The 92,553-nt window shown below is 39.2% G+C and carries 80 protein-coding genes; 35 read left to right on the forward strand and 45 right to left on the reverse strand.

The window, feature by feature from the left end:
* The coding region (locus C8P64_RS15980) for a MopE-related protein (RefSeq protein ID WP_146167235.1) at positions 1-1,272 on the forward strand (1,272 nt) is incomplete at its 5' end.
* Between the two features lie 58 nt (positions 1,273-1,330).
* Here C8P64_RS15980 and C8P64_RS15985 read toward each other — a convergent pair.
* Together C8P64_RS15985 and C8P64_RS15990 are read right to left on the reverse strand one after the other, a co-directional pair.
* Entirely contained in the window at positions 1,331-3,889 is a 2,559-nt protein-coding gene (locus tag C8P64_RS15985) for an ABC transporter permease (protein ID WP_245889721.1), read from the reverse strand.
* A 2-nt stretch (positions 3,890-3,891) separates the two neighbouring features.
* Positions 3,892-4,572 carry an ABC transporter ATP-binding protein gene (locus C8P64_RS15990; RefSeq protein ID WP_108173180.1) on the reverse strand — a complete coding sequence of 227 codons (681 nt, stop codon included), beginning with the start codon at positions 4,570-4,572 and terminating at the stop codon, positions 3,892-3,894.
* Positions 4,573-4,642: 70 nt separating this feature from the next.
* Here C8P64_RS15990 and C8P64_RS15995 point away from each other — a divergent pair, with 70 nt between their 5' ends.
* Positions 4,643-5,347: an arylesterase gene (locus C8P64_RS15995; RefSeq protein WP_108173109.1), complete on the forward strand. Its 705-nt coding sequence runs from the start codon at positions 4,643-4,645 to the stop codon at positions 5,345-5,347.
* Positions 5,348-5,353: 6 nt separating this feature from the next.
* On the opposite strand, the gene C8P64_RS16000 is transcribed toward C8P64_RS15995, so the two are convergent.
* The 11 genes from C8P64_RS16000 to C8P64_RS16050 all read right to left on the reverse strand — a co-directional run bounded on the left by C8P64_RS16000 (position 5,354) and on the right by C8P64_RS16050 (position 20,152).
* Positions 5,354-6,157 (reverse strand): hypothetical protein, encoded by an 804-nt coding sequence (locus C8P64_RS16000; protein ID WP_108173110.1) that lies wholly within the window; start codon positions 6,155-6,157, stop codon positions 5,354-5,356.
* A gap of 36 nt (positions 6,158-6,193) precedes the next feature.
* The gene (locus tag C8P64_RS16005) at positions 6,194-6,601 is read right to left on the reverse strand and encodes a hypothetical protein (RefSeq protein WP_211307623.1); all 408 of its coding nucleotides are present in this window, start codon (positions 6,599-6,601) and stop codon (positions 6,194-6,196) included.
* Between the two features lies 1 nt (position 6,602).
* Positions 6,603-7,046, reverse strand: a complete 444-nt coding sequence (locus C8P64_RS16010; protein WP_146167236.1) for a hypothetical protein — start codon at positions 7,044-7,046, stop codon at positions 6,603-6,605.
* A gap of 241 nt (positions 7,047-7,287) precedes the next feature.
* Positions 7,288-8,949, reverse strand: coding sequence for a dipeptidyl-peptidase 3 family protein (locus C8P64_RS16015; RefSeq protein WP_108173181.1), 1,662 nt, complete (start codon positions 8,947-8,949; stop codon positions 7,288-7,290).
* Between the two features lie 173 nt (positions 8,950-9,122).
* On the reverse strand, positions 9,123-9,761 hold the full coding sequence (locus tag C8P64_RS16020; protein WP_108173112.1) for a fasciclin domain-containing protein: 639 nt from the start codon (positions 9,759-9,761) through the stop codon (positions 9,123-9,125).
* 193 nt (positions 9,762-9,954) lie between these two features.
* Entirely contained in the window at positions 9,955-11,316 is a 1,362-nt protein-coding gene (locus C8P64_RS16025) for an Ig-like domain-containing domain (protein WP_170106679.1), read from the reverse strand.
* Between the two features lie 78 nt (positions 11,317-11,394).
* Positions 11,395-13,182 (reverse strand): Ig-like domain-containing domain, encoded by a 1,788-nt coding sequence (locus C8P64_RS16030; RefSeq protein WP_108173114.1) that lies wholly within the window; start codon positions 13,180-13,182, stop codon positions 11,395-11,397.
* Between the two features lie 28 nt (positions 13,183-13,210).
* Positions 13,211-14,689: an SLC13 family permease gene (locus C8P64_RS16035; protein WP_108173115.1), complete on the reverse strand. Its 1,479-nt coding sequence runs from the start codon at positions 14,687-14,689 to the stop codon at positions 13,211-13,213.
* Positions 14,686-15,450 carry an SGNH/GDSL hydrolase family protein gene (locus C8P64_RS16040; protein ID WP_108173182.1) on the reverse strand — a complete coding sequence of 255 codons (765 nt, stop codon included), beginning with the start codon at positions 15,448-15,450 and terminating at the stop codon, positions 14,686-14,688. The genes C8P64_RS16035 and C8P64_RS16040 overlap by 4 nt, the downstream gene beginning before the upstream one ends.
* 23 nt (positions 15,451-15,473) lie before the next feature.
* On the reverse strand, positions 15,474-16,892 hold the full coding sequence (locus C8P64_RS16045; protein ID WP_108173116.1) for a SusD/RagB family nutrient-binding outer membrane lipoprotein: 1,419 nt from the start codon (positions 16,890-16,892) through the stop codon (positions 15,474-15,476).
* Positions 16,893-16,903: 11 nt separating this feature from the next.
* Positions 16,904-20,152, reverse strand: coding sequence for a SusC/RagA family TonB-linked outer membrane protein (locus C8P64_RS16050; RefSeq protein ID WP_108173117.1), 3,249 nt, complete (start codon positions 20,150-20,152; stop codon positions 16,904-16,906).
* A gap of 171 nt (positions 20,153-20,323) precedes the next feature.
* Here C8P64_RS16050 and C8P64_RS16055 point away from each other — a divergent pair, with 171 nt between their 5' ends.
* Positions 20,324-21,466, forward strand: a complete 1,143-nt coding sequence (locus tag C8P64_RS16055; protein ID WP_108173118.1) for a hypothetical protein — start codon at positions 20,324-20,326, stop codon at positions 21,464-21,466.
* A gap of 1 nt (position 21,467) precedes the next feature.
* Here C8P64_RS16055 and pckA read toward each other — a convergent pair whose 3' ends face one another.
* Positions 21,468-23,045, reverse strand: a complete 1,578-nt coding sequence (gene pckA / locus C8P64_RS16060; RefSeq protein ID WP_108173119.1) for a phosphoenolpyruvate carboxykinase (ATP) — start codon at positions 23,043-23,045, stop codon at positions 21,468-21,470.
* Between the two features lie 224 nt (positions 23,046-23,269).
* Here pckA and C8P64_RS16065 point away from each other — a divergent pair, with 224 nt between their 5' ends.
* The gene (locus tag C8P64_RS16065) at positions 23,270-23,491 is read left to right on the forward strand and encodes a CDGSH iron-sulfur domain-containing protein (RefSeq protein WP_108173120.1); all 222 of its coding nucleotides are present in this window, start codon (positions 23,270-23,272) and stop codon (positions 23,489-23,491) included.
* A 56-nt stretch (positions 23,492-23,547) separates the two neighbouring features.
* Here C8P64_RS16065 and C8P64_RS16070 read toward each other — a convergent pair whose 3' ends face one another.
* A complete protein-coding gene (locus C8P64_RS16070; RefSeq protein WP_108173121.1) occupies positions 23,548-23,787 on the reverse strand; it encodes a CBU_0592 family membrane protein in 240 nt (79 codons plus the stop codon).
* 53 nt (positions 23,788-23,840) lie between these two features.
* The gene (locus tag C8P64_RS16075; protein ID WP_108173122.1) at positions 23,841-24,047 is read right to left on the reverse strand and encodes a hypothetical protein; all 207 of its coding nucleotides are present in this window, start codon (positions 24,045-24,047) and stop codon (positions 23,841-23,843) included.
* A gap of 408 nt (positions 24,048-24,455) precedes the next feature.
* Between C8P64_RS16075 and C8P64_RS16080 the strand changes: the two genes are divergently transcribed.
* Positions 24,456-25,580 (forward strand): porin, encoded by a 1,125-nt coding sequence (locus C8P64_RS16080; RefSeq protein WP_108173123.1) that lies wholly within the window; start codon positions 24,456-24,458, stop codon positions 25,578-25,580.
* 117 nt (positions 25,581-25,697) lie between these two features.
* On the opposite strand, the gene C8P64_RS16085 is transcribed toward C8P64_RS16080, so the two are convergent.
* Together C8P64_RS16085 and C8P64_RS16090 are read right to left on the reverse strand one after the other, a co-directional pair.
* The gene (locus tag C8P64_RS16085; RefSeq protein ID WP_108173124.1) at positions 25,698-26,900 is read right to left on the reverse strand and encodes an NAD(P)/FAD-dependent oxidoreductase; all 1,203 of its coding nucleotides are present in this window, start codon (positions 26,898-26,900) and stop codon (positions 25,698-25,700) included.
* A gap of 2 nt (positions 26,901-26,902) precedes the next feature.
* Positions 26,903-28,714 carry an alpha-amylase family glycosyl hydrolase gene (locus C8P64_RS16090; protein ID WP_108173183.1) on the reverse strand — a complete coding sequence of 604 codons (1,812 nt, stop codon included), beginning with the start codon at positions 28,712-28,714 and terminating at the stop codon, positions 26,903-26,905.
* Between the two features lie 300 nt (positions 28,715-29,014).
* Here C8P64_RS16090 and C8P64_RS16095 point away from each other — a divergent pair, with 300 nt between their 5' ends.
* The 18 genes from C8P64_RS16095 to C8P64_RS16180 all read left to right on the forward strand — a co-directional run bounded on the left by C8P64_RS16095 (position 29,015) and on the right by C8P64_RS16180 (position 46,263).
* Positions 29,015-29,479, forward strand: a complete 465-nt coding sequence (locus tag C8P64_RS16095) for a (2Fe-2S)-binding protein (RefSeq protein ID WP_108173125.1) — start codon at positions 29,015-29,017, stop codon at positions 29,477-29,479.
* Positions 29,480-29,505: 26 nt separating this feature from the next.
* The gene (locus C8P64_RS16100; protein WP_108173126.1) at positions 29,506-31,782 is read left to right on the forward strand and encodes a xanthine dehydrogenase family protein molybdopterin-binding subunit; all 2,277 of its coding nucleotides are present in this window, start codon (positions 29,506-29,508) and stop codon (positions 31,780-31,782) included.
* 15 nt (positions 31,783-31,797) lie between these two features.
* The gene (locus tag C8P64_RS16105; RefSeq protein ID WP_108173127.1) at positions 31,798-32,136 is read left to right on the forward strand and encodes a winged helix-turn-helix domain-containing protein; all 339 of its coding nucleotides are present in this window, start codon (positions 31,798-31,800) and stop codon (positions 32,134-32,136) included.
* A gap of 73 nt (positions 32,137-32,209) precedes the next feature.
* Complete coding sequence (locus C8P64_RS16110; protein ID WP_108173128.1) at positions 32,210-33,364, forward strand: cysteine desulfurase family protein; 1,155 nt, start codon at positions 32,210-32,212, stop codon at positions 33,362-33,364.
* Complete coding sequence (locus tag C8P64_RS16115) at positions 33,361-34,515, forward strand: XdhC family protein (protein ID WP_108173129.1); 1,155 nt, start codon at positions 33,361-33,363, stop codon at positions 34,513-34,515. The genes C8P64_RS16110 and C8P64_RS16115 overlap by 4 nt, the downstream gene beginning before the upstream one ends.
* Positions 34,512-35,120, forward strand: coding sequence for a nucleotidyltransferase family protein (locus C8P64_RS16120; RefSeq protein ID WP_108173130.1), 609 nt, complete (start codon positions 34,512-34,514; stop codon positions 35,118-35,120). Before C8P64_RS16115 ends, C8P64_RS16120 begins: the two co-directional genes overlap by 4 nt.
* On the forward strand, positions 35,117-35,353 hold the full coding sequence (locus C8P64_RS16125) for a MoaD/ThiS family protein (protein ID WP_108173131.1): 237 nt from the start codon (positions 35,117-35,119) through the stop codon (positions 35,351-35,353). Before C8P64_RS16120 ends, C8P64_RS16125 begins: the two co-directional genes overlap by 4 nt.
* Complete coding sequence (locus C8P64_RS16130) at positions 35,353-36,363, forward strand: HesA/MoeB/ThiF family protein (protein WP_108173132.1); 1,011 nt, start codon at positions 35,353-35,355, stop codon at positions 36,361-36,363. Before C8P64_RS16125 ends, C8P64_RS16130 begins: the two co-directional genes overlap by 1 nt.
* 151 nt (positions 36,364-36,514) lie before the next feature.
* Positions 36,515-36,958, forward strand: a complete 444-nt coding sequence (locus C8P64_RS16135) for a molybdenum cofactor biosynthesis protein MoaE (RefSeq protein ID WP_108173133.1) — start codon at positions 36,515-36,517, stop codon at positions 36,956-36,958.
* Positions 36,959-37,855 (forward strand): bifunctional molybdenum cofactor biosynthesis protein MoaC/MoaB, encoded by an 897-nt coding sequence (gene moaCB / locus C8P64_RS16140; protein ID WP_108173134.1) that lies wholly within the window; start codon positions 36,959-36,961, stop codon positions 37,853-37,855.
* Entirely contained in the window at positions 37,848-38,840 is a 993-nt protein-coding gene (gene moaA, locus C8P64_RS16145; protein ID WP_108173135.1) for a GTP 3',8-cyclase MoaA, read from the forward strand. The genes moaCB and moaA overlap by 8 nt, the downstream gene beginning before the upstream one ends.
* Positions 38,840-40,006: a molybdopterin molybdotransferase MoeA gene (locus C8P64_RS16150; RefSeq protein ID WP_108173136.1), complete on the forward strand. Its 1,167-nt coding sequence runs from the start codon at positions 38,840-38,842 to the stop codon at positions 40,004-40,006. Before moaA ends, C8P64_RS16150 begins: the two co-directional genes overlap by 1 nt.
* Before the next feature lies 1 nt (position 40,007).
* Complete coding sequence (locus tag C8P64_RS16155) at positions 40,008-40,763, forward strand: sulfite exporter TauE/SafE family protein (protein WP_108173137.1); 756 nt, start codon at positions 40,008-40,010, stop codon at positions 40,761-40,763.
* 154 nt (positions 40,764-40,917) lie between these two features.
* Entirely contained in the window at positions 40,918-41,718 is an 801-nt protein-coding gene (locus C8P64_RS16160; RefSeq protein WP_108173138.1) for a 2Fe-2S iron-sulfur cluster-binding protein, read from the forward strand.
* A gap of 30 nt (positions 41,719-41,748) precedes the next feature.
* Positions 41,749-42,735, forward strand: a complete 987-nt coding sequence (locus C8P64_RS16165) for an FAD binding domain-containing protein (protein ID WP_108173139.1) — start codon at positions 41,749-41,751, stop codon at positions 42,733-42,735.
* A 26-nt stretch (positions 42,736-42,761) separates the two neighbouring features.
* Entirely contained in the window at positions 42,762-44,945 is a 2,184-nt protein-coding gene (locus tag C8P64_RS16170) for a xanthine dehydrogenase family protein molybdopterin-binding subunit (protein WP_108173140.1), read from the forward strand.
* 101 nt (positions 44,946-45,046) lie between these two features.
* Complete coding sequence (locus tag C8P64_RS16175; RefSeq protein WP_170106680.1) at positions 45,047-45,616, forward strand: redoxin domain-containing protein; 570 nt, start codon at positions 45,047-45,049, stop codon at positions 45,614-45,616.
* A 17-nt stretch (positions 45,617-45,633) separates the two neighbouring features.
* On the forward strand, positions 45,634-46,263 hold the full coding sequence (locus C8P64_RS16180) for a thioredoxin family protein (protein WP_108173142.1): 630 nt from the start codon (positions 45,634-45,636) through the stop codon (positions 46,261-46,263).
* 120 nt (positions 46,264-46,383) lie between these two features.
* Here C8P64_RS16180 and C8P64_RS16185 read toward each other — a convergent pair whose 3' ends face one another.
* Positions 46,384-46,728: a hypothetical protein gene (locus tag C8P64_RS16185; RefSeq protein WP_108173143.1), complete on the reverse strand. Its 345-nt coding sequence runs from the start codon at positions 46,726-46,728 to the stop codon at positions 46,384-46,386.
* Positions 46,729-46,942: 214 nt separating this feature from the next.
* A complete protein-coding gene (locus C8P64_RS16190; protein WP_146167237.1) occupies positions 46,943-48,337 on the reverse strand; it encodes a hypothetical protein in 1,395 nt (464 codons plus the stop codon).
* A gap of 797 nt (positions 48,338-49,134) precedes the next feature.
* Here C8P64_RS16190 and C8P64_RS16195 point away from each other — a divergent pair.
* Both C8P64_RS16195 and C8P64_RS16200 read left to right on the forward strand, forming a co-directional pair.
* Entirely contained in the window at positions 49,135-50,190 is a 1,056-nt protein-coding gene (locus C8P64_RS16195; protein WP_108173145.1) for a sensor histidine kinase, read from the forward strand.
* A 2-nt stretch (positions 50,191-50,192) separates the two neighbouring features.
* Positions 50,193-50,921, forward strand: coding sequence for a LytR/AlgR family response regulator transcription factor (locus C8P64_RS16200; protein ID WP_108173146.1), 729 nt, complete (start codon positions 50,193-50,195; stop codon positions 50,919-50,921).
* A gap of 107 nt (positions 50,922-51,028) precedes the next feature.
* Here the strand turns inward: C8P64_RS16200 and C8P64_RS16205 are convergent, their stop codons facing one another.
* The 4 genes from C8P64_RS16205 to C8P64_RS16220 all read right to left on the reverse strand — a co-directional run bounded on the left by C8P64_RS16205 (position 51,029) and on the right by C8P64_RS16220 (position 56,961).
* The gene (locus C8P64_RS16205) at positions 51,029-52,420 is read right to left on the reverse strand and encodes a vanadium-dependent haloperoxidase (RefSeq protein WP_108173147.1); all 1,392 of its coding nucleotides are present in this window, start codon (positions 52,418-52,420) and stop codon (positions 51,029-51,031) included.
* 195 nt (positions 52,421-52,615) lie between these two features.
* The gene (locus C8P64_RS16210; RefSeq protein ID WP_108173148.1) at positions 52,616-54,847 is read right to left on the reverse strand and encodes a TonB-dependent receptor plug domain-containing protein; all 2,232 of its coding nucleotides are present in this window, start codon (positions 54,845-54,847) and stop codon (positions 52,616-52,618) included.
* 426 nt (positions 54,848-55,273) lie between these two features.
* Positions 55,274-56,017, reverse strand: a complete 744-nt coding sequence (locus C8P64_RS16215) for a hypothetical protein (RefSeq protein ID WP_108173149.1) — start codon at positions 56,015-56,017, stop codon at positions 55,274-55,276.
* A gap of 128 nt (positions 56,018-56,145) precedes the next feature.
* The gene (locus C8P64_RS16220; RefSeq protein WP_170106681.1) at positions 56,146-56,961 is read right to left on the reverse strand and encodes a hypothetical protein; all 816 of its coding nucleotides are present in this window, start codon (positions 56,959-56,961) and stop codon (positions 56,146-56,148) included.
* A 374-nt stretch (positions 56,962-57,335) separates the two neighbouring features.
* On the opposite strand from C8P64_RS16220, the gene C8P64_RS16225 reads away from it, so the two are divergent.
* Positions 57,336-58,496, forward strand: a complete 1,161-nt coding sequence (locus C8P64_RS16225) for a sensor histidine kinase (protein WP_108173151.1) — start codon at positions 57,336-57,338, stop codon at positions 58,494-58,496.
* On the forward strand, positions 58,486-59,226 hold the full coding sequence (locus C8P64_RS16230) for a LytR/AlgR family response regulator transcription factor (RefSeq protein WP_108173152.1): 741 nt from the start codon (positions 58,486-58,488) through the stop codon (positions 59,224-59,226). Before C8P64_RS16225 ends, C8P64_RS16230 begins: the two co-directional genes overlap by 11 nt.
* A gap of 61 nt (positions 59,227-59,287) precedes the next feature.
* Here the strand turns inward: C8P64_RS16230 and C8P64_RS16235 are convergent, their stop codons facing one another.
* Together C8P64_RS16235 and C8P64_RS16240 are read right to left on the reverse strand one after the other, a co-directional pair.
* Complete coding sequence (locus C8P64_RS16235; protein ID WP_108173153.1) at positions 59,288-60,682, reverse strand: vanadium-dependent haloperoxidase; 1,395 nt, start codon at positions 60,680-60,682, stop codon at positions 59,288-59,290.
* 390 nt (positions 60,683-61,072) lie between these two features.
* A complete protein-coding gene (locus C8P64_RS16240) occupies positions 61,073-61,258 on the reverse strand; it encodes a Lacal_2735 family protein (protein WP_108173154.1) in 186 nt (61 codons plus the stop codon).
* Positions 61,259-61,507: 249 nt separating this feature from the next.
* On the opposite strand from C8P64_RS16240, the gene C8P64_RS16245 reads away from it, so the two are divergent.
* Positions 61,508-62,008: a nicotinate-nucleotide adenylyltransferase gene (locus C8P64_RS16245; RefSeq protein WP_108173155.1), complete on the forward strand. Its 501-nt coding sequence runs from the start codon at positions 61,508-61,510 to the stop codon at positions 62,006-62,008.
* Positions 62,009-62,198: 190 nt separating this feature from the next.
* Here the strand turns inward: C8P64_RS16245 and C8P64_RS16250 are convergent, their stop codons facing one another.
* The 8 genes from C8P64_RS16250 to C8P64_RS16285 form a co-directional block, all read right to left on the reverse strand.
* Positions 62,199-62,864, reverse strand: a complete 666-nt coding sequence (locus C8P64_RS16250) for a response regulator (protein WP_108173156.1) — start codon at positions 62,862-62,864, stop codon at positions 62,199-62,201.
* A gap of 8 nt (positions 62,865-62,872) precedes the next feature.
* The gene (locus C8P64_RS16255) at positions 62,873-64,801 is read right to left on the reverse strand and encodes a tetratricopeptide repeat-containing sensor histidine kinase (RefSeq protein ID WP_108173157.1); all 1,929 of its coding nucleotides are present in this window, start codon (positions 64,799-64,801) and stop codon (positions 62,873-62,875) included.
* A 93-nt stretch (positions 64,802-64,894) separates the two neighbouring features.
* Positions 64,895-65,431, reverse strand: coding sequence for a hypothetical protein (locus tag C8P64_RS16260; protein WP_108173158.1), 537 nt, complete (start codon positions 65,429-65,431; stop codon positions 64,895-64,897).
* A 195-nt stretch (positions 65,432-65,626) separates the two neighbouring features.
* The gene (locus C8P64_RS16265) at positions 65,627-67,573 is read right to left on the reverse strand and encodes a helix-turn-helix domain-containing protein (RefSeq protein ID WP_108173159.1); all 1,947 of its coding nucleotides are present in this window, start codon (positions 67,571-67,573) and stop codon (positions 65,627-65,629) included.
* Between the two features lie 285 nt (positions 67,574-67,858).
* On the reverse strand, positions 67,859-69,817 hold the full coding sequence (locus C8P64_RS16270; protein ID WP_108173160.1) for a helix-turn-helix domain-containing protein: 1,959 nt from the start codon (positions 69,815-69,817) through the stop codon (positions 67,859-67,861).
* Positions 69,818-70,264: 447 nt separating this feature from the next.
* On the reverse strand, positions 70,265-70,678 hold the full coding sequence (locus C8P64_RS16275; RefSeq protein WP_108173184.1) for a VOC family protein: 414 nt from the start codon (positions 70,676-70,678) through the stop codon (positions 70,265-70,267).
* Positions 70,679-70,807: 129 nt separating this feature from the next.
* On the reverse strand, positions 70,808-72,247 hold the full coding sequence (locus C8P64_RS16280) for an alpha/beta hydrolase family protein (RefSeq protein ID WP_108173161.1): 1,440 nt from the start codon (positions 72,245-72,247) through the stop codon (positions 70,808-70,810).
* A 162-nt stretch (positions 72,248-72,409) separates the two neighbouring features.
* Positions 72,410-73,051, reverse strand: coding sequence for a LytR/AlgR family response regulator transcription factor (locus C8P64_RS16285; RefSeq protein WP_146167239.1), 642 nt, complete (start codon positions 73,049-73,051; stop codon positions 72,410-72,412).
* Between the two features lie 271 nt (positions 73,052-73,322).
* Between C8P64_RS16285 and C8P64_RS16290 the strand changes: the two genes are divergently transcribed.
* The gene (locus C8P64_RS16290) at positions 73,323-73,664 is read left to right on the forward strand and encodes a MotA/TolQ/ExbB proton channel family protein (protein ID WP_170106682.1); all 342 of its coding nucleotides are present in this window, start codon (positions 73,323-73,325) and stop codon (positions 73,662-73,664) included.
* A 79-nt stretch (positions 73,665-73,743) separates the two neighbouring features.
* Here C8P64_RS16290 and C8P64_RS16295 read toward each other — a convergent pair whose 3' ends face one another.
* Together C8P64_RS16295 and mnmE are read right to left on the reverse strand one after the other, a co-directional pair.
* Complete coding sequence (locus tag C8P64_RS16295) at positions 73,744-74,247, reverse strand: hypothetical protein (protein ID WP_146167240.1); 504 nt, start codon at positions 74,245-74,247, stop codon at positions 73,744-73,746.
* A gap of 269 nt (positions 74,248-74,516) precedes the next feature.
* The gene (gene mnmE, locus C8P64_RS16300; protein WP_108173165.1) at positions 74,517-75,941 is read right to left on the reverse strand and encodes a tRNA uridine-5-carboxymethylaminomethyl(34) synthesis GTPase MnmE; all 1,425 of its coding nucleotides are present in this window, start codon (positions 75,939-75,941) and stop codon (positions 74,517-74,519) included.
* 106 nt (positions 75,942-76,047) lie between these two features.
* On the opposite strand from mnmE, the gene C8P64_RS16305 reads away from it, so the two are divergent.
* Positions 76,048-76,386 carry a DUF4870 domain-containing protein gene (locus C8P64_RS16305; protein WP_108173166.1) on the forward strand — a complete coding sequence of 113 codons (339 nt, stop codon included), beginning with the start codon at positions 76,048-76,050 and terminating at the stop codon, positions 76,384-76,386.
* 152 nt (positions 76,387-76,538) lie between these two features.
* Here C8P64_RS16305 and dnaN read toward each other — a convergent pair whose 3' ends face one another.
* From dnaN to C8P64_RS16330, 5 genes are all read right to left on the reverse strand, one after another.
* Complete coding sequence (gene dnaN, locus C8P64_RS16310; RefSeq protein WP_108173167.1) at positions 76,539-77,657, reverse strand: DNA polymerase III subunit beta; 1,119 nt, start codon at positions 77,655-77,657, stop codon at positions 76,539-76,541.
* 202 nt (positions 77,658-77,859) lie between these two features.
* Positions 77,860-79,530 carry a gliding motility-associated ABC transporter substrate-binding protein GldG gene (gene gldG / locus C8P64_RS16315; protein WP_108173185.1) on the reverse strand — a complete coding sequence of 557 codons (1,671 nt, stop codon included), beginning with the start codon at positions 79,528-79,530 and terminating at the stop codon, positions 77,860-77,862.
* Complete coding sequence (gldF, locus tag C8P64_RS16320) at positions 79,530-80,267, reverse strand: gliding motility-associated ABC transporter permease subunit GldF (RefSeq protein ID WP_108173168.1); 738 nt, start codon at positions 80,265-80,267, stop codon at positions 79,530-79,532. Before gldF ends, gldG begins: the two co-directional genes overlap by 1 nt.
* 227 nt (positions 80,268-80,494) lie before the next feature.
* Positions 80,495-80,791, reverse strand: coding sequence for a putative quinol monooxygenase (locus tag C8P64_RS16325; protein ID WP_108173169.1), 297 nt, complete (start codon positions 80,789-80,791; stop codon positions 80,495-80,497).
* Positions 80,792-81,625: an SAM hydrolase/SAM-dependent halogenase family protein gene (locus C8P64_RS16330; RefSeq protein ID WP_108173170.1), complete on the reverse strand. Its 834-nt coding sequence runs from the start codon at positions 81,623-81,625 to the stop codon at positions 80,792-80,794.
* 210 nt (positions 81,626-81,835) lie between these two features.
* Between C8P64_RS16330 and C8P64_RS16335 the strand changes: the two genes are divergently transcribed.
* The 4 genes from C8P64_RS16335 to C8P64_RS16350 all read left to right on the forward strand — a co-directional run bounded on the left by C8P64_RS16335 (position 81,836) and on the right by C8P64_RS16350 (position 86,597).
* Positions 81,836-82,789 (forward strand): PhoH family protein, encoded by a 954-nt coding sequence (locus tag C8P64_RS16335; protein ID WP_108173171.1) that lies wholly within the window; start codon positions 81,836-81,838, stop codon positions 82,787-82,789.
* Positions 82,790-82,810: 21 nt separating this feature from the next.
* On the forward strand, positions 82,811-83,764 hold the full coding sequence (locus C8P64_RS16340) for a phosphoribosylaminoimidazolesuccinocarboxamide synthase (RefSeq protein WP_108173172.1): 954 nt from the start codon (positions 82,811-82,813) through the stop codon (positions 83,762-83,764).
* Between the two features lie 160 nt (positions 83,765-83,924).
* Entirely contained in the window at positions 83,925-85,832 is a 1,908-nt protein-coding gene (gene acs, locus C8P64_RS16345; RefSeq protein WP_108173173.1) for an acetate--CoA ligase, read from the forward strand.
* 51 nt (positions 85,833-85,883) lie between these two features.
* Complete coding sequence (locus C8P64_RS16350) at positions 85,884-86,597, forward strand: hypothetical protein (RefSeq protein ID WP_108173174.1); 714 nt, start codon at positions 85,884-85,886, stop codon at positions 86,595-86,597.
* Here the strand turns inward: C8P64_RS16350 and C8P64_RS16355 are convergent.
* The 4 genes from C8P64_RS16355 to C8P64_RS16370 form a co-directional block, all read right to left on the reverse strand.
* Complete coding sequence (locus C8P64_RS16355; RefSeq protein ID WP_108173175.1) at positions 86,594-87,271, reverse strand: 3'-5' exonuclease; 678 nt, start codon at positions 87,269-87,271, stop codon at positions 86,594-86,596. The genes C8P64_RS16350 and C8P64_RS16355 overlap by 4 nt on opposite strands.
* A complete protein-coding gene (locus C8P64_RS16360) occupies positions 87,268-89,190 on the reverse strand; it encodes a DUF294 nucleotidyltransferase-like domain-containing protein (RefSeq protein ID WP_108173176.1) in 1,923 nt (640 codons plus the stop codon). Before C8P64_RS16360 ends, C8P64_RS16355 begins: the two co-directional genes overlap by 4 nt.
* Before the next feature lie 40 nt (positions 89,191-89,230).
* Positions 89,231-90,313, reverse strand: coding sequence for a DNA topoisomerase IB (locus C8P64_RS16365; protein WP_108173177.1), 1,083 nt, complete (start codon positions 90,311-90,313; stop codon positions 89,231-89,233).
* Positions 90,314-90,440: 127 nt separating this feature from the next.
* The gene (locus tag C8P64_RS16370) at positions 90,441-91,529 is read right to left on the reverse strand and encodes a M42 family metallopeptidase (protein ID WP_108173178.1); all 1,089 of its coding nucleotides are present in this window, start codon (positions 91,527-91,529) and stop codon (positions 90,441-90,443) included.
* 119 nt (positions 91,530-91,648) lie between these two features.
* Here C8P64_RS16370 and C8P64_RS16375 point away from each other — a divergent pair, with 119 nt between their 5' ends.
* On the forward strand, positions 91,649-92,359 hold the full coding sequence (locus C8P64_RS16375) for a DUF4294 domain-containing protein (protein WP_423738319.1): 711 nt from the start codon (positions 91,649-91,651) through the stop codon (positions 92,357-92,359).
* The last annotated feature ends 194 nt before the right edge of the window (positions 92,360-92,553 follow it).

A 92,553-nucleotide genomic window follows, 5' to 3' on the forward strand; every position in this document is an offset into this window, starting at 1 on the left:
GATGATGCAGCAACTAATATTGACACCTGTGAAAATCCTGGAGAGGGTTATGCTACCCAGGCTGGAGATTGTAATGATAATGATCTTTCGATCAATCCAGGAGCCACTGAAGTCTGTGATGGCATTGATAATGATTGTGATAGTCTTATCGATGATGATGATCCGGATGTAACCGGTCAGTCTACCTGGTATGCAGATGCTGATGGAGATGGATTTGGTGATCCAAATACGACCTTAGAATCCTGTGGCCAACCAGAGGGATATGTAGCAGATAATACCGATTGTAATGATGATTGGAATAATGGAGGAGCTGCGATCAACCCAGGAGCTACTGAAATCTGTGATGGCATCGATAACAACTGTGATGGCCAGATCGATGAAGGAGTCAGCACGACCACTTATTATGTAGACAATGATGGTGATGGTTATGGAGTGGATGATGCAGCAACTAATATTGACACCTGTGAAAATCCTGGTGCGGGTTATGCTACCCAGGCTGGAGATTGTGACGATACAAACAATTCAATTTATCCCGGAGCTGTTGAAATTGCAGATGATGGTATAGATCAGGATTGCGACGGCAAGGATTTAGTAACTGGCGATAATTTTACCGGTTGTACCACAGGCTTCTGGAAAAATACCGATACCTGGTGTAATTCATACTCTAAAACAGATAATTTCTTCACGGTATTCAATATAGGCATAGATGATTATCATAACCTGAAGAAATCTGGAAATCTAAATCTTCAGGAAGCTCTTGAAATAAAAGGTGGAGGATTTAGCAAATTAGCCCGTCAGGCAACTACCGCTTTGTTGAATGCTTGTAATAATGAAATTAATTATGCCTATTCTCTTACCTATATAATAGAGTCAGTTCAGGAAGTGTTTGCAAGTGGAAGTAAATTCGATGCAAATAGATTGGGTAATCTGTTCGAAGAAGCTAATAAAGCTGGATGTCCTCTTGACAATTCAAATATGATGCCTTCCAATTCTAAATATCTTGAAATAGATTATTCACAACTCACTATTTATCCAAACCCACTGGAACCAGAAGGAGTTTGGCTTGAATTCTCTGCAAGAGAAATTAATGAGGATTTCGAGATCAGGGTTTATGATCTTTACGGAAGACAGTTAACCCAAACCTCAATCTCAGTAAGTAAAGAAGGAGGATCATATTTCTGGCCACTTGATCATAGTGGATGGGAACAGGGAATTTATATCCTGAGAGCAACAAGTAATAGTCAGGAGTTCAGGAGAAAGCTGATGAAATAATTTTTTCTAACTATTTAAAAATTAAAAACCCGATCCACATGGATCGGGTTTTTGTTTGTTAGCTTAGCTCTTTCCTCAAAACCACCAGCGGCGGACTCTTAATCACACTCAGGCTGTTTCCTAATCCAATACCCATTACCAGTAAAATAATTCCTGGTAAGAGGACTACAAAGGGTATCCATGATGGAATAAAAGTGGTTTCAAAAACAAAATAGCCCAGGAGCAGGCTACTGATTAGCGATAATAGTATTCCTGAAAGTGCTCCTAATATCCCCAGGTAGAAATATTCCAGTGCCAGGATCTTTAAGATCTGCTCGCTTCTTGCGCCCAGAGTTCTTAACAGGACGCTTTCTCTAATTCGCTGATATTTACTGGTTCGCACCGCGCCTATAAGAACAATGATGCCAGTAAGTATACTAAAGAAGGCCATGAAATTGATAAGCCAGGAGATTTTTGTAAGGATCTTTTCGATCAAGGTTAAAACCTGTCGCAGGTCTATGATCGTAAGGTTTGGAAATTTCTCTACCAGGCTTTGCTGCAGGTCGGCAGATTTTGTTTCGTCTGGAACCTTTGTAGTAAGCACTCTAAATTGCGGAGCATCTTCCAGCACACCTGTTGGAAAAACAATAGAAAAATTCAGTTGCATCCTGCTCCAGTCTACGGCCCTGATGCTTCCCACAACGGTATTCAGCAATACTCCCTGAACATTAAAATCAATTTTATCTCCTACGCTTACTTTGGCGTCTTCAGCAAAATTATTACTTATGGAAATTGGGATGATCTCGCTTTCGGGTTTTTCACCTGTGAACTCACCTTGTTCCAGAACTTCAGAATCTATCAAAGAATCCCGGTAGGTCGTCCTGAACTCATGATCCAGAATCCAGCCGTTTACCCTGGAAGTGGTGTCTTCCCTTATCTCGTTGACTGACTTTCCCTTAAGACTTTCAACCCTCATACTTACTATCGGAATGTTTTCCAGAACAGGTAATTGTTGTGAAGAAATAGTCCGGGCAACTTTTTCCTGTTGATCTGTTTGCACGTCCAACAGAATCATATTGGGACTATTTGCCTGTTCGTCCAGGCTTGCCTGCGCCAATAGTAAATCCTTGGTAAAATAAAGGGTGCTTATTAAAAATGTTCCTATGCCTATGGCCAGCACCAGGATGAGGGTTTGGTTTTGAGGCCTGAAAAGATTCAGCAGACTTTGTCTCGGAATAAAGCCCCAACTGTTAGGAAAGTATTTTTTGATCGCCTTCATGAACAAATTCGCAACTCCGGCCAGCAGAGAAAAAGTAATAACGATGCCAAGAACAAAGAACACAGAGTATTTCCAGTCTTCAAGCAGCCAGAATGCAAAGAGGAAAATGAAAAGAAAAATAGAAGTTAATACCAGAATACCAGCTTTTTTAGAACTGGAGCTTTCCGTATTCTGAACTCTTAAAGTTTGCAGAGGTGATACATATAAGGTCCCGATCAATGGGTATAATGCGAATAGTACAGACATTAATACACCCAGCAGAATTCCCATAAAGATAACCCTGGAATCGAACGATATTTCCACATCAACCGGTAATATATCCTGTAAAATTAAAGGGAATAGTTGCTGAAGTAATAATCCCAGTACGGTTCCGGCAACTCCTCCAATGAGTCCGATAATTGCGATCTGAATGAGATATATGGAAAAGGTTTGCTTTTTAGTGGCTCCCAGGCATTTTAATACAGCTATGGATCTCAGTTTTTCCTTGATATAAATATGGATCGCGCTGGCGATACCCACGCATCCCAATAGCAGGGCAATAAAGGCCACCAGGTTCAAGAATTTCCCGAAATTTTCATAGCGCCGTCCCAGCCTTTCGCTGGTAGAAGTATGAGTATCCAGATCTGCATCATTAGCATCCAGAATAGGATCTATTTTTTCATCAAACTTTTCCAGATCCAGTTTAGGATCGGCACGAAAATAATAATTGTAACCTATTCTGCTTCCCGTTTGAATAAGGCCAGTTTTTTCAATAAACCTATGTGGAATGATCACCGGTGGAGCGATAGAACTAAAAAGAGCAGCGCTGCCCGGAACCGATTTTAAAGCTCCACCTACGGGTAGTTCTATGTTCCCTATTTTGATCTTATCTCCCTTTTCAATACCTAACTGAAGCATCAAAGTAGCATCTACCAGAGCAACTCCATTCTCCTGATAATCATTCGCAGCTGAAACAGGTTCGGTTTCAAGGTCTCCATAAAAAGGGAAACCGCCTTTAATGCCACGTACGCGAACCAGTTTGGTTCCTTCTTTTCCAGGAAAGGCAGCCATGGAGGCAAAGCTTATCTCTTCAGCTTCAGGACCTCCCAGGGAGTCCATAATAAAGGAAACTCTTTCGTTAGGCAGTTTTTCGGCATCAATTATATAATCTGCTCCCATCAGGGATTTAGACTGAAGGGCAATATTTTCTTTGAGGCTATTGCTGAAGGACTGAATGGAAACTACTGCAGCGATCCCGAGCACTATGGAAGCCATAAACAAAAGCAGCTTTCTGCTGCTGGCCTTTCCATCCCTGATGGCCATTTTTAAGAGCCAGCTGAAACCTGCTTTTCCTGAACTTTTGAAATTTGATGCAGCCATACTTAAACGTTTACCGTTTCCATGATCCTGCCACCTTTCAATCTCAGAATGCGCTGTGTTTTCTGGGCCAGTTCCATATCGTGAGTTACAATGACCAGGGTAGTGCCGGATTCTTCATTTAATTCGATGAGTAGTTCTATAACTTTTTTTCCGGTCTCTTCATCAAGGTTTCCGGTTGGTTCATCTGCGAAAAGTATTTCGGGTTTATTGCTGAAAGCCCGGGCTACGGCTACACGTTGTTGTTCCCCTCCAGATAACTGCGAGGGATAATGATCATAGCGATCTCCCAGGCCAACTTTTTCCAGCAGTTCCTTTCCAATTCTGGTGGCGTCAGCATCACCTCTTAATTCCAGTGGGACGGCTACATTCTCCAGAGCTGTAAGCGTAGGGATCAGTTGAAAATCCTGGAACACAAACCCTACTTTCTTATTTCTTAAGATCGCTCTTTGATCTTCATTAAGATCGTTTATCAGTGTTCCGCAAAGTTCTATGCTGCCGGAATCTGGCTGGTCCAAACCGGCGCATAGCCCTAAAAGAGTTGTTTTTCCGCTTCCGGAAGGACCTACAATGGCAAAGGTTTCCTTCTCCTGGATTTCAAAACTGATATCTTCCAGTACCGTAAGTTCTTTTGAACCGCTGCGATAACTTTTCTTCAGATTTTGAATACTTAATATTTTTGCCATCTTCTTTCTTTTAGGTTTCTTTATCAATTCAAACAAAATAAAGAAAGATTTCAATAAAATCTACTGAACCATGAGAAGCTTCACCTTATTTTTATCATTGTTTATGTTCCTGTTATTCAATTCTTGTGGCGAGAACACTAAAAAAGAAGATCAGAAGGATATTGAGGAAGCTACAGATAGTGAAGTAGCCAATGAAGATAATAACAAGGTCATACTTTTCTTTGGAGATAGTCTTACTGCGGGTTACGGGCTCGAGCAGGGGGAAGCATTTCCCGCGATCATTCAGCAAAAGATAGATTCTCTGGGACTTTCTTACCAGGTGGTGAATGCTGGATTAAGCGGAGAAACAACTTCCGGAGGGAAGAACAGAATAGATTGGGTGCTTAAACAAAATGTAGATGTTTTTATACTCGAGCTGGGAGCGAATGATGGTTTACGCGGAATCCAACTTTCAGAAACTCGGGCAAACCTTCAGGAGATCATAGATTTTGTTCGTGAAAAAAATCCCGATATCGAGATCATTCTTGCCGGAATGCAAATCCCGCCGAATATGGGGCAGGACTATACTACCGGATTCAGAAATATCTTTCCTGAGCTTGCTGAGAAAAATAATGTTCAGCTTATCCCATTCTTACTCGAAGGAGTAGCCGGAGATCCTGAACTTAATCAACAGGACGGGATACATCCAACCGCTGAAGGCCAGAAGATCCTTGCCGAAAATGTCTGGGAAGTTTTAAAACCTGTTCTTATGGAAGAAATGGAGACTGCAGAATAGTATTGATTACTCTGGCCATTCCAGGAAGATCGTGATATCCACATCTGCATCTTCCTTAATAATATGAACTTCAGAGGGTTTTTCACTTTGCAAAGGATACAAGTTCACGGTCATTCCGGAGGCATCACGCGCAAGGTCAGAACCTATTCCACCTTCATCATGATCTCCAATACCTACTTCAAAATTAGCATAAGGAGCGATGAATAATTGTTCATCCCTTAGATCAAATTCCAGTTTTTCTTCGTTTGGATAGATCTCAGAAACGAACCAGCGCCCTTTATTGCTATCTTCATTGGTGAAATTCCAGCTGAAAGCCTTGTTTATGGCGAAGATAATATCGGCTAGTCTTTCAGGATCATTTTCTGCATACTGCTCATCATAAGTGCCATGAATATTGTAAAAAGAATTGATCTTTAATCCTGTTATCTGCACAGCATCTCCGCGATTAACGGTTACGTCGATAGATTTAGTGACCTGCTTCCCGTTAATATCAGTAAAAACATAGTTCATTTTTTCTAAGCCCGTATTAGGAAGCTGATAGTGCAGGGTTTCGAACTGGCTATCTATAGCTCCGCTTTCACCATCTCCACCAACAGATACGCTACCATTTTCGAAGATCTGCTTGATCTCATGAATCTGGAAATTAGAACTTACCTTTATAGAAAATGGCTTGTCTACCAAAGCAAATTCAGCAGAAGGGGTAAGGGTAACTTCAAAATTAATTTCAGGTTCATTTTCAATGATTTCTGAAGAATCTGAGGAGCAGGATAGCATCCCGAAAAGGGCTATCAGCAATAAAAGTCTTTTCATTTAATTAAAATGGATTGTAGATCCAAATGTAAATATTTATGCCTTCGGTTTTGAAATTTTTTTCCTGGTCAGAAATCTTTTAAGAACATAAGCCGAGCATAAGGAAATGGCTGCGGTGGAACCCAAACCACCCCCAAAGCCTTCAAAGAATGAACCGGTAGAGAGGTATAAAACTGAAAATATGAATCCTGAAATTCCAATGATCCAGTATTGCCTGACGACTTTTGAGGTTGCCATACCAATAAAGGATGCGCCCATGACGACCAAGGGAATATTGGTAGTATAATAATCACTGAGCAGGTTGGGATATAAATAGAAAAATCCACCTACGAGAACCGATATGGCTGCAGAAGCCATCACTCCACCAAGCTGAAGGCGGTTATTCAGGTAAAAAGTGACGAGAGCCGCAATAAAGCCGGAAATTATAATGATCGCTATCTGCATTTTAGAAAAATAAGTATAGGATTAGGGACATCAATGAAACTCCGCCGAAGGCAACAGTACCCAGTTTACCACCAAAACCATGTAAAGTGCTTTTGGAAATAATAAGGATATGACCGGTGAAAAGACCAGCGAAAAAAATGAAAATATATCCTTTGGCTATGAATGGGGCGGTCATTCCGGCAAATGCTCCACAATAAATAGCTGCCGGTAATTCTCTAAGGATATCAGATCTTCTATTTATAAATGGAATAAAAGAACTCAAAAGTCCTGTAATTCCAGCGGAAAGAACAATTCCCAAACCAAACTCCAAATTTAACCAGTAAGTGATCACAGCACCAATGATCGTTAGAACCACTAGTAAAATGTCCAGGCGTCTAAAAACAGATCTTTCAGGTTTATGATTTTTATAATAGAAACTGGCTAATAGAAATCCAGTAATACTCAAAAAAATAAGGACATATAGGTTAGCCTTGTTTTCCCAGAACGCAGCGGAGACAAAAGAAAAGTGCAGGATTATAAATATTAGAACCGGTAATTTTTTCAGGACTTTATGCACAACTCGAGATTAAAGATTTCATCAGATTTCGATGTTTGCAAAAGTGAGAAATTTTGTGCTGCTTTTCAGAACTTGGGGATCTAATAAAGGAGAAAATCAAACGGCTACTCTTTAAGCAGCCGTTTGATTATTAAAGTCCAAGGACACTTGGTCCCTGTTTAAATACAATATCTACCGGAATATTCTTTTCAGATAATTTATCCAGAGACGCCTGTAGGTCGCTGTCTATCTGCCCCGATTCATTCAGTAATTTTCCGGTGCCTTCGTAATCACCCTCACCCTGAAGTACAAGAATATCATTGGAAAGCGCATCAATTGCCTCCCTGAATTTCTCCATATCTACTTTGTAAAGCCCGTCTTCATTCTGCGTAAAAGCGCCTTTATCCTTAAAATAATTGAAACGAACCATATTTGCTTTTCCATGGGCACTGGAGGCTCCAAACCGGATAGATCTGAAAATACTGGCCAGGAAGGTCACATAATAATCCTGTAATTCAGCATCTTTTAGTTCACTTTTATCATGAAGTTTCGTGATCATATAGATTCCCAAAACATCTGCTTTTCCTTCTTCCAGTGCACCCGCATGTTCTTTCAGGGCTTCTCTCACCGTTCCTTTGTTGTTGATGGTATTCTTGATACCAAGGCCGTGAGCAACCTCATGGAACATCGTATTTGCAAAGAACGCATCAAAAGTGATATTTTTTTTTTGCTCAGGAACGATCAATTGCTCTGAAATCGGCAGCAGGATCTGGTCATATTTTGCTTTCATTGCATTTTTTAACTGTAGTCTTCTACTACCATACTGCTCCTGAACCTTCTCATCATTCGGCAGGTTAATGGCGATGGTCTTACTTCCGGAATTACAATCCCCTGCATAATAAACCACATCATAGGCATTAAGATCTGATTCTGTTCCCGGGCTATCTTTTTTATATTTTGCCTCTACAGGCAGTTCTTTTTGAAGCATAGGCAGGAAGGAAACATATTTCTCCAGCCTTTTGCTCCATTCCTTATCCTTGATCAAAACATAAGATTCATAGGCAGCTTTGAATCCGTACAAACGGTCTTCATAGGTTTCGATTGGCCCGGTAACCATATCTATGGAATTGTTCTTCATCTGCATCCATGCAACATCACTTTCATAGTATTTATCAGTGATAAAAGCTTCCGCTCTGAGGTTCAGGTATTTTTTAAAGCCAGGATCCTCGGCCAGCTCTGCCGCCTGTTTCAAAAGGTCTGATGCCTTTTTTAGTTTTTCGGGAAACTGTTCATGATACCAAACAGAGGTAAGTTCCCCATTATCATTTCTCCTGATAAAGGTGTACAGACTTTCCTTATTCTGAATTTCGGAATTTTCGAATTCCTCTTTTGTCATATCGGCAGGGTAAAAATTGGCTGCTTCAGGTTTTGGTCCATAACCCGCAATAAAAGGCTCAAGATTGTTCAAACGGTCCCAGGGACCATAGTTTATCTGAACATATTCTACAGATTTGTCATCAAGTTTCGGCATTAGACTGTCACGCCCGCCAAAGGCCTGATACCAGAAAAGCTCATCGGTAATTTTCGCGACCTCGATTAAAAGCGGGATGATCTTCTTTTGATCCTCAGAGAGGGCAGACATATCTGCTGTAAGTTCCACTTCGGCATATTGATCTACCAGTTTGCTAATATCTTTACCGGTAGCAACCATAGAATCCTGGGTTTCATTTTCAGGATTTTCTTTAGTTTCATTCTTGCAACCCGTAAAAATAAGTGCTCCCAGGAGTACAAAGGATAAAAGGGATTTATTCATTTTCATCAATTTAAGATTTAGAACTATAAATTTAAACTTTTTGTGATAGATGAAAAGACGGAGATTCTGAATGCTGGGTTTAAGAGGATTTATTCCTTAGGATCAAAAAATCAACAATAAAAAAAGCCACTTGTAGGGAAGTGGCTTTATTAATAGAATTGGGGGCTTAACAATTATTCAGCAGGTAAAAGAACAGCATCAATTACGTGAATTACGCCATTGGTTGCAGCAATATCAAATAGTTTTGGATCATCTTCTTCTATTGGAAGAACGATATTGGCATTAATTTCCATCCCTTCATCATTAGTATCTATTCCACCGCCACTATTCACATAGATCATAGCTTCATTCAGCATTTCGATCTTTTTAGGGTTCTTATTACCAAGAACACTATTGCTGAATCTTCTTCCATCTGTTACGTGATATAGTAACACGTTTGTAAGAAATGCTTTGGTATCATCATCGATATTATCAAAATCGAAATCTTCACCTAATGCGGCGATAAAGGCAGCATCGGTTGGTGCAAAAACAGTATAATTATCTTCGCCTGCGAATACACCGGCCAGATCTGTAGCTACAAGCGCTTTAAGTAAGTAGGTAAATTGTGGGTCTTCTTCATCTGTTGCGTTAGCGATAACAATTTCTACGATTGTAAGCTCACCTTGTTGAGCAGCTGGTGAAGATTTTGCGCTGGCATCGACAGCAGTAACATTTTCTGATAGTGATTCTTTTTCACACGCACTGAATACTATTAAAAGTGCGAAAATGAATGACTTTAAAAACAAATTCTGAATTTTAGTGGTAGTTTTCATTATATATAAATTTTTGATTACCAGATAAATATATAAACAAAAACTATTTTGTTTAATAAAATTAACTAAACTTTAAACAAAGTTAATTTTTGGTTTTGGAAATTGCTAAGCCAATTCTAGGTAAACTGATATAATAGAAAAAGCCACTCCTATAGAGTGGCCTTATCAAATTAAGCATTCCAACTGCCGAGAATTAATCTCTACTTAAAATACTCTTGAATTCATCTGAGTTAAACATTGCATCTGCATCGTGACCTACATTTGGAACTTCAATCTTCTCCTGGTTGTTTTCAGCATAGAAGGTTTCAAAAAACGTAAATATGTTCCTTCCTCTTTCGAGCCTGTTAGAACCTAAAAGGATAGCGGCGCAATCTGTGGTGTTCAAGGTCCCTTCGGTATTTGTATCATCGCTACCTAATAGATATATAGTATTCCGCGTTATTTGTTGCTGTAACAGGTCTTCCTGGGTCATCCCATCTAAATATGCCGGAGCGGTTTCATAACCATAAGGCCAGAAATCATATCCTGTGCAATCTGTAGGGGTATAGAATTCACTGCTGCTTTCATTGTAGCGCCTGCCATCAGGATAATAGAAATACTGGTTATTGGCCACTACATATTGAAATTCATAATCGGGATAAGCCGCTTCAGAAGTATTTGCAAATGCATAATGTTGTACCATAGCGGCACCAGAACTATGCCCGGCAAACTTTATCTCCTTCAGGTTAGGGAATTTTTCCGTATTCGTAAGATAGTCTACCATTTCATCCAGAACGCTAAAGGAACTAATAGCATTACCGCTATTGCCAGAATTAGCTCCTTCGCGCCAGTTATTGTCCCAGAACAATTCCCCATCTGCGGCATTGACCTCTTCTTTAAATTCCGGAGAAATAATAAGAGTGTTGTTAAGTTTTCCCAGCTCTCCAACAGCATTGGTCATATATCTGAAATATTCATCTGCATCCCGGTTTTGTCCATGGATCACGATCACTACTTCTTCGATCTCCTCCCAGGTAAATTCCTGGTCTGAAACAATATCATAAGAACTATAAAATTCAACAGCAGCTCCTTCGGCAACTTCAATCTTCTCCATGCAATCTGCCGTAGCCGAGGTACAGGGAACTTTGGTTTCTTCAACTTCACTGGTAGTGCTGAAACTACCCGAAAAACCGGTATCCAGAGATTCTCCGTTTTCACCCAAGGCAATTTGACCTACCGTAATGGTATAGGTTGATCCGGGATTTAAACCAGAATAGGAAATCACCGCCTTGGAGCCTGCATTACCCAGGCTGCTGGTATAATTTGCTTCTCCCTGACCATCTGAAAGCGAAAGTGCTTCCTCAAAAGCTTCTGAGTCCAACGTATGGGAAAATGCAATTTCGATAGTACCTGTTAAAGCCACATTAGACAATCCATCGCTAAGGTTACTGCCATTCACCGTCGCAGAAAAAACATTTAAGGTGTCTATAGAGTCATCATCATTGCTACAACTGCTTAGGAATAAAGTAAGAACTAAGGCAGTTAATATTTGTATGCTATATTTCATTCTTTTCATCATAATCTTTTTTATGGAGGCGGCATGAAATAAAATCAGACCTATCTGATACTTACTTCAAGCAACCTCCAGCTAATTCTATTCACAAATTGGATAAACACAGGCTGAACTCTGAGTAGAGGTAGAGCTATCTGCACAGTCAATTCCACCAGTGGTCCAGTCGCCATTTATCTTATAGGCCCACGATCCGGAGTATTCCCATACTTCGCCAGTCCCGTCTACGTCTGCATCACCATAGGTTTCAATAACATTATCGCCATTGAAAAGTTCTACGCCATCATCCCCATTCTGATTCATAGAATCTGACTCAAAAACATGCTCAAATTCATCTGTACAATCTCCAAAATAAGCAGCAATAGTTCCCGGTTCTCTGGCTAATAAGATATCGTCACCTTCTTCAACAGAAATTTGAGGGAAGTTATATTCAACTCCGTCTGTTCCACCACCATTATTGGTGATACCAACACCGTAGATACTTAAATCCTCAATATCCTTATTGGCTCTAAAATGAACAGCTTTTCCACCATTGGTTCCGCTGCCATCCCAAAGCAAGGCGAGAACCCCTTTAATTTCCAGAGCTTCCTTACAAATTGGGTATGGGCATGGTGAATTGCTATTTAATGTTCCGCCTACGGTACAATCCACACCCCCGGTACTCCATTCTCTACCTACTTTATAAGCCCACGATCCTGAATATTCCCAAGCCTCGCCGGTACCGTCTACATCTGAATCTCCGTAAACCTCTATTATGGTATCACCACTATACAATTCTATCGCATCATCACCATTCTGGCTTATAGAGTTATTGGATTCAAGGATCTGCGTAAACTCACTTCCGCAGTCTTCAAAATAAGCGGTCAATGCTGCCGGGTTACGGGCAACTAATACGTTATCACCTTCTGAAAGTGAAATGGCAGGGAAAGTATATTCCGGTCCGTCTGTTCCGCCACCATTATTGGCGACCCCAAGACTATAGATACTAAGATCTGCAATATCTGCATTGGCAACTACGTGAACCGCTTTACCATCGTTGGTATCTGAACCATCCCAGGTAAGTGCAAGTACTCCTTTTAGAGAAAGCGGAGGTAATTCCTCGGTAATATTGATCTCGGCCAAGGTATTATCATTATCTGTTGCATTCTCTATGGAAGCAATTGAAACAATAATAGATTCATTATCGTCATTTTCCTGGTCTGGAATAGAAGTGATCTCGAAAGTTGTGGAAAGTTCACCCGCCGGGATAGTTAATTCTGAACTACTGGCGGTGTAGTCTGTATCAAGTACAGCAGATCCTGAAAAATCAAGATTTATGATCACATCATCTTCAGTATCCTTATCCAGTTCGGCAGTTACGATTACGGTCTCCGCACTTTCCTTGATTACATCTGAAGCAGCGCTAAGCTTGATCACCGGTGGAACGTAAGCTGCGGTCTTAAAGTTGAAATTGATGGGACTCGTTAAGGCCTCACCATTGGCCCCATAAGCACCCTCAGGTATATTTAAGGTATAAGTAGTTTCATAATCGAAACGCGCACCCGGGGTGATAATAACCGTAGAATTCGAATTAGTGAATTCAAGGTCATAGTCTGCCGCTCCATTAGGGGAACTAAGTTGTAGGGCAGCGCTTAATTCATCTGTGTTCAAACTATGAGAAAAGATGAGCGTTAATGGAGATTCTACAGGAATATTGTCTGCACCTTCTTCCAGGGCGTCTTCACCAATATTTTGTTTAAGCAGGCGAAGAACTCCGTCATCTGTGATCGTTACATCATCATCATTAGAGCATGCAGCCAGTGCGATGATAATAAATATCAAAACCCCTGAACTCAAAAGCGCTCTTGTTTTAGATTTTATGAATGTTTCCATTATTTAGTTTTTATAGAGTTAATCTGGTTTATGGTTGTTCTATTGAGAATTGTTCGCTAAATCCAAAAGGATCGAAATCCCAAATAAATGGCAGCATGAAATAAACCATGGCTGTTAGGAATATGATCGAGATAAGGTTCATCCAGATCCCTGTTCTCACCATATCCGGGATCCTTAAGTATCCCGAGCCAAATACCACTGCATTTGGAGGAGTTGCCACCGGGAGCATAAATGCGCAGGAAGCAGCCACCGTAGTTGCTACTAAAAGCATATAGGGATTCAGGTCAAGTTTAAGGGCGATAGGAGCCAGGATAGGCAGTAACATCGCCGTAGTCGCTAAATTTGAGGTTAACTCTGTAATAAAGTTAACGCTAAAAATTACGATAAGGATCAACAGTAATAATGGTAATGCCTGTAACAATGTCATTTGCATGCCGAACCACTGGGCCAGGCCTGTAACTTCAAATCCAGATGCCAGGGCCATACCACCTCCAAATAGAAGGATGATCCCCCAGGGCATTTTTACGGCTTCTTTCCAGTGGATAATACGTTTTCCTTCCTTGCCAGAGCTTAAGGTGAAAAGGGTAATTCCCGCGACCATCGCGATAATCGTATCGTCTATACCCGGCAGGAACTTTTCCAGGATAAAAGACCTGGAGATCCAGCAGATAGCCGTGATCACAAAAACGCTCAATACTATTTTCTCTTCACGTTTCATTGGGCCCAGTTCCGCGATCAATTTTTGGATTTCCTTCTTACCTCCGGGAAATTCTTTCTGTTTAAAATTGAAAGCGATATGGGTGATATAGAACCAGGAAACGATCAATAAGGTTATGGAAATTGGTAAACCGAATTTCAACCATTGAAAAAAGCTGATGTCTATATCATAGATCTCCTGTATATAACCTGCAAAAACCAGGTTAGGAGGAGTACCAATTAAAGTGGCTATACCTCCAATGGAAGCACTATATGCAATACTTAACATCAGTGCTTTTCCGAAGATCTTATTCTCATCCTTTGCAGTTGAAGGATTATCCTTTAGCTGGGATACTATAGACATACCAATAGGCAACATCATTACCGAGGTGGCCGTATTCGAGATCCACATAGATAAGAATGCGGTTGCCACCATAAACCCAAGAATAATGTTCCTCACATTGGTTCCTATGAGTTTGATGATATGCAGGGCTATTCTTTTATGGAGATTCCATTTTTCTATAGCAATGGCCAGGATAAATCCGCCCATGTATAGGAAGATATATTTATGACCATAGGATGCCGTCGTCGTTGAGAGGTCTAAGGCTCCGGTTAAAGGGAATAGCACAATGGGTAATAACGCGGTAACAGCTATAGGGACTGCTTCGGTTACCCACCATAATGCTATCCACAGGGTTGCGCTTAAAACATCCCAGGCTGGCGCCGGCATTCCTTCTGGTCCACCTATGCTTTGTAAAATTATGAATAGTAAAGGGCCAAGGATCAGAAATATGTTTTTGTTCATTTTCATTTACCTGCTCCTTTTAAAGTTTCCATATCATATTCTTCGACTAATTGCCTCAGGAATTTTCCTGTTTCAGGCAAAACAAAATTCAGGTATAGTAGATCCCCATCTGCATCTTTGGTAGTAAGACGGTTTGGAATTTCCAATACAGATCTACCGGTGAAATATTTGTAATAAATTAGGGAGATGAGATAAGATCCATCTGAAGAAGGATGCTTGTCATCGAAATACATTTTAAGGTCTGGTCTCGCTTTCTGTGCTTTCATAAAGATGGAACCTACGGGAACTACCTTTGTCCCGGTCTTTTCTGCCAGGGCCAGGTAAGCTGAAGTAATGGTTTCCTGCATCAAAGGATTTGAATCATAAGCCCAGGTCATCGATAATAGGGGCTGTGCGTTTTTCTCTTTAACAAGTTCTATCAAATTAGTAGCGTAGGTCTTAAATCTTTCAGCATGGTCTATGGTACTGGTACTGTGATCTTGTAATACCACGTAATCCCAGTTACCATTATCCAGAAGCTGTCTTGTTTTTGTTTCTTTCTCTTCTTTCCAGTGTTGTTCCAGGTTGCTGCCACCCACTGTAGACTGAGCGGTTTCAAGAGCAACGCCCTGATCTTTTGCCATTGCTTCTACCATTTGCGGCATATTCCAGAAAAAGGTGAAACTGTTGCCTACAAAAAGGACCTTTTCAGTTTTCTGCTCCTGTCCTAGTAAAAAGGCCGGGAGCAGTAATAATATTAGGGATAGACTTCGAAGTCTTCTCGCCATAGGATTATTCGGTTTTTTTAGGTTCATGAGTTGATATCTGTAGGTTCAAAAAAGTCAGGTATTGGAGTAGGGGTATTCTCATTCCTGTCTATTTCGGTTTGTGGATATAGGAATCGCTGAGGTAACTGGTTACCAGCTGACGGTTCCACCGGAACTCTAACGTTAGTTTCGTTCAGTGTTCTTCTTAGATCATTAAAAGGTTGTATTAGCCCAAAAAGAGTCACATATCTTTCTTCAAGGATCTCCTTTAGCAGAGCATCTTCCTGGCTTAACCCGTTTGTATTTTCAATTCCTCCGGAAGCAAAATCTGCAGCGACGTAGGGATCGTATTGCAGATTGGCAGGGTCGATATTCGTTAAGTAGCCACCGTTATTCATAAAGGCTCTGAAATCGTTAAGTGCATCCAGTCCAGCCTGGAATCCTTGTGAGCGAAGGGCAGCTTCGGCAAGGATCAATAAGTTTTCCTGATAGGTCACCAATGGAGCAGGAGCTGTTTGTGCAGCGAATCCATCTTCGGTATTTGGCTGTACTCCAACACTGGTAATGTTGAACATATAGTAGAACCTGGCGGTTTCATTTGTTTTACTATTTCCGCGGTAATTTGCAGGAATAGGGTTGGTACTGCCGGGTTGCATAAGGCTGGTCATAAATTCGGAAACCACCACATCTGCCTGTCTAACCTCTACCGCGAAGAACTGGTAGTTCAAATTCGAGTTTTCAGCGGCATCTCCATGAGGTGCATACATACTATTTTCGAAAGAACTTATCCCATTCTGGGCAGCCTGTAAGGCAAGGTCATATTGTTTGGTCTGTAAATAAAAACGTGCTTTTAAAGTATAGGCAGTTTCGATCCATTTAGCCGGTGCGCCATCAAAATATATTTCGGCTCCACCCACAGGACGCCCACTTCCCATTTGTAAATTTGCGATTGCTTCATCCAGACGATCCTGGACCTTGGCATAAACAGCTGGCTGATCTTCATAAACCGGATCTGTATTTTCAATATTCGCTGCTTCATCGTAAGGAACATCTCCATATAAAGAAGCTGTTGTTCCAATGATGTAGGCTTGAAGCGCCTGAGCAATTCCCTGACTTACCGGGCCAATGTTATTATCTATAATTGCCTGTTCTGCAACTACCGCGTTTCTAAAAGCGTTTACATAAATGTCATACCAAAGGGCGTCAAAATCACTCGTGGTAACATTATACTGGGTAAAACCAAGATGTTGACGATCTATCCCGGTATACTGTCCCGCGAATAGAGCCGATCTTCTGGCAGATTCCCCGGTTTGTACGATGATATTTCCAACTTCGGCACCGGTAAGAATACTACCATAAGTACTTTGAGTAAGACTGTTTGGGTCGTCATTGATCCCGTCTACAACATCGCTACACGAAGTTTGAAGAGCTATGATTAATAAAAGAATTATATATCGTTTCATTTTGGGTGATTTTAAAATTTGACGTTTAGGTTAACCAGGTAAGATTTTGTACTTGGGTTGTTGAAATAATCTATCCCTCTCGCTGCACTAATTCCTGAAAGGTTGGTATCAGGATCATTTCCTTCAAATTCTGTCCAAAGGAAAAGGTTTCTTCCGGTAAGGGTAAGCTCAATAGATTGTAGTTTCGTAGTGTTCTTCAGCCATTGTGAATTCCACAGGTAACCTACACTTAGTTCTCTAAGCCTGGTCCATGAACCATCTTCGATATAAAGTTCATCATTACCTCCGCTAAAGAACCCTCCTTCGCCATTATACCATGATTCTGTAAGGGCTACTGGACCTGCACCAAAATCCTGGATATTACCCCTGAAGGTTTCTCCAATATTTATTACCTGTCCTTCTGAAGTTAGATAATTTCTTTCTGCGGTCACCTGGTTGGCAGTATCATACCATCTACCCAGGTCACGAAGTACAGATTTTGTACCCGCGTATATATCAGCTCCCTGGAAGGTTTCTACCAATGCTGAAAATCTGAAATTCTTGAATTTTATAGAAGTAGATACAGATCCCTGCCAATCTGGGTTAGGATCACCTATCACTCCTTCTACCTGATCCTGAACCGGGAAACCGTTCTCATCAAGTACAATGCTTCCATCTTCATTTCTTAGTGTTCGTGAACCCCAAAGTACTCCTAAAGGCTCTCCTTCAACAGCTCTTGAACTAACTGCAGAGAGACCTCCCAGATTAAAGGATTCGATACCAGCCAGATCCGTCACTTCGTTCTCTATGGAAGTGAAGTTGGTATTTACGCTCCAGGAGAAATTATCGGTTAGGAAGATCTGGTATCCAAGATCAAGCTCGATCCCTTTGTTCTCAATCTCGGCACCGTTTGCGTAAATAGAGCTATATCCTGTTGAATTCGCTACCGGGAAATCCAGTAATACATCCTCGGTCTTATTATAGAAATAGGTTCCGCTTAAACGCAAGCGATCTTCCAGGAACCTAAGGTCTGTACCAATTTCGATCTCTTTCTTTCTCTCTGGTCTAAGCGCTGTATTTCCTCTGCTCGCGCTAGGAACGAATGCTCCGTTTCCGTATAAAGTAAGGTCAAGGTCACCTCCATAGCTATCACCAAAGGATGGAGATACATAGGTATTGGAAGTATTGTATCTTGACGGTTGCACCCCAACTTCACCGTAAGAGGCCCTCAGTTTACCAAAGGAAAGGAAATCATCATTAATATCCAGTAATTTGGTGAATTGCCACGCCAGGGAAGCCGAAGGGAATGCAAAGGTATTGTCTACATTATTCCCAAAGGTTGATGCCGATTCAACGCGTATAGTTCCATTGAAAAAGAACATATCTAAAGCCGAAAGCGACAATGAGGAATAAACCGCAGCTGTACGCTCACTACCTTCTGTACTGGTAACCTGCCTGTTCTCTGGCAATGCGTTATCTATATCTCTTATCCCGCTGGCTACATCTACGAACTGAATGAAATTGGAAGCCTCAGAACCTTCAACACTTCTTGATTTAGAATTATAGTTAAATCCGGCAAGAAAGGAACCGCTGAAATCTTCATTTACCGTAAACTGAGTTTTTGCGATGTAATCCATATTGAATATGGTATTGGTTGCAAGTGAATTATCAATAAATCCGGAACGGTAAGCACCGGCGGCAGATCCCGGGGTAAAAAATTCACCTCTTTCTTCACTATAATGATCAAGTCCAACTCTGGCGATAAGGTCTAACCAGTCTGTTGGTTCTGCCGTTAACTCGAAATTGGTGATAAAACGATCTACTTTAGATTCGTTCTCCTGCTCGTTGATCGTCCATAAAGGATTATTATAGGTCGGTGTGCCGTCTGCTCCCAAAGGTTCACGGTAAGACCTGTGTCTGTCTGACACCGGAGAAGCGTCTGGGCCTGAATAATAATTCCCTCTGTATCCGGAAATATCAAAATCGGCCGGATTTCTTAAAAGCCCAAGATATAATCCCGAAGAACTAGCTCCTTTACGAATCCTGTTAGAACTTGTTCGGGCATAGGTTGAGCTGAAATCCAGGCTTAATACTTCGTTGAATTTATGTCTTGCATTTAAACGTGTGGTCGTTCTTCTATAATCTGAATTATTAATGATAATTCCTTGTTGGTCCAAATCACTTATACTGAAGAAAACTGAACTCTTTTCATTACCCCCGCTTAAGCTGATATTGTTTTCCCAGAAATACCCGTTATTGAAGATCTGATCGAAATTTGAATCGTCATAGATCTCTCTGGAATTCTTATTTACGATAGGGTAGTAGATACGTCCATCCTGGTCCTGGTAAAATTCTCCCGAGGTGTCGAAGTCATCTGTTCCTCCGGGACGGTCTGCAATTAGGTCTCCGTAAGAATCCCTGGCTCTTTGATCGTATACACCATCATCACCCTGGCCAAATTTGGTCTGTAAGGGATATTTTTGGTTGATCTCATCATAAGAGAATGTGGAGGAATAATTGATCTGAAGTCCCTGGTTGTAACTACCGTCTTTAGTAGTAATGATAATAACACCACCAAGCGCCTGAGTTCCCCAAAGTGCTGCAGCTGAAGCACCTTTTAATACCGAAATAGATTCAATATCATTTGGGTTAATATCATTAAGCCTTGATTCCTGGCTAACTCCACTATCATCTGAATTTCCCCGTACGTCATTACTAATAGGTACACCATCTACTACGATAAGAGGCTGGCTATTCCTGGTAATAGAGGATAATCCCCTTATCTGGATGTAAGCACCAGCTCCAGGGTCACCTGAATTCCTGGTAATACGAACTCCAGAGGATTTTCCCGAAAGACCATTTAAAAGCGTACTTTCTCCAGATTCACTTACCGTTTCACCGTCTACAGTAGAACTGGCATAACCTAATTCATCCCGTTTTTCTTTAAAACCAAGAGAGTTGATCACTACGCTTTCTAATGATTCTACATCTTCTTCCAGAACTACATCGATTGAGTTCTGGCCATTAACATTAATTAGCTTTTGTTTAAAACCTAGGTATCTAAATGTAAGAGAACCATCCTCATTCGAAATCGTTATCGTAAATTTACCATCGAAATTGGTTGCGGTTCCATTTTGAGTATCTGTTTCCAGGACGGTAACCCCGGCTAGAGGAACACCATATTCATCCTTAACGATTCCCGATACCTCATGCTGACTAATAGCAAATTGAGAATAGGAAAAGAGTAAGATGAAAAAGGTTTTAGTAATTAAATATTTCATTGGTTTGGGTTTTTTTAAAGTACTGATTGATTGAATGTACCTTTAAGGACTATTGTTGTAACCGTAAAATTTTGCATCATTTGTTAGCAATTATATAAATTTTAAGACGTATGATTGCCACTTTAATAATTTTTAATGAATTTTATCAATTTTTAGCGATTAAAATCTAATATGAGTCAGGAAAATACCACCTCTTATCATAAAGAATTTGTTTCAAAACTAGAATCTCTATATGGAAGTTTCGATCCCGATAAGAAGAAATTTGAATCTACCAGTAATTCGAAGATCGCCAGGGATCTTTGTTATAGTGATTCGCAGTTCTCAAGACTTATAAATAATACAGCGTCAGAAGGTGAATTCAAGAGAACATTAAGAAACGTTAACCGCTTATTGAATGAAACCCGGCTTCAAAAAGAGCATGGTTCAAAAGAGGATTCAAAACCAGTTAGTAAAAACAACTCGCTTTTATACATACTGGGCATCATCATCCTGGGGCTTTTGGCATTTATAGTTTTTAATCTTTTTGATGAACCTAAAGAAAAGGAGATTGCCAAAGAGGACTCCAGGTACGAAATGCTCAAGTGGAGCTTCGAGAATAAATACATCAAGCCTTACGTAAAATTAAAGGAGTTGCCGGCAGATTGTGACTATCCTTCATATAAATACCAGGGAAAATGGACTTTAAAAAATGAATATAAAATTCCATTTTTCAGGGAAAGAAATGGGTTTCATTATGTAGCTAAGGAGGCTGTGATGTTCGCAAGAAGCATGGAAGAAAGCAGCGCAGACGGGAAACAGTTTGAAGGTTATGAATATCAAATGCATGAGATCTGGTATGATAAAAGGGAACTGCCTATAGATTCATTTCTCATTCCCAATAACAGGACAAAACTTAAAGAGTCCTATAACAGATCAGACCTGGCGCAGAATGACAATTTTGTCAAGATTGCGAATGTGCATACATTCTTTAGAAATGAATTCAGTATAGATAGCACGATTGTAGATAGAAAGGGAAAAGCCATCGGCAGGGATATTACATTCCTTTCAGAAGAAGAACTTCTTAAAAATGTTGGAGACAAAAAGCTGGTAGAGGAGCTTAAAAGTGAAATCAATTCCATAGCCAAGAATAGACTGGAGGATTTTTCAAAACCTGTAAGTTGCCAGCCGGCACAGGTGCCTAACGTAGATTTTCATTATATAAATGAAGGTGATGAACTGAGTTTTAAATGTCAGTTCACCACCGGTAGATTTTTAGTTGATTATGAAAAGGTCTTTGTTTTAGAGGATCAGTATATAAACAATATCTGCAGGTAATTTAAAAATCAAATCTTTGAGGTCCGCCTCTTCTAATGTCTTCATTAGCATAATCTTCGAATTTCTCGAAATTCTTTCTAAAAGAATTAGATAATTTAAAGGCCATAGTATAATATTTCTGATCATCATTCCAGGTTGCTCTCGGGCTCAAAACCTTGTCTGGGACTCCAGGGCAGGTTCTAGGCTGGGCAACTCCAAATACTGAATGAATGTGATATTTCTCGTAAGAATATTTCGAACCTAATTTACCTTCCAGGATCGCATTCACCATGGCACGGGTATATTTCAATTTTATCCTTGTACCAACGCCATAAGGTCCGCCCGTCCATCCGGTATTGATAAGCCATACATTCGCCCCGCTTTTATCGATCTTGTCGCTCAGCATTTCGGCATATTTAGTTGGATGTAAGGGCATGAACGGAGCTCCAAAACAGGCCGAAAAAGAAGGCACTGGATCTACAATTCCAGCTTCAGTTCCTGCAATTTTAGAAGTATAACCAGAAATGAAATGATAGGCCGCCTGGCTGGAAGTTAATTTTGATACCGGGGGTAATACTCCAAAGGCATCCGCAGTAAGGAAAAAGATATTCTTTGGGTTTTTCCCTACAGAAGGGGTCTGAATATTATTTATATGATTTATGGGATAACTTACCCTGGTATTTTGAGTTATGGAAGTATCGGCAAAATCCACTTTTCCGTCTTTAATAATAACGTTCTCGAGTAAAGATCCTTTTTTAATGGCGTTGTAGATATCTGGTTCAGACTCCTTATCCAGGTTGATCACCTTGGCGTAGCAACCTCCTTCAAAATTAAAGATGCGATCATCTGGAGTCCAGCCGTGTTCATCATCACCAATAAGTTTTCTATCTGGGTCTGCAGACAAGGTCGTTTTTCCTGTACCTGAAAGACCAAAGAAAATTGCGGTGTCTTCATCTTTACCAACGTTCGCAGAACAATGCATGGGAAGAACATTATGCTCTACCGGTAGAATGAAATTAAGCGCAGAAAATATTCCTTTTTTAATTTCACCGGTATAACCGGTTCCTCCAATTAAAACGGTCTTTTCACTGAAATTAAGCACAGCGAAATTTTCCTGGCGCGTACCATGAACTTTAGGATCTGCCATAAATCCCGGTGCATCTATTACCGTCCAGTCCTTTTTGAAGTTCTCCAGTTCAGACTTTTCGGGTCTTAGGAACATATTGTATGCAAAAAGGTTGGACCAGGCATATTCGGTAATGACTTCAAGCTTTAAACGATATTTTTCCAAAGCTCCGGCATAGGCAAATCTTTTAAAAAGATCCTTTCCGTCCAGGTACTCAAGAACATCTTCTTTGAGCTTGTTAAAATTTTCGGTAGTGAAAGGAAGGTTTATATCTCCCCAGTTCACTTTTTCTTCGGTAATCTCGTCCCTGACTATAAATCGATCTTTAGGAGACCTACCGGTAAACTTCCCGGTATTTATAGCCAGGCTTCCAGAATCTGTTAATTCACCCTGATTATTTTTTAGAGTTATATCAGTCAATTCTTCGGGGTCTAACTGAAAATAGACTTTGGATTTTGAATTATCGATATCCATATTTTTAAGTTTTTATAACTAACGCTAAGCAATATGTGTAAATTATTACGAAAACCTTGTAGTTTAAAGTTTTTTAATAAATTTTATTGAAATTTATTGGAACCACCTTATGCATCTTAATTGAAATTTTCTCTATTAAGATCCATATTTTTAAAGCATATTTAGAGGTTCTTAGCAGGATGAGATTTAGAAAGAAATAACAATTGTAATTATTAAAACATAGTATGTCTAAAACAAAACTTACAGTATTAAGCAACGGATCTTTAAAGGTTCAGGGAGATTTTGAGATCGTAGATAAGGACGGTAATGTCTATGACCTCGGCGGTAGAGACCTGGTTTCTCTTTGTCGTTGTGGATTATCCAACAACAAACCATTTTGTGATGGTTCACATAGAAATCATTTTGAGCACACGGCGGAAGCTTTTGATCTGCCTCCTAAAAAATAATTGGAAACCTGATCTGAAGGAATTAAAAAAAGCAACATCTAAAAGGTGTTGCTTTTTTATTTAGTTCTGAAATATTTTATGAGCGCGATCAAAGAAACGATTGCCCAAACAGCTTCAAGGATTATAAAAGGCAGGTAGTTCATTAGAATTGAAGCCAGGCAAGCCATAGCGGCTCCAATTAAATTCAATAAAATAAAAGCGAGACTTTCATTGGAGATCTTTTTGCTAACATTTAAAATATAAGCCAGTAAGATCTGAAAGACTCCGGCAAAACCTACCCAGTCAACTAAATCCATGAAAATTGGAAAATTTGATGATTCAAAGGAAATTCTGCTTAGGTTGAAATATTCTAAAGATCGGGGATCTCCTTAAACTTACCGTTTTTTAAATGCCCCAAAACGATCACCTCTTTACTTTCCTTATATTCTTCGATAGCTAACTTCAGTTGTTCTTTAGTGTCACGGTGTATCTTCACCCCACTTTTTTGATTCTTGTTGCGGACCTCTATATAGTATCCGTCCCTTAATTCTTTTGGTTTTGTCGATGGCCTTCCCATAGTTATCTTTTTTTACCTCCTCGTGCAATATAAATCCTTATTTCGGAAAAAATTGACATTTCTTGTATCTAATATAAAAAAAAGACTAAGGGTTTTATGAATTTCTTGAGAGAGGATATACTTTTTAGGTAATCCTAATCGAAAAATATGAGATGAGGAAAATCTATTCTCATGGTATTTAAGAACTGATTTCAACGTATTCTTTATTTCTTAAATACTATCTGGAATCAGTAATTCCGCTACTTTTTCAGGTTTATGTGAGGAATTTGATCTCCTCATTAATTTTTAACGTCCCGATTAAAAGTTTTGTTCTAATGAATTAATTACGGTAAATTCATTTAATATTCTGAAAAACAAATACTTGTAAGTTTCAACTGTTCTTTATTAAGTTACCAATATTAGGATATTATGAAAATCATATTTACTGTTTTACTCTCTATTCTTTTTCAAATGGCCTTTAGTCAGAATTCAGATTCTTTAAAAGTAGAGCTTGCGCCATACACCAGTTTACGTGGTCATTTCGGAGTTTATAATGAAGAGATCGAGGTGCAGGAGAATGCCTCGAGGCTTGGTTTTGAAGTTTCGGTTTCCAAAAATGATATAAGGTACTTCGCCGTGGTAGAATTAGGAATTAGCCTTTTTAAAAGCAATCAGCAATTCAATACAGATGCCAATACCAATAGCGGATTTCTCGCTATAGATAATTCTCAGGAAAACCAGGTTTTTGGTAACAGGCTTGGATTTTTAGGTGCCGACTTTGGTAAATATGGTATTATCTCGGTAGGGAAGCAGTGGAGCGTTTATTATGATATCACTGGTTACACAGATAAATTCAATGTATTTGGGGGGAAGGGAAGTGCAACCTATGTGGCTAATTCAGATGGAGGGGAAACGGGAACCGGTCGTGCTTCACAATCTCTTATCTACAGGAATAGCTTTGGAAATTTGAAGATCGGTGGTCAATTACAATTTCGTACTACCCTCAATGATCATTTGTTCGATGGATATGGGTTTAGCGCGCAATATGAATTGCTCAAGGGATTAAAGCTTGGAGGCGCTTATAATCGAACGCTGCTGGCAGATTTAGTGATAGATAATTTCCTGGGAATGGATGATCATCCAGAATATTATACGTTTGGCTTAAATTTCAATAATGAAACCTGGGATATTGGGTTGGTATATGCCAACCAGACCAATGGAGATCTTTCTGAAATAGTGGTAGAGGATGAATTGATCGCTGAAGTTTATGATGCTGATGGATTTGAAGCTTTTGTAAAATTCATGAAACCAAAATATGCTTTTCTACTGGGGTACAATCAGTATGATCCAGATCTGAATGACCTTCCCTTGCAGGGTGAATTTAATACCCGCGATATTGTTTTTGGAGCAGAATTCAAACCCACCAAAAGAGCATATCTATATGGAGAATACAGGATTGCTGCCGGGGATAGCAGGTTAGAATTAAGAGAAACCGACGTCTTTACCCTTGGTATACGTATCGATCTAAGCAATACGTACAGCAAAAATTTCTAATTCTTTTAATTTCAGGTTCAGATTTCACCTGAATAAGTAATCTTGCCGTAATGATTCTTTTCGAAAAACTCGAACCCTCGTAAAAGAAAAAAACCGGGATTTATACCCGGGCTTAGCTTATCTCCCAAATTTATAATACTCCAGGAATTCATGAGGTTCATTCTTTAAGATCGGTAAGATACAGTCCATGGCCATTACGCTAAACGTAATCCCGTTGCCACCGAAGCCCAGAATATAGGATTCATTTTTCTGAAGATCTGGCTTTCCCAGGTATGGGAGCCCGTCTTTGGTCTCGCCAAATGTACCGGCCCAGGAATAATCTGGGATATAGTCAATTTCGGGAAAGGTTTTTCTAAATGATTTGAGCAGTGCTTTTTCCTTTTTGGGCAATAATGCGTCTCGACCTTTAGCATTTTTAAAATTTTCGTCCCCGCCACCCATAATGATCCGGTTATCTGCCGTAGCCCTGAAATAGAGGTAAGGCTCTTCGGTATTCCAGAATATATGATCTTTAAATCCCGGCGGTATTTTTTTGAAGGCTTCACTGGCCATAGCATAGGTGCTTTTCAGTTTCACCACATCTTCCTTCAGGGTCTTAGTACTTTCATAACCGGTGCAGTGGATCACATGCTCTGTTTTTATGCTGAAGTTCGAGTTGGTTGTTAATTCCATCCCGTCTTCGGTACTTTTAAATTCCACGATCTCGTTTCTATCAAAAATTCTAAGTCCCTTATCGGTACAATAATTTAATAGGTCCTTGGAGAGTTCGTATGGATCCATCACCGCACCAGACCTGGACCTTATTCCTAGTAATCCTTTCTGGATGCCTAGTTCTTGTAGCTGATTATTCTCCAGTAATTCTACATCAAAACCATGTTCTTTCCTCGCCTCGAATTCTTTCCTGATGAAATCCAGATCAGATTTACTTGAAGTGAAATAAACGCTTTTCTTTTTCCGGAATTCGCAATCACTATTTATACTCTTCACGATCTTCTCCAGATCGAATATGGCCTTTTCGCAGTTCTTGTAACTGCTAACCGCATTGGTGATGCCTACTTTTTCTATAAGCAGATGCAAGGGTTCATCTATCTCGTACTGAAGCATGGCGGTACTGGCGGCACTGCTACCGTTAAAGACATCTCTACGTTCCACCATTACCACCTTATAGCCTTCATTTCCCAGTTTATAGGCGATTAATGCGCCAGTGATGCCACCGCCAATAATTACAACCGGTGAGCTTATGTTTTCCTGAAGTGAAGGGTAGCTGGTTCCCAGGCTGTTCTTTATAAGCCAGTAAGGCTCGTTAGATCTAATATCCATTGCTATAGCGTGTATATTTGTGCGCCATAGGCAGGAAGATTGATCTTTCCTGTCCAGGAGTTGTTATCGGTTTCTATTGCTTCCTTGATCATTCCCGTTACTTCCAGATCAGATAGATCCTCATCGTAGCCTTTCCAGGTACTGTTAAACCTGAGCTTCCAGTGTATGCCTTCGTCGATGCCTATTCCGTAATTTTCATAATCCTGATGTCCGAAATTCAACACTACCAGTACCGGTTCATGGTTTTCACCATGATTGATTCTTTTATAGGCCATAACTTTTGTTTCCTGGTTTTGATGAACAATCTGAGTTTCCTGTCCTCTTAGTCCTTCAGTCATTCCATATTCTCCTGTTCTAAGCTTAATCAGGTCTGTAGTTAATCTGTGTATTCCCTGCAGCTTCTCAAATTTTCCCCAATCGAGACCTTCATGATCTTTGAAATATTCATCCTCTAGAAATTCCTGACCCTGGAAGATCATAGGTATTCCGGGAGAAGTTGTAACCAGGACTAATCCCAGGATCGCTCTTTTTTTAGCAAAAGCACTTTCAGCATCACCGGGATGTATTTCCTCTGGAACACGGGCTTTGCCATTGGCTACTTCGTCGTGCGATTCTGTATAGATCACCCTGCAGAAAGCATCATCGCTGTAGCGATAAGTTATTGCTTCAACGATACTATCCAGGTTACGATCATCATCATGGGTGGTGATCAATGCTTCCCGCACAGGATGCACAAATTTCATATCCCATTGAGTTCCATAGCCAATTCCGCTATGTTCCGGATTATTGGTCATAATATCATCTCCTTTAAGATCTTCGGCGATAGTTAGAACATTCGGGTATTTACTTCTTATTTCTGAATTGATATCCCGCATAAGAATGATTCCTTCAAGGATCTCTGTGTCAAAACCTAAACCTCCACCTTCATATCGTATATAAGAAGTGGCGTCCATGCGCAAACCATCACAATGGTATTTTTCAAGCCACATTAGTGCATTGTCCCTTAAATACTGTCGTACTTCGGGACGGCCGTAATCTGGCCTGGTATCACCCCAGGGAGTTTCGCTCCTGTGATCATTATAAAAATATATACCCCCTTTATCATTTTCGCTCCAGCCATCAAATTGCCAAAGGTCTACGTCTGAAGGTCCCAGGTGATTATAGACCACATCCATGATAATACCAATCCCAAGTTTATGAGCTTCTTTTACCAGCCTGAATAAACCTTGCGGACCGCCATAATCCTGCTCGATTGCAAATAGATGTGCGGGGTTATATCCCCAGGAAATACCTCCTGCAAACTCCGCTACCGGTAAAAGTTCGATACAATTTATCCCCAAATCCTTTAGATATGGAAGCTTTTCTATCACCTCTTCAAAAGTGCCCACCTGTTCGGGATCTTTTCTGAAAAAGGTGCCTACATGTAGTTCATAGATCACCAGTGAATTCCATGCCGGCAAAGTATAATTGTCATCTTCCCAATCGAATTCCATTTTCCTGATGATCGAATTTCCATCAGAATTAGTTACCTCAAAGGCATAGGGGTCATTACGATGAAAGCTATCTTTCCCATTTTTTATATGGTATTTATATTGATGACCTTCTTTGGCCAATTCTGAGGTTCCTGCCCAGTAACCATTTTCCTCTTTTTCCAATGGAAAAGAATATTCATTCCAGTCATTAAAATCTCCTATAACATATACCTCATCGGCGTGAGGAGCCCAAACCCTGAAGGTGGTATGTGTGTCTTCAACTATAGAACCCATCCCTGGGGAAGGTACAATAGTAAGTTTAATTTGTTCTGCATTTCTCATTTCAATTTTTTTTATAAAAACCATTAAAATTACCTCAGGATCGAATGCTAAAATTTTATTTGTGAGGAAATTAACTCGGAATCTATTAGGATTCTTAAAGCAGTAAAAAGGCGGTTTTATTTCTATTAGTTCAGGCTCCTGTTTCGGAAAAATGCAGACATTTAAGAAGAGATATTTATTTATGAAACTGAAAAAATTGAAGCTCAGGGTGATAGGTGAAAAACTGATATTTTTCAATTAAATGTTTAGGTAGCCGCCATATTAGGAAAGAAATTATTAAATTTTAGAAAAATTTAGACCATGGCAGAATTCACGATAACTATCAACGGAAAAAAGCAGACCCTGGATGTAGATCCAACTACTCCTTTGCTTTGGGTTTTAAGAGACCATCTCAAAATGGTTGGAACAAAATATGGCTGCGGAATTGCTCAATGCGGAGCCTGTACAGTGCATTTTAATGGTTCTGCCGTAAGATCCTGCCAGTTGCCCATTTCATCGGCTGCGGGTAACGAAATAACGACTATCGAAGGACTTTCTGAAAACGGGGATCACCCGGTTCAAAAGGCCTGGCTGGAACATGATGTTCCCCAATGTGGTTATTGCCAGGCGGGACAGATCATGTCGGCTTCAGCATTGCTGAAAAAGAATCCGAGCCCCAGCGATGAAGAAATTGAAAATGCCATGAATGGTAATATTTGCCGCTGCGGAACCTATACCAGAATTAAGGCTGCTATCAAAACAGCTTCAGATTCCCAAATAGCCTAATCTTAGTTGAATTTAAATCGAGAAAAATGAGTAAAGTAAAAACAGGAATAGGCAGAAGATCTTTTATAAAAAGCGTTGGAGTTGCCAGTGGCGGATTGATCATCGGTTTCAACTGGCTGGCGTGTAAAAGAGCTACAGAAGAAGGTGGAGAGGAAATGGCTATGCAAATGCCAGATGAGTGGTTCGAACTTAACGGTTATTTAAAGATTGGTGATAATGGAATTGTAACCATCTATTCTCCAAATCCTGAAATTGGTCAGAACGTAAAGACTTCCATGCCCATGATCGTGGCTGAGGAACTTGACGTGGACTGGAATAATGTCATCGTAGAACAGGCACCTTTAAACACCGATATTTTCACCAGGCAGCTTGCCGGTGGTAGTCAGTCTATCCGTCAGGGATGGGAATCATTGAGAACAGCTGGTGCGACAGCCAGACAAATGCTTCTTACCGCTGCTGCTAAACAATGGGAAGTTCCGGCTTCTGAACTAACTGTTGAAGAAGGAGTGATAAAACATAAGGGAAGCGATAAGACCATGGGATATGGCGAGATCGCGAAAGCCGCCGCCCAGGTTGAAGTTCCGGAAGAAGTGGAATTAAAGGATAATGACAATTTTAAAATAATAGGGACTTCCCGAAAGAATGTAGACGCGAAGAAAATTGTGACCGGACAGCCTCTTTATGGCCTGGATACTTATAAAGACGGAATGCTCATCGCGATGCTTGTACAACCACCAGCTTTCGGGATGGAGTTTAAATCCATGGATGCCGATAAGGTTAAGGAAATGCCCGGTATCGTCGACGTTTTTACCATAGATACCTATCCGGAGGATATGGAAAAAGAATGGAGTGATGTGGCAGCCTTTTCAAAACTAGTGGTAGTGGTTGGTGAATCTACCTGGCAGGTGATGCAGGCTAAGAAAGAATTAAAGGTAGAATGGGACTTAAATCCAAAATTGACCGAACAGATACAGATTCTGGAGAAATCGGCTGGTATGGCTGGAGCAACCGGCCTCGAAAGCAGTGATATTCATAATACGCTGATGGCTGAGGTCGGTGAGAAAAAATCTGAAGTGGTAAGAAAGGATGGCGATCCGGAAAAAGCATTTAAAAATGCCGCCCGGGTTATCGAGCGTTCTTACACTTGCCCGTTCCTTGCGCATAATTGCATGGAACCTATGAACTTTTTCGCTGATGTTACCGGTGATAAGGCCTTGTTATTAGGTCCTATTCAAACACCTGAATATGCTGAAAAGAGTGTAAATAAACGCCTTGGCTTCGATCTTGAAGATATCGATATACAGATGACTAGAATGGGAGGTGGTTTTGGCCGTAGACTTTATGGTCACTTCCTGGTGGAAGCTGCCGTCATTTCTCAGAAAATGGGAAAACCGATCAAACTGGTATATTCTCGTGAAGATGATATGACCAATGGTGTATATCGCCCGGCTTATCATGTAAAATATCGTGCGGCGCTGGATGCGAACAATAAGCTAACAGCTTTTCATGTGAATGCGGGAGGAATTCCGGAAAGTCCGCTTTTCGCCAATCGTTTTCCGGCAGGAGCTATCGACAATTATCTTGCAGAAAGCTGGAGCCTTGAATCAAATATTTCAACGGGAGCTTTCAGAGCTCCACGTTCTAATTTCATTGCGGGGGCAGAGCAGTCATTTCTAGATGAACTGGCAGAAGAAATGGGACAGGACCCAATTCAGTTCAGGCTGGATATGCTAAAACGGGCAGAATCTGATCCTGTTGGTGAAGAGAATGATTACGATGCTAAAAGATATGCCGGTGTTCTTAAGGTCGCTAGGGATAAAGCTGGATGGAATAATGGCAGTTCTTCTCAAAGTCGCGGGGTTTCGGCATATTACTGCCATAATTCATACGTGGCGCAGATCCTTGATATGACGGTGAAAAATAATGAACCCTTGATAGATAAGGTTACCTGTGTGGTAGACTGCGGAATCGTGGTGAATCCAGATGCTGCTAAAAATATGGTGGAAGGTGGAACCATCGATGGAATTGGTCACGCACTTTATAGTGAGATGACCTTTAAAGATGGAGCTCCGCAGAAAAGCAATTTCGACACTTATAATTTAATTCGTCACAAACAGGCACCGAAAAAGATCGATGTGCATTTTATAGATAATGGTATAGATCCTACCGGTTTGGGAGAGCCGCCATTTCCACCTGTTCAGGGTGCCTTGGCTAATGCCCTTTATAAAGCGACCGGTAAAAGATTCTATAAACAACCTTTTATTAATGAATTGAAAAATGCGGGTAGCGATTTGAAAACCTAACAGATCCTTTCAATTATGAAAAAGATCAAAGTTAAATGCTGGGTTGAAGATGAAGGAGAGAAGTTTTATGGTCCCGGGCCTAACGAACTTTTGAAAAGAATACAGGAAGAAGGATCTCTTTCCAGGGCGGCTAGTAAGATGGAAATGTCCTATAAAAAAGCCTGGGAATTGGTTCAGAGATTGAATCAGCATACTGAGGAGCCTTTGGTTATTCTGAAAAAAGGAGGTCAGCACGGTGGAGGAGCAGAAGTCACTCCACAGGGTTTGGAAATAATGCGTGAGTTTGAGAATTTACAGATAAAGATCGATGAACTGGTAGACCAGCAAACCGATCTTATCAAAGTTTTAAAATAAGAATTTAAGGCTTCGGATAGTCCTGAGCCTTAAATTTTAAATAGCGATATATACGTTTATACATAACGCTTAGATGGCAGTAAAAAAGAAAATATATCTGGATTATAATGCAACCACCCCGACAGATCAACGGGTGGTTGAAGCGATGTTGCCTTATTTTACCGAGAAATTCGGGAATGCCAGTAGTGATCATGTTTTTGGGTGGGATGCCAATGAAGCTGTTGAAAATTCCAGGGAACAGGTCGCCAGATTGATAAACTGTAAGCCAACCGGAATTACTTTTACTTCAGGTGCCACCGAAGCGGCAAACCTTGCGATATTTGGTTTTTGTAAAAGGAACAGGTCAAAAGGGAAACATATCATCACTTGCAAAACGGAACATAAAACCATTCTAGATACTTTAAAAGCTCTGGAGAATGAAGGTTTTGAGGTCACTTATCTGGATGTAGATCTTGATGGTAATATTGATCTTAGCGAGCTGGAGAGTGCTATTACTTCAGAAACGATTCTGGTTTGCCTGATGCTGGCAAATAATGAAACTGGCCTAATTCATCCTATGTATGAGATCGAAAAAATTGTTCATTCAAAAGGGGTGAAGCTAATGAGTGACATTACCCAGGCCGTGGGTAAAATACCTGTTGATCTCAAAGCTCTGAATTTGGATATAGCGATCTTCTCTTCTCATAAGATCTACGGACCAAAAGGAGTTGGCACATTATATATCAACAAGAAAAATAATATCGAAATTGAACCTCAGGTTTTTGGAGGCGGACAGGAAAAAGGAATGCGCCCGGGAACCCTGAATGTTCCGGGTATCGTAGGATTTGGAAAGGCTGCCGAAATTGCTTTTTCTGAAATGGAAGAAGAGTCAGTAAGAATCTCGAAACTGAGAGATAAACTGGAAGGACTTTTAATGGAATCATGTGTTTGTAAAGTCAATTCCATGAAAGCAAATCGATTACCAAATACGACCAATATCTCCTTTGAGAATATTGACTGCAACCAACTTCTCAGAAAATTGAATAGCCTGGCGGTTTCACGTGGGTCGGCCTGTACATCTAATATTATTAAACCTTCGCATGTTTTAAAAGCGATGGGTTTAAGTGATGAACAGGCGTTATCCTCTTTAAGGATCAGTTTAGGAACAAATACCAGCCTTTCAGACATTGAATTCGCAGCTGAAGAAATCAAGAAAACCGCAAACCAGTTAAAAAGAGCTGAGGTATGAGAGAACTGGATACCATCATAAATCAATATGAACTTCTTAAAAATGAAGGGACGCAAAGCGTTCTGGCTACCGTGGTTCATGTGGAGGGATCATCCTATCGTAGAGCCGGTGCACGAATGCTGGTTGATGAATTTGGGAATATCACAGGTGCCATAAGTGGCGGATGCCTGGAAGGGGATGCGCTGCGCAAGGCACTGCACGCATTGCACCAGGAGAAAAATAAACTGATCACTTATGATACCAGTGATGAAGATGACGCGATAATTGGAGCCCAGTTGGGCTGCAATGGTATCATCCAGGTGCTGTTCGAACCTTTAGATTATCAGGATACATTGAATCCCTGCGAGTTGCTGAAAAAGGTGATTGCTCAAAAGGATGCTTTGGCGATCGTAATTCAGTTCAATTTGGATAAAAACAAAGTGCAGCATGGAACTTCTCTATTAATTGATGAAAAATCAAACATTTGGGGTAAGAAACTGAAGCAGGAATTACTGAAACAAATTCTGAAACAATCTCAATTGGTGCTGAAGGAAAACCGATCTGCTTTTGCGGAGCTAATATCAGACAAGGAGGCGAGCCATATTTTTATTCAGAATTATCAGCCTCCGGTAAAGCTCGTTATTGTTGGAGCCGGGAATGATGCTCAGATCCTGGCACAACAAGCCGATCTGCTTGGCTGGGATGTGATCGTGACCGATGGCAGGCCCACTCACGCGAATAAAGAACGGTTTACCAGTTTCTGCCAGGTAATAGTCTCGAAACCTGAGAAAACACTGGAGAATATCAAAATAGACCAACGCAGTTGTTTTGTACTGATGAGTCATAATTACAATTACGATCTCGCAGTTTTAAAACTTTTGCTTAATGAGCAAAAAGTACCTTATATCGGGATCCTTGGTCCTTTGAAGAAATACCAGAGAATGCAGGGTGATCTTAAGGAAGATGGATTTGAATTAAAAGATGAGATTCTGAAAAAGATCCATGCTCCGGTAGGACTGGAGGTTGGAGCGGAAACCCCTGCGGAGATCGGATTATCGATCTTATCTGAAATCCAATCAGTTCTAACAGGGAAAAGTGCAAGACCACTTAAGGAGAAGTCTACGCCAATTCATGAAAAAATTCATTCTCAGTTTAAGGAAATAAAGATTTGAGGAATTATAAAAAAATAGGAGTTGTAATTCTTGCTGCCGGTTCTTCGAGTCGGCTTGGGTATCCTAAGCAATTGGTGGAGTTCAAAGGAAAACCAATGCTGCAGCATATTATAGATGTGGCAGATTCTTTTGAATTTGAGACCGAAGTGCTGGTGCTTGGTGCCGCCTCAGATGAAATAAAAGAAAAGATCGAACCGAAAAAGTTTGAAATCCTTTTTAATGAAAACTGGCAGGAAGGAATGGCTTCAAGTATCAGGACAGGTCTGGAGAGGTCTCTGGAAAAGGAACAAGATCTGGAGCATTTACTTATCCTGCTTTCAGATCAGCCGTTTGTAAGTAAGGAAAGAATTGATGCCTTGATAAAAGAACAATTAGCCGGGAACAGTGAGGCGACTTTTTCAGAATACGACGGAGATGTTGGTGTTCCTGCGATTTTTTCAAGTTCGGTTTTCCCGTATTTGAAAGAATTGAAAGGAGATCTTGGAGCTAAAAAACTGATCTATGATAAGAAAATTGAGTTCAGGACGGTAAAATTTGAAAAAGGGAATTTTGATGTGGATACTAAAGAAGATGTGGAATTATTAAAGAAGCTAGAGAAAGAATGAAAGTGACGGTAAAATATTTTGGAATGATTGCCGAACTTGCGGGAAAAACCGAAGAGTTGTTGGAGGTTCCTTCAGGAACATCGGCTATAGAGCTTAAAGATCGACAAGTTCGTAGATATCAGATTCAGGATCCTGAATCTGTACAGCTGGCGGTGAACCAGAATTTAGATAACAAAGTAGAATTAAATGAAGGCGATGAGGTGGCTTTTTTGCCGCCATTCGCAGGAGGATAATGAGATACGACCGACAAATAAAATTAGATGAAGTTGGAGTTCCGGGTCAGGAAAAACTCCGCAATGCCAGTGTACTTATTGTTGGCGTTGGCGGACTGGGTTGTCCTGCCGCGCAAAATCTTGTTGGAGCCGGGATTGGCAGGCTCGGGCTTATAGATCACGACCGGGTTTCGCTTTCAAATCTTCATCGGCAGTTATTGTTTACTGAGGAAGACCTTGGAAAATCTAAAGCTTTGGTGGCTAAATCAAGACTTCAGCAGATCAATTCAGAAGTTGAAATTGATGTTTTTGAGGAACCTTTAAGTATAGATAATGCGGAAAACCTGTTTCAACTTTATGATATTATCATTGATGGAACCGATAATTTTGAAACAAAATACCTGATAAACGATGCCTGTATTCTAACCGAAAAACCATGGGTCTATGCTTCGATCTATAAAAATGAAGGCCAGCTCTCAGTATTTAATTATCAGGAGGGACCTTCTTACCGATGCCTTTTTCCGAAGACTACCAGGCAGAATATAAGTTGTGAAGCAACCGGAGTACTTGGCGTTACCCCGGGGATCCTGGGAACCATGCAGGCCGCTGAAGTTTTAAAAATGATACTTGGTGCCGGAAATGTACTTTCGGGAAAATTGAAACTGATAAATATTCTATCCGGGCAGGATCAATTATTAAATATTTCAAAGAGAGTAGAAGAGATCGAAAAGATCAAAAATGAAGGAATTATTCCGGTGAGGATAGAATGCAAAATTTCTGACGAGTCAAAGCTCTACCTGGATATCCGGGAAATATTTGAACAACCAAGGGTCAATTCTGGAAAGGTTCTTCAAATTCCGCTTAGTGAGCTGGAAGACCGTTTAGAAGAAATTCCGAAGCAGGAAGAGGTATTGGTTTTTTGCCAGTCGGGAAAAAGAAGCAAGAAAGTAGTGGATTTATTAAAAGCACAATTCGAATTCAATAACCTTATAAATGTTGAAGGAGGAGTAGAAACAATAATTGATGGTTAAAATTAAATCCTGAACCAAGTTCTGGGGGACGTTAAGAAAGCACTACGTCATGCTGAACTCGTTTCAGCATCTAATAGAAGTTAATATAATCGTCAGACCCTGAAATAAATTCAGGGTGACGCTAAATGAGTATGAGGTTAAATAGCATTTAATGGATAAGAAAAAACCGAAAAAAGTATTTGTACAGGGTGCCATTCCGCCGGAAAAGATCGCTAACTCAATTGCGAATCATCAGTCCAAAACCAATATTGGAGCACATAGTATTTTTCTGGGCCAGATCAGGGCCGATGAAATTGATGGGAAAACAGTGAGCGCGATAGACTATTCAGCATATGAAGAAATGGCTGAAAATGTTTTTCATGAGATCAGGGAGGCGGCATTTGCGAAATTCGACATTACCTGCGCGCATATTTATCATAGCCTGGGCGAGGTAAAAACCGGGGAAATTTGCCTTTTCGTTTTCACTTCTTCGGCGCACAGAAAGATTGCCATAGAGGCCTGCAACTATTTTGTAGAAGAAATTAAGGCCAATGTGCCCATTTTCGGAAAAGAGATTTTCGAAGATGAAACTCATCAATGGAAAGTGAATAAATAGATGGTTGATATAACGCATAAAATAAGTACACTTCGGGAAGCCACCGCCATTGCTGTGGTACGGACTTCCAGCGAAGAGACGGTTAAAGCGATCAGGGAAAATAAAGTTCCGAAAGGGAATGTCTTTGAAATGGCGAAAGCCGCAGGATTATTGGGAGTAAAGAAAACGCCTGAGTTGCTTCCGGACTGTCATCCGTTACCAATCGAGTACACCGGAATTGATTACGAAATTAACGGACTCGAGATACAGATCTCGGTTAGGGTTAAGACGATCTATAAGACCGGAGTTGAGGTGGAGGCGATGCACGGCGCCAGTATTGTAGCCCTTACGATGTATGATATGCTGAAACCTATCGATAAAAATGTAGAGATCGGGACCATCCGGCTTCAGAATAAAAAAGGTGGAAAATCATCTTTTAAGGTCAATTCTGAAGGCTTAAATGCAAAAATCGTGGTGTGTTCAGATACCATTTCAAAAGGTCAGGGAGAAGATAAAGCCGGCAAGGCCATCGCTTCAAAACTGAAAGAACAGGGAATTGAATCTGAAATTAGCATTATTCCAGATGAACCTGAAGAAATAAGATTGGCTCTGAAGAATGCCGGAACTGATATGGTCATTTTCACCGGAGGAACAGGAGTCGGCCCTCGTGATTTAACTCCGGAGACTATAGAACCCTTGCTGGATCTAAAGTTGAAAGGGGTAGAGGAGCAAATGAGAAATTATGGTCAGCAGCGTATGCCATATGCGATGTTATCAAGGTCTGTAGCTGGGTTAATGGACGGAAAAGTAATACTGGCATTGCCAGGATCAACCAAAGGAGCAGCAGAATGCATGGATGCGATATTTCCGCATGTATTGCACGTTTTTAAAGTGATAGAAGGAAAGAGACATGATTGAAGAAAAGAAGAAAATAGTAGATAATTTTGGACGGCCGCATACCTATCTCAGGATCTCCCTGACCGACAGGTGCAATCTTCGTTGCTTTTACTGCATGCCTGAAGAAGGGATCGAACTCATGGAGAAATCCAATATCATGACTCTGGAAGAGATCATTGATCTGGCGAGGACATTCCGTGACCTTGGGGTGGATACGATCCGACTCACCGGCGGGGAGCCTTTGGTGCGAAAGAATTTTGGCTACCTGTTAGAAGAACTGGCAAAACTGGGCGTCACTTTAAAGATCACCACCAACGGTATCATGCTGGATAAATATCTTGATCTTTTTCAGAAGATTGGCTTAAAAAAGATCAATCTCAGCCTGGATACTCTGGATAAAGCAAAGTCGGTTTTTATAACTAAGCGTGATTATTTTGACCGGATCTGGAAGAATATTCAGCAGGCTTTAGAGATGGATATGGAAGTCAAACTGAATATCGTACTTATCAAAGGCGTTAATGACAACGAGATCAATGATTTTATAGAGCTTACCAAAAACAAGAAGCTTAAGGTCAAATTTATCGAGTTTATGCCTTTTAAGGGCAATAAATGGGACTGGAGCAAGGGAGTTTCGGAAAAGGAAATTCTTGATATAGTTTCAGAAAAATTCGGGAAAGTTGAGGAATTGAAAAACCCGAAGCATAGCACATCCAATAATTTTAAGGTGAAAGGGCATACAGGAAGTTTCTCGATCGTGAGTACGATTACCAATCCGTTCTGTTCTGAGTGCAATAGAATTAGGGTTACGGCTGATGGGAAAATGAAGAACTGCCTTTTCGCTAATTCTGAAACCGATCTGCTTACACCACTTAGAAATGGTGAGGAAATGGATAATATTATCATTAATGCGATCAAAACCAAGAAATATTCCCGGGATGGAATGGATGTGAAAATGGATCCCGAGCATTACGAAAAGAACAGGTCAATGATATCAATAGGAGGCTAATGGTAACAATCGAAGAAGCGTTAAAGATCATTCAGGATCAATCTGTAAATCTAAAAACTGAAAACCGTCATCTTGAGAATTGTCTCGGATTTTCCCTTTCCGAAAATATCACTGCTCCATTTGATATGCCTTCATTCGACAATTCCGCGATGGACGGTTATGCTCTCTGTGGAATCCATTCAGAATATAAAATTGTAGGGGAGGTTGCTGCCGGTGATATGAGCGAGATTGAATTGAAAGAAGGGGAGGCCGTTCGCATTTTTACCGGGGCAAAAGTACCTGGAAAAACTACCGCGGTAATAATGCAGGAAAAGGTCTCTATTCATGGAGATAAACTACTTCTTGAGACAGAACCAAAAGAGGGCCAGTGTATTCGCAGAAAAGGAGAAGAATTAAAAGAAGGTCAGCTTGTATTTGAAAAAGGCTATAGCATTACTCCCGCAGGAATCGGTTTGATTGGAAGCCTGGGAATTGAAAAAGTTGAGGTCTTTAAAAAGCCGGTCATAAATTTAATTACTACCGGGAATGAATTGATACAACCCGGAAAGCCAAAAGCCGTAGGCCAGATCTTTGAATCCAATAGCTATGCGCTTACTGCTGCCTGTGAGAATTTCGGTTTTCACTGCAAGGATAAAAAACAGATCGCAGATGATTTTGAACCTATAAAATCAGGGGTCATAGAATCCCTGGAAACTGCAGATGTACTGATCCTTTCCGGAGGAATTTCGGTTGGAGATTATGATTTTGTGAAACAGGCGCTGGAAGAAAATGGAGTAGAGGAACAATTCTATAAAGTTTTTCAGAAACCGGGAAAACCGCTGTATTTTGGAAAGAAAGGAGATAAGTTTGTCTTTGCCTTACCGGGAAATCCTGCATCTTCACTTAGTTGTTTTTATGTTTATGTACTTCCTTTTCTTTATCAGTTAAGTGGTTCAGATAAAAATGGGCTCGAAAGATATTCTTTTCCTATTTCGCATGATTTTGAGAACAGGGGAGACCGGCCTTCATTTTTAAAAGCGAAGATCAGTAATTCTAAGGTGGAAATTTTGAACGGGCAGGGTTCTTCGATGATACAATCGATGGCGCTGGGGAATGCCCTGGCATTTATTGATGCTGAAACTTCGGTTAAAAAAGGGGATCCTATAGAATGTCTTCTAATTTCATAATATGCCCTTAGAATACCTCCCATTTATCTTTTTTCTGATTGCTTTATTCTACAGTTCTGTTGGCTTCGGGGGAGGTTCCAGTTACCTGGCAATTCTTAGCCTGGTGATAACCGATTTCTTTGAAATTCGCTCTACCGCGCTTATCCTGAATATTTGTGTGGTTACGATAGGCACCATCATTTATATTAAAAATGGGGTTTTAAAACCAAAACTGATCTGGCCATTTTTTGTTCTAAGTATTCCAATGGCATATTTAGGAGCACAGATTAAGCTATCTCAAACCATATTTTTCCTCATCCTGGGAAGCGCTCTGATCTTGGCTGGGATCTTTATGAGCTTAAGATTTGTAAAGGGTAAACTTGAATCTCAGGAGTTCTCTAAACCCAAGAAATTCATTCTCGGAGGAAGCATTGGTCTATTGTCAGGAATTTCAGGAATTGGTGGAGGTATTTTTCTTTCACCGGTATTAAATCTTCTGAAATGGAAGGATCCCAGGATCATCGCTTCTCTGGCTTCGGTTTTTATCCTGGTGAATTCCGTAGCAGGACTTATTGGTCTCAATGTTGCCGGAACTTTTCGACTGGATCTTGATCTTGTAATAAAACTTATTATTGCAGTAGTACTTGGCGGAAGCCTCGGTTCATATCTTTCCAATAAGAAGTTCAACCTGAAATTCCTGGGAATCCTTACCGCCATTCTTGTTATCTATGTTGGCTTAAGACTTATCCTATTAAATGGATTCGGAATCAGGATATAACTTCCAATATTTTTAAAATCTTAAATGTTTGAGTATCAATAAGATTTTTAACGAGGTCTCTTCAAATATTCTTTCTGATTAACATAATGCTAACGCTTTACAAGATTTTAATCTTTAATTTTAGGAGCCTACTTACTTCCCTAATACATTTTTTATGAAAGATATTGATAAATGGAAAAAGAACGCTGATCTAGAGAATCTCAGCGATGACGAAAAAATGATCCTTGACGAAATGGGGTTGAGTGGGAGTTCCCGGAGAAAATTCTTAAAACAGGTTTCTGCAGCCAGTTTAAGTATCTGGGCTTCTTCATATTTTACTTCAGAACTATTTGCCAGCAATATGAAAGATCTTCCAGATAATCCACAAGTACTACTTAACGAAGTTAAAGTGAATCTTAGGGTAAATGAAATGGTAAAACAATTGACATTAGACTCCAGAATGAGTCTGCTTGATGCCTTAAGAGAAAGACTGGCCCTTACCGGGACCAAAAAGGGATGTGATCATGGTCAATGTGGTGCATGTACGGTAATAATTGACGGTAAGCGGAACCTTTCCTGTTTAACCTTAGCGGCAACCTGCGAAGGCAAGGAGATCACTACCGTGGAAGGTCTTGTTAAGAATGGAGAGATGCACCCTATGCAAAAAGCCTTTTTAAAACATGACGGATTCCAGTGTGGTTACTGTACGCCGGGACAGATCTGTTCTTCAGTAGCCTTATTAGAAGAAGCTAAAAATGGAGAAGCCAGTTATGTGACGGAAGATTTTAAAAAGATAGAGGAGAATTTAAATCTTTCTGAAGAGGAGATCAGGGAAAGAATGTCTGGAAACATCTGCCGTTGCGGTGCCTATAATAATATTGTTCAGGCCTTTAAAGAAGTTCATTCCGGAAATGATGAGATGCCGACCTGGGAATTCGCTACCCAGGAACAAATGGAGAAAGCTAAAAAAGCTTAGACCTGAGAATTAAACTTAATTGAACTGAACATGAGACCATTCACCTATACAAGTGCAATAAATAAGGAACAGGCGCTAAAGGCTACCACTAAAACTTCACATTATCTCGCCGGGGGAACTAACCTGGTAGACCTAATGAAAGAAGATGTAGAGCGACCAGACCAGTTAATAGACGTAAACAAGCTTGAATATAAAAAGATCACCAAAAACGATAATGGTGGACTAAGCCTGGGTGCCATGCTTAGTAATTCTGAGACTGCGAATCATCCAGACATTAGAAAGCAATATCCACTGCTTAGTATGGCAATGCTTTCTGCAGCTACTGCCCAGATACGGAATATGGCTAGTAACGGAGGCAATTTATTACAGCGCACGCGCTGTCCATATTTTTTCGAGACCTCCATGCCTTGTAATAAAAGGCAACCTGGTTCCGGATGTGGCGCTTTGAACGGAATGAATTCCCTGCACGCTATTTTTGGTTATAGTGATAGCTGTATCGCTACCAATCCTTCAGATATGTGTGTAGCTCTAGCTGCACTTGGTGCTAAGGTAGAATTAGAGCAACCTGGAGGTTCCTCCAGAATGATAGAATTTACAGATTTTCACCGTTTGCCGGGAGATAAACCGGAGAAGGACACTAACCTGGAAGAGGGTGAATTGATAACGGGTATTCACCTTAGCGAACCCGTATTTGCAGATCACTATTACTATTTAAAGATCCGGGAGCGATCCAGTTATGCTTTTGCTTTGATTTCGGTTGCGGCCGGACTTCAGGTAAAAAGCGGAACTATCACTAAGGCAGGTTTGGCTATGGGCGGTGTTGCTCATAAGCCATGGAAACTTTATGGTTCTGAAGAATTCCTGAAAGGCAAAAAACCTAACCAGTCCAACTTTGAGGAGGCGGCAGAGATCGCAATGAAAGACGCCAAACCATTTGAAGCTAATAAATGGAAAGTAGATATGGGTAAAAAAGCGATCGTAAGAGCGCTTACCCAGGCATTCGAAAGGGAAGTATAGTCCAACCTCAAAATCAAAAAATCATTATGAATACAGTAAAAAAATCGGGAGTTGGGCAAGCCATAGATAGAGTAGAAGGCCATCTTAAAGTTACGGGAAAGGCCAAATATGCTTCTGAATTTCCAGTAGAAAATAAGGTTTACGCACAGGGTATCAACAGCACGATCGCTAAAGGAGAGATCGTTTCTATAGATACTTCTGAAGCCGAAAAACTAGACGGGGTTCTAAAAGTAATTACCTATAAGAATGCCGAAAAGCTGAAGACCTTTGATAAAGAAATGACCGCTATTGGAACAGATAGCATTGCACCGGTATTACAGAGCAATAAAGTAAATTATTACGGTGAATATGTGGGACTGGTGGTTGCCGAAACTTTTGAACAGGCACAGTATGCGGCACGTTTAGTAAAATTTGAATATAAAAAAGATCCTTCGGCCGTGATTAAATTTGAGGAGTCGAGATCTAAAGCCTATACTCCAGATAATGGATCTAATTATTCCCGCGGGGATATGCAGAAAGGCCTTTCTGAAGCAGATGTGGTGGTAGAGCAAACTTATAATACCCCTATTGAGCATCATCATCCTATGGAATTGCATGCGATCATCGCCTCTTGGGAAAATGGAAAAGTAATGGCCTACGCGAGCCAGCAGATGGTGGATGATGCCACGATCGCTATTTCTTCTACTTTTCAAATTCCGAAGAAGGACGTTAGGGTCGTTTCTGCATTTGTCGGTGGAGGCTTCGGCTCAAAACTAAACCTGGAACGGCACGCGATCATGGCGGTGATGGCAGCTAAAATGGTGGGCAGACCTGTACAGGTTACGGTTACCAGGACGCAGATGTTTACAAATACAGGAATGCGCCAGCAAAATGAGCAAAAAATGCGGATTGGAGCTAAAAATGACGGGATGCTAACGGCGCTCTCTCATGAAACGCTGTCCCACACCTCTACAAATATGGAATACCAGGAACCCTGCGGAATGGTTTCAAAAATGCTTTATAAAGTGCCCCATAACGAGGTTACCTATAAGCTGATTCCCATGAACATTCAAACGCCTTTTGCGATGAGAGCACCGGGCGAAGCCACGGGAAGTTTCGCCCTGGAATCTGCAATGGATGAAATGGCCTGGAAACTGAAAATGGACCCGATAGATTTCCGTATAAAAAATGACACGCAGACAGACCTTCATGAAAACCGACCTTTTTCATCGAGACTTCTGGTAGAATGTTTAAGGATAGGCGCAGATAAATTTGGTTGGAAAGACCGAAAGATGGAGCCCGGAACGAACAAAAAAGGTAACTGGCTTATTGGCTATGGTGTGAGTGCGGCTTCCAGAAATTCACCATATCAAAGAACATATTCCAAAGTAATTCTGGACCTGGAGGATGATGGGAAAGTACATGCTACCATACAAATGGATGGGACAGATATTGGCACAGGTAGTTATACCATTATCGCGCAAACCGCATCAGAATATTTAAAGATTCCTGTCGAGCAGGTTAGTGTGGAATTGGGGGATTCAAATTTCCCAGTTACTCCGGGTTCCGGCGGATCCTGGGGAGCGGCTTCCTATTGTAATGGAGCTAGAGCTGCCTGTGAAAATGCTGTAAAAGGTTTAAAAGATAATAGAAACATTCCCCAGGATGAAAACGTGGCTTTGGCTGAACTTCTGAAAAGAAACCAGATCAAAACTTTTGAAGCTGAGGGAATGGCAGAACCATCTAAAGAATTTGAAGAATATTCAGTCTTTTCTTTCGGCGCCAACTTTTGTGAAGTTTGGGTAGATAAAGATACGGGAATGTACAGGATCAAAAGGATGGTAAATGTTGGTTCAGCAGGGAAGATCCTGAATCCAAAAACCGCCTACGGGCAGATCATAGGTGGTCTTACCATGGGTGCAGGAATGGTGATTGCTGAAAAAACACAGGTGGAGCCTAATTTCGGGAATTTTATCACCCGTTCTTTTGCAGATTATCATGTGCCGGTGAACCTGGATCTGGCCAATATAGATGTGGTGTTTCTACCTGAGGAAGATAAGATCGCCAATAAAATGGGAATAAAAGGGATTGGTGAACTGGGAATTACCAGTGTGGCGGCTTCTATTGCGAATGCGATATTCAACGCAACGGGTAAACGAATGAGGGACCTGCCTATCACACCGGAAAAACTAATTGAAGCCGAGGTAGAAGAAGGGGTTGCTATTTCCTGAACCGGGTAGCAACAATTGAATTGATTAAGTAAAAAAGGTATTTTTAGTATTCAATTTTTTCAAGTCTAAGGATGAAACCGGCAGTCAAAAATAACAAGCTTTTGAAATTGATATTCTTAGCTATCATTTCATTTTCTTTAACCTATTGTCAGGAGAATAAGGATAAAGGAGATGAAAAGGAAACTGCCAAAGTTGAAGAGCCTTCAGAAAATAAAAGCACCAAAAAGGCTATTCCGAATTATTATACCAGCGGTATCCCAGTATATGAGAAGTTTGAAGATCTGGAACCTTTATTAAATATAGAAAACGATACCACTTATGTGCTTAATTTCTGGGCAACCTGGTGTAAACCTTGTATCAAGGAACTCCCACATTTTAAAGAACTGGATTCAATTTATAAGAAGGAAAAGATGAAGATCGTTCTGGTAAGCCTGGATTTCCCAAAAGATGTAGATACCAAACTTGTAGAATATGCCAAAGAAAATCAAATTGAAGATAAAGTGGTGGTCCTGCTCGATGGTAAGTATAATAACTGGATAGATAAGGTTTCTCCGGAATGGTCTGGTGCTATCCCCGCTACCTATATTTACAACCGGGAGCGTAATGAATTATTTCAGGGTGCTTTTGAAAATACCAAAGACCTTATAGACGTGATTGAACCATTTTTATAAACTAAATATATCTAATTATGAAAAAGACATTTTTGCTGATAGCAGCCGCGATATTCCTGATGTCCTTTATAGGTTCCGGGCTATCCGATCTGTCAAATGTATCGGGAATAGAGGTAGGAGATAAAGCGCCGGAATTCAAACTTAAGAACATCGACGGCAAGACTTATTCTTTTGACAATATAAAAGATGCCAACGGGAATACTCCTAAAGGTTACATCGTCGTATTCACCTGTAATACCTGTCCTTATGCAATCGCGAATGAGCAGCGTCTTATTGAGCTTCATAACAAATATGCTCCAAAGGGATATCCAGTGGTCGCTATCCAGCCAAATGATCCTTCAGTTCAGCCTGGGGACAGCTTTGAGGCCATGAAAGAAAATGCCAAGGAAAAGGGCTTTCCTTTTTTATATCTTTTTGATGAAGGGCAGGAGGTGTATCCAAAGTATGGCGCTACAAAGACACCTGAGGTATATTTAGTAGATTCAAAAAGAATTCTACGTTATCATGGAGCGATAGATGATAGTCCTCGTGATGAAACTTCTGTAGATCAAAAGTTCGTGGAGGAGGCTATAAAAGCACTGGATGCCGGGAAAGATCCTGAAAATAAAACCACCAAGGCAGTGGGTTGCAGCATTAAGACAGCTTAAATATCAGATAAATTTAAAATAAGGCCAGATCATGCTCAGTGCTAGTAGTATTGAATTTGACCTGGCTTTTTTATTATTTTCAGATCTGGTCATTCAATTTTAATATTGCATATTATCGGTTTATTGGTTTTGGATCAACCGAAAAAGAACCAGAATTACTCCTACCAGGAAGATCGAAGTGAAAATAAGCTTATTGTATTTTGCCAGCCAGTTGGGTAGGAAGATATCGAAGTTATCCTTTTGAGAATCGGAGTATTTTCTGGCAATTAGCGTTAAAGGACAAAATTTATTAAAGATCATTAATAACATACCTTCTCCAATGACCATTCCTATACCGATCCAGGTAAGGGTAGTAATTTGGTTGAATACTCCGGAATATAAGACATAGAAGATCACCAGCACAAAAATCATCCAGATGATAGTATGGATCAGTTTGATTGCCAGAAGCTTGTTTGCTTTATTCATTATTGTCAGTTTGCTTATTTAAAGCCATGAGGCCATATTATTTTCAATAAGTAATTCCCGTGGTTTTATGTAAATAAGTGTTGTCATTTAACTGTCTCAGCATAAAGTCGGCAAAATCTGCAAGGAAGATAACCTGTAACCATCAAAATAAAAGTATCATAAATTAAAATCGCCCCTAAAAGAGGCGATTTCGTATTATATATTTTTTCCAGATCTAATTTGGCTGCATCTTTATTTTTGGATCTATGGTAAAAGTACGTTCTGTTTCGCCATAAATCGTAAAGACAAGATTATAGAATTCGAATCCTTCTATATAATCTGATCTCACATCGCCAATTAAAAATCCTTCCAGATCTGGTTCTGTATAGGTCCTGGTAAGGATCATTTCGCCGCCTTCTTCTTTTCGGTATACCTCTGTAATTATTATTGTTTCTCCGGTATCACTCTCTAAAGTTGTTCCACTCCAGAATATTCTTCTGTTCGGGTTTACCAGCGCGATATGATTCTCAGGTACTGCTGAATTAGATGCAGTTGAGCTCCTGTTATCGGTAAAAAATACGGTCTCATTAAGGTTATCTGCCGTGATATTCCTGGTATCAACAGTGACCGTTACATAAGTATCTTCACCATCGTCGTTAGATTCTTCACAGTTAAGATAAATATGTTTGTATTCAGCGGTAGTGCCATCTGGATTCAATAGTTCCTGTACCTGGAGCCAGCTTAAAGTTCCAGCCTCGATATAATTTCCTGCAGTACCATAATTATCTGGCCAGTCTGTTAAGGTAATTTCATAATACAGATAAGGTTCAGACGCATCTATACCATCTTCGGGTGCAGGAACAGTAAGACATACCGGATCTGCATAGAATTGCCCGTCATTTCCTGTTTCTGGTGTTTGATCAAGATATAAAGGAGTTCCTAAACTTGAGGTTCCCAGATAAAGATCAAGGCTATAATTCGCGGTATAATGTCTGCCTGATTCTGTACAGTAATTCGCAAAGAAGCAAAGCGTTGAAAGTTCTTTCGGAGTAATATCAAAAAATAAATAACCATATAGATTAACCTGCCTGTCATCAAAACAAAGCACGGGCACATCTACATAAGTTTTGGAACCAGCCCTGAGATCCCAGGTAAGAGGGAGGGGTGTTTCTACAAATACGGCATACTCACTATCCATCTTCGGCGCTGCCCAGATCACATCTCCCGGAATTCCTCCATTATCGCTTAGCACCAGGAAATCGGTTAAAGTAACAGATACCGTGGTAGATCCAGACGGAATAGGTATTTCTAATTCTTCATCGTAAGCAGTAAATAATCCATTCTCATCACTTAAGATCTCCACCACGAGATCAATTGGAGTATCTGATTCCCCGTAAGTAAGGGATAATTGTGCAAAAGCCGGGGTGGCATCAGAACATTCAGGCAGATCATCTATTTGTTGCCTTACCGCAGCCCTGTTAACCATTTCATTAAGTACGGGACCAAATGATAAAACGGCTATATCCTGGGAAATTTCAGGTTCGTTCGGAACAGATTCATCCTTATTACAGGAATAGAATAACAGCCCGATCACAGCCATTAATACGAGGTGTAATTTTAATTTTCTCATGAATTCAGATTTTTGTTACTAAACAGTACCTGTTCTCAATAAATCCTATGCATATTGATATAGATCCTGCCTCGCAGCTTATTCCTATGGAATAAGTTTTTAAACGGATTGTATAGAGCCTTTTTCTATTTTAGAAAAACGCTAATACCTTTTTAATTCTTCGGGGGGATGCAATCGGGGGGAACCAATAAGTTTAAATCAAATCAACCTTTTCTAATAACTGTTTCTGAACGGGAAACGGCCAGAATTTAATACTTCTTTGTTATTTTAAAAGTCTGTAATTGAAATGTTTAAGCTAATAGTTTTATGAATTTAGCGAAGAAGAACTTCTTAGGGAAATTTTTTAGACCAACTCCCCACTAAATCGCTATAATACTGAAAATGAGGGATTAGAAATGTATCTGGTCTCATAACTACAACTATCTTATAGCATAAGAGCTAATTATATATCGGCACCTTATATTCCCGACGAACCTTAATACTGCATCTGAAAAATTAACTGGGACTTATATATTTGGCTCTTTTTAAAAAATGATAAATAAATAAATTATCATCGACGATGAAATTTTACACAAAGAATAACTGACAAGACTATGCAACTCTAGAGATAAATATTTCATCTAAATATCAGGTTTAATTCGTACCTTTTCTTTTGTTTTTTTGACGTGACATATGTCAGGAAAATAAGTGAAGTCTTCAAAAATATAATATCCTGAAGAAGGATATATTCCCTCCCGGTGGTTTAGTTATTAGGTTAAAATATTTTATAGCAAGGACATTTTAATTGTATCGATATCGTGGGTAAAAAGTTAAGAAGCGTTGGCCTGCATATCCTCTTCTGGATTCTGGTCGTTTTGTATTTCGCCTGGGGATTTGGGTTTGGTCTGGATCCCATGAAATCTATTTATAACGCCATGTTTTTTATCCCGGGGCACCTTATCATGGTATACAGCCTTTTATATTTCCTGGTTCCTAAATTCCTTTTAAACCGGAAATACTGGCAGTTCTTCCTCGGGCTTATCATTCTGGTAGTTATCTGTGGATTTTATACGGTGGTTGCTCAACTTTCCATCGCTTCAGATCCAAGGATGCAGGGAGCTACTTTTTCAGTAGGTAGAAATATTCTTCCATTCATACATATTGCAGCTATCGCGGCTTCCATTAAACTTCTTAAATACTGGTATATTCAAAGAAAACAAACCCAGGAGGCAGAGCAGCAAAGAACTATTGCCGAATTAAAATTATTGAAAGCGCAGCTTCATCCTCATTTTCTTTTTAATACGCTCAATAACCTGTATTCGCTTACCCTGGAATATTCACCAAATGCTCCGGAGATCGTCCTTAAATTATCGGCCCTGCTCAGGTTTATGATCTATGAAAGTAATTCCCCAAGGATCCCTTTATCTAAAGAGATCGACCTTTTACAAAACTATATAGCACTGGAAAAACTACGTTACGGGGACAGGTTAGATATTTCTGTAAATATAAGTGGAGAAGTAGAAAAGTTCCAGATCGCTCCCTTATTGCTACTACCATTCCTGGAAAACGCTTTTAAGCATGGTACCAGCAAACAGATCGACCAATGCTGGATAAGTTTTAACCTGGTTCAAAAAGGCGATATGTTGCGTTTTAAGCTGGTAAATAGCATAGATCCTGAATATTCTGAAAACACAAAGTTACCCTGTGGCCTAGGGCTGGAGAATGTAAGGAAAAGGCTTGATATCTATTATAAGGACAAATTCGAACTGGATTGTCAAAAACTGGAAGAAGTGTTCGTGATCAATTTAAAAGTTGAACTGGAACAATTAGAAGAACAGTACCTGGATAAATTACAACTAACCAAAATCGTTTAAAAATGTCTTGCAAATGTATCATAGTAGATGATGAGCCTCCTGCCATTAAAGTGCTGGAGAATTATATAGCTTCTATAGCTCAGCTGGAGCTAATTTCGACCTGTAAGAATGCTTTTGAAGCTCTTGATGAAATGCGTATTCACCGGCCCGATCTCATATTTTTAGATATCAATATGCCTAAACTTACCGGCACCGAGTTATTAAAGACGCTTTCTTATACTCCCAAGGTGATCTTTACGACTGCCCATAAGGATTTCGCTATTGAAGCTTTTGAACTTGATGCGGTAGACTATTTGCTTAAACCAATCTCTTTTGAGAGATTTCTGAAAGCCGTGAATAAAGTTCTTCAGATAAACTATCCCTTGCCTGAATCTCCAAATTTCGGGCTCAACTTTGTATACTTCAGGTCTGATAGAAAGATGGTTAAAGTTTTTATAGATGAGGTTCTGTATATTGAGAGTTTCAGGGATTATGTTATCATTCACATGGATGGGAACAGGGAGCTGCGGGTAAAACTGAGTCTTAACCAGGTAGATGAAATGCTTCCGGAAAATAAGTTCCTTAGAATACACAGGTCTTACATAGTTTCTATAGAAAAGATCACGGCATTTACCAAGACCGATGTTGAAATAGGCAAAATAGAATTACCTATTGGCAAGAGCTATTCGTATTCCTTTTTGAAATTGGTCCCGCAGAATTCAAATCTGCCTAACGGAGTGCCTGAAAGGTAATTACTGGATTCGCTGTTTTCCTGAAAACAGTATTTAAAGTCTATATCTCCCCGAATACAAAACCAGTCCGGTTTTGATGCCGGACTGGTTTAAAAATTTTATGATGATCATTTAAGTTTTTTGATCTCCCTAAGATTGTTTTCGAATACATACTGTCCAAGTTCCTTACCCTGTCTTTCTCCAACAACGATCGCATTTCTAAAGTGATAGCCTATATAGATCCTTGAGAGTGCGTTATCACGTGACATTTGCGAAAAGCTACTGATATGCCTGGTTCTATCTGGTAGATTATAAGGACTGGTTAGATCCAGGTCACAATGGTCTGTATTAAAATAAGACTTGAACACTGCTGCGGCAGCACCACCATTATAAGCATGAGTTGAAGGATATTCGGGTGTTGGTGGAGTAGTGAAGGTTGGTGTCCATGTGGCATCACCTTCGGTTTCTGCTACACCATCTGAATCTCCTAAACGAATAGCGCTTATTGGTCTCCAGAAATTATAATAATACTTTCCGTCAAAGGAAGCAATATAGGCATCCATCTGAGACATTTGGATAAGACCGATAAGTCTTGCGGCTTCCCATCCGTCAAGTTTTTTCTGAACAATCAGGCTTCTGGCCATCCTGTTGTTAAAGCTTGAAGTATTTTCAACATAGAAAGCTCCAATCTCGGTTTGTTCGTCGGTCCTGTCTGGACAGGCTGTACAACCCAGGGCTTTTACTTCATTATAATCCTTTATGTATTCAGCAGAATTCAAAGGGAAGGGAGCCTGGTCACGAAACTGGTCTCCAGATTCTATACCGAAAGGAGCAAGGCTTCCCAGGTTAGGAGCATAAACCGCATTCGCTGGCCATATTGGAGGATTTGCCATCATCCAGGGCATAAAGTCAGATCTGAATTGTCCTGGCTCACTATAGTTTGGATAAGCAGCGAAACCTAAAGGGAAATCGCTGGACCGTTTTTGCAAAACTGCCTGGGTAGCTTGCTGGCCTATAGTGATCCCTCTGGATTTAAGATCAGAATCTTCTATTCCACTTAAAATTGAAGTCAGTAGTGCATCTGCGGCAGTGGTAGAGGCGGGGAATACCTGTGCCATCATATCCCTGGCTGCTTTAGAAACAGCAGCATCTGCAATAGAATGAATATTCTTTTTTGAAATACCGCTAACATCAACATTTGTATTATCCCCGGCATAGGTCTCATATTTTGGGACTACATTGTTAAGCGCGTCATGCATGGCCAGGGTGACCATCACGTAGATCTTCACTTCGGCTGGCTGAGGTAACCGGTTGTCTATAGATTGGCTTAACAATTCGTTCCACTGAATTACTACATCGCTACTGTATGAATTGATCATACCATTATTGAAGTTATCTGTAGCCTTACTGTTTGCAGAATTCAGTAGATCAGGATCGGTTGATTCCAGTTCATCCTTTTCACAGGAAACCAGAATAAAGAGGATTAATAATCCGTTTAAAATTTTGGCAGTTGTTTTCATGATCTTGAATTAATTGATTTGATCAAATGTAGACTGATAATCAACTGATTAATTTTTTAATCGGTAAAGAGAGGATTAAGGATGTTAAAGGATCGATCTGTGAGGACTAAAAATTTGACGGAAAATCTGTGGTATAAGATCCTGATCATTTTTGTGATCAGATCCTGAAATTAGTCTCCTTTAAAATGGAAAGTTTCAATTAGATATTTTTATACTGGCCATAGCCAGTCTGCCAATAGAAGGGGAGCCTACAAATTCGATTTGCCGAGTATTAAAGATGTTGGTCATGTTAAAATTGAATACCACATTCTTGCTGTAGAGATATTCCGCTCCAAAATTGAAGGTAGTGAATCCTCCTAAGGGTCCATAATTGAAATTGTTAGGTGGAGTCCTGGTTCCTGCTCCAATTGAACTTCCTACCTGGTTGCCGCTATAAAAATCATATTCCTGCACCATCCTCGCTCCCAGGGAAAGGCTTAGACGTTCTTTCAGAAGATCTTCCACGGTTAATTGAGCTACTCCGCGATGATTGGGTGCATTGAGACTTTTTTCATTATCAGATATCTGTCCATCCTTGTTCGCATCATTTTCTTCAAATTCAGCATTTAGCCAAGAATATTTCAGGGCTAAATTAACCGAAGGTGTTATATAGTAACTGATGCCGAGATCCAAACCATACACCTGGGCTTTGCCATAATTAAAGAAAGTAAAGAAACTGGCTCCTCTTAGGGTATCATTGCTTACCGTGCCTGCAAAGACCGGGTTATGTTCTACTTCGATCTCGTTTACAGAAATAGCTCTACCGCCAACTGGCATTGCCGGTGTAATAAAGTTCTTGCTCGAGCCATAAAAAGCATTGGCATCTATCCAGACCTTCTGGATAGGTTGCCCTTTATAGCCGATCTCCCAGGTGTTTACTTCTTCAGGCTTTAGCGGGTTGGTAGTAAGTATGGCTCCTGGATCACTTACCAGGGCATTGTTCGGTATATAGTTTATCCCTTCCCCGCCATTCCCGAAAAAGAAATCCCGGATACTGGCATATTGATTTTGGATGGAGGGCAGGGCATAAGCCTTAGCCCAACCCAACCGGATATTGCCCATGTCAAGATCTTTTACCAGGGTAAATTTTGGCGCGAATAGATCGTCAAAGTTATCATTGTGATCATACCTCAATGCGCCAATAAGGCGGAATTCTTCCAGAAGTTTTTTCTCGAGCTGCAAGACGGCACCTATTTGTGAGATAGAGATATCCCCTGCCTCTCCAACCAGGGTGGTCCCATCTGTGGTATTAGGGCGTGAATTCTCGAAATCCAGACCTGCCACTAAGAACAATCCTGCTTCCTCAAAGTTTTTGTGATATTGAAGATCTGCATTAAATCTTCTGCTTTTTTCCTCAAAACCTGCTCCATTTAAAGCTGCCTGTTCTGCTTCTTCCGGTGGTAGATATAAAGCGCCGGGCTGCGATCTCATCCAGAAGATCTGGGTATAACCGGCAATAGTATAACTATCACCCAGGGTTCCCCAGGTATTATAAATATTCGCATAAAAATGAGGACTCTTATATCTGGCCTGTAAAAAGCTATATCCTAAACCTCTCATTTGATTACGACCACTGGTGGTAACCTGTAAAAAATCATTGTTGCTGGCACCTCCAGAAATAACAATTTCGGCTTCAGGGTTGAAGTTGTAGTACAGATGGGCTTCTCCTCGAAAATGTTTAAAATCAAAATCTACGTTATGCTCGGGGATAGCTTCTGAAGGATTACCCACATATACGCTGTCTATAAACTGAAATTCGCGTCCGCTTGCATACTCACCGGTCACTTTCCAGGCCCAGCGATCATCTATTTTCTGGGCATGTCTAAAACGACCGCTAAACTGGTATTGATTTCCCGCGCTCAGCGAAACAGATGTTCCGGGATAAAGGCGCGCATCTTTGGTGATAGTATTGAATACGCCGTTATGGGCATTTGGACCAAATAGAGCCGATTGAGGACCAACAACTACTTCAATTTGCTGGATATCATCTTTAATCGTAGAGCCATTATTAAATACAGGTAGCCCGCCGCTAAGGGCTGCGGTACTAATACGACCATCCACGATCTGTAGTATCTTATTGTTAAAAGCGCTGTTCAAACCCCGGGCGTTAAAAGTAATTCCATCTACCCCATACCTGGTAAATTCCACTCCTTGTAGCCTGGCAATAAGTTCACCGGTATTGGAACCAGCAAAACGATCGAGATCATTTTTTGTTAATACCTGTACTGAAGCAGGGGCGCGGGTGATCTTTTGGGGACGAAGAAGGGACATGACCATAACTTCAGGGAGAGTATCGCTTAATACCTCCTTGTCCTGATCTTCATTTTGCGCTGTAATAAACAGCGTTGAAAGGAAGGATACAAAGAAAAAAACAGCTGATATTTTCATAATAAATAACCTTATAAATCATAATACCAAAATGCTCTCAGTTATTATCTAAATGCTGTTTCAGGTTAAAACCGTCAATGCTTCCAAGACCAAAATCGCATAAAAACAAACCCAAATTGAACATTTCAATGTGCTTTACACAATCGAAGGATCAATTTGGGTTTTATTCTATTTATACTAATGTAGGCTTAGCGCTAACAATTTATCTTAATTCCTATTATGAAAACTATATTAAATGTATGCTTTTTTTCGTCATAAAATACATCGAATATTTATTTTAACTACTGAAAATCAGTTATTTGTGTTTTTAATATGATACCTCGTGCATACTTTGAGTTTTAAGATCCATAGAAGGACGTAAGTCTTTCAACAACAAGGGTTTTTTGTTATTAGATATTAGTATGTAAGGTCATTTTTACCTTCCATCTATTCCTGCTGACCGGCTAGAATAGGCGTCTTAGGTGTCGCATTAAAAGCAAAATCTTTAACGATCCATTCAGAGGCGCTGGTAATCTCCATCCGTATCCATCCATAATGCATCTTACGATCAATCAGCATACGTACAGCAAGGTATTTATCACCTTTAAGCTCCCAGTTTATTGAACAATCAGGATCACCTCCAAAACAGTCTCCAATAGTGAAAAGACTTCCGTTGGCATAAGATTCACCATTTCTAAAACCACCAACGAAAATTTTATATCCTTCATCTACTGGGACTGTGTTCGTATACCATGGAGATACAGATAAAATACCATCATCTGTTTGGTACGCGCCTATGCCCAGCCATTCATAACCTCCTTCATTATTATATTGTATAGAAAAATCGACAGTTCCATCCTGGTTGAGATCGATATCATAGCCGTCTGCCAGGTTGGTCGAGCTGAAATCTGGTTCAATATCTGTATAGATGATCACAGATTCTTCATAGACGGTTGAACCATCATCTACTGGGTCATCATTTACAACCGGTGCATCGTCATCTGCCGGAGGTTCATTTTGTATAGGCGGATCTTCATCTATAGCGTTAACTGGTGCTACGAAATCATCTGAATTAGAACAGGAGATAAAAATCCACAAACCGGTAATAAGCAATATGCGCCAATTCTGTTGACATCGATATAGCATTTGAAATTTTCCTGCATAAAGGGTTGCCACCCAATTTGTTTTCATTTCGTATTTTATTAAAGCCGATAAATACTTCAAGTTATTTAAAGATCTGGGTCGTTTATAAGCTGATTCTATTGTGAATTCTCTGATTTTTAAAATTTGAGACTTCAGCAGCTACTTCTTCTCGATGATTAATAATACTGGTAGACTACCTTGTTATTACCGAAAGTTTTCTCGATTACCCTGCCCCTGGAATCATGTTTATAATCATAAGTTTCATAACTATCATAACCAGATTCGGTTAGATGTTTAAATTCCATCGCGGTGGGATAAAAGTTTTGTGCGGTTTGCCGTGGAATGATCTCTAATTCCAGGAAGAAATTTCTATCTGCCGTGTATCCTTCAAATTTGGTCACGAAGTACAGGGTATAAACTTTGCTTCCATTATAATCCCCATATTGCTCGATCATCTTTAAATTTCCATCATCGAAATAGGAATAGATGATCTTTTCCTTTTCCTGAAAGTCCAGGTTCACTTCAGTCTTTTGGGTTATCTGGCCCTTGGTATTATATTCATATTGAATTTTAGATCTGCCATTCCACATTCCGTTATATCTGATTATTTCTACAATGCGATCGTCTTCCCAATAGAAGTCATAAACATCATGACCATCGATTTTAAGTAGAACTCCGGCGCTATTGTAATAGAAAGTATCGGTATAAATCTCAGAACCAGAATCTGGATAACTATAAATGATCTTCAGTAATTGTCCATCAGGTCTGTAATAATACTGCGCCCAGTAATTAAGTTCACCATTCTGGTATTTTTTAATGATGCCGGGATATCCCGGTAATTCCACAGCGGTACTACTAGGTGCGGGGCCAGGAGGGAGATCTTTGTCCTTAGAATTTACATTTACTGTCCTGGGAATCCCATCATCACTGGAACAGTTTGTAAAAAATATTGACATAGTCATCAACAACAGGAATGTTACAATTGTTTTCATCTCAATAAAATATTCCATCTTAATTTCTAACTGAAAACACCATTCGATCATGGTTTTTAGCACTTCTGTTTATCCTTATAATTAGCAGGAAAACAGCAATTTGAGGAGTGTTCTTATTTATAATTTATATCAAATATTACTTACTGATTATCAGTAAATTAGATTGATAATTATCACTAAATTTAATCTATACTTAAGAAGGAAATTCATTAAGGAGACAGAGAGCTGATCAAAGGAGACAAAGGAAGAAAAACTGTCGACCAAAATATTTCATAGCATTTAAGGTGATTTATGTCTCAGGAAAATGCGTTTATGTAGAAGAAGCCTAAAGCCTGTTTTATAAATCAATACATTTAATTAAAATACTGGTATGGATGCTACTCAGGGAATTTATACTATCTGATAAGAAATGGTATCGCTTCTGGCGTCATTTATTTTTCTGGCTTCTATGGGGCGGATATTTTACCATTACCCGTTATTTCAATCCAATGGTGTACCAGACCACAGGAAAATTTCCTGATTTCTGGAAAACAGTGGTCGAGACTTTCTTTTTCCTTTTTCCGCAGACATTTATTGTTTATCCCGCGCTATATTTTATTCTACCGAAATTCGTCTTTAAGCAAAAATTCGGTCTCGCTTTTCTATGGTTCTGTGTCTTTTACCTGATCGGGATTACCGTGAACGCCTTTTTTTTAATATTCGTTCCCTGGTCTAAAATGCCCTGGATCCCTAATGCCGATCTGTTTTTAACCACCAGTACCTTTCCGCAAAAGATTTTTATGGCTTACCTGGGCAGTGTCCTGGGCTTGCTCACAGCCATCTCTTTAGCCTCAAGTTTTAAAATGTTCAAACATTATTATTTAAAATCCCTGCGGAACCAGCAGTTACATAAAGAAAATTCAGAGGCACAATTACGGCTTCTTATGGCCCAGGTACAACCTCATTTTATGTTCAATACCCTGAATAATATTTACTCGCAAGCCCAGGAAGAGTCTCCTAAAAGCGCCAAAATGATCATGGAACTTGCGCATATCTTAAGATATATTCTTGACGAGGGCAAGAAGGACCGGGTACCTTTAGAGAATGAATTGCAAATGGTGGTAGATTATCTCAATCTTGAAAAGATAAGGTATGACCAGAAGCTGGATCTGCATTATTCCTTTCCAGAGAATGTTAGTGATAAGGTCATTGCTCCGTTACTTCTGCTTCCTTTAGTTGAAAACTGTTTTAAGCATGGTGCCAGCAAAATGATCCATAAACCCTGGATCAATATCAAAGCTGAACTTAATAAGAATAGTTTTCATATAAAAATGATGAACGGCCGAAGGGACAAAAATATATCTGTTGAGGAAAGAAAGGGGACAGGCATTGAAAATGTACGCCGAAGATTGGAGCTTTTATACAAAGACAGCCACTCTCTGGAAATAAAAGAAGATACAGATGTGTTTATCGTAGATCTTAAAATAGATCTTAAACCTTTGAAGTCTGAGGCTACCTTTATAGAGACAGAAACTCTACTGGCATATGAAACTTAACGAAAACCATAAGCCAAGATGTCTCGTTGTAGACGATGAACCGCTCGCAAGAGATGTGATAAGGCGGTATATTGAAAAATTGCCTTTTTTACATTTAGTGGGAGAATGCAGCAATGCTATAGATGCTTTCGTATTTCTCCAGGCAAACGAAATCGATATACTTTTTCTGGACATCAGGATGCCTGAATTGCTCGGGACAGAACTGATGCAATCTATCAAGGAACCACCAAAAGTGATTTTCACAACCGCATACAAAGAATATGCCTGGGATGGTTTTGAATTGGACGCCGTAGATTATTTGCTTAAACCCATAAGATTTGACCGTTTTCTGAAAGCAGTGAATAAAGCCTTGCCGGGCTATGAAAATGTTTTGCTTTCTTCAGAAACTATGGATTCTGAAAGGAAATCTGGGGTAGACTCTATCTATCTTCGAATAGACCGAAGACAGGTAAGGATAATCCTTGATGAGATCCTGTATATAGAGAGCGCGAAAGATTATGTAAAGATTTATACCAATGATAAGATGCACCTTTGCAGACAGACGATCACCTCTATTGAAGACATCATCGATAAAAATGAATTTGTGCGTATCCACAGGTCCTTCATTGTTCCTCTGAATAAGATCAGATCTTATACCCATGAACTGGTCGAGATCAATAAAAAGGAACTGCCCATAGGAAAGTTTTACCTGAATCATTTTTTGAAAATAATGGAATCCAGGGTTTCCTGAATAAAAGTGAACCTGCCTATTTTTAAAAGGCAGGTTCAGTATTAATAAGTTTTTCAAAATACTATTTGATCTTCTTTAATTCCCGAAGATTATTTTCAAAAACATATCTTCCCAGTTCTATACCATTTTCTTCTCCAACATTTGAAGAATGTCTGTAATGATGACCTAGGAATATTCTTGAAAGTCCCTGCTCATAAGAGATCTGTGAAAAGCTCTTCATAGTCCTTTCAACACCTGGCACATAATAGGGGCTGGTTACGGTTAGGGTATAATTATCGGTACCAAAGAACTGCCTTAGGATTTCTGCAGAAGCACCCGCGGCATAGGAAGCAGTAGACGGAAATTCATAGATTGGTGGAGTTGGTCGAAGTGTAGCCCAACTTGCATCCCCTACAGTGTTTGGGTTTCCGTCTGCATCGCCACGCCTGATTGCAGTAAATGGCGCCCAGTATTTAAAATGGTCTTTTTCTTCAAAAGAGGCAATATAAGAATCGAACTGGCTCATTTCTATTAAAGCGATCAAACGGGCAGCCTCCCAACCATTTAGATCTTCCCTATCTATTAATGTTCTGGCGATACGGTTAAAAGAACTGGCAGTATGCTCGAACCAGAAATCACGAATTTGGGTTTGTTCCTCTGTTCTTGCAGGACAGTTAATACATCCCAGGCTTTTAATTTCATTGTAATCATCTGTATATTCCTGGGTATATACAGCGTAAGGAACACCAGCAAGGAATTGATCGCTGCTTTTTATTCCAAAAGGTTGCAGGTCACCAAGGTTAGCCGTAAAAATAGCGTTAGCGGGCCAGATAGGTGGATTTGGAAAAGCGTAGGGAGGATAATCTGCCTGATAAATACCTGGTTCATTACTTGGAGCCGTATAAGCGCTAAAAACAAAAGCAAAATCACCTTGCCTTTTTTGTAAAATTGCAGAAGCCGCGGCTTTCCCTATTTCTATCCCTTTTTCTTTTGATGCCTCATCCTCGATGGCCATTACTATTTGTGTTAACAAAGCATCTGCAGAAGTGGCTGATGCTGGAAACATAGCTACCATTACATCCCTGGCAGCTTGTGATACAGCTGCATCTGCCAAAGCCGTGATATTTTTTTTAGAAACATATGAGGCATCAGTCATGGTATTATTCAATGCATAGGTTTCGTATTTTGGAACCACATTATTAAGAGCATCATGTATAGCTAATGTGACCATAGCATAAATTTTTGACTCTGGTGGCGGGGGCATTTTTTCATCAACCATGGAACCTAAAAGTACATTCCATTTTACAAGTGTCTCACTGCTATAGGATTTGATCATCCCGTTATTATAGTTCTTCAGCGCAAGATCTTCAGCAATGGAGGATTCATCCATTACATCGGGTGATAGCTCATCTTTGGTGCACGATAATAAGATCGTAAAGGCACCCAGGGCTAACAGAAACTTTAATTTTGTTTTCATAATTGGTTAAATTTTATCCTGAAAAGGAATGTTTATCTGTATAAAATTAAAGCAGGGATACCCGCTTAAAATACTATTGAGGCCAATGAGGGCGGTCTTCAGATAGAAAGTCGTTTTATGTAGATAAACATGATATGTCGGATATTCAGATCTTTTTCACAAAGATCAGATCGTACTTATATCATGAATAATTTTGAATTTACTGGGAGATATAAAATGATAAAGACTGAAAAGTTAATTTTCCGGGCGGGTAAGAGTTGTTCCAGGTTTGAGAGTAGGGGAAGGCTTTAAGCTTAATGAGCGACGAGATTCACTATTAGTATAAAAAAATGGATGCTTTACCGATTATCCCTGGATGTTCAGTAAAGCATCAAAAATGTAAATGAGCTATTATTTTGCGTTTTTTTCCTGCTCTTTGATCTTATCTATTTCTTTTAAAATTTCATTGGCTTCATAGGCCTTTTCATCACTAAGGCTACGATTAGAAGTAGACAATCTGTGAGCTTCCTCGAGGAGTTTTTTGTATTCTATTTGCAGTTTTTCAACTTTCGATTTTTTCTTGAATAATCCAAACATATCTTTTTTTTCTTAAGATACGCAATAGCCACTTAATTGTCTATAGATCCTGTTGTTCTTTTCTCTCATAATTGTCTCAGTATAATATTTTCAGGCATCTATGGAAGAGAAAACTCAGTAAAGATTTGGTCATTGTTCTGTTGGAATATTCGATTTAAACATGATTTAAATCATATTTAATGAGGTAATAAATAGATAACTTAAAAGACAAGTTGAGGTTCTTTTAAATATTAATCAAAAAATAAGGTCATGAAAAAATTATTGATTGGATTGTTGGTCTTAGGACTTTCTCCACAGCTATTCGCGCAGATCGAGAAGTTATCTGAAGTAACGATCTATGCGACAAACTACAAATACCTGAATGATGTTAACTCTCAAGAGATCGCATCAATTCCGGTTAAAGAACTAGAGCAGAAAGTGGCTAATTTTGATGTTAAGGAATCTGAGATGTATCATGATGATTACAACGAATATATCGTGAGTTTCTATATTCCACAGGGTAAGATCCTGGCTGCTTATGACAGGGATGGTAAAATTTTACGTACCGCCGAAAGATTTGAAAACGTCAATCTTCCATTAGCCGTTAAAGAGGCAGTAGTAGGAAGATTTCCAGGCTGGAGCATCACTGAAGATATTTACGCGGTTACCTTCTATGATAACCGTGGTACTTATAAAAAGTATAAACTAAAACTTGAAAATGGTGAAAAAACCCTTCGGGTAAAATTAGATGAAAAGGGAAACTTTCTTTAATTGATTTAAATTGAGTTTTCCTCTTTCTTAAGGACATCTGGAAGATCTGATATTTTGAGATCTTTCAGATGTTTTTTTGTGACCGGGTATTTTAGAGAAAATGTTTAAAGTTCTAATCGATATAAAAACAGGGACTTTTGGGTGCATCTTCTTTTTCAGAATATCTGAAAAATTCAGGTTTACAAAAAAATTAAATTAGTTGCAGGTCTTTCATGATAGAAACCAAATGAGGATTTGTATTGGCATTGAATTCTTCACGTAGCTCCTTCAGTTTTTTTTCAATGGCACTTTTACTACTTGGCTTGATGTTCTGACTTTTTAATTCCTGCTCTATTTGATCCTGGGTAAGACCATTGGCCAGGAACTTCACAATATTGATCTCAAAATCGTTTAAAGTCAGCACGTTATTCTGTTTCAGTATTTTGTCTATAGAAGGAGAATTATAAGTTTCACCTTTGCTCAAATGCAGGATTGCTTCTTTTAGCTCTCTTAGTCCGTTACGATCCTTGCAGACATAAGCATCTATGTTTCCAGAACCCCATAAATCTTTTACCGTTTGTGGATGATCTTCTATAGAATTCACAATTATTTTCAGCTCAGGAAATTCAGTTTTTAAAATGCTGATTAGTTCCTGTCCAGATTTAATCTTCTCTTCCCGGTGATCTTCTTTAAAAGAAAGATCACAGATAAGCAGATCGAAAGGTTCTTCATCCAGGGATGCTTTCTTGGCCAGGAGCCAGGCTTTGTCGCAATATTGCGCATGGACAGCTTCAGCAATATCGAGATCTTTCAATACCGATGCTACAGCATGATTAATACTGTCCATATCTTCAGCCACTAATACTTTTTTAAACATACTGAAAGTTATAACGGAATCTGGATCAATATTTTAAATCCTTTACCCGGTTCTGTTTCAAAATTAAGTTTTCCTTTTATTGAAAAAATACGGTTTTCCATATTCTGGATCCCATTCCCCGATCTCAGGCTCTCATTTGAAACCCCAACCCCGTTATCGGAATATTGAATTTTCAATAAATTCTTTTCTTCAGAAAATATGATGGCCACGAAACTTGCCTTGCTGTGTTTATTCATATTGATCATCATCTCCTGCAGAACCCTATAAAGAATGATCTTTTTCTCGGGACTAATGTTATTCCAGTTTATAGTTTCTTCACCCCTGAGAATAAGTCTCGTATTTTCTGAAATTGAAGAACTAAGCGTAGATACTAAATGAGGCAAATAATTAACTCCCATGGGAATACTGCTGTTCTCCCTGGAAATATTACGGGTACGTTTATAAATATTTTCCAGTTTATCCATGGTATCATTTGGTGCAATATCCTGTATTCCGCTCATCACATTATAAACGTCATTGGCCAGCTCATCGTGGATCTTTTTAGAGATACGTGTTTCTGTACGATGGGCTTCTAGGATCTTTTCTCTTTTATGCCTCTGCCTTAAATAGTAAAATCCGAATCCGCCGCTAACCAGGATCAGCATTCCGCCCAGGGATAAAATGATGGTCTGGTTTTTTAATTTTTCAGATTCTAATTGTTGTTTTACAGACTCTGCCTGAAGCTGATCAATTTCTTGCTGTTTTTGTTCTTCATCTAGTTTGATCTTTGCAAAGAAATTCTTGGCCTTTAATTCAGCTACCCTTATACTGTCATTTAAATGGAGATATCTTTGGATATATTTTTCAGACTCCATTGGTTCTGAAATCCTTAACAGCTTTTCCAGAGCATTTAATTCCGAATTTTTACTATCATTTTGCCTGGCGGCCTCCAGAGCTTTTTTGGCATATTCTTTAGCCAGGGAAGGGGCTTTACTCAGGTAATATTCAGAAAGATGATTGTAACTAGAGGTTAGGCCATTTAGATCATTGTTTTTCAGTCTAATATCCAGTGATGTACTTAAATCATCTAATATATTAGCCGTTGAATCCTGCATCCATTTCGTGTAGGCCAGGTTGTCTATAAATCTAGCACGCGATTCAACATCAGCATATTCGGTTTTGGAATTGATCAATTCCAGGTATTTAATAGCTTTGTAAAAATCACCGTTGTCTCTGTACGCAAGGGCAATATTATTCAGAAATGCAAGGCTATCTTCAGTCGAGATCGAATATTTTAGAGCCTCCTCATAATTTGCAATTGCATCCTCGTAAAATCCGCGCTCACGGTTCGAGATACCAATTTGATTTAGAGCACTGCTTATATAGGCTGAATCTTTGGTCTTTTCTAAAAGACGTAGGGCTATCGCGGCATTTTCCTGGCTTCCGGTATAATCTGACATGCTACTCTGGGCATTTGCCATTTCCAGAGACCTCTTTCCGGCTCTCAGGCTATCTCCTATACTTAGAAACAGGTTTCGGGATATAAAGGCGTTTCTGAATTTCTTTTTATAATTATTTAAATACTGATGGATAATTGCTTTTCGATAATATCCTAAGGCTTCAAAATAAGTTTTACCATTAGTCTTAGCAAGCCTTATCATTTTTTCAGAATAGGCCATCGAGCTGTCGTATTCTTTGAGTCGGTTATAGGTATAAATTACTCCATCAAGCAAGTAGTATTCTATCGTATCATTGTCTATCCTTGCTGAATCAAGGCCATTCTTAAAGTGAGTAAGCATTTTGGAAGGTTCCCTGGCGCTAAGACCATTTTGGAAATAGGCTTCACCAGAATTATTCTGGAAAGATTTTAATTCATCTTTTGAACTGGTTGAACAGCTTGAGCAAATCAATATCAAACATAGAATGCCTAAAATATGAAGCAAGGGGCGTAGGTTCATAAAGCGAAAATAACTAAAAATGCCGCAATTATAGCGGCATTTAATTTAGTAGGAGGTTAATGATCTCTCGCCAAGCTTATTTTTTAATACAATTCAATTTATTACGACTACATCATTAAAATTACTACCTGAACTAATTTTCAGGTTTCTTTTCTTGCCATCATTCATGATCTTAATACGGTAAGATTTTTCAGTTTCCTTCTGAGCATCGTAATTTACATTATAAACTACTTTTAAAAACTGGCTTTGTGGGTACTCATTCAATATAGATCTAATTAGATTTTTTGGTAGACTGATATTTTTGTAACGTTCAGTAGTTTTTACAATTTTTCCATTCCAGTCGTAATCTGCTAAAAGAAACCCATTGGTGCCAATAAATTTGACGGAATAAAGTTCTTTACGACCATCAAATTCATCTAAACTCTTTACATCAAAAGATGCGGCTTCCTTTTCCAGAGAGCTTACATTATCTGAAATGCCTTGTTCTTCTACTTTCTCAAGATAATTCAGGTTATAATTAGAAATTTTTATAGCTTCTAATTGTACTTCTTTAATCTCATCATTAGTGTTTTGTGAGAATCCCAGGCTGGTAAGACCTAAAACGAACAGACCGAATACTAAATTTTTCATGACTCATCTTTTTATTAGGTTGATAATTATTAATTGGTCAAAGATGGCCTAAAGTGGGAAGCACTACTTAACAGTCATGTTGTTATTGATATAAAGTTTTATTTAATGGCTTGTACACATAATTTGAAGTCTATAAATTATGTTGAATTTGGGAGGAGTAGGGTAGTTTGTTTCATTAAAATGATAGGAGATAGGCTAGTTTTTAAGATCGAATTTTCTTTCGAAATTATATTGACAATCTGGGAATCCAATTTTTTTACACAGCATGCTATACCTGGGGTCATCCTTAAGCAGCAATAAGTTAGGATCGGTTTTCAACCAAATTAGATCCACCTCGTGATTTTTATAGGCTTTATCCAGCCAGTAAAAAGCTTTATCGTTATTTCCCAGACGCGCATAATAATGTGCTACAAAGACGTTTATTTCGGGTTCCCCGTTATTGGCCCTGTCAATAACCTCTCTTAAATATTCCAGGGACTTTTCTTCATTATTAAGAAAATGATATGCTGATGACAGGTGAATTACCATTGAGGCGTAGCGTTTACTTGATATTTGTAATCCGGTCTCCAGAATATCCCTCGCCTTTTCGTAGTCTTCTAAAGCTAGATAGATGTTGCCGAAATGATCATAGCTACCTTCAGAATTAGGGAATTCAAGTAAACTTTGTCGCATATGAACTAAAGCTGAATCAATTTCGCCTGCATGGTAATAAGCGTAAGCTAATGGCCAATCTATAACATATATCGGTTGGGGATTTTTGTTTACGAGGTTCATTTCACTATGAATAACTTTTTCATACCGTCCCAGGATTAGATTGAGGAAATTTGAAAGAAAATTTTCACCAACCTTTTTTTGATATTTGTTCAGTAAAGAGTCAGCTGCTTTAAAATTCCATTTGAAAAATTCCTGAGATGCTCGCGTACCGAGTAATTCTAAATTATCAGGGTCAAGCTCAAGAGCTTTTTTAAAATATGGTTCTGCTATACTATCTGCTTTAATTCTACTCTCATTTCCAATCCAAGTACCCAGCATAGAGTATGTCCATCCTAGGCGGATATACGCTTCAGAAAAATTTGAGTCCAGACTAATAGCTTTCTCAAAATATTTTCTTGAAGCTCTTAAATTTTTCTCAGACTTTTCATTCATAATAAACACTCCTTGAAGGTAGCTATCGTATGCTTCTTTATTTTGGGTAATAGCTTGCTGTATTTGGGCTTGTTCCTCTTTAGTAATATTGGCATCTAATTTTTTAGCGACCATCTCAGCTACCTGAGCCTGTACTTTAAATATGGAATCGTAAGTGCCTTTATATTCTTGCGACCAGAATAATTGATCTGTTTTACCATCGATCAATTGAAGATTCATTTTAATAGAATTTCCTGATTTCTGAAATCCTGATTCCAGTATAAACCGAACATCAAGTTCATTAGAGATCTCGGTTATGGTCTTTTCATTGTCTTTATAATTCATCATGGAAGTAAGCGAAATAACCTTGTTAATGCTTCTTATTTTTGATAACCTCGAAATGATTGCAGCGGTCATTCCATCACAAAAAGCTTCATTCTCCTGGCTGCCGCTCATATTTTTAAAGGGCAGCACCGCAATGGAATTGTCGGTTTTATCAATAGGGAATTCAGTTGTCTTTATATCTTCATTTTTTGAGTCTATGTATTTATACCAACCCAGGCTGGCAAGTAAGAAGATTACCATTATGACGATGATATAAACTCGATGTTTCCTGCTTTTTGCAAGGTTGGGTTTGGGGGTGTTAGTAGATGTTTGAATGTTATCGTTATCCCCGGGAATTCTGAATTTCACTTCTCCAGGAGGATATCCAAAATATTGATGAAAACATGTATTAAAATATGTAGGGCTGCTAAATCCTACCTTATAGGTAATCTCGGAAGCTGTGGCCACATTATCCTGTAACATTTCCATTGCCTTATCCAGTCTGAATTCCCTAATAAACTGGCTGGTAGATTTCCCATTAATCGCTTTTAGTTTTCTATGCAGTTGGGATCGGCTTACTCCCACTGCAGACGCCAACTCTCTTACCCCAAAGTGTTCTTTTTCCAGGTTTTCTTCCAGGATCTCTGTTAGTCTTTGAATAAACTTTTCATCTATGGATTGTTGGCCGCCCATCCTGGGATCTTATTTAAAGGAATTAGTTATTTCATTTTCTTTTAAATGGGACCTAACAAGTTACGGAATTTCACATCAAATAAAACACTGTATAACAAGTTGTTAAGTTGAAAAAACCGAGTTGGGAAAATATGAAGAACTGATTTTAATTATTAGCTACTGGGGATAATTGGAATTGTGGTGATGTAATAGCGATCAAAAGTTAACCAAGAAAGTAACTCAATAAATAGGATTGAAAACTTCTACAATTCTGTTAGTGTTCTTTCGTTAGTGAATTCACTTTCTTCATTCGATTTTAATCCCATAATTTCTTTCGAAATTATGTTGACAATCTGGGAATCCAATCTTTTTACACAGCATGCTATACCTGGGGTCATCCTTAAGCTGCAATAAGTTGGGATCGGTTTTCAACCAAATTAGATCCACCTCGTGATTTTTATAGGCTCTATCCAGCCAGTAAAATGCCTTATCGTTATTTCCCAAACGCGCATAATAATGTGCTACAAATACGTTTATTTCGGGTTCCCCGTTATTGGCCCTGTCAATAACCTCTGTTAAATATTCCAAGGACTTCTCTTCATTGCCAAGGAAATGATAGACTATTGCAAGGTTCACCAGCATCGAAGCATAACGTTTACTCGAAATTTGTAAACCGGTTTCGATAACATCCTTCGCCTTTTCATATTCTTTCAATGCGATATAAAGATTACCCAAACGATCATAGGTAGGTTCAGAGGTTGGAGAATGCAATAAGGTTGTTTGCATTATAATTAGGGTTGAATCTATTTTACCTTTAAAATAATAAGCATATGGTACTGACCAGTCCCGGCCAGATAATGGCTCATTATTAAATTTCATCCGGTTATTATAGCTTTCAATTACCCTGTCATAGCGCCCAAGCATTAAATTCAGAAAATCTGAAAAAAAGTTTTCACCAACCTTTTTTTTATACACCGTTAACATTGAGTCAGCAGCCTTGAAATTCCAGTTGTAAAACTCCTGTTCGGCCCTAGTTCGAAGCAGATCTAAATTATCAGGATCCAACTCAAGAGCTTTTTTATAATATGGGGCTGCCAGGCTATCAGCTTTTTGTTTACTCATATTTCCAAACCAGGTTCCCATATGTGAGTAAGTCCAACCTAATCTTTCATAAGCTTCAGCAAAGTTGGAGTCGAGTTCAATGGCCTTTTTGAAATATTTCCTTGAAGCTCTAAAGCTCTTTGCAGATTCTCCAGTCATAATATTAAGACCTTGTAAATAGTTGTCATAGGCTTCCATATTTTGGGTCATGGCTAGTAGTATTTCTGCCTGTTCTTCATCTGTAATATTAGCGTCTATTTTTTTAGCAACCATTTCAGCAACCTGGGCCTGTACTTTAAATATGGAATCGTAACTGCCTTTATATTCCTGAGACCAGAATATTTGCTCTGTTTTACCATCGATCAATTGAAGATTCATTTTAATGGAATTTCCTGATTTCTGAAATCCCGATTCCAATATATAACGAACATCAAGTTCATTAGCGATCTCTGTTATAGTCTTTTCTTTCTCTTTATAATTCATCATGGAAGTAAGCGAAATAACCTTGTTAATGCTTCTTATTTTTGATAACCTCGAGATGATTGCAGCGGTCATTCCATCACAAAAAGCTTCATTCTCCTGGCTCCCGCTCATGTTTTTAAAAGGCAGCACCGCAATGGAATTGTCGGTTTTATCAATAGGGAATTCAGTTGTCTTTATATCTTCATTTTTTGAGTCTATATATTTATACCAACCCAGGCTGGCGAGTAAGAAGAATACCATTATGACGATGATATAAACTCGATGTTTCCTGCTTTTTGTAGAGGTGGTTTTGGATGTGTTGGAAGAAGATTGAATTACTGCGCTATTATCATTATCCCCGGGATTTCTGAATTTCACTTCTCCAGGAGGATATCCAAAATATTGATGAAAACATGTATTAAAATATGTAGGGCTACTAAATCCTACCTTATAGGCAATTTCGGAAGCTGTGGCCACATTATCCTGTAACATTTCCATTGCCTTATCCAGTCTGAATTCCCTAATAAACTGGCTGGTGGATTTTCCATTAATCGCTTTTAGTTTTCTATGCAGTTGGGATCGGCTCACTCCCACTGCAGCCGCTAATTCTCTTACCCCAAAGTGTTCTTTTTCCAGATTTTCTTCCAGGATCTCGGTTAGTCTTTGAATAAACTTTTCATCTATGGATTGTTGGCCGCTCATCCTGGGATCTTAATTAAAGGAATCAGTTATTTCATTTTCTTTGAAATGTGACCGAACAAGTTACGGAATTTCAAATCAAATAAAATTCTGGTTAACAGGTTATTAGGCTGAAAAATCCGTATTGGGAAAATAAGGAGAACTGATCTTTATTATTAGCTATATGGAATAATTAGAGTTGTGGGGATGTAATAGCAATCAAAAGTTAACCAAGAAAGTAACTCAATAAATAGGAATGAAAATCTCTCCAATTTTGCCGATATTCTTTCATTGGAGAATTCGCTTTGATCTTTTTTGAATAAATCTAAAAGTCAATATTCCGGGAAAATCAATTAATCAATATAGGTCAATTTTAAAGCTTTATATGTGGTTGAACTTTCCGGCCTTAGATGATAATCCCATAACAGTTTCAATTATTAACTATGAAATACTTTATTAATTGTTTCTATTTTATCCTCTGAATTCACTTATTTCAAATAAATGACCATCTGGATCTCGAAAAAAGCACCTGCTCTCAGCTCCCCGAATAAAGGGTGGGGTAATAAAATCAGCTCCTCTTTCCTTTAGTATTTGATAAGACCTTTTGCAGTCTTTTACCCGAATTGTATAGGAATGGCTTACAATATTCGTATTTGCAGTAACTGCAAAATGAATCTCTGGTTTATCTTCTGTTGGTCCTCCAGGAGTAACCAATAAAATCCAATTTCCTAAAAATTCCAGAACTAATGAATCCCCTCCATATTCCCGAAAAATTTTTGCTCCTAAAACATCAACGTAAAAATCTTTGGATTTCAATATATCTGAAACCACAAGAATTGTAGTTATTGCTGAGTCTTTAAATGGGTCATTATCATTTGTTTTCATGGTCATAAATTAAAGTCGAAAGGGTTCCGTCATTGCTAGTGTCGGCAAGCTGAATCCGTTAATCAAGTTAATTATTTTATTTTTAAAGCTCTTGTCTAAAGGCGGTAAGTAGGTTTAGTGCGCCAGATTTTAATTCTTGAATATTTCAAGTTTCAACATATCGTAATCTGAATTTAATTCGGTGAAGTCTATTTCCTGGTTTTTAAGATGCTTATCAAAGAATGCAACTAAGAGGCTGTTAGTGATCTCAATTCCGAGATAAGGATCGATACTACCAGCCTGGCTAATCGCATTTATAGGTATCATCAACGGGATGTCCATGAAATTACTATGAAGAGTATTTAATATTCGTGCTTCATAAAAAACATCCTTGCTTTTATTGATGTAAGCATGAGAATTAAGATCCTCCTTATTTTCTGGCCAGTCGGCAGAAATATATAGGAATGGATCATCGAAAGATGTATCAACAATTCTTCCCCATTGAACTCCGTCTATATTAGCACCGGCTTTAATGCGGTCGTCCATGAGTAGGGCATTACCAGCCGCACCTCCGCCACGAGAATGTCCAAAAACGCCAATATTTTCTAGATCTAATCTGCCTTTTAAAAAGCCTGAAGCATTTAGATCCGCCAATTCTGATACCACATCTGAAATATCTTCGGACCATCGCTCCACGATCCCTCTTACAAAATAACTTTCCAGACCTTTCTTTACAACCGGGTGGCGTTCTTCGAATGGTATATTTTTCTGAAAAGCCTCTCTAACAGGAGTAAGTTTTTCCCAGGTCCCGGATTCAATTTTTCTGGCGTATTCGTAATCAAAATATACTTCAGATCCATCGGGGAAGGTAGCGCCAGTACTTTCATAAGTATGATTCAAAGCAATAATTATATAGCCATGACTGGCAACCTCGCTCAACAGAGCATAATAACCATTGGCTTTGGAATTATAACCATGAGAAAATATTAACACGGGAAATTCTTCCTCAGCAACTTTGGTATCCCTGTATACTTTTGTTTCAATCTTATCTAAATAATTGAAAGCAGCATCAGGAAGGCCATATTTCTGAGCAAAACCATGTCTCCCGCCTTCATCGATGTATAAATCTCTTTGATCGCTGGTTTCTTTGGAAGGATACCAGATTTTAGCCATTAATTTTCTGCGATCTGAAGGATCTTCAGTTATAACCTCATCACGGTCTGTATTAAACAACATATCCCTTGTTCCTACCTGGTATTCACCTTGTAACTCAGGAAGTTTAAACACGGGAAAAATTGAGGGTAAGGTAGTGGCTAGAGCAAGCAATAAGATGAATCCCATTCCTTTTAAAACTCTTAGCGTCTTTTTTGAACGTTTTTGAGGTTGTCTAAATGCGGTAAAAATTGCAAAGAGACAGATAAGGTATGCCGGCATCATTTGCCATCGAAATCCTTCAAATATTAAATGAGTAAAAAGAAGAATTATTAATCCGCCAATTATCCAATACTTATTTATCTCGATCCGGGAAAAGAAATTAAAAATTAGAAATAGAGTCGAAGCCAATAGAAGTAAAATTTCAAAAACCTGCATTCTTTAAATTTTATTGATTTGTAGCTACAATGTTAGATATTATCGGGCTTTAGGGCAATGTAGAAACCATATCAAAATGTGCATTCTACCTACAAACCTTAGATATTCCCAAATCTGAAGTCAGTTTTTGAAAATTTGAGAGGAAATGGATACGATTTGAAACTACTGAGCAATTTTTGACTTTTGCAGTTTACTCACTGAGTCTTTTTTATAAGTTCTGCTAATAGGAAGTATTTGATCTTTGATATCGACTGAGGTAGTTGTGAAAGAAGTTACATACTCCATATTAATAATAAAGGATCGGTGAATTCTTAAAAACCGATCTGGAAGTTTCTTGTTCAGGCTGGTAATCTTTTCCCTGGTAATGAATTCATCGTTAGAAGTTAAGATCTTCACATAATCATTTAAACTTTCAATATAATAGAGATCCTTAAAATCGATTAGGTGATTTTTTCGATCTGCTCTTATCAAAATTTTTTCCTGTTCGTTCTTCTCTTTTTCAGATTGTAATTTCTCCACTAAAGTTTCCTTTTTTTGAAACTGCATCACGAGTCTAACAAAACTTGTTGCGAAGACGATAAGGTAGAGCATAATCCCAAGGGTAAAAATGGAAATACCTTCAAGGCTTACAACCCTGGTGCTGGTTTTTGCCAGCATCACAAAAGAAAATAGTGCTACGAGCATTTCCAGGTATAAGGAAGCTATTATTAAGTAAATAAAATATAAGATGAATTTCCCGTATCTCTCTTTCAGAAGATACCTGGGAACAAGAAAGAAATTGAAAATATAAGTGGTAATTACCACGATTGGTAGAAGAAATAAGGAAAAATAAAATGCCAGCCTATAGCTTTTCCAACTGAAACCAAAAAACAAAGTCAGGAACAGAAGGATTATTAGCCAGAAAGCTGAATGCAGTATGTAGCGATTCCTGAACAATCTATTTAAAAATTGAAATGAATGTAAAAACCATTTTAAAGATCTTAAATCAAAATCTAATTATATTTGGTTGTAAAAATATCAGATTTAGAGTTTTTAAGGTATGATTGATCTGTTTTTTAAAGGCGGGGCATTATTTATGAGTATTTTATCACTGGTTCTATTGGCGATAATTTTTGGCGCTGTCTTTATAAGTATTCCTTTTTTCAGGGAAAGAAACGACCCTTCAGACAAGCAAATCAGAATCAATAATTATATAAAATCATTAAGCTTTTTTGCATTGATTTTCGGAATACTTGGTCAGCTTATAGGTTTGTTTTCAGCGTTTAGTGCGGTGAAAATAGGATCTGTTGAAGCTTCTCCAGCCATGATGATGAAAGGATTTGAAGTTTCTATGATATCAAGTATTTACGGCGCATTAATATTTATACTGGGAATTATACTTTTTAGATTCTTTAGAAGAAATATGAATTTAGTTTGAGTATTGTAAGCTCCAGGTAAGAGACATATCCCTACATATCCAGATTTGACTTAGTTTTTAGTTTCCTGATTCTTTAAAACTACCTTTTTTCTACAACAGCGTTTATTTGCGATGAGTCGTTGTTGGTAATAGAAATTTGTAGTGCATTTCTAATTTTAGAAATTCTCTGTTTATTATATTCCAGTTTCTCAATATTCGATCTATATGTTTTGATGTTCTTAATTTTGGGAAAGGACAACTTTTTATTCGCGAAAGACCTGGTGAATAAGAGGTTCGGATAATTTAAAATCAGGATAATAAGTTGTGTTGTATTCGTTTTTTGAACTTCAAATCCAATTTTCTTAGCCGTTCTCTGGTTCAGTATATAGGTAGTACCAGTAATTTCTAAATTCGGTTTTTCCTTGTTCGATTCTATTAAATTCAGGATCCCGTTTAGATATTCTAATAGGATAAAATTCCTTCTATTTTTTCCATTATCATCTTTTTTTAAAACAAAGTAATAATCAAACAGGGTACCTCCATGAATGGTGATCTGGTTATTTTTTTCTTTTTCTGAAATTAAAAGGGAAGATTCGTATTTCAACTTTCCACTTTTTATCATCGATGGCATATCGAAAAATGAAGCTATTACTGAAAGTACGATCCAGAAACTTATTGGTGCGAGAAAATAAATTTTAAAATAAAAGGAAATAAAAAAGATTGGGATTAGAATCGATAAAACAATTGCAATCAACTTTATATAAAAGCTTCTTTTTTGTTTTGCTGATAATTCAAAATATTTATTTCGCAATTACAATCCTTTTTAGGCTGTCACTATTAGCAAAAAACCGTTAGGTGCTATTTTTTCAAATTTTATTTCCCAATACAGAAATTGGCAAAAATATTCCCTAGCAAGTCATCATTAGTAATTTCCCCGGTGATCTCACCAAAATGATGTAATGCCTGGCGAATATCGATTGCCAGCAGGTCTCCCGAAAGATCTGCGTTTAATCCGTCTTCTACCTTGTTGATCTCCTCCAGTGCCTTTAAAAGTGCCGCGTAGTGTCTTGAGTTGGTAACGATGGTGTCGCTGTTTCTTAACGCACCGGTGTTTACGAAATCCAGTAGTTTCTCTTTTAACTCTTCAACCCCCAGATTGGTTTTTGCAGATAATAGGAGAAATTGCGCCCGCTCTCCGTGGCTGGAAATATCTTCCAGCTTTTCTTTTAAATTCTCAACTTCTTCCGGGGCGAGCCGGTCGGTTTTATTAGCTATGATCAATAATGGTTTTTGCGGGAACTTGTTCTTGATCTTTTCGATTTCAATTCTTACCTCTTGCAACCTTTCTCTATTTACCGCGATCTGTGAACTGTCTACAAGGTAAACCACAACCTGCGCCTGGCTTATCTTCTCAAAGGTCTTTTTGATCCCGATACTTTCCACCACATCTTTTGTTTCCCTGATCCCGGCGGTGTCGATGAACCTGAATCCAACTCCACCAATGCTCATTTCATCTTCGATAGTATCCCTGGTGGTTCCGGCAATTTCAGAAACTATGGCGCGTTCTTCGTTCAATAAAGCATTCAGCAAGGTAGATTTACCTACGTTAGGTTCCCCAACAATAGCCACAGGAATTCCATTTTTCAGAACATTTCCGGTTGCGAAAGAATCGATAAGTCTTTTAAGAACGGTCTGTATTTTGGCAATAAGCTCCTTAAACTGATCGCGATTAGCAAACTCCACATCTTCTTCAGCAAAGTCCAGTTCCAGTTCAATAAGGGAAGCGAAATTGAGTAATTCTTCTCGCAGCTTTTGAATTTCGTTCGAAAAGCCCCCACGCATCTGTTGCATGGCCATCTGGTGAGATGCGGCATTTTCAGAATTAATAAGATCTGCCACGGCTTCGGCCTGGCTAAGATCCATTTTGGCATTCAGGAATGCGCGCAAGGTGAATTCCCCGGCTTCCGCAGAACGGCAGCCTTTTCTTATTAATAATTGAATGATCTCTTGTTGAATATACGGACTACCGTGACAGGATAATTCAACGGTCTCTTCACCTGTATAGGATTTTGGAGCACGAAAAACAGACGCCAGAACTTCATCTATAGTCCTTTCGCCATCCATGATATTTCCAAGGTGCAAGGTATGAGTAGGTTGCTTAGCAAGATCTTTTTTGCTTTTCGCTTTAAAAAGCGGTGCAACAATGTTAAGGGCATCGGGTCCTGAAACCCTTATCACGGCAATGGCACCGGCACCTGAAGGTGTAGCAAGAGCAACAATAGTATCATTCAATTTCATGTGGCAAATTTATAAAAGAAATTCTTGCTAAGGCTAATTCTGTAACAAAGCTGGTTTTTACTCGTCTTTTATATAGACACCATCATTAACCATCAAAAATTTAAAAATGAGAGAAGACAAACAAATGTTAGTCATGACGCACCTTAGTCAGTTATTAGACCTGGTTACGGGCGTAGGCGGATTCATAGTTCCGCTAATACTTTGGCTAACTCAGAAAGATAAAGTAGCCGGAATGGATATGCACGGAAAAATGATCCTGAACTTTCAAATAAGCCTGTTCATTTATTCCATTATCTGTATTCCGCTCATCATATTATTCGGACTGGGAATATTATTATTGATCATTATTGGTCTTATAGCCCTCATCCTGCCGATCATAAATGCCTTAAAAGTGAGTAATGGGGAAATGCCTTATTACCCTTTGACCATAGAATTTTTGAAATAATAATAGGAAACACCGTCATCCTGAAATTGTTTCAGTTTGACGAATTAAAGTTTAGTTAGTTGGTTTTTTTTTAGTTAGCAATAAAAAGCCCGTTCAAATGAATGAACGGGCTTTTTTATATTTTATCGCTTACTGCGATTGAAAACTGCCTACTAATTGTTAAGCATTACCGGCATTACCAGCATGGTGATCTTTTCTCCCGGATCAAGTCCATCAACCGGAGTAAGGATTCCCGCTCTGTTTGGTAAGCTCATTTCAAGCATTACTTCATCTGCAGTCAGGTTGCCCAGCATTTCGATAAGAAATCTTGAGTTGAAACCAATCTGCATATCATCTCCCTGGTAAGAACAGGTTAAACGCTCTTCAGCTTTGTTGCTGTAATCTACATCTTCCGCAGAAATATTCAGCTCGGCACCGGCTATCTTCAATCTTACCTGGTGCGTGGTTTTATTAGAGAAAATAGAAACCCTTCTTACAGAACTTAAGAACTGGTTTCTTTCAATAGTAAGTTTATTAGGATTTTCCTTCGGAATTACCGCTTCGTAATTTGGATACTTCCCGTCGATCAATCTACAGATCAACTGAGTTTCGTCAAAAGTAAACTTAGCGTTAGAATCGTTGTATTCTATCAATACTTCAGACTCGCTTCCGGCAAGGATACCTTTCAAAAGATTCAAAGGTTTTTTAGGCATGATGAATTCAGCATCCTGGTTAGCTTTGATATCTTCTCTGGAATATTTTACAAGTTTATGTGCATCTGTCGCCACGAAAGTAAGTCCGTCTTCCTTGAACTGGAAGAAAACCCCACTCATCACCGGTCTAAGATCATCATTTCCTGACGCGAAAATGGTCTTGGAAATAGCAGAAGCAAGTATATCTGCCTCAACTATGGTGCTACTTGGATCTTCAAGCTCTACCGGGTTCGGAAATTCTTCACCATCGGCATACGCAAGGGCATATTTACCGTGGTTAGAACTTAATTCTATGGTATTGTTATCTTCAACTACAAAAGTTAGCGGTTGCTCAGGAAAGGTCTTTAAAGTGTCCAGAAGTAATTTCGCAGGAACTGCAATTTTACCTTCAGAGTCAGATTCCACTTTAAGCTTGGCAGACATCGTAGTTTCAAGGTCTGAAGCAGAAACCGTTAGTTCATCATTCTTAAGATCGAAAAGGAAATTGTCTAAAATCGGTAACGTGTTACTGTTGTTGATTACCCCTCCAAGTATTTGTAGCTGTTTCAGCAGATAGTTGCTGGATACAATAAATTTCATCGGCTTTTATTGATTTATTTTGAATCAATTACAAATATATTTTAATAAGTCAAAAATCACGGGTTGTTCACTGAGTTTTTATTAACAGACTTGTACGATAAAAATGATGTAAAAACCTGTAAAATAGGTGTTTGTGAAATTAAACTGAATTGAAATTGTTAATATGTGCCTGTTCAAAGCTTCCCGCGATTCTGCGGAAGCCTTACTTTACATATTTATGCTTTCTATAGAACCTGAAAGCAATTCCAAAAATGATCAAAAGAAGAATGGGACCTGCCAGATTGATGAGTTGCCACTGTTCTCTTTGAGCAGCTGTTTTCTCTTTATCCAGGAAAGCCAGGTTGATCTCTTTAGAGCGTATGTCTATTAGACCCGTGTCATCAAGTAAGTAATTCACCGAATTAAGCAGGAATTCTTTATTCCCGTAAGTATTTCCGGTGTACCGCTGGAAACCCAGTTCTAATGGTTTCCCCGCCTGAATATCATTTTTAATGACATCTCCGTCTGAAACTACGAGCATCTTTGAATCTTTTCCCTGGTCAAGATGGCCTGAAATTTCAAAAGGCTTTACCCTGTTCTTGTAAACAGACTTGAAGTTGCCTTCCAGTAATACCGCCAGGGGCTGTTCACCGGCGTTATAAGTGCTAACATCTGGCTTTTCTCCAACCATATTCAGGCTTATTTGTGACGGAACTCCCTCAAGTTTGGTTCTTGGGGAACTGCTCAAAAGAATGGTTTTCTTAATATCATTGGCGAGAGTATCTATAGGATTAGCATACTCGAATTTTACCGCTTCTATATTATTGATTATAGGATGCTCGTTGGGAGAACTTGTAAGCGGGCTGTAGAACCACGGATAAGGATTAAACCTGGTGTTGTTTCCGTCCCCACTCGCAAGGATGATAGGGGCAGAGTAGAGGTCGTTTACAATTTCAGGGTTGATGCGTACTCCATAGGAGAAAAAGTAATCTCCTAAATTGAGATTTCTCGGCAGGGCGATAGCGGTTCCTCTTTCATTAAAAAGACTGTCGGTCTCCATATTGGTTGTTTCAGCCAGCCAGAGCATTTTACCGCCATTCATTAAATATTGATCCAGCACATATTTTTCATTTTCAGTATATGGCTGGGTAGGTTTTGGTTCCAGGATAAGATCATATTCCTTAAGATCTGCCAGGGTCTTTTGTGGATTTGTCGCTGCGGAATCCAGCGTGAAAGGAGCCATGTAATAATATTCCTGGATGGTCTTTATAAAATCTGCGATCTGGGCATCTGGCAATTCACCATTTCCACGCATTACGGCGATCTTATTTTCGCGCGGATAAACCAGTTTACTCAACCCGTCAGCCAGTGCATATTCCAGTTGTTGTACCGAAGCATTTACCCGTTCCTCGTCGGTTGCACCAATCTGGTTTTTTAGCAGCGGAATTTTAACCGTTTTTTCCCCGTAATTAGCGATCGTCCAAGGGAAGATAATGCTTTCACTGTTCTTGCCGTTCTCCTGAACATTCAGTCTGGCCGGGGTCATTCCCATTTTATAGAATTCTTCAGCAATGGCATTCGCATCATCGCCTTCAGCCAGGGGATCTACAAAATTGAATTTGATATTCCGGTTGTAAGCTGAAAATTCTTCCAGCATCTGCCGGATTTCATTCCTCAGTCTTCGGAATTCTGAAGGGAAATTGCCCTCCAGGAAAACATCGAAGATCAAGGGTTGCTCTACATCGGCCACGATCTCCTTAGCGGCAGGAGAGAGGCTGTATCTCTGGTCCTGGGTGAGATCGAATCTTAAGTAAAATTCAGACGCAAGGAAGTTTGCGGCTATAAGAATAACCAGCAAGATGAGCAGTGATTTTATCTTATTTGGTTGCTTCATCATCTCCGGTTCCTGGTTGCTGAAAGATTGATCTCCGTTAACTTTAAGAACAGAAATATTAAACTCAGAAAATATATGATATCACGAGTATCTACCACTCCGCGGCTAATGCTTTTGTAGTGAAAACTAATTCCGAAGGATTCCAGTATATAACTGGAATTTCCGAAGACATTCGTTTCGCTAAGCCCTTCAAATGCATAGTAGCAAATGAAGCAAAGAAAAACTCCCAGCAAAAACGATACGATCTGATTCGAGGAAAGGCTTGAAGCGAAAACCCCGATTGCGGCATAGCAACCGCCAAGAAAAATAAGTCCTATACATGATCCAATCGTAGCCCCCACATCAAAATTTCCAACCGGTCTTCCCAGCTGACTTATAGTTAAAACATAAAGTAAGGTTGGGATAATGGCTAAAATAACCAGTACTAGAATTCCCAGGTATTTCCCGGTGATCAGTTTCCAAAGTCCAATTGGTTTGGTAAGCAAGATCTCCATGGTTCCCATTCGCTTTTCATCGGCAAAGCTTTTCATGGCAATGGCCGGGATAAGAAAGAGGAATATCCATGGCGCCAGGTTGAAAAATGGTTTCAGGTCTGCAAAACCACTATCCAGTATATTGTAACCGCCTGAAAAAACAAAAAGAAAGAATCCGCAGGCAAGAAGAAAAAGACCAATCACCAGGTAGCCCGTAAGTGACGAGAAAAAGGATTGTATTTCTTTATTCAGTATTGCAAGCATACTTTCAATTATCAATTATCAATTATCAATTATCAATTATCTGTTATCGGTTTTCAGTTGTGTGTTATGTGTTGTGTGCCGTCCGTTGTATTTTAGTTCAATGTCATTTCGACCATTGGGAGAAATCTATACTTTTTACTGCCACATTTCGACTGCGCTCAATGTGACAATTCTCACTTTCCACTCTTCACTTTCCACTTTTCTCTATACTTAGTACTCAATACTCTCTACTCCAAACTAACCACTTTATCCACGCTCCAGGCTTCTGGTTTTTCATTGAACAGAACTTTCGTATTAGCCCACACATTTTTAAAGAGCTCTGAATTTCTGTAATTCTCTAAAGCTGCTTCATCTTCCCAGTAAGAATACGTGAAAAATTGATTTGTATTGTCTTTGCCCCGATAGAGTTCAAGAAATTTGCAACCTTCAAAACCTCTAATCTTAGCTTTATTCTCTTCAAAATTTGCCAGGAATTCATCAATTTTATCTTCCTGAAATCCCATCTTCACTATTCTAACAAACATCTATTCAAAATTTACGGTTATCGTATCCAGATACTCCAGCCCGAAAAGGCTTGCGGCGCTTCCCACAGTATTTGGATTGCTTTTATACATGGCAAGTTCTATATACCCGGCAGAATTGAAAACCGCCAGTTTCTTACCATCTTCCTCTTTTCGCTTCTCTTTTTCCACATCAAAATTTATGGCGTGGCTGTAAGTTTCATATATCACATTAAAATTTACCGTTCTGGCACTTATTTTAAAGGCACGTCCTTTACCTACAGATTCAAAAAGTTTCCTGGAAATATTGGTGATCACATTTCCGTAGTTGTCAATATAAATGACATGGCCCAGGATCTGGTTCTTCTCAGAGTTTATAATCGGCTCGAACTGTTTAAGATACTTGATCTGGCTAACGCTTTTACCTATGACTTCGAGGGTTCCCCCGCGAGCTATATGGCAGGCAACTTTTACAAAAACCTCCAGTACGGGGAAGTTGGTCTGAATCTTATCATGGATATTGATCTCTACGATCTTTTCCGGTCTTATTTCTGAAGCCAGTAATGAAAGAATGCCGTTGTTGGCGCAGATAAAATAATGTTCGTCCAGTTTTACCGCTAGATGCTTATTCTCCGGGGTAAGTTCAGAATCTATACCCACGATATGAATACTTCCTTTAGGGAAACTTTTATAGGCGTTCTTAATTATATAAGCGGCCTCACTAATATGGAACGGGGAAACTGAATGTGAAATATCAACAATTCTAACATCACTTAATTCGCTATAGATAGCTCCTTTAACCGCACCAGCGAAATAATCTTTCTCCCCGAAATCGGTCGTTAAAGTAATGATTGCCATAGGCGATTGTTAATATTTTTTTAATCTGAGACTGGTTATTTTCCTTAAGTTTGTATAGAAGGCGAATATAATTTTATTTTTAGGGATTCGCCTGACCTAAAAGGTAAAAAATACCATAAATTCGGTTTCAAAATTAGGATATTGAAATTCGAAGGACAAATAAAAATGACCTGAAAAATCTACAATGCTACAACTTAAAAACCACAGCTTTTGAACGAACTTCTTATTGAACTCTCAGAAATAAGCCCTCGAGAATTTTTCGGGCAGCAAAATGAACACATCGAACTTTTAAAAAAGTACTTTCCAAAATTAAAGATTGTCGCCAGGGGTAGTAAGATACGTGTCTTTGGGGATGAGGAGATGCTCGAAGAATTCGACAAACGATTTTCGATGTTGATGGATCATTTTGGTAAATACAATAAACTGGACGAGAATACTATCGAAAGGGTTTTGACGAGTGAGAGTGAAGAAGATTATGAAACTTCAAAAGAAAGTGGGGAGACCATAGTGCATGGAATTAGCGGAAAGGTGATCAAAGCCCAGACCGCTAACCAGAGAAGAATGGTCGAGCTTTCCAAAAAGAACGATCTGGTATTTGCTATAGGACCTGCGGGAACTGGTAAGACCTATACCGGGGTTGCCCTCGCGGTAAAAGCTCTAAAAGAAAAACAGGTAAAAAGGATCATTTTAACCAGGCCTGCGGTAGAAGCAGGGGAGAACCTTGGTTTCCTTCCGGGAGATCTTAAGGAAAAACTGGATCCTTATATGCAACCATTATATGATGCGTTAAGGGATATGATTCCTCATGAAAAACTGGAGGTTTTTATTGAAAAAGGGGTCATCCAGATCGCACCACTTGCCTTTATGCGTGGACGAACTCTGGATCATGCCTTTGTGATCTTGGATGAAGCCCAGAATACCACACATGCGCAAATGAAAATGTTCCTTACCAGGATGGGTAAGAACGCGAAATTCATGATCACCGGAGACCCGGGACAGATCGATCTTCCAAGAAGAGTGATCTCTGGATTAAAAGAAGCGCTTCTTGTACTTAAAGATGTGAAAGGCGTGGGAACTGTTTACCTGGACGACAAGGATGTGATACGTCACAGATTAGTGAAGAAGATCATTGCAGCCTACAAAACTATTGAACACAACGATTAATTATAATAGAATAAACTCTAAATGAGTAATACGATAACCAAAACAAACTTCAATTTTCCCGGTCAGGAATCGGTATATAAGGGTAAAGTAAGAGATGTTTATGCGCTTGAGAACGACCTGTTAGTCATGATTGCTTCAGACAGGCTTTCGGCTTTCGACGTGGTGATGCCAAAGGGAATACCATATAAAGGGCAGATCCTTAACCAGATCGCGACCAAAATGATGGAAAAAACCGCCGATATTGTCCCAAACTGGCTGGAAGCAACTCCAGATCCTAATGTGGCTGTTGGTAAAAAATGTGAGCCTTTTAAAGTAGAAATGGTTATTCGCGGTTACATGTCTGGTCATGCGGCCAGAGAATATAAAGCCGGAAAAAGGGAATTATGTGGCGTTGCCATGCCTGAAGGATTAAAGGAAAATGATAAGTTTCCTCAACCAATCATCACGCCGGCTACTAAAGCGGAACACGGAGACCACGATGAGGATATTTCCCGTGAGGATATCATTAAAAGGGGAATCGTATCTAAGGAGGATTACCTTAAACTTGAAGATTATACCAGGAAGTTATTTAAACGCGGTACCGAGATAGCGGCGAAACAGGATCTTATTCTCGTAGATACCAAATATGAGTTTGGTAAAACGCCAGAAGGTGAGATCGTATTAATTGACGAGATCCATACTCCAGATTCTTCCAGGTATTTCTATAAAAAGGGGTACGAGGAAAGACAGGAGAAAGGAGAGGCTCAGAAGCAGTTATCAAAAGAATTTGTTCGCCAATGGCTTATCTCTAATGGATTCCAGGGATTGGAAGGTCAGAAAGTTCCTGAAATGAGCGATGAGTATATCGAATCGGTTTCAGAAAGATACATTGAACTTTACGAGAACATCACCGGCGAGAAATTTATAAAAGCCGATGTTTCTAATATCGAAGACAGGATACAAAAGAATGTGGAATCTTATTTAAAAACACGCTAGATTGAATTAATGATAATAATGCAGATAATATTTTAACAGATATGAAATATTATTTTGCTTTTAGTTCATAATAACTTTTGTGATTCCTTACGATTTAATATTTTTAAAAGCAGAACCGGTTCTTCCGGTTCTGCTTTTTTTAATTTAACCAACTTGAACTATGAGTAATTATCACATTAAAACTCTGGAAGAATATTTCCAGGTTTACCGCAAATCTGTTAGAGAGCCAGAGAACTTCTGGCAGGAAGTTGCCGAGGAACATTTCGTATGGAGGAAAAAATGGGATAATGTACTAAGTTGGGATTTTTCTAAGCCTGAGGTAAAATGGTTTGAAAATGCGAAACTGAATATTACCGAGAATTGTATAGATCGTCACCTGCTAGCCCAGGGAGATAAAACGGCAATTATCTGGGAGCCTAACGATCCTAAGGACGAGGCGGTACACTTAAGCTATACAGAACTGCATAAAAAGGTGAATCAATTCGCCAACGTTTTAAAGGAAAATGGCATTAAGAAAGGGGATAGGGTATGTATCTATTTGCCAATGATCCCCGAGCTGGCTTTTGCTGTTCTGGCCTGTGCCAGGATCGGCGCTATTCACTCCGTCGTATTTGCAGGTTTTTCAGCTTCTGCTTTAGCTACGAGAACTCTGGATGCAGATTGTAAGATGATGATAACTTCAGATGGTTCTTACCGTGGAGATAAAACCATAGACCTTAAAGGTATCGTGGATAAGGCCCTGGAGCAATGTCCCGATGTTGAAACCGTACTGGTTGCAAAAAGAACGGGTGCAGATATCAATATGAAAGAAGGTCGCGACAAATGGCTGAAACCTTTGATGGATGAAGCTTCAGATAAATGTGCGCCCGAGATCATGGATGCTGAAGATCCTCTATTTATACTTTATACTTCCGGTTCTACTGGGAAACCTAAAGGGATGCTGCACACGACCGCTGGTTATATGGTTTATTCAGCCTATACTTTCAAGAATATCTTTAAATATGAAAACGATGATGTCTATTGGTGTACCGCAGATATTGGCTGGATCACTGGACATTCCTATATAGTTTATGGTCCTCTACTGAATGGTGCTACGACCCTGATGTTCGAGGGGGTACCATCTTATCCCGATTTTGGCCGGTTCTGGCAGATCGTGGAAAAGCATAAAGTAAATCAGTTCTATACCGCGCCAACAGCTATACGTGCCCTGGCCAAAAAGAACCTTGAATTCGTAGATAAATATGACCTTTCTTCCCTGAAAGTTCTAGGAACAGTTGGTGAACCTATTAATGAGGAGGCATGGCACTGGTACGATAATAATATTGGGAAAAGTAAAAGCCCCATCGTTGATACTTGGTGGCAGACAGAAACGGGGGGGATTATGATCTCTCCAATCCCTTTTGTGACGCCAACCAAACCAACTTTTGCAACTTTACCTTTTCCCGGAATTCAGCCTGTACTGATGGATGAAGAAGGTAAGGAAATCAAAGGGAACCAGGTAGATGGTAGACTTTGTATCAAATTCCCATGGCCATCCATGGCCAGAACCATCTGGGGAAATCATGATAGATACCGGGACACTTACTTTTCAGCTTTTAAAGATAAATATTTCACTGGTGACGGAGCCTTACGCGATGAGACTGGATATTACAGGATCACTGGTAGGGTAGATGATGTGATCATCGTTTCTGGTCATAACTTAGGAACTGCGCCAATAGAGGATGCGATCAATGAACATCCAGCCGTGGCAGAATCTGCCGTTGTTGGTTTTCCTCACGAGGTAAAGGGAAATGCCCTCTATGGATTTGTTATCCTGAAAGAAGCTGGGGAATCCAGGAATCAGGATAATCTTAGAAAAGAGATCAATCAACAGATCTCAGATAAGATAGGTCCTATCGCCAAACCAGATAAGATCCAGTTCGTAGAAGGCTTACCAAAAACAAGAAGCGGAAAGATCATGAGAAGAATACTCAGGAAGATCGCTTCTAAAGATACTTCAGATCTTGGTGATACTTCAACGCTTTTGAATCCAGAGGTAGTTGAGGGTATCATAGAGAAATCATTATAAGCTTTTGGTATAGTTGTTGATTTCTAACGTTTACAACTAAAAATTTTATTCATGAAAGCTATTACTTTATCCGCGTTTTTTATTTTTTCCGTTAGTGTTTTTTCTCAAACCAGCTATGGCACAAGTACTGCACCGTCACAAACCCAGCCAGTTGAAATGGAATACAATAATTATAATATTGTAGATGAAATAAATAGGTGGGCCATGAATCCCTTTACGATCACCGAAAATTATATCGGTTCACCATATCTTACTGAAGACTTTCAAAAGGGTAAAATAATTTCCGGCGGAAAAGAACAGTCTGCCTTTTTGAGATACGATGTTCTTCATAAAAAGATGGAAATAAAAATTTCTAACGAATCAGAAATAACAGCTATTCCTATAAATCAATTCAAGACTTATATACTTGATGATTATAAACTTTCATGGAAAAATTTGCTTATGGAAGAAGGCTTGAGAAAAGGATATTTTTTCACTTATTTTGATAATGGAGACATTCGGCTTTACGGATTTCCTTCCATTTTGCTAAAGGAAGCTGAAGCAGAAACTTCAGGTTACAGTGGTGAAAAGCCTGCACACTATACCATAGAAATGAATTACTATCTATCAACTGGAGATTCTGTGCTACAAAGAATTCGTTTAAGAAATAAGGATTTTGAAAAATCTTTAGGCTTAGATGCAGAAGCAGAAAAATTCTTAAATAAGCATAAGATTAAGGAAGTTTCAGATGCGGTAGAATTCCTGGAATTTTATAGCTCTATTTAATTCTTTATTTTGAAGAGATCGCGAAGGGTTAATGGTTTTTTTTGTTTGATCCTTCCAAGTAATTTAAGGAAAATTATCGCCGTAATATAAGCGTCACCAGAGGCAGTATGCCTGTCTGTAAGATCGATATTATAAGCTTCGGCGATTTCATCAAGAGAATATACCTTTTCGCGATCTATTAGATTGGTAATAATTCGAGTGCTTTTGTAAAGCACAGCTGTATCCAGAACCTTATTTTTTAACTTCGGAAGTGCGTGTCTTGACAATGCCTTATTGATCATTTTCAGATCGAAACCCGCGTGATGGGCTACCAGAACCGAATTCTGAATATAATTCAGGAATTTCTTCAAAGCCTCAAGTTCAGAAATCTTTTCAAACTTTTCATTCTGAATAATGCCATGGATCTTTACGGTCTCAGGATTGAATTTGGTTTGCTCAAGGAAGACCTCAAAGTTATCATTGATCTCTATACTTCTATTTTCAACCCTAACGGCACCTATACTTAAAATACGATCCTGTTTAAAATCAAATCCTGTGGTTTCGGTATCGAATACGATGAACCTGATCCTGGTAATTTCTTCCGGGAGTTTTTCCTCAAAACTTTTTGAGTAATTCTGCCAGTAGTTGGGAAGATCTTCCTGAACCTTATTTTTCTTAAACCATTTTCCGATCATAGGTAGTATGTTGCTTCAAACCTGACCTTAATTAATTCCTGTATCTCTTTGATGGTTTTAAAACATCGTTTTAGTTTTATCTTGTCTTCCTTGCTTAGGTCTTCAAGATTAATAAACCTTCCATTGTCCTTATGCTTTAATCCCTGTTTTGTGCGGAATTTTATAAGAGCTCTTGAAGAATATGCACATGCCTGGTAGATCTCCTTGTTATTAGGTTCTAGCTGCGCCAGTTTTTCAAACCTTTCTGAAGTATTGCTGATGTTTTTTACCCGGTGTTCAAGAATAAGCAATCTGCCCGCATCGGTTAAAGGCATGATGCCTCGTTTTTTAATGTCAAAAAGATCCTTTTTCTCTCCATCCTGTTCCACCAAAAACTGCCTGAAGAATCCTAATGGTGAAGGATTCCTCAATGCCTGTGCGGCTAGTCTGTTCAGGAAATTCTTATTTCCTTTCAGAATATCAAAAATATGGTCTGAAATTGCGTTGGTTAGTTTTACCTCGCCGTAAGAAATGTCAAAATCAAAAAATATCTGGCATAACAGGATCTCGTCCTGCCCCGAGGTGGTCACCCATTCAGAAAACTGATCTTTCCATTCAGAAATAGATAAACAGTATTTTGGGTTTCTCGCCATCATTTCGGCAGGACAGAATTCATAGCCAATAATATTAAGCCTTTTGGTGACTTTGGTGGCTAGCTTTATAAAGTAAGCACGGGTTTCTTCCAGTTTTTCTTCAGGAACATCTTCAAAGATCAAGGCATTATCTTGATCTGTGTGCAATAATTGCTCTTTTCGTCCCTGGCTTCCCAAAGACATCCAGGCAAACTTAACCGGAGGCGGAGACCCCATCTTTTCTATACATCGCTGGATGGTTCGTTTTATCGTAGCATCGTTAAGTTCAAATATGATGTTGGATATATGTGTAACCGGAATATTGCTTTTTAGATATCCATTGAGCAGGATCATGATCTTATTCCGTATCCTTTTAAGTTTTTTCGTGCTCCCGGCCCTGTTGATCGCCTTCATAAGCACCGCGGGATTGTTACCCTGGGAAACGATAATATCATGTTCAGAAACAATTCCCTTTACCTTGGTGTTTGGCGTACCGTCTTTGGTGATGCAAATATGATTAATATTATGTTTCATCATGGTAAGCTGCGCCTGTGCTATGGTTAAACCTTTGGAATAACAAATCACGGGTGAATTCATTACCTCGCTTATCGGGCTGTTAATTTGAATTTTACCTGTAGCAACAACTTTCCTGAAGTCAACATCGGTCACAATACCTACCGGTTTTTCATCTTCAACGACTACAACGGAACCTACCTTTCTATTGCTCATCAAAATAGCCGATTTCTGAATACTTGTTTCCGGAGAAACCGTTACCATTTTTTTGATGATCGGGATCGGTTGCAGTTCGAATAAAGCCTCTCTTTTAAGGACTATATCCTCCTCATCTGCAAATAATTTTCCTTTTTGCTCATTTGAATAAGGATTTCGGGTATTCGAAGCGAAACTTTCCATCAGGAAATTACCAACATATGGATTGCTGATCGCGTAAGGTTTAAATACGTTAAGCGGAATAGCATATATCACACTTTCCTCGTCTGTGATCGCGTTGATCTGGTAATTTTCCTTTGCAAAAAGCGGGCGCAAACCAAAAACATCGCCTTCGTCACATTTATCTATAGTCTCAGGCTCCTGGTTCTGATCTGTCTTTTGCAGGTCTACGGCTCCCTTCTGTACTATATAAAAGTAGTCATGTACTTTTTCATCTTTGGAGAAGATCGTCTGCCCCTGTTCGAAATACATTACCTTAATTTCCCCGGCAATCAATTCTAATTGCGAGGTATTAAGTAAAGAGAAGGGAGGATAATTGCTGAGAAAGTCGGCGATCCTCGAAGCGATAGAATTCGTCATAGCTCAAATTTATCTGAAATATGACAAATACGAAATTATATTAATCTTCAATTTCGATTTTATAATCCTTGATCAGTTTGTAAATGGCTTTTTCTGTTTCTGAAAGTTGGGTGTAAACCGGCTCTTTATCTTCGTTTACTTTTTTGAAATAAGGAACAATCTCTCCAGATTCATAGGTTTCGATAACTTTTGGATGTACGTAATAACTACGGCAAACCGCCCTGGTATTCCCTAAACCTTCGGCGGCGGCATCAAAACCTTCCAGGATATTCTTTTTGTTTTCTTTTTCTTCTTCGGTATATCCAGTTTCCAAAAGGGTTTCAAAGAATATTTTGGTGGCAGACCAGGTCCTGAAATCTTTAGCTGAGAATATATCTCCGCTTATTTCATGAATATAGTCATTGATCATTTCACTGTCTATGGTCTGTTTCTCTCCATTTTCATTATAGAACTTGAAAAGTTCCCAGCCCGGAATTTCCTCGCATTGGTTAATAAGATTGATCAATCGTTTATCTTCAACGGTGATCGAATGTTCTTTCCCTTTTTTTCCAACGAATTCAAATTTGATACCGTCTTTAAAGGTCTTAACGTGCCTGGTTCTGAAAGTGGAAAGGCCGTAAGTTTTGTTGTTCTTGGCGTAGTAGTGATTTCCAACTCTAATATGAGTCTCTTCCATTAACCTTATCACCAGGGCAAGAACCTTCCTTTTTGGCATTCCCTCTAGTAAAAGGTCTTTATCTACCTGTTTTCTTATTTTCGGAAGCATTTTTCCGAAGGAAGTCATTTTGAAGAATTTCGTCTGATTCCTGATCTTGGACCAGGTAGGATGGTACATATATTGTTTACGTTCCTTTTCATCCCTGCCTACCACCTGAAGGTGACCGTTGGGAAAATGAGTGATCCTGACATTTTTCCATGCCGGCGGAATTACCAGACTTTTTATTCTCTCCAGGGTTTTGTTATCTGAGATCTTTTCTTCCTTTTTATAATAGGCAAAACCACGTCCTACCTTTTTGCGGTGAATGGATAAATGATTTTCTGAAACATACCTAAGATTTGCCAGCTTTACGGCTTCGTTAGGATCAGACATTATCGTTTCTACATCATCAGGAGATAGCGTCATCTTTTTTCTTTAAAGATAATTGGAATTAACCTCCTATATATTTAAAGAACTGTGAAAACTTTGGTGTCTGAAAAAGAAAAACTCCCCGGTATCAGGGAGTTTAACAGATATTTATGAGCTGTGAAGTCTATTCGAAATAGCTAAAGCTGTCTCCATTTTTGATCTTTAATAGAGATTCATAGATAAGGTTGATCACATTTTCAACATCATCTCTATGTACCATTTCAACCGTGGTATGCATATATCTTAATGGTAAAGAAATTAGTGCAGAAGGTACACCTCCGTTACTATAAGCAAAGGCATCTGTATCTGTACCGGTAAACCTGGAAGAAGCATGCCTTTGAAAAGGTATTTTCTTCTCTTCAGCCGTATCGATAATAAGTTCTCTAAGTTTGTTCTGTACCGCTGGAGCATATGATATAACCGGACCATCTCCAATTTTATTTAAACCATTGGTCTTTTTCTCGATCATTGGAGTAGTGGTGTCGTGAGTTACATCTGTAACTATGGCAACATTCGGCTGAATTCTATGAGTGATCATTTCAGCTCCACGTAAACCGATTTCTTCCTGAACAGAATTAGTTACATATAAACCAAATGGTAATTCCTGTTTGTTCTCCTTTAATAATCTTGCGACCTGCGCGATCATAAAACCACCTATCCTGTTGTCCAGGGCACGGCAAACAAATTTGTTTTCATTCAGGACGAAGAATTCGTCTGGATACGTGATCACACATCCAACATGAACTCCAAGCTTTTCAACTTCCTCCTTATTAGTACATCCAACATCAATACAGATATTGTCCATTTTAGGTGACTGTTCTTTCTCTTTATCTCTGGTGTGAATTGCCGGCCAGCCGAACACTCCTTTTACGATACCTTTCTTGGTATGAATGTTCACTCGCTTGGATGCCGCGATCTGGTGATCACTACCACCGTTACGCACTACATATATAAGACCTTCATCACTTATATAATTTACATACCATGAAATTTCGTCGGCATGACCTTCTATGACAACTTTATATTCAGCTTCCGGATTAATAACTCCAACGGCAGTACCATAAGTGTCGGTTATGAATTCATCTACGTATGGTTTTAGGTATTCCATCCATAGCTTTTGTCCTTCGGCTTCGTAACCCGTAGGTGCTGCATTATTTAGGTAGTTCTCCAGGAACTCTAATGATTTCTTATCTAATACTTTACTTTTCTTCATAGTTCAGAATAATTTTTACGAATTTAAAAAGTTTTAGATTGGTGACAACTTGCTATTGATTAATTTTGGAATGATTTTGGTTTAATTGAGTAATAGGTAAATTGAAATTAGATTTATAAGTGTTTAGATATCTTTCCATATTTATATTATTAATAGGCTTCAATGCGATTGGGCAGAAGTCTACACGTCCTTTTCCTAAAGATAGTGTTGAAAATGATACTATAGAGAAGTTCTACATGATTATAGAAGGAGACTCCATTCCACGTGAAGCTATAGATCTGGAAGAAGTTGTTTTGCTGCGGAAGCTGAAATTTAATAGTAATGCCGATAGAAAGCGTTATTTGATATTGCGCAGGAAAACAAGGAAGGTTTATCCCTATGCTAAACTGGCATCTGAACGTTTGGTGGAACTGAATTCAAGGTTAGACCATATTAAAGGTAATAGGGCAAGAAAGAAATACACCAAAATAGTACAGAACTATATAGAGGAGGAGTTTTCTGCCGAATTAAAAAAACTAACCAGGACTGAAGGGCAGATCCTGGTGAAATTGATCCACAGGCAAACCGGGGTAACTACCTTCGATCTGGTTAAGGATCTCAAAAGCGGCTGGAGGGCTTTCTGGTATAATACTACTGCCAGTATGTTCGATATTTCATTAAAAGAGGAGTATAATCCTGAATCTAATCAGGAAGACTTCCTTATAGAAGACATTCTTCAGCGATCTTTCAGGGATAATATCCTGGAAAGACAGAACAGTGCGCTGGATTTCGAATACCTTGAACTTAGTGATAAGTGGAATAAGAGTCCTAGTCCCAAAAAAAGCAGTTAATATTTTCTTCTATTTAATACTGGAAATAAAGCAGTTACCGGTATTCCTTAAATTTCTCTAAAAAAACTTAAAAATTAGTTTGGTTAGAAGAAAGAAGTTGCTGTATATTTGCAGCCGCTTTGAGAGCAAGGCGTACGTTCACTGAAAGTACTGATGATGGGGGATAGCGAGGAGATCGGCCTTCAAAAATTAAC

The organism is Christiangramia gaetbulicola (assembly GCF_003054225.1).
GTDB classification, from domain to species: Bacteria; Bacteroidota; Bacteroidia; order Flavobacteriales; family Flavobacteriaceae; genus Christiangramia; species Christiangramia gaetbulicola.

Excerpts from the sequence above, each read along its gene's own strand:
- C8P64_RS16225 (WP_108173151.1), top strand. The coding sequence starts at position 57,336 with ATGCTACTCAGGGAATTTATACTATCTGATAAGAAATGGTATCGCTTC.
- C8P64_RS16155 (WP_108173137.1), top strand. The coding sequence starts at position 40,008 with ATGCCCTTAGAATACCTCCCATTTATCTTTTTTCTGATTGCTTTATTC.
- C8P64_RS16025 (WP_170106679.1), bottom strand. The coding sequence starts at position 11,316 with ATGAAAAGAATGAAATATAGCATACAAATATTAACTGCCTTAGTTCTT.
- C8P64_RS16170 (WP_108173140.1), top strand. The coding sequence starts at position 42,762 with ATGAATACAGTAAAAAAATCGGGAGTTGGGCAAGCCATAGATAGAGTA.
- C8P64_RS16040 (WP_108173182.1), bottom strand. The coding sequence starts at position 15,450 with ATGGCGAGAAGACTTCGAAGTCTATCCCTAATATTATTACTGCTCCCG.
- moaA (WP_108173135.1), top strand. The coding sequence starts at position 37,848 with ATGATTGAAGAAAAGAAGAAAATAGTAGATAATTTTGGACGGCCGCAT.
- C8P64_RS16080 (WP_108173123.1), top strand. The coding sequence starts at position 24,456 with ATGAAAATCATATTTACTGTTTTACTCTCTATTCTTTTTCAAATGGCC.
- C8P64_RS16035 (WP_108173115.1), bottom strand. The coding sequence starts at position 14,689 with ATGAAAATGAACAAAAACATATTTCTGATCCTTGGCCCTTTACTATTC.
- C8P64_RS16005 (WP_211307623.1), bottom strand. The coding sequence starts at position 6,601 with ATGCAGATAGCGATCATTATAATTTCCGGCTTTATTGCGGCTCTCGTC.
- acs (WP_108173173.1), top strand. The coding sequence starts at position 83,925 with ATGAGTAATTATCACATTAAAACTCTGGAAGAATATTTCCAGGTTTAC.
- C8P64_RS16015 (WP_108173181.1), bottom strand. The coding sequence starts at position 8,949 with ATGAATAAATCCCTTTTATCCTTTGTACTCCTGGGAGCACTTATTTTT.
- C8P64_RS16290 (WP_170106682.1), top strand. The coding sequence starts at position 73,323 with ATGAGTATTTTATCACTGGTTCTATTGGCGATAATTTTTGGCGCTGTC.
- C8P64_RS16350 (WP_108173174.1), top strand. The coding sequence starts at position 85,884 with ATGAAAGCTATTACTTTATCCGCGTTTTTTATTTTTTCCGTTAGTGTT.
- C8P64_RS16105 (WP_108173127.1), top strand. The coding sequence starts at position 31,798 with ATGAAAAAGATCAAAGTTAAATGCTGGGTTGAAGATGAAGGAGAGAAG.
- C8P64_RS16165 (WP_108173139.1), top strand. The coding sequence starts at position 41,749 with ATGAGACCATTCACCTATACAAGTGCAATAAATAAGGAACAGGCGCTA.
- C8P64_RS16200 (WP_108173146.1), top strand. The coding sequence starts at position 50,193 with ATGTCTTGCAAATGTATCATAGTAGATGATGAGCCTCCTGCCATTAAA.
- C8P64_RS16280 (WP_108173161.1), bottom strand. The coding sequence starts at position 72,247 with ATGCAGGTTTTTGAAATTTTACTTCTATTGGCTTCGACTCTATTTCTA.
- C8P64_RS16365 (WP_108173177.1), bottom strand. The coding sequence starts at position 90,313 with ATGACGCTATCTCCTGATGATGTAGAAACGATAATGTCTGATCCTAAC.
- C8P64_RS16050 (WP_108173117.1), bottom strand. The coding sequence starts at position 20,152 with ATGAAATATTTAATTACTAAAACCTTTTTCATCTTACTCTTTTCCTAT.
- C8P64_RS16270 (WP_108173160.1), bottom strand. The coding sequence starts at position 69,817 with ATGAGCGGCCAACAATCCATAGATGAAAAGTTTATTCAAAGACTAACC.
- C8P64_RS16325 (WP_108173169.1), bottom strand. The coding sequence starts at position 80,791 with ATGTTTGTTAGAATAGTGAAGATGGGATTTCAGGAAGATAAAATTGAT.
- C8P64_RS16100 (WP_108173126.1), top strand. The coding sequence starts at position 29,506 with ATGAGTAAAGTAAAAACAGGAATAGGCAGAAGATCTTTTATAAAAAGC.
- C8P64_RS16275 (WP_108173184.1), bottom strand. The coding sequence starts at position 70,678 with ATGAAAACAAATGATAATGACCCATTTAAAGACTCAGCAATAACTACA.
- C8P64_RS16205 (WP_108173147.1), bottom strand. The coding sequence starts at position 52,420 with ATGAAAACAACTGCCAAAATTTTAAACGGATTATTAATCCTCTTTATT.
- C8P64_RS16180 (WP_108173142.1), top strand. The coding sequence starts at position 45,634 with ATGAAAAAGACATTTTTGCTGATAGCAGCCGCGATATTCCTGATGTCC.
- dnaN (WP_108173167.1), bottom strand. The coding sequence starts at position 77,657 with ATGAAATTTATTGTATCCAGCAACTATCTGCTGAAACAGCTACAAATA.
- C8P64_RS16220 (WP_170106681.1), bottom strand. The coding sequence starts at position 56,961 with ATGAAAACAATTGTAACATTCCTGTTGTTGATGACTATGTCAATATTT.
- C8P64_RS15990 (WP_108173180.1), bottom strand. The coding sequence starts at position 4,572 with ATGGCAAAAATATTAAGTATTCAAAATCTGAAGAAAAGTTATCGCAGC.
- C8P64_RS16340 (WP_108173172.1), top strand. The coding sequence starts at position 82,811 with ATGAGTAATACGATAACCAAAACAAACTTCAATTTTCCCGGTCAGGAA.
- C8P64_RS16160 (WP_108173138.1), top strand. The coding sequence starts at position 40,918 with ATGAAAGATATTGATAAATGGAAAAAGAACGCTGATCTAGAGAATCTC.
- C8P64_RS16125 (WP_108173131.1), top strand. The coding sequence starts at position 35,117 with ATGAAAGTGACGGTAAAATATTTTGGAATGATTGCCGAACTTGCGGGA.
- C8P64_RS16240 (WP_108173154.1), bottom strand. The coding sequence starts at position 61,258 with ATGTTTGGATTATTCAAGAAAAAATCGAAAGTTGAAAAACTGCAAATA.
- gldF (WP_108173168.1), bottom strand. The coding sequence starts at position 80,267 with ATGCTTGCAATACTGAATAAAGAAATACAATCCTTTTTCTCGTCACTT.
- C8P64_RS16370 (WP_108173178.1), bottom strand. The coding sequence starts at position 91,529 with ATGAAGAAAAGTAAAGTATTAGATAAGAAATCATTAGAGTTCCTGGAG.
- C8P64_RS16075 (WP_108173122.1), bottom strand. The coding sequence starts at position 24,047 with ATGGGAAGGCCATCGACAAAACCAAAAGAATTAAGGGACGGATACTAT.
- C8P64_RS16260 (WP_108173158.1), bottom strand. The coding sequence starts at position 65,431 with ATGAAAAATTTAGTATTCGGTCTGTTCGTTTTAGGTCTTACCAGCCTG.
- C8P64_RS16095 (WP_108173125.1), top strand. The coding sequence starts at position 29,015 with ATGGCAGAATTCACGATAACTATCAACGGAAAAAAGCAGACCCTGGAT.
- C8P64_RS15995 (WP_108173109.1), top strand. The coding sequence starts at position 4,643 with ATGAGAAGCTTCACCTTATTTTTATCATTGTTTATGTTCCTGTTATTC.
- C8P64_RS16130 (WP_108173132.1), top strand. The coding sequence starts at position 35,353 with ATGAGATACGACCGACAAATAAAATTAGATGAAGTTGGAGTTCCGGGT.
- C8P64_RS16000 (WP_108173110.1), bottom strand. The coding sequence starts at position 6,157 with ATGAAAAGACTTTTATTGCTGATAGCCCTTTTCGGGATGCTATCCTGC.
- C8P64_RS16360 (WP_108173176.1), bottom strand. The coding sequence starts at position 89,190 with ATGACGAATTCTATCGCTTCGAGGATCGCCGACTTTCTCAGCAATTAT.
- C8P64_RS16150 (WP_108173136.1), top strand. The coding sequence starts at position 38,840 with ATGGTAACAATCGAAGAAGCGTTAAAGATCATTCAGGATCAATCTGTA.
- C8P64_RS16070 (WP_108173121.1), bottom strand. The coding sequence starts at position 23,787 with ATGGATTTAGTTGACTGGGTAGGTTTTGCCGGAGTCTTTCAGATCTTA.
- C8P64_RS16215 (WP_108173149.1), bottom strand. The coding sequence starts at position 56,017 with ATGAAAACAAATTGGGTGGCAACCCTTTATGCAGGAAAATTTCAAATG.
- pckA (WP_108173119.1), bottom strand. The coding sequence starts at position 23,045 with ATGGATATCGATAATTCAAAATCCAAAGTCTATTTTCAGTTAGACCCC.
- C8P64_RS16190 (WP_146167237.1), bottom strand. The coding sequence starts at position 48,337 with ATGAGAAAATTAAAATTACACCTCGTATTAATGGCTGTGATCGGGCTG.
- C8P64_RS16020 (WP_108173112.1), bottom strand. The coding sequence starts at position 9,761 with ATGAAAACTACCACTAAAATTCAGAATTTGTTTTTAAAGTCATTCATT.
- C8P64_RS16135 (WP_108173133.1), top strand. The coding sequence starts at position 36,515 with ATGGATAAGAAAAAACCGAAAAAAGTATTTGTACAGGGTGCCATTCCG.
- C8P64_RS16085 (WP_108173124.1), bottom strand. The coding sequence starts at position 26,900 with ATGGATATTAGATCTAACGAGCCTTACTGGCTTATAAAGAACAGCCTG.
- C8P64_RS16055 (WP_108173118.1), top strand. The coding sequence starts at position 20,324 with ATGAGTCAGGAAAATACCACCTCTTATCATAAAGAATTTGTTTCAAAA.
- C8P64_RS16185 (WP_108173143.1), bottom strand. The coding sequence starts at position 46,728 with ATGAATAAAGCAAACAAGCTTCTGGCAATCAAACTGATCCATACTATC.
- C8P64_RS16030 (WP_108173114.1), bottom strand. The coding sequence starts at position 13,182 with ATGGAAACATTCATAAAATCTAAAACAAGAGCGCTTTTGAGTTCAGGG.
- C8P64_RS16090 (WP_108173183.1), bottom strand. The coding sequence starts at position 28,714 with ATGAGAAATGCAGAACAAATTAAACTTACTATTGTACCTTCCCCAGGG.
- mnmE (WP_108173165.1), bottom strand. The coding sequence starts at position 75,941 with ATGAAATTGAATGATACTATTGTTGCTCTTGCTACACCTTCAGGTGCC.
- gldG (WP_108173185.1), bottom strand. The coding sequence starts at position 79,530 with ATGAAGCAACCAAATAAGATAAAATCACTGCTCATCTTGCTGGTTATT.
- C8P64_RS16210 (WP_108173148.1), bottom strand. The coding sequence starts at position 54,847 with ATGAAAATATCAGCTGTTTTTTTCTTTGTATCCTTCCTTTCAACGCTG.
- C8P64_RS16250 (WP_108173156.1), bottom strand. The coding sequence starts at position 62,864 with ATGTTTAAAAAAGTATTAGTGGCTGAAGATATGGACAGTATTAATCAT.
- C8P64_RS16115 (WP_108173129.1), top strand. The coding sequence starts at position 33,361 with ATGAGAGAACTGGATACCATCATAAATCAATATGAACTTCTTAAAAAT.
- C8P64_RS16230 (WP_108173152.1), top strand. The coding sequence starts at position 58,486 with ATGAAACTTAACGAAAACCATAAGCCAAGATGTCTCGTTGTAGACGAT.
- C8P64_RS16265 (WP_108173159.1), bottom strand. The coding sequence starts at position 67,573 with ATGGGCGGCCAACAATCCATAGATGAAAAGTTTATTCAAAGACTAACA.
- C8P64_RS16245 (WP_108173155.1), top strand. The coding sequence starts at position 61,508 with ATGAAAAAATTATTGATTGGATTGTTGGTCTTAGGACTTTCTCCACAG.
- C8P64_RS16355 (WP_108173175.1), bottom strand. The coding sequence starts at position 87,271 with ATGATCGGAAAATGGTTTAAGAAAAATAAGGTTCAGGAAGATCTTCCC.
- C8P64_RS16110 (WP_108173128.1), top strand. The coding sequence starts at position 32,210 with ATGGCAGTAAAAAAGAAAATATATCTGGATTATAATGCAACCACCCCG.
- C8P64_RS16255 (WP_108173157.1), bottom strand. The coding sequence starts at position 64,801 with ATGAACCTACGCCCCTTGCTTCATATTTTAGGCATTCTATGTTTGATA.
- C8P64_RS16235 (WP_108173153.1), bottom strand. The coding sequence starts at position 60,682 with ATGAAAACAAAATTAAAGTTTCTGTTAGCCCTGGGTGCCTTTACGATC.
- C8P64_RS16065 (WP_108173120.1), top strand. The coding sequence starts at position 23,270 with ATGTCTAAAACAAAACTTACAGTATTAAGCAACGGATCTTTAAAGGTT.
- C8P64_RS16305 (WP_108173166.1), top strand. The coding sequence starts at position 76,048 with ATGAGAGAAGACAAACAAATGTTAGTCATGACGCACCTTAGTCAGTTA.
- C8P64_RS16330 (WP_108173170.1), bottom strand. The coding sequence starts at position 81,625 with ATGGCAATCATTACTTTAACGACCGATTTCGGGGAGAAAGATTATTTC.
- C8P64_RS16045 (WP_108173116.1), bottom strand. The coding sequence starts at position 16,892 with ATGAAACGATATATAATTCTTTTATTAATCATAGCTCTTCAAACTTCG.
- moaCB (WP_108173134.1), top strand. The coding sequence starts at position 36,959 with ATGGTTGATATAACGCATAAAATAAGTACACTTCGGGAAGCCACCGCC.
- C8P64_RS15985 (WP_245889721.1), bottom strand. The coding sequence starts at position 3,889 with ATGGCTGCATCAAATTTCAAAAGTTCAGGAAAAGCAGGTTTCAGCTGG.